97 protein-coding genes, 2 tRNA genes, 4 rRNA genes and 2 pseudogenes (2 of these 105 only partly in view) are annotated in these 115,066 nt (G+C 64.0%); 54 read left to right on the plus strand and 51 right to left on the minus strand.

Translation table 11 applies throughout. From position 1 onward, the window contains the following. Together VUG52_RS26390 and VUG52_RS26395 are read left to right on the plus strand one after the other, a co-directional pair. Positions 1–3,604, plus strand: the 3' portion of a protein-coding gene (locus tag VUG52_RS26390) for an immunoglobulin-like domain-containing protein (protein WP_331832270.1). Its footprint begins 13,292 nt before the window's first position; 3,604 of the gene's 16,896 nt are visible here — the last part of the coding sequence; the start codon falls outside the window, past its left edge; the stop codon is at positions 3,602–3,604. A gap of 162 nt (positions 3,605–3,766) precedes the next feature. Next, positions 3,767–4,108, plus strand: coding sequence for a hypothetical protein (locus VUG52_RS26395; RefSeq protein WP_050707494.1), 342 nt, complete (start codon positions 3,767–3,769; stop codon positions 4,106–4,108). A gap of 201 nt (positions 4,109–4,309) precedes the next feature. Here VUG52_RS26395 and lapD read toward each other — a convergent pair whose 3' ends face one another. Beyond that, positions 4,310–6,256 (minus strand): cyclic di-GMP receptor LapD, encoded by a 1,947-nt coding sequence (gene lapD / locus VUG52_RS26400; protein WP_050707495.1) that lies wholly within the window; start codon positions 6,254–6,256, stop codon positions 4,310–4,312. Between the two features lie 10 nt (positions 6,257–6,266). Continuing rightward, positions 6,267–6,968 (minus strand): cysteine protease LapG, encoded by a 702-nt coding sequence (lapG, locus tag VUG52_RS26405; protein ID WP_256206043.1) that lies wholly within the window; start codon positions 6,966–6,968, stop codon positions 6,267–6,269. Between the two features lie 271 nt (positions 6,969–7,239). On the opposite strand from lapG, the gene VUG52_RS26410 reads away from it, so the two are divergent. From VUG52_RS26410 to VUG52_RS26435, 6 genes and pseudogenes are all read left to right on the plus strand, one after another. Further along, positions 7,240–7,932, plus strand: a complete 693-nt coding sequence (locus VUG52_RS26410) for a GntR family transcriptional regulator (RefSeq protein ID WP_050707497.1) — start codon at positions 7,240–7,242, stop codon at positions 7,930–7,932. Positions 7,933–8,011: 79 nt separating this feature from the next. After that, a complete protein-coding gene (locus tag VUG52_RS26415) occupies positions 8,012–8,578 on the plus strand; it encodes a hypothetical protein (protein ID WP_156329681.1) in 567 nt (188 codons plus the stop codon). A gap of 601 nt (positions 8,579–9,179) precedes the next feature. Continuing rightward, positions 9,180–9,956, plus strand: a complete 777-nt coding sequence (locus tag VUG52_RS26420) for a DUF3050 domain-containing protein (protein ID WP_331832271.1) — start codon at positions 9,180–9,182, stop codon at positions 9,954–9,956. Then, positions 9,953–10,882 carry a diiron oxygenase gene (locus VUG52_RS26425; RefSeq protein ID WP_262950780.1) on the plus strand — a complete coding sequence of 310 codons (930 nt, stop codon included), beginning with the start codon at positions 9,953–9,955 and terminating at the stop codon, positions 10,880–10,882. Before VUG52_RS26420 ends, VUG52_RS26425 begins: the two co-directional genes overlap by 4 nt. A 10-nt stretch (positions 10,883–10,892) precedes the next feature. Then, positions 10,893–14,325, plus strand: a pseudogene (locus tag VUG52_RS26430) (amino acid adenylation domain-containing protein). Positions 14,326–14,356: 31 nt separating this feature from the next. Then, positions 14,357–14,824 (plus strand): SRPBCC family protein, encoded by a 468-nt coding sequence (locus VUG52_RS26435; RefSeq protein ID WP_050707502.1) that lies wholly within the window; start codon positions 14,357–14,359, stop codon positions 14,822–14,824. 354 nt (positions 14,825–15,178) lie between these two features. Here the strand turns inward: VUG52_RS26435 and rrf (VUG52_RS26440) are convergent. The 8 genes from rrf (VUG52_RS26440) to VUG52_RS26475 all read right to left on the minus strand — a co-directional run bounded on the left by rrf (VUG52_RS26440) (position 15,179) and on the right by VUG52_RS26475 (position 23,567). After that, positions 15,179–15,294, minus strand: a 5S ribosomal RNA gene (rrf, locus tag VUG52_RS26440). Positions 15,295–15,403: 109 nt separating this feature from the next. After that, positions 15,404–15,519, minus strand: a 5S ribosomal RNA gene (gene rrf, locus VUG52_RS26445). Between the two features lie 132 nt (positions 15,520–15,651). Next, positions 15,652–18,544, minus strand: a 23S ribosomal RNA gene (locus tag VUG52_RS26450). A 242-nt stretch (positions 18,545–18,786) separates the two neighbouring features. Continuing rightward, positions 18,787–18,862: transfer RNA gene (locus VUG52_RS26455), tRNA-Ala, on the minus strand. Between the two features lie 6 nt (positions 18,863–18,868). After that, positions 18,869–18,945 (minus strand) — tRNA-Ile (locus VUG52_RS26460). 77 nt (positions 18,946–19,022) lie between these two features. Further along, a 16S ribosomal RNA gene (locus tag VUG52_RS26465) occupies positions 19,023–20,559 on the minus strand. Together the 16S, 23S and 5S rRNA genes with 2 tRNA genes alongside form the textbook arrangement of a ribosomal RNA operon. A gap of 590 nt (positions 20,560–21,149) precedes the next feature. Further along, entirely contained in the window at positions 21,150–22,370 is a 1,221-nt protein-coding gene (locus tag VUG52_RS26470; protein ID WP_050707503.1) for a CaiB/BaiF CoA transferase family protein, read from the minus strand. Positions 22,371–22,385: 15 nt separating this feature from the next. Further along, positions 22,386–23,567 (minus strand): acyl-CoA dehydrogenase, encoded by a 1,182-nt coding sequence (locus VUG52_RS26475; protein WP_028689912.1) that lies wholly within the window; start codon positions 23,565–23,567, stop codon positions 22,386–22,388. Positions 23,568–23,730: 163 nt separating this feature from the next. On the opposite strand from VUG52_RS26475, the gene VUG52_RS26480 reads away from it, so the two are divergent. From VUG52_RS26480 to VUG52_RS26500, 5 genes are all read left to right on the plus strand, one after another. Continuing rightward, positions 23,731–24,630: a LysR family transcriptional regulator gene (locus VUG52_RS26480; protein WP_262952242.1), complete on the plus strand. Its 900-nt coding sequence runs from the start codon at positions 23,731–23,733 to the stop codon at positions 24,628–24,630. A 441-nt stretch (positions 24,631–25,071) separates the two neighbouring features. Next, positions 25,072–26,193 carry a Re/Si-specific NAD(P)(+) transhydrogenase subunit alpha gene (locus VUG52_RS26485; protein WP_331832273.1) on the plus strand — a complete coding sequence of 374 codons (1,122 nt, stop codon included), beginning with the start codon at positions 25,072–25,074 and terminating at the stop codon, positions 26,191–26,193. An 11-nt stretch (positions 26,194–26,204) separates the two neighbouring features. Beyond that, on the plus strand, positions 26,205–26,519 hold the full coding sequence (locus VUG52_RS26490; RefSeq protein WP_023631272.1) for an NAD(P) transhydrogenase subunit alpha: 315 nt from the start codon (positions 26,205–26,207) through the stop codon (positions 26,517–26,519). Between the two features lie 2 nt (positions 26,520–26,521). Beyond that, positions 26,522–27,958 (plus strand): NAD(P)(+) transhydrogenase (Re/Si-specific) subunit beta, encoded by a 1,437-nt coding sequence (locus tag VUG52_RS26495; RefSeq protein WP_050707506.1) that lies wholly within the window; start codon positions 26,522–26,524, stop codon positions 27,956–27,958. Positions 27,959–28,145: 187 nt separating this feature from the next. After that, positions 28,146–29,639, plus strand: a complete 1,494-nt coding sequence (locus VUG52_RS26500; protein ID WP_050707507.1) for an acetyl-CoA hydrolase/transferase family protein — start codon at positions 28,146–28,148, stop codon at positions 29,637–29,639. 125 nt (positions 29,640–29,764) lie between these two features. Here VUG52_RS26500 and VUG52_RS26505 read toward each other — a convergent pair whose 3' ends face one another. Beyond that, positions 29,765–31,432 carry a putative bifunctional diguanylate cyclase/phosphodiesterase gene (locus VUG52_RS26505; protein ID WP_050707508.1) on the minus strand — a complete coding sequence of 556 codons (1,668 nt, stop codon included), beginning with the start codon at positions 31,430–31,432 and terminating at the stop codon, positions 29,765–29,767. 256 nt (positions 31,433–31,688) lie between these two features. Here VUG52_RS26505 and rep point away from each other — a divergent pair, with 256 nt between their 5' ends. Both rep and VUG52_RS26515 read left to right on the plus strand, forming a co-directional pair. Next, positions 31,689–33,698: a DNA helicase Rep gene (gene rep / locus VUG52_RS26510; protein ID WP_186712312.1), complete on the plus strand. Its 2,010-nt coding sequence runs from the start codon at positions 31,689–31,691 to the stop codon at positions 33,696–33,698. 63 nt (positions 33,699–33,761) lie between these two features. Further along, positions 33,762–34,334 (plus strand): xanthine phosphoribosyltransferase, encoded by a 573-nt coding sequence (locus VUG52_RS26515; RefSeq protein ID WP_011536381.1) that lies wholly within the window; start codon positions 33,762–33,764, stop codon positions 34,332–34,334. 66 nt (positions 34,335–34,400) lie between these two features. Here the strand turns inward: VUG52_RS26515 and VUG52_RS26520 are convergent, their stop codons facing one another. The 6 genes from VUG52_RS26520 to dadA all read right to left on the minus strand — a co-directional run bounded on the left by VUG52_RS26520 (position 34,401) and on the right by dadA (position 41,203). Further along, positions 34,401–36,326 (minus strand): acetyl-CoA hydrolase/transferase C-terminal domain-containing protein, encoded by a 1,926-nt coding sequence (locus tag VUG52_RS26520; RefSeq protein ID WP_442964599.1) that lies wholly within the window; start codon positions 36,324–36,326, stop codon positions 34,401–34,403. A gap of 26 nt (positions 36,327–36,352) precedes the next feature. Continuing rightward, on the minus strand, positions 36,353–37,264 hold the full coding sequence (locus VUG52_RS26525; RefSeq protein WP_331832277.1) for an RHS repeat-associated core domain-containing protein: 912 nt from the start codon (positions 37,262–37,264) through the stop codon (positions 36,353–36,355). A 152-nt stretch (positions 37,265–37,416) separates the two neighbouring features. Beyond that, positions 37,417–37,821 (minus strand): c-type cytochrome, encoded by a 405-nt coding sequence (locus VUG52_RS26530; RefSeq protein ID WP_036985953.1) that lies wholly within the window; start codon positions 37,819–37,821, stop codon positions 37,417–37,419. Positions 37,822–37,975: 154 nt separating this feature from the next. Then, complete coding sequence (locus tag VUG52_RS26535) at positions 37,976–38,524, minus strand: cupin domain-containing protein (RefSeq protein ID WP_023629132.1); 549 nt, start codon at positions 38,522–38,524, stop codon at positions 37,976–37,978. Between the two features lie 108 nt (positions 38,525–38,632). Next, positions 38,633–39,706 carry an alanine racemase gene (alr, locus tag VUG52_RS26540; protein ID WP_331832278.1) on the minus strand — a complete coding sequence of 358 codons (1,074 nt, stop codon included), beginning with the start codon at positions 39,704–39,706 and terminating at the stop codon, positions 38,633–38,635. Positions 39,707–39,901: 195 nt separating this feature from the next. After that, positions 39,902–41,203: a D-amino acid dehydrogenase gene (gene dadA / locus VUG52_RS26545; protein ID WP_050707513.1), complete on the minus strand. Its 1,302-nt coding sequence runs from the start codon at positions 41,201–41,203 to the stop codon at positions 39,902–39,904. A gap of 156 nt (positions 41,204–41,359) precedes the next feature. Between dadA and dadR the strand changes: the two genes are divergently transcribed. Continuing rightward, entirely contained in the window at positions 41,360–41,848 is a 489-nt protein-coding gene (dadR, locus tag VUG52_RS26550; protein WP_003258963.1) for a transcriptional regulator DadR, read from the plus strand. Between the two features lie 4 nt (positions 41,849–41,852). Here dadR and VUG52_RS26555 read toward each other — a convergent pair whose 3' ends face one another. After that, positions 41,853–42,206, minus strand: a complete 354-nt coding sequence (locus VUG52_RS26555) for a YkgJ family cysteine cluster protein (RefSeq protein WP_050707514.1) — start codon at positions 42,204–42,206, stop codon at positions 41,853–41,855. A gap of 168 nt (positions 42,207–42,374) precedes the next feature. On the opposite strand from VUG52_RS26555, the gene VUG52_RS26560 reads away from it, so the two are divergent. Continuing rightward, positions 42,375–43,667 carry an NAD(P)/FAD-dependent oxidoreductase gene (locus VUG52_RS26560; protein WP_050707515.1) on the plus strand — a complete coding sequence of 431 codons (1,293 nt, stop codon included), beginning with the start codon at positions 42,375–42,377 and terminating at the stop codon, positions 43,665–43,667. A 159-nt stretch (positions 43,668–43,826) separates the two neighbouring features. On the opposite strand, the gene VUG52_RS26565 is transcribed toward VUG52_RS26560, so the two are convergent. Continuing rightward, positions 43,827–44,057 carry a DUF1127 domain-containing protein gene (locus tag VUG52_RS26565; RefSeq protein WP_050707516.1) on the minus strand — a complete coding sequence of 77 codons (231 nt, stop codon included), beginning with the start codon at positions 44,055–44,057 and terminating at the stop codon, positions 43,827–43,829. 177 nt (positions 44,058–44,234) lie between these two features. Between VUG52_RS26565 and VUG52_RS26570 the strand changes: the two genes are divergently transcribed. Next, on the plus strand, positions 44,235–45,665 hold the full coding sequence (locus VUG52_RS26570) for an aminotransferase-like domain-containing protein (protein WP_050707517.1): 1,431 nt from the start codon (positions 44,235–44,237) through the stop codon (positions 45,663–45,665). 60 nt (positions 45,666–45,725) lie between these two features. Beyond that, positions 45,726–47,276 carry a phospholipase D family protein gene (locus VUG52_RS26575; RefSeq protein WP_050707518.1) on the plus strand — a complete coding sequence of 517 codons (1,551 nt, stop codon included), beginning with the start codon at positions 45,726–45,728 and terminating at the stop codon, positions 47,274–47,276. A 70-nt stretch (positions 47,277–47,346) separates the two neighbouring features. Here the strand turns inward: VUG52_RS26575 and VUG52_RS26580 are convergent, their stop codons facing one another. Beyond that, positions 47,347–48,486, minus strand: coding sequence for an MFS transporter (locus tag VUG52_RS26580; RefSeq protein WP_186712304.1), 1,140 nt, complete (start codon positions 48,484–48,486; stop codon positions 47,347–47,349). Between the two features lie 102 nt (positions 48,487–48,588). Then, positions 48,589–50,082: an aldehyde dehydrogenase gene (locus VUG52_RS26585; RefSeq protein WP_050707520.1), complete on the minus strand. Its 1,494-nt coding sequence runs from the start codon at positions 50,080–50,082 to the stop codon at positions 48,589–48,591. A 196-nt stretch (positions 50,083–50,278) separates the two neighbouring features. Here VUG52_RS26585 and VUG52_RS26590 point away from each other — a divergent pair, with 196 nt between their 5' ends. After that, on the plus strand, positions 50,279–50,638 hold the full coding sequence (locus tag VUG52_RS26590) for a cupin domain-containing protein (RefSeq protein ID WP_050707521.1): 360 nt from the start codon (positions 50,279–50,281) through the stop codon (positions 50,636–50,638). Positions 50,639–50,733: 95 nt separating this feature from the next. Here the strand turns inward: VUG52_RS26590 and rpmG are convergent, their stop codons facing one another. After that, a complete protein-coding gene (rpmG, locus tag VUG52_RS26595) occupies positions 50,734–50,889 on the minus strand; it encodes a 50S ribosomal protein L33 (RefSeq protein ID WP_003253507.1) in 156 nt (51 codons plus the stop codon). A 10-nt stretch (positions 50,890–50,899) separates the two neighbouring features. Further along, positions 50,900–51,136, minus strand: coding sequence for a 50S ribosomal protein L28 (rpmB, locus tag VUG52_RS26600; RefSeq protein ID WP_003258972.1), 237 nt, complete (start codon positions 51,134–51,136; stop codon positions 50,900–50,902). Positions 51,137–51,507: 371 nt separating this feature from the next. On the opposite strand from rpmB, the gene VUG52_RS26605 reads away from it, so the two are divergent. After that, positions 51,508–53,097, plus strand: a complete 1,590-nt coding sequence (locus tag VUG52_RS26605; RefSeq protein ID WP_331832283.1) for an ABC transporter substrate-binding protein — start codon at positions 51,508–51,510, stop codon at positions 53,095–53,097. Between the two features lie 113 nt (positions 53,098–53,210). Here the strand turns inward: VUG52_RS26605 and radC are convergent, their stop codons facing one another. Next, positions 53,211–53,891 (minus strand): RadC family protein, encoded by a 681-nt coding sequence (gene radC, locus VUG52_RS26610; protein ID WP_050707523.1) that lies wholly within the window; start codon positions 53,889–53,891, stop codon positions 53,211–53,213. Positions 53,892–54,018: 127 nt separating this feature from the next. On the opposite strand from radC, the gene coaBC reads away from it, so the two are divergent. The 5 genes and pseudogenes from coaBC to VUG52_RS26635 all read left to right on the plus strand — a co-directional run bounded on the left by coaBC (position 54,019) and on the right by VUG52_RS26635 (position 58,479). Then, a complete protein-coding gene (gene coaBC, locus VUG52_RS26615) occupies positions 54,019–55,230 on the plus strand; it encodes a bifunctional phosphopantothenoylcysteine decarboxylase/phosphopantothenate--cysteine ligase CoaBC (protein ID WP_050707524.1) in 1,212 nt (403 codons plus the stop codon). Positions 55,231–55,235: 5 nt separating this feature from the next. Then, positions 55,236–55,691 (plus strand): dUTP diphosphatase, encoded by a 456-nt coding sequence (gene dut / locus VUG52_RS26620; RefSeq protein ID WP_050707525.1) that lies wholly within the window; start codon positions 55,236–55,238, stop codon positions 55,689–55,691. Between the two features lie 134 nt (positions 55,692–55,825). Beyond that, positions 55,826–57,199, plus strand: a pseudogene (locus tag VUG52_RS26625) (phosphomannomutase/phosphoglucomutase); the annotation flags it as partial. Positions 57,200–57,229: 30 nt separating this feature from the next. Continuing rightward, positions 57,230–58,135, plus strand: coding sequence for an acetylglutamate kinase (argB, locus tag VUG52_RS26630; RefSeq protein ID WP_050707527.1), 906 nt, complete (start codon positions 57,230–57,232; stop codon positions 58,133–58,135). A 134-nt stretch (positions 58,136–58,269) separates the two neighbouring features. Then, the gene (locus tag VUG52_RS26635) at positions 58,270–58,479 is read left to right on the plus strand and encodes a hypothetical protein (RefSeq protein ID WP_050707528.1); all 210 of its coding nucleotides are present in this window, start codon (positions 58,270–58,272) and stop codon (positions 58,477–58,479) included. Positions 58,480–58,534: 55 nt separating this feature from the next. Here the strand turns inward: VUG52_RS26635 and pyrE are convergent, their stop codons facing one another. Further along, a complete protein-coding gene (pyrE, locus tag VUG52_RS26640; RefSeq protein WP_011536401.1) occupies positions 58,535–59,176 on the minus strand; it encodes an orotate phosphoribosyltransferase in 642 nt (213 codons plus the stop codon). A gap of 80 nt (positions 59,177–59,256) precedes the next feature. Between pyrE and VUG52_RS26645 the strand changes: the two genes are divergently transcribed. After that, positions 59,257–60,036 carry an exodeoxyribonuclease III gene (locus tag VUG52_RS26645; protein ID WP_028689942.1) on the plus strand — a complete coding sequence of 260 codons (780 nt, stop codon included), beginning with the start codon at positions 59,257–59,259 and terminating at the stop codon, positions 60,034–60,036. A 61-nt stretch (positions 60,037–60,097) separates the two neighbouring features. Here VUG52_RS26645 and rph read toward each other — a convergent pair whose 3' ends face one another. Beyond that, positions 60,098–60,820: a ribonuclease PH gene (rph, locus tag VUG52_RS26650; protein ID WP_009681991.1), complete on the minus strand. Its 723-nt coding sequence runs from the start codon at positions 60,818–60,820 to the stop codon at positions 60,098–60,100. Positions 60,821–61,044: 224 nt separating this feature from the next. On the opposite strand from rph, the gene VUG52_RS26655 reads away from it, so the two are divergent. Then, on the plus strand, positions 61,045–61,908 hold the full coding sequence (locus tag VUG52_RS26655; RefSeq protein ID WP_331832284.1) for a YicC/YloC family endoribonuclease: 864 nt from the start codon (positions 61,045–61,047) through the stop codon (positions 61,906–61,908). 13 nt (positions 61,909–61,921) lie between these two features. After that, a complete protein-coding gene (gene gmk / locus VUG52_RS26660; RefSeq protein ID WP_198745165.1) occupies positions 61,922–62,542 on the plus strand; it encodes a guanylate kinase in 621 nt (206 codons plus the stop codon). Positions 62,543–62,677: 135 nt separating this feature from the next. On the opposite strand, the gene VUG52_RS26665 is transcribed toward gmk, so the two are convergent. From VUG52_RS26665 to VUG52_RS26675, 3 genes are all read right to left on the minus strand, one after another. Then, positions 62,678–64,219, minus strand: a complete 1,542-nt coding sequence (locus VUG52_RS26665; protein WP_198745164.1) for an APC family permease — start codon at positions 64,217–64,219, stop codon at positions 62,678–62,680. Positions 64,220–64,332: 113 nt separating this feature from the next. Further along, a complete protein-coding gene (locus VUG52_RS26670) occupies positions 64,333–65,106 on the minus strand; it encodes a gamma-glutamyl-gamma-aminobutyrate hydrolase family protein (RefSeq protein WP_331832285.1) in 774 nt (257 codons plus the stop codon). Positions 65,107–65,110: 4 nt separating this feature from the next. After that, the gene (locus VUG52_RS26675; RefSeq protein WP_050707534.1) at positions 65,111–66,493 is read right to left on the minus strand and encodes a glutamine synthetase family protein; all 1,383 of its coding nucleotides are present in this window, start codon (positions 66,491–66,493) and stop codon (positions 65,111–65,113) included. A 208-nt stretch (positions 66,494–66,701) separates the two neighbouring features. Between VUG52_RS26675 and VUG52_RS26680 the strand changes: the two genes are divergently transcribed. The 5 genes from VUG52_RS26680 (at position 66,702) to VUG52_RS26700 (ending at position 71,477) form a co-directional block, all read left to right on the plus strand. Beyond that, on the plus strand, positions 66,702–67,577 hold the full coding sequence (locus VUG52_RS26680; RefSeq protein WP_050707535.1) for a LysR family transcriptional regulator: 876 nt from the start codon (positions 66,702–66,704) through the stop codon (positions 67,575–67,577). A 279-nt stretch (positions 67,578–67,856) separates the two neighbouring features. Then, the gene (rpoZ, locus tag VUG52_RS26685; RefSeq protein WP_008091595.1) at positions 67,857–68,120 is read left to right on the plus strand and encodes a DNA-directed RNA polymerase subunit omega; all 264 of its coding nucleotides are present in this window, start codon (positions 67,857–67,859) and stop codon (positions 68,118–68,120) included. Positions 68,121–68,179: 59 nt separating this feature from the next. Continuing rightward, the gene (spoT, locus tag VUG52_RS26690) at positions 68,180–70,288 is read left to right on the plus strand and encodes a bifunctional GTP diphosphokinase/guanosine-3',5'-bis pyrophosphate 3'-pyrophosphohydrolase (protein ID WP_028689950.1); all 2,109 of its coding nucleotides are present in this window, start codon (positions 68,180–68,182) and stop codon (positions 70,286–70,288) included. Positions 70,289–70,311: 23 nt separating this feature from the next. Beyond that, entirely contained in the window at positions 70,312–70,692 is a 381-nt protein-coding gene (locus VUG52_RS26695; RefSeq protein WP_028689951.1) for a RidA family protein, read from the plus strand. A gap of 59 nt (positions 70,693–70,751) precedes the next feature. Further along, the gene (locus VUG52_RS26700; RefSeq protein ID WP_331832286.1) at positions 70,752–71,477 is read left to right on the plus strand and encodes a hypothetical protein; all 726 of its coding nucleotides are present in this window, start codon (positions 70,752–70,754) and stop codon (positions 71,475–71,477) included. A 144-nt stretch (positions 71,478–71,621) separates the two neighbouring features. On the opposite strand, the gene VUG52_RS26705 is transcribed toward VUG52_RS26700, so the two are convergent. Continuing rightward, on the minus strand, positions 71,622–72,479 hold the full coding sequence (locus VUG52_RS26705) for an SDR family oxidoreductase (protein ID WP_050707537.1): 858 nt from the start codon (positions 72,477–72,479) through the stop codon (positions 71,622–71,624). A 192-nt stretch (positions 72,480–72,671) separates the two neighbouring features. Here VUG52_RS26705 and exbB point away from each other — a divergent pair, with 192 nt between their 5' ends. From exbB to VUG52_RS26735, 6 genes are all read left to right on the plus strand, one after another. Then, positions 72,672–73,646, plus strand: a complete 975-nt coding sequence (gene exbB, locus VUG52_RS26710) for a tonB-system energizer ExbB (RefSeq protein WP_262952252.1) — start codon at positions 72,672–72,674, stop codon at positions 73,644–73,646. Between the two features lie 3 nt (positions 73,647–73,649). Continuing rightward, on the plus strand, positions 73,650–74,078 hold the full coding sequence (exbD, locus tag VUG52_RS26715; RefSeq protein ID WP_023632733.1) for a TonB system transport protein ExbD: 429 nt from the start codon (positions 73,650–73,652) through the stop codon (positions 74,076–74,078). Beyond that, complete coding sequence (locus VUG52_RS26720; protein WP_028689955.1) at positions 74,075–74,809, plus strand: energy transducer TonB; 735 nt, start codon at positions 74,075–74,077, stop codon at positions 74,807–74,809. The genes exbD and VUG52_RS26720 overlap by 4 nt, the downstream gene beginning before the upstream one ends. Positions 74,810–74,904: 95 nt before the next feature. Continuing rightward, positions 74,905–75,831: a hydrogen peroxide-inducible genes activator gene (locus tag VUG52_RS26725; protein ID WP_028689956.1), complete on the plus strand. Its 927-nt coding sequence runs from the start codon at positions 74,905–74,907 to the stop codon at positions 75,829–75,831. A gap of 4 nt (positions 75,832–75,835) precedes the next feature. Next, positions 75,836–77,914 carry an ATP-dependent DNA helicase RecG gene (gene recG / locus VUG52_RS26730; protein WP_331832287.1) on the plus strand — a complete coding sequence of 693 codons (2,079 nt, stop codon included), beginning with the start codon at positions 75,836–75,838 and terminating at the stop codon, positions 77,912–77,914. Between the two features lie 77 nt (positions 77,915–77,991). Then, positions 77,992–79,401, plus strand: coding sequence for an aminoacyl-tRNA deacylase and HDOD domain-containing protein (locus VUG52_RS26735; protein ID WP_331832288.1), 1,410 nt, complete (start codon positions 77,992–77,994; stop codon positions 79,399–79,401). 147 nt (positions 79,402–79,548) lie between these two features. Here the strand turns inward: VUG52_RS26735 and VUG52_RS26740 are convergent, their stop codons facing one another. The 4 genes from VUG52_RS26740 to VUG52_RS26755 form a co-directional block, all read right to left on the minus strand. After that, positions 79,549–79,923: a hypothetical protein gene (locus VUG52_RS26740; RefSeq protein ID WP_050707542.1), complete on the minus strand. Its 375-nt coding sequence runs from the start codon at positions 79,921–79,923 to the stop codon at positions 79,549–79,551. Positions 79,924–80,057: 134 nt separating this feature from the next. Next, on the minus strand, positions 80,058–80,354 hold the full coding sequence (locus tag VUG52_RS26745; RefSeq protein ID WP_050707543.1) for an HU family DNA-binding protein: 297 nt from the start codon (positions 80,352–80,354) through the stop codon (positions 80,058–80,060). Positions 80,355–80,542: 188 nt separating this feature from the next. Next, on the minus strand, positions 80,543–81,691 hold the full coding sequence (locus VUG52_RS26750) for an NAD(P)/FAD-dependent oxidoreductase (RefSeq protein WP_331832289.1): 1,149 nt from the start codon (positions 81,689–81,691) through the stop codon (positions 80,543–80,545). A gap of 33 nt (positions 81,692–81,724) precedes the next feature. Further along, complete coding sequence (locus tag VUG52_RS26755) at positions 81,725–81,892, minus strand: rubredoxin (protein ID WP_028689962.1); 168 nt, start codon at positions 81,890–81,892, stop codon at positions 81,725–81,727. A 248-nt stretch (positions 81,893–82,140) separates the two neighbouring features. Here VUG52_RS26755 and VUG52_RS26760 point away from each other — a divergent pair, with 248 nt between their 5' ends. Then, the gene (locus VUG52_RS26760) at positions 82,141–82,698 is read left to right on the plus strand and encodes a chorismate--pyruvate lyase family protein (RefSeq protein ID WP_050707624.1); all 558 of its coding nucleotides are present in this window, start codon (positions 82,141–82,143) and stop codon (positions 82,696–82,698) included. Next, positions 82,698–83,588, plus strand: a complete 891-nt coding sequence (gene ubiA / locus VUG52_RS26765) for a 4-hydroxybenzoate octaprenyltransferase (RefSeq protein ID WP_050707545.1) — start codon at positions 82,698–82,700, stop codon at positions 83,586–83,588. The genes VUG52_RS26760 and ubiA overlap by 1 nt, the downstream gene beginning before the upstream one ends. A gap of 103 nt (positions 83,589–83,691) precedes the next feature. Here the strand turns inward: ubiA and VUG52_RS26770 are convergent, their stop codons facing one another. Continuing rightward, positions 83,692–84,063 (minus strand): COG4315 family predicted lipoprotein, encoded by a 372-nt coding sequence (locus VUG52_RS26770; RefSeq protein ID WP_050707546.1) that lies wholly within the window; start codon positions 84,061–84,063, stop codon positions 83,692–83,694. Between the two features lie 174 nt (positions 84,064–84,237). On the opposite strand from VUG52_RS26770, the gene phoB reads away from it, so the two are divergent. From phoB to VUG52_RS26785, 3 genes are all read left to right on the plus strand, one after another. Next, positions 84,238–84,927: a phosphate regulon transcriptional regulator PhoB gene (phoB, locus tag VUG52_RS26775; protein ID WP_003253341.1), complete on the plus strand. Its 690-nt coding sequence runs from the start codon at positions 84,238–84,240 to the stop codon at positions 84,925–84,927. A 72-nt stretch (positions 84,928–84,999) separates the two neighbouring features. Further along, positions 85,000–86,271, plus strand: coding sequence for a phosphate regulon sensor histidine kinase PhoR (gene phoR / locus VUG52_RS26780; RefSeq protein WP_331833195.1), 1,272 nt, complete (start codon positions 85,000–85,002; stop codon positions 86,269–86,271). A 184-nt stretch (positions 86,272–86,455) separates the two neighbouring features. Then, on the plus strand, positions 86,456–87,796 hold the full coding sequence (locus VUG52_RS26785) for a hemolysin family protein (protein ID WP_050707548.1): 1,341 nt from the start codon (positions 86,456–86,458) through the stop codon (positions 87,794–87,796). Between the two features lie 96 nt (positions 87,797–87,892). On the opposite strand, the gene VUG52_RS26790 is transcribed toward VUG52_RS26785, so the two are convergent. From VUG52_RS26790 to VUG52_RS26825, 8 genes are all read right to left on the minus strand, one after another. After that, the gene (locus VUG52_RS26790) at positions 87,893–88,792 is read right to left on the minus strand and encodes a peptidoglycan DD-metalloendopeptidase family protein (protein ID WP_331832291.1); all 900 of its coding nucleotides are present in this window, start codon (positions 88,790–88,792) and stop codon (positions 87,893–87,895) included. 167 nt (positions 88,793–88,959) lie between these two features. Beyond that, positions 88,960–89,865: a response regulator gene (locus VUG52_RS26795; protein WP_050707550.1), complete on the minus strand. Its 906-nt coding sequence runs from the start codon at positions 89,863–89,865 to the stop codon at positions 88,960–88,962. A gap of 163 nt (positions 89,866–90,028) precedes the next feature. Beyond that, on the minus strand, positions 90,029–90,799 hold the full coding sequence (gene phoU / locus VUG52_RS26800) for a phosphate signaling complex protein PhoU (protein WP_023630537.1): 771 nt from the start codon (positions 90,797–90,799) through the stop codon (positions 90,029–90,031). A gap of 194 nt (positions 90,800–90,993) precedes the next feature. Beyond that, positions 90,994–91,827 carry a phosphate ABC transporter ATP-binding protein PstB gene (gene pstB / locus VUG52_RS26805; protein WP_262950919.1) on the minus strand — a complete coding sequence of 278 codons (834 nt, stop codon included), beginning with the start codon at positions 91,825–91,827 and terminating at the stop codon, positions 90,994–90,996. 72 nt (positions 91,828–91,899) lie between these two features. Continuing rightward, positions 91,900–93,570 carry a phosphate ABC transporter permease PstA gene (gene pstA, locus VUG52_RS26810; RefSeq protein WP_262950917.1) on the minus strand — a complete coding sequence of 557 codons (1,671 nt, stop codon included), beginning with the start codon at positions 93,568–93,570 and terminating at the stop codon, positions 91,900–91,902. A gap of 17 nt (positions 93,571–93,587) precedes the next feature. Then, positions 93,588–95,876 (minus strand): ABC transporter permease subunit, encoded by a 2,289-nt coding sequence (locus tag VUG52_RS26815; protein ID WP_262950915.1) that lies wholly within the window; start codon positions 95,874–95,876, stop codon positions 93,588–93,590. A 142-nt stretch (positions 95,877–96,018) separates the two neighbouring features. Further along, complete coding sequence (locus VUG52_RS26820) at positions 96,019–97,017, minus strand: phosphate ABC transporter substrate-binding protein PstS (RefSeq protein WP_062575623.1); 999 nt, start codon at positions 97,015–97,017, stop codon at positions 96,019–96,021. A gap of 304 nt (positions 97,018–97,321) precedes the next feature. Continuing rightward, complete coding sequence (locus VUG52_RS26825) at positions 97,322–98,611, minus strand: MFS transporter (protein WP_050707554.1); 1,290 nt, start codon at positions 98,609–98,611, stop codon at positions 97,322–97,324. Between the two features lie 362 nt (positions 98,612–98,973). Here VUG52_RS26825 and VUG52_RS26830 point away from each other — a divergent pair, with 362 nt between their 5' ends. Both VUG52_RS26830 and VUG52_RS26835 read left to right on the plus strand, forming a co-directional pair. Beyond that, positions 98,974–99,372, plus strand: a complete 399-nt coding sequence (locus VUG52_RS26830) for an acyl-CoA thioesterase (protein ID WP_003253317.1) — start codon at positions 98,974–98,976, stop codon at positions 99,370–99,372. A gap of 73 nt (positions 99,373–99,445) precedes the next feature. After that, on the plus strand, positions 99,446–100,342 hold the full coding sequence (locus VUG52_RS26835; RefSeq protein ID WP_331832293.1) for a D-hexose-6-phosphate mutarotase: 897 nt from the start codon (positions 99,446–99,448) through the stop codon (positions 100,340–100,342). A 130-nt stretch (positions 100,343–100,472) separates the two neighbouring features. On the opposite strand, the gene VUG52_RS26840 is transcribed toward VUG52_RS26835, so the two are convergent. The 5 genes from VUG52_RS26840 to VUG52_RS26860 form a co-directional block, all read right to left on the minus strand. Continuing rightward, the gene (locus VUG52_RS26840; protein WP_198742574.1) at positions 100,473–101,006 is read right to left on the minus strand and encodes a DUF3299 domain-containing protein; all 534 of its coding nucleotides are present in this window, start codon (positions 101,004–101,006) and stop codon (positions 100,473–100,475) included. Between the two features lie 50 nt (positions 101,007–101,056). Beyond that, on the minus strand, positions 101,057–101,302 hold the full coding sequence (locus VUG52_RS26845; protein WP_050707557.1) for a GlsB/YeaQ/YmgE family stress response membrane protein: 246 nt from the start codon (positions 101,300–101,302) through the stop codon (positions 101,057–101,059). Positions 101,303–101,398: 96 nt separating this feature from the next. Continuing rightward, on the minus strand, positions 101,399–102,481 hold the full coding sequence (locus VUG52_RS26850; protein ID WP_050707558.1) for a 5-(carboxyamino)imidazole ribonucleotide synthase: 1,083 nt from the start codon (positions 102,479–102,481) through the stop codon (positions 101,399–101,401). A 10-nt stretch (positions 102,482–102,491) separates the two neighbouring features. Beyond that, complete coding sequence (gene purE, locus VUG52_RS26855; protein ID WP_050707559.1) at positions 102,492–102,983, minus strand: 5-(carboxyamino)imidazole ribonucleotide mutase; 492 nt, start codon at positions 102,981–102,983, stop codon at positions 102,492–102,494. Between the two features lie 171 nt (positions 102,984–103,154). Continuing rightward, the gene (locus VUG52_RS26860; RefSeq protein WP_050707560.1) at positions 103,155–104,084 is read right to left on the minus strand and encodes a LysR substrate-binding domain-containing protein; all 930 of its coding nucleotides are present in this window, start codon (positions 104,082–104,084) and stop codon (positions 103,155–103,157) included. A gap of 181 nt (positions 104,085–104,265) precedes the next feature. Here VUG52_RS26860 and aspA point away from each other — a divergent pair, with 181 nt between their 5' ends. From aspA to VUG52_RS26880, 4 genes are all read left to right on the plus strand, one after another. Next, positions 104,266–105,690 (plus strand): aspartate ammonia-lyase, encoded by a 1,425-nt coding sequence (aspA, locus tag VUG52_RS26865; RefSeq protein ID WP_050707561.1) that lies wholly within the window; start codon positions 104,266–104,268, stop codon positions 105,688–105,690. A gap of 180 nt (positions 105,691–105,870) precedes the next feature. After that, the gene (locus VUG52_RS26870) at positions 105,871–106,863 is read left to right on the plus strand and encodes an AraC family transcriptional regulator (protein WP_050707562.1); all 993 of its coding nucleotides are present in this window, start codon (positions 105,871–105,873) and stop codon (positions 106,861–106,863) included. Positions 106,864–107,060: 197 nt separating this feature from the next. Then, positions 107,061–108,101, plus strand: a complete 1,041-nt coding sequence (locus VUG52_RS26875; protein ID WP_050707563.1) for a histone deacetylase family protein — start codon at positions 107,061–107,063, stop codon at positions 108,099–108,101. A 2-nt stretch (positions 108,102–108,103) separates the two neighbouring features. Continuing rightward, positions 108,104–109,207 (plus strand): extracellular solute-binding protein, encoded by a 1,104-nt coding sequence (locus VUG52_RS26880; protein WP_050707564.1) that lies wholly within the window; start codon positions 108,104–108,106, stop codon positions 109,205–109,207. Positions 109,208–109,287: 80 nt separating this feature from the next. On the opposite strand, the gene pdxR is transcribed toward VUG52_RS26880, so the two are convergent. Then, on the minus strand, positions 109,288–110,826 hold the full coding sequence (gene pdxR, locus VUG52_RS26885) for a MocR-like pyridoxine biosynthesis transcription factor PdxR (RefSeq protein WP_050707565.1): 1,539 nt from the start codon (positions 110,824–110,826) through the stop codon (positions 109,288–109,290). 90 nt (positions 110,827–110,916) lie between these two features. On the opposite strand from pdxR, the gene VUG52_RS26890 reads away from it, so the two are divergent. The 3 genes from VUG52_RS26890 to VUG52_RS26900 are packed head-to-tail and all read left to right on the plus strand — an operon-like array spanning position 110,917 to position 112,683. Then, on the plus strand, positions 110,917–111,546 hold the full coding sequence (locus VUG52_RS26890) for an FMN-binding negative transcriptional regulator (protein ID WP_050707566.1): 630 nt from the start codon (positions 110,917–110,919) through the stop codon (positions 111,544–111,546). Between the two features lie 11 nt (positions 111,547–111,557). Then, positions 111,558–112,004, plus strand: a complete 447-nt coding sequence (locus tag VUG52_RS26895) for a GNAT family N-acetyltransferase (protein ID WP_050707567.1) — start codon at positions 111,558–111,560, stop codon at positions 112,002–112,004. A gap of 7 nt (positions 112,005–112,011) precedes the next feature. Further along, positions 112,012–112,683, plus strand: a complete 672-nt coding sequence (locus VUG52_RS26900) for a GNAT family N-acetyltransferase (RefSeq protein WP_050707568.1) — start codon at positions 112,012–112,014, stop codon at positions 112,681–112,683. Positions 112,684–112,849: 166 nt separating this feature from the next. On the opposite strand, the gene oadA is transcribed toward VUG52_RS26900, so the two are convergent. Together oadA and VUG52_RS26910 are read right to left on the minus strand one after the other, a co-directional pair. Further along, positions 112,850–114,658: a sodium-extruding oxaloacetate decarboxylase subunit alpha gene (gene oadA / locus VUG52_RS26905; protein WP_050707569.1), complete on the minus strand. Its 1,809-nt coding sequence runs from the start codon at positions 114,656–114,658 to the stop codon at positions 112,850–112,852. Between the two features lie 11 nt (positions 114,659–114,669). Beyond that, a protein-coding gene (locus VUG52_RS26910; protein ID WP_050707570.1) for an acetyl-CoA carboxylase biotin carboxylase subunit crosses the window boundary here: on the minus strand, positions 114,670–115,066 show its 3' end. 1,019 nt of this gene lie beyond the right edge of the window; the window shows 397 of its 1,416 coding nt (coding positions 1,020–1,416); the start codon falls outside the window, past its right edge; it ends in the stop codon at positions 114,670–114,672.

A 115,066-nucleotide genomic window follows, 5' to 3' on the forward strand; every position in this document is an offset into this window, starting at 1 on the left:
CGTGACCCTGACCAACGCCCAGGGCCTGTCGGTCACTGGCCACAACGGCCTGACCTTCACCCTGACCGATGGCACCAAGGTCAGCATTCCGGCCGGCAGCGCCAGCGGCACCTTCACCATCACCGCCAAGGACGACCCGTACCTCGGTGGCCAGCCGAACATCGTCAACAAGATCGAATCGGTCGCCGGTGGCGACAACTTCGAGAAGCTGACCCTGGGCAGCAACACCGTCACCACCAGCGTCACCGACGAGCCGAGCGGCCAGGGCGACCTGACCACCGTCGGCATCAGCGGCGACACCTCGGTGACCGAAGGCGATACCGCCCACTACAACCTGACCCTGAGCAACCCGTCGAAGTCCGAGGTGACCATCACCCTGACCTACAGCGGCACCGCCACCGACGGCCAGGACTTCACCGGTGTGGTCACCGTGAAGATCCCGGCGGGCAGCAGCGGCACCACCTTCGACATCAAGACCATCGACGACAAGCTGGTCGAGGGTTCGGAGAACTTCACGGTCAAGATCACCGGCGCCACCGGCGGCGGCTTCGAGAACCTGCAGGTCGACGCCGGCAAGTCCAGCGTCACCACCACCATCATCGACAACGACCACGCGCCGGTGTCGACCGGTGGCGCCGTGACCGGCAGCGAAGACACCGACTACGTGTTCAAGTGGGGCGACTTCAACGTCAGCGACGCCGATGGCAACACCGGCCTGTCGGTGACCATCAGCAAGCTGCCGGACCTGGGCAACCTGAAGTTCTTCAACGGCACCTCGTGGGTCGATGTGTCGCTGAACCAGAACATCAGCCAGGCCGACATCGCCGCCGGCAAGCTCAAGTTCGTGCCACTCGCCAACCAGTCGGGCGTCGACGGCTATGGCGGCAGCGGCGTGGGCAACAAGCAGGCCGACTACGCGCAGATCAAGTACAAGCCCAACGACGGCACCAACGCCGGTAGCGAAGTGACCATGAAGGTCGATATCGCGCCTGTGGCCGACAAGCCTGACCTGAACATCGGCAACAACAACGTCAACTCCATCGGCCTGCTCAAGGAAACCTGGAACAGCCTCACGGGCCTGGGCAACGGCGGCAACGGCATCACCGGCGATGCGCTGAAGAACGTCTTCGCCAACTCCGGCAATGCCAGCAAGAGCGAGACCGTCACCGGCGTCGACACGGTCGCCACCGTGTCGCCTGGCACAGGCTCGAAGACCTCCGGCCTGATCTACCTGGAAGCCGGCAAGACCTATGCGTTCAGCGGCACCGCCGACGACAGCCTGCAGATCGTCGTCGGTGGCAAGAACGTCGCCAGCGGCACCTGGGGCTCGGGCAGCGGCGCCATCTCCGGCAGCTTCACCCCGACCACCAGCGGCTACTACACCCTGGAGATCTACAACGCCAACCAGGCTGGCCCCGGCAGCCTGGACGTCAACATCAAGGTGGGCAATGGCGCAGTCACCGACCTCAACAGCTCGAACATCCCGATGTACCCGAGCGTCAAGGACCTGACCAACGCCGGCGTGACCGTCGGCGACCTGCACGGCAGCAACAACCAGGGCTACTACGACGGCTACAAGCTCAACGAAGGCGGCGAGAACGGCGCCCCGGTCAAGCTGGTGGGCATCAGCACCAACCTGACCGACACTGATGGCTCCGAGTCCCTGAGCGTCAAGCTCAGCGGCATCCCGGCAGGCTCGGTGCTGGCCGACAACGCCGGCCACACCATCACCGTCGGCAAGGACGCGGTGGACGTCACCGGCTGGAACCTGGGCGGCCTGACCATCAAGCCACCGGCCTACTACGCCGGCCAGTTCGACGTGAAGGTCAGCTCGACCTCCACCGAGAGCGTCGGCGGCAGCACCGCGACCAGCGAAGGCACCATCAAGGTCACGGTCTACCCGCAGTCCTACACCACCAGCAACCTGTCCTCGGACAGCGACAACATCACCGGCACCGACGGCAACGATGTGGTGGTGGCTGACGTCACCGGCCTGCACGTGGTACCGGGCCAGGACTACAACCTCGCCTTCATCGTCGACACCTCGGGCAGCATGGGCTCGTCCGGCGTGGATGCGGCGAAGAAGTCCCTGGAGTCGGTGTTCAAGACCCTGGCCGCCAGCGTCAAGGGTGACCAGTCGGGTACCGTGAATATCCTGCTGGTGGACTTCGCCACCCAGGTCAAGAGCAGCGTTGCGGTGACCCTGAACGATGCAGGCCTGCAAACCTTGCTCAACGCCCTGAACAACCTGCGGGCAGACGGCGGCACCAACTACGAGGACGCCTTCAAGACCACCGCCAACTGGTTCCAGAACCTCAAGAATGGTGGCAATACCGGCAGCAACCAGACGTTCTTCATCACCGATGGCAAGCCGACCTACTACCAGAGCGGCGAGCAGGGCAACCCGACCCTGGGCAACACCAGCATCACCCTGGACAGCTACTTGACTTCGATCAACTGGAAGCCTGGCACTACGGTCGGCAAGTATCTGGACAATACCAACTATCTATCCATCGACAGCAACGGTTCGTTGAGCGTGCAGACCTACAACAGCTGGAGCGGTCGCTGGAACGTGACGACCTCCGGCGATGTCCGCGCCGAAGGTAACGGTGGCTACGAACTCTCTTCGCGTAATGGTTACGGCAGCTACACCGACAACGCGACCGTGAATAACTCGCAGGACAGCTTCAAGCTGCTCTCCGGCCTGTCCGAAGTCGAGGCCATCGGCCTCAACAACGGCGTCAACACCAACGACCTGAAGCCGTACGACACCGACGGCAAGCCACAGACCAACATCGACCCGAGCAAGCTGGCCGAGGCCATCCTCGGCCATACCGAAGTCACCCAGCCGGGCAACGACACGGTCAACGGCGGCGACGGCAACGACATCATCTTCGGCGACCTGATGGTCTTCGACGGTGTTGCCGGCACCGGTGTCGAGGCGATCCGCGGCTATGTCGCCGACAAGCTGGGCGTCGACGCGGGCAGCGTGGACGCACGGGCGATGCACAAGTACATCACCGAGAACTACGCCGAGTTCGATGTCTCGCGCAGCAACGACGGCGCCGATACCCTGCTGGGCGGCAACGGCAACGACATCATCTTCGGCCAGGGTGGCAACGACTACATCGACGGCGGCAAGGGCAACGACATCCTGCTCGGTGGCACCGGCAACGACACCTTGCTCGGCGGCGAAGGCAACGACATCCTGTTCGGCGGTGCCGGCAATGACATCCTCATCGGCGGCAAGGGTGACGACATCATGACCGGTGGCAGCGGCGCCGACACCTTCGTGTGGAAGGCCGGCGACCTGGGCAAGGACGTGATCAAGGACTTCAAGGCCAGCGAGGGTGACCGCCTCGACCTGAGCGACCTGCTCCAGGGCGAGAAGGCCAGCACCATCGACAACTTCCTGAAGATCACCACGGTCAATGGCGAGTCGACCCTGCAGGTCAGTACCGAAGGCAAGCTCAACGCCGCCGGTGGCCTGGCCAACGCCGACGTAACCATCAAGCTCGAGGGCGTGAACTGGTCCAACACCACGATCAACTCGTTGATCAGCGGTGCCGACCCGACCATCAAGATCGACAACTCCAACAGCTGATCTCTCACCCCCGACCTCGGCCCGCAAGGGCCGGCGTCGGGGGCGCGGGCTTTTCCAGCCATCCCTTCACGCGCATACTCGTGCACCGGGCTTACATGCCCGGTGAACTTTGCCTATGCTGCTGACTACCAAAAAGGATTCATCGTGACGAGGGACGCCGCCATGTTCTACGTGCAACGCGACGCTGACGGCCGTTTGCTGCGGGTGGAAGCCGCCGAATTCGGTGGTTTCAACGACATGGTCCCGGCAGACAATGCCGAGATCCAGGAATGGTTCGCCGACAACGTTGTCGAGAACAGCCTCAAGCAGCTCAAGCAGAGCGACCTGGACATGATCCGGGTGCTGGAGGACCTGATCGAGGTACTGACCGCCAAGGGGGTGTTCAGTATCACCGACCTGCCGCCCGGCGCCCAGGCCAAGCTGCTCAGTCGTGCCAGCGCACGTGAGGCGCTAGGCGGCCTGAACAACTTGATAGAGGACGATGAGAACGGCGGGTTGATCTGATCACCCAGCCCTTCGGGCTACGCTGTCTCGCAGGTAACAGAGTTCCAGCGTGGGAGCGGGCTTGTCGGAACGCCGCACCGCCCGGATCACCGGCGTAGCCGGTGCCAAACGTCGCATCGCGGGGCAAGCCCGCTCCCACGCTGCCTCAGTCAAGTGTTTTGTTCCATGAGAGCGGGTTTATCCGTTCCCACAGGCTTTAACCTAACGCCAGGGTGCCGGCCCACCTACCAGTTGCCCTTGAATTCCCTGCACGCCCATCTCCCGTAGTACCTTCAGCTCCCCTTCGGTCTCCACCCGCTCGGCGATCAGCGGCAGGTCGATGCTGTGCGCCGCCCGCTGGATGGCCTCGATGAACAGGCGCTTGTGCCGCTCCTGGTCGATGTTGCGGATATAACCACCGTCGATCTTCAGGTAGGCCAGGCCCAGGTGGGCGAGGTTGCCGATCATGCTGAAGCGCCCGCCGAAGCGCTGCAGCGCCAGGCTGAAGCCCAGGGCGCGCAGGCGTCGGGTCAGCTGCTCCAGCACCGATTGTTCGGGCAGTTGCTCCTCGCCGATCTCGAAGGTCAGCCGCCGTCCCAGCGCCCCATGCTGCCCCAGCAGCTCGTAGACCCGCTGCAGCGCCTTGGGATCGGCCAGGGTCGCGGCCGACAGGTTCAGCGCCAGCGCCTCGCCATGCCCCTGCAAGTGCTTGAGCACTTTTTCCAGCACCAGCAGGTCCAGCCGCGCCATCCAGCCGAAGCGCTCCAGCCACGGCAGGAAGCGGCCTGCGGCCAGGGCTTCGCCCTGCTCGTCGTGCAGGCGCGAGATGACCTTGTAGTGCAGCACCCGCTCTGGCGCCCTGGCGTCCACGACGGGCTGGAAGAACAGCTCGAACTGTCCCTTGTCCAACGCCTGGTCCAGGCGTGTGTGCCAGGCGTGGTGGCTGTCGGCGGCCTGGCCTGCGGCGCCCTGCTCCAGGCACACCCAGCCCGGCGCGGGCTGGCTCTCGGCACGAGCCAGGGCCTCGTCGGCGAGCTTGAGCAGCGCTTGCGGGGCATCCCCGGGGCTGTAGGGCGCCAGGCCGATGCAGGCTACCGGGTCGACATCGCTGGCGCCGGTCTCGTGCAGGCTCTGCAAGGTGGTCTCCAGGGCCTGGGCCAGCTGGATCGCTTCGTCATGCACCATCCCCGGCGCCAGCACCGCGAACTCGCCGCCACGGCTGCGGGTGATCAGGTCGTTGGTCTCGGGGAAGTTCGCGCAGGTGCGGCGCAACTGCTCGCCCACCGCCTGCAGCAGCTGGTCGGTGCGCTGGCCACCCAGGCGCGCGTTCAGGCCCGCCAGGTCCTGGACCCGCAGCAACAGCAGGTAGCCAGCACGGGCCTCCTCCAGATTGCTGACCCGGGCGTTGAGCTGCATTTCGAAGTAACGACGGTTGGCCAACCCGGTAAGGCTGTCCTGGTACGACTCGGCACGCAGCTTCTCGCTGCGCTCGGCCTGCTCGGTGAACAGCGCCTTGAGTTTCTCGACCATCTGGTTCATCGCCTGCACCACCCGACGCAGCTCGGGCGTGCGCGGCAATTCCGGCAGGCTGAGGAATTCACGGCGGGCAATGGCGTGGGACTGCGCCACCATGTAGTCGAGCGGGCGCAGTTGGCGACGCAACAGCAGCGCCCCGAGCACCGCGCTTGCCGCGCCGCACAGCAGCAGCCAGCCCAGGCTGCCCAGGGCGCTCTGCCAGAGCTTGGCCAGGGCGAACATCGGATGGCTGATCACCTCGACCCGCGCCGCCTGCTGCCAGCCGCGGCTGACGATGGCGTCGCCACCGGCCGGGTCCAGGCCGATCAGCTGGATGAACCAACCCGGCACGCCACCCGCGTCGGGTTCGGCATGGCGCTCGACCAGCACGGCATTGGAGTCCAGGTCGATGACCTTGATGCTCGAATAGTAGCCACTGTCGAAGATCGAACTGACCATCAGCTCGACCATCGCCGGGTCGTCGATGTTCGGTGTCAGCGACAGCGCCAGCGCGGTCGCCGCATCCTGGGCATGGGAGCGCAGCTGGTTGACGTACTGGCTGCGCGAGCTCTCCAGGCTGACCATGAAGCTGCCACTGAAGGCGACCACCAGGAACAGGCAAATGGCTAGCAGCAATTGTTTGAACAGTGACATCTGTGCTCCTTCAGTAAACCGGTTCGGCCGGGAACCCTTCGGCCTGCATTTTCTTCAGCAAGTCCTGCCACCGCGACAGGCGCTTGGTGTCGCCGACCTTCTTGTTGCCGCCAGCGCCGGTCAGCCACAGGCCTTCACCATTGAAGGCATACACCGGCAGCAGGTCGGTGCGCTGGCTGGCCGGCTTGATCGCGTCCATCAGGCTGTCGAGCACCAGAGGCTGGGCCTGTGGGCTTGAATAATAGGTCAGGACCATGTGCGCACGGTTCTGGCGCAAGGCCTTGACGTAGGTGATGCGCAGCTTTTCCGCCGGGATGCCCATGCGCCGCAGGCTGAAGTACTTGGCGATGGCATAGTCCTCGCAGTCGCCCGCACCCTTGATCAGCGACTGCACCGGCGTGGCCCAGTAGTCGACCTCGTGCCACAGGTCGATGTCCTCGACGTAGCGCAACTGCTTGTTGAAGAACAGGTTGACCACCTGCAACTGCTCCAGCTCGCTGCCCTGCTTCTGCGCCGCCAGCAGGTTCTGCCAGGCATCGATGCGCCCCTGCCCCGGCCCCAGCGGGCCATACAATGCCTGCGCACGGCGGCTGATCTGCGAGAAGTCCCAATCCGCCTGGGTAGCGCCCAGCCACAGGCAGCCGAGCAGCACGGCGAGGCCGAGCCGGCGTACGGTTGCATTGCGAGGCCAAGGTATCGCCACTACGGACACCCGTTCAGATCAGTCGAAAGCAGCGATGGTGCGGGCTGGCGCGGGAAAAGACAATGGCATCGGGTGCCCGTGCTGCCAACTGTCGGCAAACCCGCTTCGTACAAGGGCTGGCGACCTTGGCCATCTTCCCAATGCCGGCAACTTGCTTCACGATAGCCGCGTTTCGTGAGTGCGCCATGGCGCACCCGCTTGATCAATCCGTTTGACAAGCGCCCCCTTCCCTCACTAGGGTTATTGGATCCAATTTTCATGTTGCCGAGGCGAACCCCGCGTGGCTGAGAAACCCAAACTCCTGAGCACCGTGCTGGGCAGCGAGCAGGTACCGCCGCACCTGGCCCGCAGTGTCATAGAAGAGCGCCTGCGCAGTGCCATCCTCGACGGCCGCCTGCCACCGGGCACCGCCGTGCGCCAGCAAGAGCTGGCGACCCTGTTCGGCGTCAGCCGCATGCCCGTGCGCGAAGCGCTGCGTCAGCTCGAGGCGCAGTCCCTGCTGCAGGTGGTGATGCACAAAGGCGCCGTGGTGGCGCCACTGATCGGCGAGGACGCCGTCGACACCTACGCCCTGCGCGTACTGCTCGAGACCGAGGCGCTGCGCCAGTCGATCCCCCTGCTCGATGCCGACGACATCGCCCAGGCCAGGGCGTATATCCGCCAGCTGGAGAGCGAGACCCGCCACGCCGAGATCGGCCGGCTCAACCGTCTGTTCCACATGGCCCTCTACAGCAAGGCGCAAAACCAGAAACTGCTGCGCATGATCGAGATCGAGCTCAACGAGGAGGAACGCTTCCTGCGCTTCCACCTGTCCTCGATGGGGCTGGGCAAGCTCACCCAGGACGACCACATTGCCCTGGTCGACGCCGCCAGCGACAAACTGGTGGAAAGGGCCATCGAGCTTCTGGAAGAGCACCTGAATCACGCCGCGCGCACCATCAGGAGCTACCTCGACAGGCAATCGGGCAACTGATCCCTGCTCAACCGCGCAGCCGACCTCAGCGACCGCGTCGCTGCGCAGACACGATCCGCCACAAGGAACGGCAGTGCACGTGCAGACGCGACAGGAAACCACGCCCGACCAACCGTCCAGGATCCGCCTGATCTGCCTGGCCAGCACCCGGCAGCAACTTGCCCAGTACCGCACCTGGGCCAGGACCCTCAGCGACCCCATCGAACTGGTCGCGGTCGATGTCCCGAGCATTGCCGACCTGGAACAGTCCGCCGCGCTGCCCGTGGCCGGGCGCCTGACCCAGGCCCTGCGCGAACAGCTTCAACCCTATCTCGGACAGCCCCACGCCATGTTCGCCCAGGGGCTGGGTGCACACATCGCCCTGGCCCTGATCCAGCAGGTGCAGGAGGCTTGCCCGGGGCAGACCCGTCACTTGTTTGTTTCAAGCTGTGACAGCCCACAGTTCAGCACGACCAACCTGCCCTTGCATGTACCGATGACCGTGCTCTACCCGCCTGGCTCCCTGGCGGCGATGCTCGGCTGGCACAGCCTGGTGCGTCGGGAGCTTGAGCTGATCGAGTTGCCGCTGCCATCGGTCGATGCCTCGTTGCTCAACCAGCGCCTGGTGCGCATCTTCAACAGCCACCTCGGGCTGCTCAGCTACTGACCCTTCCCCCGCCCTCCTGGCGCAGACCAAGCGGATATTTCCTCTGCCCTGCCTGCTGACGGCCATGGCAGTGCCAGCATTTTGGGCACACTCTACTCCCCGCAGCGGCCGCTGATCATCAGACGTGGACCTGGCCGCCTGCCTCCTCATTCACCTGCAGAAGGAATCTGGCACCAGGGCAAGGACCGCACGCGATCAGCCGCCCTCCAATAGTCACTCTCCCATCTCCGTTCATCAGTGCTCCGAGTGAGGCATTCACTCTGTGTCTATTTTTCTGATCGTTATTTATCGGAAGGAGCACATATTGCCAAAATAAAACTTACTCAAAGTTTTATTCGGGCACTTATATTTCAAGAAAAGTCCGAGCATAAAATAATCAAAAAAACAATTGCGGCAAACTTTGAAGTTGTTCTAACTTTTATAGCGCCAGCCAAGGGCGGCCAGGCATCACCGTGGACGCCTTGCCAGACAAGCCCTGCCGGCCTCTACTCGTTGTTCGATGTCGAAATTTCATTCGAGGCATCACTTCGCCTGGAATTTATATAACGAACGATGTGCAGAGCAACTTAACCCCTGAATGCCATCCATAACGGACCTCATCATGAGCACATTGAAGCGCACACTTTCCGACAAAAAACATGAACTTTCCCTGCACCCGCTCTTTTCCGAAATCGACTCGCTGCAGACACTGCGCCGATTCATGGAAACCCATGTTTTTGCAGTCTGGGACTTCATGTCACTGACCAAGCGCCTGCAGCAGGAGCTGACCTGCGTCAGCCTGCCCTGGCTACCGCCGGCGGATCCGGCCGCTGCGCGTCTGATCAACGAGATCGTGCTGGGCGAAGAATCGGACGACCGTCTCGACCACGGCCACTACAGCCACTTCGAGCTGTACCTGGATGCCATGCGCGAAGTCGGCGCCAGCACCCAGGCCATCGACCGCTTCATCAGCCTGCAGCAGCAGGGCATCACGGCCATCGAAGCCCTGCAGAGCTGCGGTGCCAGTGAAGCCGCCCAGCGATTCGTCCGCGACACCCTCGAGGTGGCCCTCGACGCACCGGCCCATCGGGTCGCGGCCGCCTTCCTGCACGGCCGGGAAAGCGTGATCCCGGCGATGTTCCAGCAGATCCTCGACGAGTGGGGCATCGGCACCGAGCAGGCGCCGACCTTCCGTTACTACCTGCAACGCCACATCGAGGTGGACTCCGAGGACCATGGGCCTGCCGCCGAACAATTGCTGGCCCGCCTGGTCGATCACGACCCACTGCGCCAGGAGGACGTCTACGTGGCCGCCATCGCCGCGGTGGACAGCCGCATGGCGCTGTGGGACCGCCTGCGGGCCTCGCTGCAGACACCTGTCGCCGAGGTCACCCCATGAATGCCCTCGAGTACCGCTCCTTTGCCGAGGCCTGGGAGGCTCGGGCGACCATCCGCACCCGGCCCCGGCGCCTGGTGGAGGATGACCAGCGACTGATCTACCCCCTGAGCCGCCAACCCCTGGTGCTCGGCGCGACGTTCCAGCGCGAATGTCCGCAGCTGCGTGATTTCGTGCTGGTGCAAAGTCTCTACAAGTTCATCAACGATGTGGTGATCTTCGAGACCGAGATCGTCGATCGCACCGCCCGGCGCATCGCCAAGGATCGCTTTGCCGTGCGTTTCCCGTTCGCCTGCCGCTACGACGCGATGACCGTGGTGGTGGACGAGGACTATCACGCCCTGGTGGCGATGGACTTCCTGCAGCAGACCATCGCCCTGACCGGCATCGAGCCGATCGCCCTGCCCCAGGAGATCGAACTCAGCCGCGCCATTCCGGCCGTGCTGGACCAAGTGCCCGAGGCACTGCGCGATGCGCTGGAGCTCATCTGCGTGGGCATCGCCGAGAACACCCTGACCGACGATGTCGCGGCCTTTGCCAAGGACGACTCGGTCAAGCCCTCGGTGAAGGGACTGATGGCCGATCACCTGCTGGATGAAGGCCGCCATTCCAGCTTCTGGGCGCGGCTGACGCGCATCTACTGGCACACCGCGCCGCAAGCGGATCGCCAGGCGATCGCCAAGGTACTGCCGCTGTTCCTGCGCCAGTACCTGACCAGCGACATCCAGCAGGCTTTCGACTGCGCCCTGATCGCCGCCTTGCCGGTGAACGAAACGGTGCGCCAGGCCCTGTGCGAGGAAGCGCAAGGCCTGGCCTACCCGATCAATCACCAGCATCCGTTGCTGGGCAACATCCTGCGTTTCTTCCGCAGCAGCTCGATGCTCGAGTCGCCCTGCGTGCAAGACGCCCTGCGCGACTACCTGCCCTGAGGACCTGGACATGAGACGCCTCGACATACTCCTGGTGGGCATCAGCCCCACCCTGGAGGCATTCGCCCGCCTGCTCGACGAGCACGGCCATGGCTCGGCCACCGCCGACAGCGCGCAAGCCTTGCGCCAGCACCTGTCGGCCCGGCCGGACCTGGTGGTGGAAGATGGCAGCCTGGCCCTGGGCAGCAGCGACTGGCAGACCCTGGGTGACACGCCGCTTCTCAGGCTGCGCCTGGGCGCCAGCTTCGCCGAGCCCCTGCCGCAACTCGAAGCCCTGTGCTGGTGCGGCAGTGCCAGCGCCCAGCGGCTGATCCAGCGAGCGGCGATCCACGCGCCAAGCTCCGGCAACGGCCAGCAGTTGCGTGAAGACGCCCTGCAGGCCTTGTGTGATCAACTGGCCCTGCAGGTCACCCGCTTTGCCCGCAATCCTGCACATTTGCAGGAAGCGCCCGCGGTAAGCCCCGGCGACCAGGAGCGCGAGCATGGCCTGGACTGGCTGGAAGCACTGGCCTACCGCCACCCGTTCAACCGCACGCTGCGCGCCGACCTGCTGGAGAAGGCCGAGACGAGCCTGGTCGAAACACTGGAGCACAGCCTGCGCCTGCATGCCGAGTGCTCCGCCCTGAACCACGCCGGCCAGCGCACAAGCTATCGCCAGCTGCATGCCCGCACCGTCGCCATCCAGCAGACCCTGGCGCCGTTGCTGCCCGAACCCTGTGAACAGCCACCGGTGGTCGCCGTGTGCATGGACAAGACGCCCGACCTTTATGCCAGCCTGCTGGCGGTACTGGGCTGTGGGGCCATCTACCTGCCGCTGGACCCGGCCACACCGGCCGAACGACGCCAGTCGATCCTCGAGGATGCCGGTGCCTGCGTCGTGCTGCATGACGGGCATGTGCCTGTGGATATCCCCCATGTGGATGTTCGCAGCCTCGCAACGACGTCAGACATGCCGTTGCCTGGCCTGGCGCTGCGCCAGGCCCACGCCGGGCAGGCCTGCGTGGCGATCTACACCTCCGGCACCACCGGCCAGCCCAAGGGCGTGCTGCTCAGCCAGCGCAACCTGGCGCACTTCATGGCCTGGTACCGCGAGCATGTGGCCCTGGACGGGCACAGCCGAGTACTGCAGTTCTCCACCATCGGCTTCGATGCCTCGCTGCTGGACATCCTGCCGACCTTCGCCTGCGGTGCCGAACTGGTGCTGCCCAGCGAAGACCAGCGCCGTGATCCGCAGCAACTGGTACAACTTATCCACAGCCAGGAAGTCAGCCACGCGTTCCTCCCACCGGCCCTGCTGAGCATCCTGCCACGCGATCTCCATCTCGGCCTGCGCCACCTGATCACCGGCGGCGACGTCTGTGAGCCGGAGGTCATCGCCCGCCTGGCCGGTCAGTGCCGGATGCACAACATCTACGGGCCGACGGAAACCACCGTGCTGGCCACCACCCGGGTGTTCGCCAGCGGCGACAGCAACCGCAACCTGGGCCTGCCGATCGCCAACACCCAGGTGCTGATACTCGATCAGGCACTGCAACCGGTAGCGGAGCAGACCCCGGGCGAGCTTTACATCGCCGGGCCCGGTGTCGGCCTGGGCTATCTGAACAAGCCGGCACTCACCGCCGAACGCTTCGTCGAGTTGAGCCTGCCCGCCGGCCGCACGCTGCGTGCCTATCGCACCGGAGACATCGGCAAGTGGACCGCCCAGGGCATCGAGCTGTGCGGACGGCGTGACAACCAGGTGAAGATCCGAGGTTTCCGGGTCGAGCCCGAGGAGATCGAGCACTGCCTGCGCGACAGCCAGCTGTTCGCCCAGGTGGCGGTGGTGATCGACGCACAGCGCCGGATCCTGGCCTTCCTCGCCTATCCGCAGCGGGCCGATGCACAAGCCTTGCTGCGCGATCATGCCGAACGGCACCTGCCGGACTACATGCGTCCGATGTTCTACCAGGTGCTGGAGCACATGCCCTATACGGCCAACGGCAAGGTAGACCGCCGGGCGTTGTCGGCGCGGCCACTGACCCTGCCGACGCACGCGCGCATCGCGCCGGCGACCGAGACCGAGCAGCGCCTGCTGCAGCTGTGGAGCGAATTGCTGGAACTGCCGCCAGCCGACATCTCCATGGACGACAGCTTCTTCAACCTGGGCGGGCACTCGATCCTGCTATCGCGCCTGTTGCTGGAGATCCGGGAACACTTCGGCCAGGGTGTGGCGATCAACCGTTTCATCGAGCAGCCGACCCTGCAGCGCCTGGGCGCGCTGCTCGACGGCAACGATGACGCGCTGCGGACCTCCCTGGCGCGCCTGGAGCAGGACGCCAACCGCGATCTCGGCCTGCAGGTGCTGCCGATGGAGCGTCTGGGCGATGTGCACAAGGTCATCGTCACCGGGGCCAACAGCTTCCTTGGCGTGCACCTGGTCGAAGCCCTGCTGGAGTGGGGCGCCACCGAAGTCGCCTGCCTGGTACGCCGCGCCGGTGGGCAGTCCGCCGAGGAGCGCTTCGCCCAGGCCTTGCGGGACAACCATATTGCCCTGGACCTGAGCCGCGTACGGGTGTTCGAGGCGGACCTGCGCAAGCCGCTGCTGGGCTTGTCCCAGGCCGCTTACGACGACCTGGACAACCATTATGGCGCCCTGCTGCACAACGCCGCGCAGGTCAACCATGTGCTCGACTACGAGGTGCTGGCCGCCGACAACATCGAGCCGTTGTTCGAGTGCCTGCGGTTGTGCGAAGGCCGACGCAAGAAGATCTTCAACTTCGTCTCGACCCTGTCCGCGTGCAGCGCGGTGGACAACGACGGCCGCGTGCTGGAAAGCGACCCCGCCAGTACCCCGCCGATCTACATCCGCAATGGCTACAACCTGAGCAAATGGGTCGGTGAGCGCATCCTCAGCCGCGCCCGCGAGCAGGGCGTGTGGGTCAACCTGTTCCGCCCCGGCAACATCACTTTCGACAGCCGTACGGGCGCCTGCCAGCCCCAGCGCAACCGGCTGATGCTGATGCTAAAGGGTTCGCTGCAACTGGGCCAGGTGCCGGGGCTGGAGATCGACTTCGACCTCATGCCGGTGGACTTCCTGTCCCGTTTCATCGCCTTCCACAGCAGCCGCCACCAGGCTGGCCAATGCGTGTTCAACCTGCACAACCCCGAACCGCTGCGCTGGCGTGACTACCTGGCGTCGTTCCATGCACAGGGCCACGCCTTCGAGCTGGTCAGCGTCGAGCAGTGGCAACGCCAGTTGGCCCGCGTCGACCGCGATAACGCGCTGTACGACGTCCTGGGCTTCTACCTGGACGGCTTCGAGGAAGACATCGGCGACATCTCCGGTATCGCCCACGACAACGCCCGTGCCGGCGTTCAGCGCATGGGCGCCCGTTACCCGAGCAAGGACCCGGCGCTGCTCAGCCGCGGGCTGCCGCTACCTGGCCGACATCGGCTTCATCTGACCCCTTTTATCCACAACAGGAGCAACATCCCATGCAAGCACTCAAACCCGACACCCTGATCCGCAACCCGCAAGGCTGCCTGGTGGTTTCCAGCGTCGAAATCGCCGCCCCGGCCGCCAGCGTGTGGAACATCGTCGGCAATTTCGCTGGCTTCCCGGTGTTCATCCCGGCGCTGGCGCATATCGAGATGACCGGCACTGGCGTGCGCTCAGTGCGCAAGAAGCTGTTCAAGGATGGCAACGTGGTGATCGAGCAGTTGAACAGCCGTGACGAGCAGGCCATGCACATGACCTGGAGCCTGATCTACACCAGCCTGAATATCGGCAACCTGTGGGCTGCCATGCAAGTGCAGGTGATCGATGCCAGCCGCAGCCGTGCGACCTGGACCATCCAGGCCGAGCCCTGGGAGGGTGGTCCAGAGGCCCTGCCGGGCTTCCAGGCGTTCCTGCAGGGCTTTGCCGACGAGGCGATGGGCAATGTGCGTAATCTGCTGAGCTGATCCCACTGGCAGGGGCGTATGCCCCGAGAGCAAAAAGGCCGCTCCCAACCGGGAGCGGCCTTTTTTTGTCTTGGATATCAAGGGTCGGGGGATAGACGTTCGGGCTACGCTGACGTGCAAGGAACAGAGTTCACTGGTAATCCGCGCCCCTGTGGGAGCGGGTTTACCCGCGAACACCGGCGTAGCCGGTGCCAGGCTCCGCGTTGGATTCTTCGCGGGTAAACCCGCTCCCACAGGGGCCGTGCTGTGCCTGGGAATGCTGTTCCCTTCGCGACAGCCCAGGGAGCTCGATCATCGAAGCCCTGAAAAGACAAAGCCCCCGACCGCATCGCGATCAGGGGCTTTGGAATTGAATCTTGACGATGACCTACTCTCACATGGGGAAACCCCACACTACCATCGGCGATGCATCGTTTCACTGCTGAGTTCGGGATGGGATCAGGTGGTTCCAATGCTCTATGGTCGTCAAGAAATTCTGTGTGCCGGTCCGTCCGAAGGACGTGCCAGCGAATCTCTGTACTCTCTACTTAAAGACAAAACCCCTACCTGCTTACGCAGATAGGGGTTTTGCGAAATGAATCTTGACGATGACCTACTCTCACATGGGGAAACCCCACACTACCATCGGCGATGCATCGTTTCACTGCTGAGTTCGGGATGGGATCAGGTGGTTCCAATGCTCTATGGTCGTCAAGAAATTCTGTTGCCAGAACATCCAGATGGATACTCCAGCGAATTCGGATATGCGATTTGTGATGTTGCGAACTTTCGGTTCTTTCGTCTTCACCACCACAATTTGGCCTCGGCGCAAATTGCTTGGGTGTTATATGGTCAAGCCTCACGGGCAATTAGTATTGGTTAGCTCAACGCCTCACAGCGCTTACACACCCAACCTATCAACGTCGTAGTCTTCGACGGCCCTTCAGGGAGCTCAAGGCTCCAGTGAGATCTCATCTTGAGGCAAGTTTCCCGCTTAGATGCTTTCAGCGGTTATCTCTTCCGAACATAGCTACCCGGCAATGCCACTGGCGTGACAACCGGAACACCAGAGGTTCGTCCACTCCGGTCCTCTCGTACTAGGAGCAGCCCCTCTCAAATCTCAAACGTCCACGGCAGATAGGGACCGAACTGTCTCACGACGTTCTAAACCCAGCTCGCGTACCACTTTAAATGGCGAACAGCCATACCCTTGGGACCGGCTTCAGCCCCAGGATGTGATGAGCCGACATCGAGGTGCCAAACACCGCCGTCGATATGAACTCTTGGGCGGTATCAGCCTGTTATCCCCGGAGTACCTTTTATCCGTTGAGCGATGGCCCTTCCATACAGAACCACCGGATCACTAAGACCTACTTTCGTACCTGCTCGACGTGTGTGTCTCGCAGTCAAGCGCGCTTTTGCCTTTATACTCTACGACCGATTTCCGACCGGTCTGAGCGCACCTTCGTACTCCTCCGTTACTCTTTGGGAGGAGACCGCCCCAGTCAAACTACCCACCATACACTGTCCTCGATCCGGATAACGGACCTGAGTTAGAACCTCAAGGTTGCCAGGGTGGTATTTCAAGGATGGCTCCATGAGAACTGGCGTCCCCACTTCAAAGCCTCCCACCTATCCTACACAAGCAAGCTCAAAGTCCAGTGCAAAGCTATAGTAAAGGTTCACGGGGTCTTTCCGTCTAGCCGCGGATACACTGCATCTTCACAGCGATTTCAATTTCACTGAGTCTCGGGTGGAGACAGCGCCGCCATCGTTACGCCATTCGTGCAGGTCGGAACTTACCCGACAAGGAATTTCGCTACCTTAGGACCGTTATAGTTACGGCCGCCGTTTACCGGGGCTTCGATCAAGAGCTTCGCTTGCGCTAACCCCATCAATTAACCTTCCGGCACCGGGCAGGCGTCACACCCTATACGTCCACTTTCGTGTTTGCAGAGTGCTGTGTTTTTAATAAACAGTCGCAGCGGCCTGGTATCTTCGACCGGCGTGGGCTTACGCAGCAAGTGCTTCACCCTCACCGGCGCACCTTCTCCCGAAGTTACGGTGCCATTTTGCCTAGTTCCTTCACCCGAGTTCTCTCAAGCGCCTTGGTATTCTCTACCTAACCACCTGTGTCGGTTTGGGGTACGGTTCCCAGTTATCTGAAGCTTAGGAGCTTTTCTTGGAAGCATGGCATCAACCACTTCGCGCTCTAAAGAGCACTCGTCATCAGCTCTCGGCCTTGAGATCCCGGATTTGCCTAAGATCTCAGCCTACCACCTTAAACTTGGACAACCAACGCCAAGCTGGCCTAGCCTTCTCCGTCCCTCCATCGCAATAACTGGAAGTACAGGAATATTAACCTGTTTTCCATCGACTACGCTTTTCAGCCTCGCCTTAGGGACCGACTAACCCTGCGTCGATTAACGTTGCGCAGGAAACCTTGGTCTTTCGGCGTGCGAGTTTTTCACTCGCATTGTCGTTACTCATGTCAGCATTCGCACTTCTGATACCTCCAGCAAGCTTCTCAACTCACCTTCACAGGCTTACAGAACGCTCCTCTACCGCATCACCAAAGGTGATACCCGTAGCTTCGGTGCATGGTTTGAGCCCCGTTACATCTTCCGCGCAGGCCGACTCGACTAGTGAGCTATTACGCTTTCTTTAAAGGGTGGCTGCTTCTAAGCCAACCTCCTAGCTGTCTAAGCCTTCCCACATCGTTTCCCACTTAACCATGACTTTGGGACCTTAGCTGACGGTCTGGGTTGTTTCCCTTTTCACGACGGACGTTAGCACCCGCCGTGTGTCTCCCATGCTCGGCACTTGTAGGTATTCGGAGTTTGCATCGGTTTGGTAAGTCGGGATGACCCCCTAGCCGAAACAGTGCTCTACCCCCTACAGTGATACATGAGGCGCTACCTAAATAGCTTTCGAGGAGAACCAGCTATCTCCGAGCTTGATTAGCCTTTCACTCCGATCCACAGGTCATCCGCTAACTTTTCAACGGTAGTCGGTTCGGTCCTCCAGTCAGTGTTACCTAACCTTCAACCTGCCCATGGATAGATCGCCCGGTTTCGGGTCTATACCCAGCGACTAAAGCGCCCTATTAAGACTCGCTTTCGCTACGCCTCCCCTATTCGGTTAAGCTCGCCACTGAATATAAGTCGCTGACCCATTATACAAAAGGTACGCAGTCACCTAACGAAGTAGGCTCCCACTGCTTGTACGCATACGGTTTCAGGTTCTATTTCACTCCCCTCTCCGGGGTTCTTTTCGCCTTTCCCTCACGGTACTGGTTCACTATCGGTCAGTCAGTAGTATTTAGCCTTGGAGGATGGTCCCCCCATGTTCAGACAAAGTTTCTCGTGCTCCGTCCTACTCGATTTCACTGGCAAGAGATTTTCGTGTACGGGGCTATCACCCACTATGGCCGCACTTTCCAGAGCGTTCCACTAATCTCAAACCAGCTTAAGGGCTGGTCCCCGTTCGCTCGCCACTACTAAGGGAATCTCGGTTGATTTCTTTTCCTCAGGGTACTTAGATGTTTCAGTTCCCCTGGTTCGCCTCTTGCACCTATGTATTCAGTACAAGATAACCAGCTTATGCTGGCTGGGTTCCCCCATTCAGAGATCTCTGGATCACAGTCTGTTTGCCGACTCCCCAAAGCTTATCGCAGGCTACCACGTCTTTCATCGCCTCTGACTGCCAAGGCATCCACCGTATGCGCTTCTTCACTTGACCATATAACCCCAAGCAATCTGGTTATACTGTGAAGACGACATTCGCCGAAAATTCGCATTTCGCTCATTGCTGAGCAGAACTCACAAATTTTACCTTAGCCTGAATAACCAGCAGTGAAACTGGCATTCAGTCTATCTATCACATATCCGAATTTTTAAAGAACGATCTGACAAAAGTCAGAAATCAACATTCATCGCCGAATGTTCATTTCTAAGTTCTGATCAAGTAGACACAACAGAAAGTGGTGGAGCCAAGCGGGATCGAACCGCTGACCTCCTGCGTGCAAGGCAGGCGCTCTCCCAGCTGAGCTATGGCCCCGCATATTGGTAGGTCTGGGCAGATTTGAACTGCCGACCTCACCCTTATCAGGGGTGCGCTCTAACCAACTGAGCTACAGACCTATATAGGGTCTTGATCGTCTTCACATATGAATCAAGCAATTCGTGTGGGAGCTCATCAGCAGGCTGATGTCTTCGATTAAGGAGGTGATCCAGCCGCAGGTTCCCCTACGGCTACCTTGTTACGACTTCACCCCAGTCATGAATCACACCGTGGTAACCGTCCTCCCGAAGGTTAGACTAGCTACTTCTGGTGCAACCCACTCCCATGGTGTGACGGGCGGTGTGTACAAGGCCCGGGAACGTATTCACCGCAACATTCTGATTTGCGATTACTAGCGATTCCGACTTCACGCAGTCGAGTTGCAGACTGCGATCCGGACTACGATCGGTTTTGTGAGATTAGCTCCACCTCGCGGCTTGGCAACCCTCTGTACCGACCATTGTAGCACGTGTGTAGCCCAGGCCGTAAGGGCCATGATGACTTGACGTCATCCCCACCTTCCTCCGGTTTGTCACCGGCAGTCTCCTTAGAGTGCCCACCATAACGTGCTGGTAACTAAGGACAAGGGTTGCGCTCGTTACGGGACTTAACCCAACATCTCACGACACGAGCTGACGACAGCCATGCAGCACCTGTGTCAGAGTTCCCGAAGGCACCAATCCATCTCTGGAAAGTTCTCTGCATGTCAAGGCCTGGTAAGGTTCTTCGCGTTGCTTCGAATTAAACCACATGCTCCACCGCTTGTGCGGGCCCCCGTCAATTCATTTGAGTTTTAACCTTGCGGCCGTACTCCCCAGGCGGTCAACTTAATGCGTTAGCTGCGCCACTAAAATCTCAAGGATTCCAACGGCTAGTTGACATCGTTTACGGCGTGGACTACCAGGGTATCTAATCCTGTTTGCTCCCCACGCTTTCGCACCTCAGTGTCAGTATCAGTCCAGGTGGTCGCCTTCGCCACTGGTGTTCCTTCCTATATCTACGCATTTCACCGCTACACAGGAAATTCCACCACCCTCTACCATACTCTAGCTCGCCAGTTTTGGATGCAGTTCCCAGGTTGAGCCCGGGGCTTTCACATCCAACTTAACGAACCACCTACGCGCGCTTTACGCCCAGTAATTCCGATTAACGCTTGCACCCTCTGTATTACCGCGGCTGCTGGCACAGAGTTAGCCGGTGCTTATTCTGTCGGTAACGTCAAAACAGCAAGGTATTAGCTTACTGCCCTTCCTCCCAACTTAAAGTGCTTTACAATCCGAAGACCTTCTTCACACACGCGGCATGGCTGGATCAGGCTTTCGCCCATTGTCCAATATTCCCCACTGCTGCCTCCCGTAGGAGTCTGGACCGTGTCTCAGTTCCAGTGTGACTGATCATCCTCTCAGACCAGTTACGGATCGTCGCCTAGGTGAGCCATTACCTCACCTACTAGCTAATCCGACCTAGGCTCATCTGATAGCGCAAGGCCCGAAGGTCCCCTGCTTTCTCCCGTAGGACGTATGCGGTATTAGCGTTCCTTTCGAAACGTTGTCCCCCACTACCAGGCAGATTCCTAGGCATTACTCACCCGTCCGCCGCTGAATCAAGGAGCAAGCTCCCGTCATCCGCTCGACTTGCATGTGTTAGGCCTGCCGCCAGCGTTCAATCTGAGCCATGATCAAACTCTTCAGTTCAATACTGCTTGGGTTTTTAAGAAACCCTAAACTTGGCTCAGCAATCTCAAATGACTATGTGATTTCTCGCATGGCCACTTGTGATGCTGATAATCTTGGCGACTATCAGTCCATACTCACAAGCACCCACACGAATTGCTTGATTCAATTTGTTAAAGAGCGTTTGGCTAAGAGCTTTTCGTCTCAACCGAGGCGCGCATTCTACGCTTTCCTCATTTCGTGTCAAGCGTTTATTTTGAAGTTTTTCGTTTCACTTCAAACACTTGACTCGCTGCGATCTCTCGTAGCGGGAGGCGAATCATACAGCGTTACAACCTGCTGTCAACTGCCTTTTTCACCGCTGCCGATCAGATGATCGAAGCACCTCCGCAACCCTCTTCAACAATCAACTCATTGATATTCAAGGAGTTTTTCGTCCCGATGTCGCTGGAAGTGGGGCGCATTATAAGGGGATCTGAGAGGGCGTCAACCGTTAATTTCATAAAAATCAAAAAGATCGCGTCAGGAGCCCTGGTACCTATATAAGCAGCCCCAAAACAAAAGCAGGGAGGCCTATCGGCCTCCCCACCCCTTCCTATATAGGTAGCGCGTCACAACACCCCGGCAGCCCGGAGTCGCTGCACCGCTGCCTCATCCAACCCCAGCACATCGCCAAGCACCGCCTCGGTATGCTCCCCCAGCAACGGCGGCGCCTGCCGATATTCCACCGGCGTCTCCGACAACCGGATCGGGCTGGCCACCTGCGGCACGCTCCCTGCCAACGGATGAGGAACATTCACTGCCAGCCCACGGGCCACCACCTGCGGATCCTGGAACATCTGTGCCAGGTCGTTGATCGGTCCGCACGGCACGCCTGCCTTCTCCAGCTCGCTCACCCACTCGGCCGTAGTCTTGAACACCGTGGCCTGGCGAATCAGCGGAATCAGCTCGGCGCGATTGGCCACCCGCTGTTTATTGGTGGCAAAGCGTGGATCATCCGCCCAGTGCGCCTGCCCGGCCACTTCCGCGAACTTGCGGAACTGCCCGTCATTGCCCACGGTAAGAATGAAGTTGCCATCGGCCGTCGGGAAATCCTGGTACGGCACGATGTTCGGGTGCGCATTGCCCAGCCGACGAGGCGCGGTACCGGTGGTGAGGTAGTTCATTGCCTGGTTGGCCAGGCAGGCCACCTGGACATCCAGCAACGCCATGTCGATGTGCTGGCCAATACCGGCCTGGTCACGGTGCGCCAGGGCCGCCAGGATCGCCACGGTGGAATACAGCCCGGTGAGGATGTCGGTCAGGGCCACCCCGACCTTCATCGGCCCGGCGCCCTCCTCCCCCTCCGGGCGACCGGTCAGGCTCATCAGCCCACCCAGCCCCTGGATCATGAAGTCGTAGCCGGCACGCTTGGCATATGGCCCGGTCTGGCCGAAGCCGGTGATCGAGCAGTAGATGAGCTTCGGGTTGACCGCCTTCAGGCTTTGATAGTCCAGCCCATAGGCCGCCAGCCCGCCTACCTTGAAGTTCTCGATGACGATATCCGACTTCGCCGCCAGCTCACGCACCAGGCGCTGGCCTTCCGGCTGGGTGAAGTCGATGGTCACCGAGCGCTTGTTGCGGTTGGCCGACAGGTAGTAGGCCGCCTCGCTGGTATTCTCGCCCTGAACATCGCGCAGGAAAGGCGGCCCCCAGGAGCGGGTGTCGTCACCCGCCCCCGGACGTTCGACCTTGATCACATCGGCGCCAAGGTCAGCCAGGATCTGGCCGGACCAGGGCCCGGCCAGTACCCGGGAGAGATCCAACACCCGCAGATGGGAAAGCGCGCCCATGGCCTGGCTCCTCTATCAGTAGAACGCCTGGATGCCGGTCTGCGCACGCCCGAGGATCAGCGCGTGCACGTCATGGGTTCCTTCATAGGTGTTGACCACCTCGAGGTTGACCAGGTGGCGGGCCACGCCGAACTCGTCGGAGATGCCATTGCCGCCCAGCATGTCGCGGGCCAAACGGGCGATGTCCAGGGCCTTCCCGCAGGAGTTGCGCTTCATGATCGAGGTGATCTCGACCGCCGCGGTGCCTTCGTCCTTCATCCGCCCCAGGCGCAGGCAGCCCTGCAGGGCCAGGGTGATCTCGGTCTGCATGTCGGCCAGTTTCTTCTGGATCAGCTGGTTGGCAGCCAGCGGGCGGCCGAACTGCTGGCGGTCCAGGGTGTACTGGCGCGCGGTGTGCCAGCAGGCCTCGGCGGCGCCCAGGGCGCCCCAGGAGATGCCATAGCGGGCCGAGTTCAGGCAGGTGAACGGGCCTTTGAGGCCTCGCACGTCCGGGAAGATGTTCTCTTCCGGCACGAATACGTTGTCCATGACGATCTCGCCGGTGATCGAGGCGCGCAGGCCGACCTTGCCATGGATAGCCGGGGCGCTGAGGCCGTCCCAGCCTTTCTCCAGCACGAAGCCGCGGATATCACCGGCATCGTCCTTGGCCCAGACCACGAAGACATCGGCGATCGGGCTGTTGGTGATCCACATCTTGCTGCCGGTCAGGCGATAGCCACCGTCGACCTTGCGGGCGCGGGTAATCATCGAGCCCGGGTCGGATCCATGGTTGGGCTCGGTCAGGCCGAAGCAGCCGATCCACTCGCCACTGGCCAGCTTCGGCAGGTACTTCTGCTTCTGCGCCTCGGTACCGAACTCGTTGATCGGCACCATGACCAGCGACGATTGCACGCTCATCATCGAACGGTAGCCGGAGTCGATGCGCTCCACCTCGCGGGCGATCAGGCCGTAGCACACGTAGTTCAGGCCGCTGCCGCCGTACTGCTCGGGAATGGTCGCGCCGAGCAGGCCGACTTCACCCATCTCGCGGAAAATCGCCGGGTCTGTCTGCTCGTGGCGGAACGCCTCCAGCACACGGGGTGCCAGCTTGTCCTGGGCGAACTGATAGGCGCTGTCGCGAACCATGCGCTCTTCTTCAGTGAGCTGCTGATCCAGCAGCAGCGGGTCGATCCAGTTGAAGCTTGCCTTGCCAGCCATGTGCGGATTCCTCGAAAGATGGGAACGAATTGTTGTGCTGGATTGATCCTAGGCCTGATCGGCCTGCGGGACAAACGAGGATTGCGCACGGTTTAGTGATATTTTCTCACTTCGTAATCATCGAAATGCCCTGTTCAACGCCCTACAAGTGAGGTTGACGTACATGCGCCGCAAGATCCCCAGCACCACCGCCCTGGTCTGCTTCGAGGCGGCCGCGCGCCACGAGAGCTTCACCAAGGCCGCCCAGGAACTGGCCCTGACCCAGGGCGCCGTCTGTCGCCAGATCGGTGGCCTGGAGGCCTTCCTCAATGTCGAACTGTTCCGCCGCTCGCGCCGGGGCGTGAAACTGACCGAAGCCGGGCTCTCCTACAGCCGCCAGGTGGCCACGCAGCTGGATGCGGTGGAGCGCGACACGCTTTCGGTGATGCGCCAGCAAGGCGCCAACGTGATCGAACTGGCGGTGGTGCCGACCTTCGGCACGCAATGGCTGCTGCCGCGCCTGAAGGACTTCCAGCAGCGCCACCCCGAGGTCACGGTCAACCTGACCAACCGCACCCGCCCCTTCCTGTTCGCCGACACCCCCTTCGACGCCGCCATCTACTTCGGCGACGCCGACTGGTCCGGCACCCAATCCCACCGCCTGATGGGCGAGAACCCCATGCCGGTGTGCAGCCCCGCGCTGCTGGACGGGCAAGCCAGCCTCGACGCCCGGCGCATCGCCGAGTTGCCCCTGCTGCAGCAGACCACGCGCCCCTATGCCTGGCGGCAGTGGTTCGACGGCCTGGGTCTGAGCGTCGAACGGGACATGACCGGCCCGCGCTACGAACTGTTCTCCATGCTGGCCCAGGCCGCCATGCATGACATGGGTATCGCGCTGATTCCGCCGTTCCTGATCCAGCGCGAGTTGCAGGAAGGTCGATTGCTGGTCGCTAACAGGCATGCCCTGTCCAGCGACAAGGCCTACCATCTGATGATCCCCGAGCGAAAGGTGGAATCCGCTTCGCTGCGGGCGTTTCGCGACTGGCTGGTGGCACAGGCGAAGCAGTACACCGCCGCCGGATGAGGCCAATATTCTAAAAATTGACCCCGTAGTCAATTATTTTGAACACCTACAGATATATGGATTTGTCGCAAATTCGCAATCTGTTCCGTATAGCGGAAAAACCGTAGCAACCCTAGTGACTGCGCGGGTTTGCGGCTTATTTTGCGACATTCACAACGCCATGAACGAAAACGGCCGAAATTTTTTCATTTTTTCCCCTAAGCTGCGAATAGCGCGTACTTGACGGGCTGGACCAGAATCGTTGCGACATACGGTCACAGGGTGACTTGTAGTTTTAAGTTCGTTTCGCTTCAGAACCTGTTGAAGGCCCCTGGGTTCGTCTGCAAAATGCCTCTCCCGCCTCGAACCAGGCGGAGTCGTGCTCTACGGCCGCCCAGCCGCACCACCCGAAGTGCGCTGGTTTCCATAAAGACAATAAAGGTCACCGCAGGAGACATAGTCGTGCACATTGGTGTTCCTCTCGAGACGCAGACGGGTGAGACAAGGGTCGCCGCGACCCCGGAAACCATCAAGAAACTGGTAGGCCAGGGCCATCAGGTCACCGTGCAACGGGGGGCAGGGCTCAACGCCAGCATTCCGGACAGTGCCTATGAAGCCGTGGGCGCCACCCTGGGCGAAGCCACTGACGCCTTTGGCGCGCAGCTGGTGCTCAAGGTGGTCGCGCCCAATGACCAGGAACTGGCGCTGATCAACAGCACCAGCCTGCTGGCGGGCATGCTCAACCCCTTCAACAACGAACTGATCGGCAAGATGGCCGAGCGCGGCATCACCGCCTTCGCCCTGGAAGCCGCGCCGCGCACCTCGCGGGCACAGAGCCTCGACGTGCTGTCGTCCCAGGCCAACATCGCCGGCTACAAGGCCGTGCTGCTGGCGGCCCACCACTACCCGCGCTTCATGCCCATGCTGATGACTGCCGCAGGCACGGTGAAAGCCGCCCGCGTGCTGATCCTCGGGGCCGGCGTCGCCGGCCTGCAGGCCATCGCCACGGCCAAGCGCCTGGGTGCGGTGATCGAAGCGTCGGACGTGCGCCCGGCGGTGAAGGAGCAGATCGAGTCGCTGGGGGCCAAGTTCATCGACGTGCCCTACGAGACCGATGAAGAACGCGAATGCGCCGAAGGCGTCGGCGGCTATGCCCGGCCAATGCCGGCCAGCTGGATGCAGCGCCAGGCCCAGGCCGTGCACGAGCGCGCCAAGCAGGCCGATATCGTCATCACCACCGCGCTGATTCCCGGGCGCAAGGCGCCGACCCTGCTCAGCGCCGAAACCGTGGCGCAGATGAAACCCGGCTCGGTGGTCATCGACCTCGCCGCGGCCCAGGGCGGCAACTGCCCGCTGACCGTGGCCGATCAGGTCGTCCTGCACAACGGCGTAACCATTGTCGGCCCGACCAACCTGCCGGCCCAGGTCGGCGCCGATGCTTCGGCACTGTACGCGCGCAACCTGCTGGACTTCATGAAGCTGCTGTTCGACAAGGACGGCAACCTGGTCATCAACCTCGAAGACGACATCGTCGCCGCGTGCCTGATGTGCCGCGACGGCCAGGTCGTGCGCAAGAACGGCTGAGGAGCACGACAATGGAAGACATGCTGATTTCCCACGGCATCTACAACCTGATCATCTTCGTGCTGGCCATCTACGTGGGTTACCACGTGGTGTGGAACGTCACCCCGGCCCTGCACACCCCGCTGATGGCGGTCACCAACGCCATTTCCGCGATCGTCATCGTCGGCGCCATGCTGGCCGCGGCGCTGACCGTCACCCCGGCCGGCAAGGTCATGGGCACCCTGGCCGTGGCGCTGGCCGCGGTGAACGTGTTCGGTGGCTTCCTGGTCACTCGCCGCATGCTGGAAATGTTCAAGAAGAAAACCAAGAACGAGGGGCAGAAGTAAGCATGAGCATGAATCTGGTAACGCTTCTGTACCTGGTCGCCTCGGTCTGCTTCATCCAGGCGCTCAAGGGCCTCTCGCACCCGACCACCTCACGCCGTGGCAACCTGTTCGGCATGATCGGCATGGGTATCGCCATCCTCACCACCGTCGGCCTGATCTACAAGCTTGGCGCGGAGCTGGCGACTGCCGGTATCGGCTACGTCATCGTCGGCCTGCTGGTCGGCGGCAGCGCCGGCTCGATCATGGCCAAGCGCGTCGAGATGACCAAAATGCCCGAGCTGGTCGCCTTCATGCATAGCATGATCGGCCTGGCCGCGGTGTTCATCGCCATCGCCGCCGTGCTCGAGCCGCAATCGCTGGGCATCGTCGCCAGCATCAGCGACCCGATCCCCACCGGCAACCGCCTGGAGCTTTTCCTCGGCGCGGCCATCGGTGCGATCACCTTCTCGGGCTCGGTGATCGCCTTCGGCAAGCTGTCGGGCAAGTACAAGTTCCGCCTGTTCCAGGGCGCACCGGTACAGTTCGCCGGCCAGCACAAGCTGAACCTGATCCTGGGCCTGGCGACCATCGCCCTGGGCCTGCTGTTCACCTTCACCGGCCACTACAGCGCCTTCACCCTGATGCTGGCCCTGGCCTTCGTCATGGGCGTGCTGATCATCATCCCGATCGGCGGCGCCGACATGCCGGTGGTGGTGTCGATGCTCAACAGCTACTCGGGCTGGGCCGCGGCGGGTATCGGCTTCTCGCTGAACAACTCGATGCTGATCATCGCCGGCTCCCTGGTGGGCTCCAGCGGCGCGATCCTCTCGTACATCATGTGCAAGGCGATGAACCGTTCGTTCTTCAACGTCATCCTCGGCGGCTTCGGTGGCGATACCGATGTCGGCGCTGCGCAAGGTACGAAGGAGCAGCGCCCGGTGAAGTCCGGCTCGGCCGATGACGCCACCTTCCTGCTGAGCAACGCCGACAGCGTGATCATCGTCCCAGGCTACGGCCTGGCGGTGGCCCGCGCCCAGCACGCGCTCAAGGAACTGACCGAGAAGCTGAGCCACAACGGCGTGACCGTGAAGTACGCGATCCACCCGGTGGCGGGGCGCATGCCCGGGCACATGAACGTGCTGCTGGCCGAAGCCGAGGTGCCGTACGACCAGGTGTTCGAGATGGAGGACATCAACGCCGAGTTCGGCCAGGCCGACGTGGTGCTGGTGCTGGGCGCCAACGACGTGGTCAACCCGGCGGCGAAGAACGATCCGAAGTCACCGATCGCCGGCATGCCGATCCTCGAGGCCTTCAAGGCCAAGACCATCATCGTCAACAAGCGCTCCATGGCCAGCGGCTACGCGGGTCTGGACAACGAACTGTTCTACCTGGACAAGACCATGATGGTGTTCGGTGACGCCAAGAAAGTCATCGAGGACATGGTCAAGGCCGTGGACTGACCTGGTCCTACCCATATAGAAGCGCATAAGGCCCCTGGGGAGATATTCCCAGGGGCCTTTTCATTGGCTTGATCCAGATCAACGGCTCTACTTCCGGCCTTCGCCTACGACCATGGTCGCGGGACGGTTCCGGGCTAAATCTCTAGACTGCGCTTCCAGTAGCTTCAGTAGCCTGAGATAACAATCCATGTACCGTGATCGTATCCGCTTGTCCTCCCTGCACAGCAAGGTTATGAGTGCGGCTGACGCCGCTGGCCTGATCCAGGACGGCATGACCGTCGGCATGAGCGGTTTCACCCGCGCCGGCGAAGCCAAGGCCGTGCCCCACGCACTGGCCGAGCGTGCAAAACAGTCGCCGCTGAAGATCAGCCTGATGACCGGCGCCAGCCTGGGCAACGACCTGGACAAGCAACTGACCGAGGCCGGCGTGCTGGCCCGGCGCATGCCGTTCCAGGTCGACAGCACCCTGCGCAAGGCCATCAACGACGGCAAGGTGATGTTCATCGACCAGCACCTGTCGGAAACCGTCGAGCAGCTGCGCAACAAACAGCTCACCCTGCCGGACATCGCGGTCATTGAGGCGGTGGCGATCACCGAGCAAGGCCATATCGTGCCGACCACCTCCGTCGGCAACTCGGCCAGCTTCGCGATCTTCGCCAAGCAGGTCATCGTCGAGATCAACCTGTCGCACCATGCCAACCTCGAAGGCCTGCACGACATCTACATCCCGACCTACCGCCCGACCCGCACGCCGATCCCGCTGGTGAAGGTCGACGACCGCATCGGCAGCACCGCGATCCCGATCGATCCGGCCAAGATCGTCGGCATCGTCATCAGCGACCAGCCGGACTCGCCGTCCACCGTGCTGCCGCCTGACCACGAGACCCAGGGCATCGCCGATCACCTGATCGCCTTCCTCAAGGGCGAGGTGGACGCCGGGCGCATGAGCAACAACCTCGGCCCGCTGCAGGCCGGCATCGGCAGCATTGCCAACGCGGTGATGTGCGGCCTGATCGAGTCGCCGTTCGAAAACCTGACCATGTACTCCGAAGTGCTGCAGGACTCGACCTTCGACCTGATTGACGCCGGCAAGCTGAGCTTTGCCTCGGGCAGCTCGATCACCCTGTCGAGCCGCCGTAACGCCGACGTGTTCGGTAACCTGGAGCGTTACAAGGACAAGCTGGTGCTGCGCCCGCAGGAAATCTCCAACCACCCGGAAGTGGTCCGTCGCCTGGGCATCATCGGCATCAACACGGCGCTGGAGTTCGACATCTACGGCAACGTCAACTCCACCCACGTCTGCGGCACGAAGATGATGAACGGCATCGGTGGCTCGGGCGACTTCGCCCGCAACGCGCACCTGGCGATCTTCGTCACCAAGTCGATTGCCAAGGGCGGCGCGATTTCCAGCGTGGTGCCGATGGTCAGCCATGTCGACCATACCGAGCACGACGTGGACATCCTGGTGACCGAGGTGGGCCTGGCCGACCTGCGCGGCCTGGCACCGCGCGAGCGTGCCCGGGTGATCATCGACAACTGCGTGCATCCGGACTACCGCGCCGCGCTGAACGATTACTTCGAGCGCGCCTGCCAGCGTGGCGGGCATACCCCGCATATCCTGCGCGAAGCCTTGAGCTGGCATGAAAACCTGGAAGAGACCGGGCGGATGTTGGTCGGTTGATCATCTTCACGGTTTGAAATTGCTGGGGGCGCTTTGCGCCCCTTTTCGCGGCACAAGGCCGCTCCTACAGAAGACCGCGATCACCTGTAGGAGCGGCCTTGTGCCGCGAAAAGGCTGCATGGGATCTACAAGGTCTGCACCAGACCCGGACTCGGCACCTGCAACAGGTACTCGATCAACGCCTCCACCGGCAACGGCCGGCTCACCAGGAACCCCTGCACCTGGTCGCAACCGAACGCCCGCAGCAGCGCCAGTTGCTCCTCGCTCTCCACCCCTTCGGCCACCACCTCCAGGTTGAGGTTGTGCGCCAGGTTGATCATCGCGTGCACCAGCTTGGCGTTCTCCTCGCGCTGCTCCATGCCGCCGACGAAGCTGCGGTCGACCTTGAGCAGGGTGATCGGCAGGCTGTTCAGGTGCACGAACGACGAGAAACCGGTCCCGAAATCGTCCAGCGAAAAACGCACCCCCAGGCGCCCCAAGGCGTCCATGGTCTGGCGCACCAGCTCGTTGCGCCGCATCACGGCGGTCTCGGTCAGCTCGAACTCCAGCCAGCGGGCATCGACGCCGTGCTCGACGATCAGCCGGCTCAGGGTGGCGAGCAACTGGCTGTCCTGGAACTGGCGGAAGCTCAGGTTCACCGCCATGTGCAGCGGCGCCAGGCCGCGCTCGCGCAGGGCCTGCATGTCGCTAAGGGCCCGGGAGATCACCCAGTAGCCCAACGGCACGATCAACCCGCTCTGTTCGGCCAGCGGCACGAATTCGCTCGGCGCCAGCAGACCGCGCTCTGGATGGTTCCAGCGCACCAGCGCTTCCAGACCGACGATACGGCCGTCGGCGAGATTGAGCCGCGGTTGATAGTGCAACTCCAGCTCGTCGCGGCGCAGGGCGCGACGCAGCTCGCTTTCCAGGTCGGCCAGGCTGCGGGCGTTGCGGTTGATGCGCTCGTTGAACACATGGAAGGTGCAGCCCTGGCTGCTCTTGGCCTGGCGCATGGCGATGTGCGCGTGCCACATCAGCGGGTCGGCGCCGGCCTGGGCGCGGGCATGGGCGATTCCCAGGCTGCAGCCGAGCAGCAAGCTCTCGCCGTCGATCCAGTAGGGCTCGGTCAGCGCCTCGGTGATGCGTTCGGCCATCCACTCGGCGCGATTGGGGTCGCGCCGGGTGTCGATCAGCAGGGCGAACTCATCGCTGCCCAGGCGCGCCAGCTGGTCGCTCGCCTCCAGCTGGTGCTTGAGCCGGGCGACCACCTGCAAGATCAGGCGGTCGCCGCCCTGGTGGCCGAGGGCGTCGTTGACGTGGCGGAAGTTGTCCAGGTCGAGATGGCCGAGGGCCAGGCCGCGGCCTTCGTTCTCGGCCAGACGCGCGGTCAGCAGTGCCTGGAAGCCCTGGCGGTTGGCAATGCCGGTCAGCGGGTCCTGTTCGGCCAGGCGTTGCAGGGTGGCCACCAGCACGCCGCGCTCGCGCACATGGCGCAGGGAGCGACGCAGGGTGTCGGTGGTCAGCTGCGCCAGCACCAGCCAGTCGCTGACGCCCAGCGGCGCGCTGGCCGGCTCCTGCTCCAGCAGCAGGATCGTCGGCAGCTCGCAACGCCCCGGCGCCGGCTGCAGCTCGGGCGTGGCCAGCACCACAGCCTGGCGGTCGTTGGCGAACAGGCTGTCCACCGCCGCCCAGTTCGGCGCGGTCAGCAGCACGACGCTGCCGCCCATCGGCTGCAGGCATTCGCGCAGATGCACGGCCCACTCCGGCTCATCAGCCAACAGCAGCAAACGCAGGGGTTCGACAGGCGTGGACAAGCGGGCTCCTTAGACATGGGCGGTGGAACGGCGAGCGCGGGCAATCCTACCCGATTAATTGGAAATGATTTTCACTTTTAGTCGTTGCCCTTCCCTGGCCGCCATCCCGACGCAATCTGACGTGCATCCTGCGCGAAAGTAGCAGATGCGGCAAATCCGATTCGCGCCCTGCATCACAACGTCAGACGGTCGCGCATTAACGGCCCCATGCCTGCTAGAATGCGCGGCTATTTTCTGGTTACCCCCGGTTTCTAGCATGTCCCGACTCAATCCCCGGCAACAGGAAGCCCGAGACTACGTCGGCGGCCCTCTTTTGGTGCTCGCCGGTGCAGGCTCCGGCAAGACCAGCGTGATCACGCGCAAGATTGCCCACCTGATCCAGAACTGCGGCATCCGTGCCCAGTACATCGTGGCGATGACCTTCACCAACAAGGCCGCGCGCGAGATGAAGGAGCGGGTCGGCACCCTGCTGCGTCCGGGAGAAGGCCGGGGCCTGACGGTGTGCACCTTCCACAACCTGGGCCTGAACATCATCCGCAGGGAGCACGAGCGCCTGGGCTACAAACCGGGTTTCTCGATCTTCGACGAGTCCGACATCAAGGCGTTGCTGTCGGACATCATGCAGAAGGAATACTCCGGCGACGACGGCATCGACGAGATCAAGAACATGATCGGTGCCTGGAAGAACGACCTGATCCTGCCGCCCGAGGCCCTGGAAAAGGCACGCAACCCGCGCGAGCAGACCGCGGCCATCGTCTACACCCACTATCAGCGCACGCTCAAGGCGTTCAACGCGGTGGACTTCGACGACCTGATCCTGCAGCCGGTCAAGCTGTTCCAGGAGCACCCCGACGTACTCGAACGCTGGCAGAACCGCGTGCGCTACCTGCTGGTGGACGAATACCAGGACACCAACGCCAGCCAGTACCTGCTGGTGAAGATGCTGATCGGCATGCGCAACCAGTTCACCGTGGTCGGCGACGATGACCAGTCGATCTACGCCTGGCGCGGCGCCCGCCCCGAGAACCTGATGCTGCTCAAGGAGGACTACCCCTCCCTGAAGATCGTCATGCTCGAGCAGAACTACCGCTCCACCAGCCGCATCCTGCGCTGCGCCAACGTGCTGATCGCCAACAACCCCCACGCCTTCGAGAAGGAACTGTGGAGCGAGATGGGCGTCGGCGACGAGATCCGCGTGATTCGCTGCAAGAACGAGGAAGCCGAGGCCGAGCGCGTGGCCATGGAAATCCTCACCCTGCACCTGCGCACCAACCGCCCGTACAGCGACTTCGCCATCCTCTACCGGGGCAACTACCAGGCCAAGCTGATCGAACTGAAGCTGCAGCACCACCAGGTGCCGTACCGCCTGTCCGGCGGCAACAGCTTCTTCGGCCGCCAGGAGGTCAAGGACCTGATGGCCTACCTGCGCCTGCTGGTCAACCCGGACGACGACAACGCCTACCTGCGGGTGATCAACGTGCCGCGCCGCGAGATCGGCTCGACCACCCTGGAAAAGCTCGGCAACTATTCCACCGAGCGCGGCATCTCGATGTACGCCGCCAGCGAGGAGCTGGGCCTGGGCGAGCACCTGGACGCCCGCTACACCGAGCGCCTGCAGCGCTTCAAGCACTGGCTCGACGGGGTGCGCCACAAGGTCGCCCTGGAAGACCCGATCGCCGCGCTGCACGAGATGATCCGCGACATCGACTACGAGAACTGGATCCGCCAGCAGACCGCCAGCGACAAGGCTGCGGAGTTCCGCATCAGCAACGTCTGGTTCCTCGTCGAAGCGCTGAAGAACACCCTCGAGAAGGATGAAGAGGGTGACATGACCATCGAGGACGCCATCGGCAAGCTGGTGCTGCGCGACATGCTCGAGCGCCAGCAGGAAGAGGAAGAAAACGCCGAGGGCGTGCAGATGATGACCCTGCACGCCTCCAAGGGCCTGGAGTTCCCCTACGTGTTCATCATGGGCATGGAGGAGGAAATCCTCCCCCACCGCTCGAGCATCGAGGCCGACACCATCGAAGAGGAACGCCGCCTGGCCTACGTGGGCATCACCCGCGCACGCCAGACCCTGGCCTTCACCTTCGCCGCCAAGCGCAAGCAGTACGGCGAGATCATCGACTGTACCCCGAGCCGGTTCCTCGACGAACTGCCGCCGGACGACCTGGCCTGGGAAGGCCTGGACGATGCGCCCGTGGAAGTGAAAGCCGCGCGCGGCAACAACGCCCTGGCCGATATCCGGGCGATGCTCAAACGCTGATCAACCATTACTCTTTAACTTTGCCGCTTCGTGCGGCCACCTTTGTTACATCGGAGACACACAGTGGAAGCACTGCAGCAGAAGATTCGCGAAGAAGGCATCGTGCTTTCCGACCAGGTACTCAAAGTCGATGCGTTTCTCAACCACCAGATCGACCCTGCGCTGATGCAGCTGATCGGTGACGAGTTCGCCCGCCTGTTCGCCGATTCGGGCGTGACCAAGATCGTCACCATCGAAGCCTCCGGCATCGCCCCGGCGGTGATGACCGGCCTGAAGCTCGGCGTACCGGTGATCTTCGCCCGCAAGCACCAGTCGCTGACCCTGACCGAGAACCTGCTGACTGCCTCGGTGTACTCCTTCACCAAGCAGACCGAGAACACCGTGGCCATCTCGCCGCGCCATCTCAACAGCAGCGACCGCGTGCTGGTGATCGACGACTTCCTGGCCAACGGCAAGGCGTCCCAGGCACTGATCTCGATCATCAAGCAGGCCGGCGCCACCGTGGCGGGCCTGGGCATCGTCATCGAGAAGTCGTTCCAGGGCGGCCGTGCCGAGCTGGACAGCCAGGGCTACCGCGTCGAATCGCTGGCCCGGGTCAAGTCGCTGGAAGGCGGCGTGGTCACCTTCATCGAGTAAAGCCTTGCCCTTACCCTGTAGGAGCGGCCTTGTGCCGCGAAAGGGGCGCGTAGCGGCCCCAGGATTTCAGCGTTCATGCATAGATCGCCGGGCCGCTTTGCGGCCCTTTCGCGGCACAAGGCCGCTCCTACAGGGGCCAGTCGCCTGTAACCCCGCCAGCAGCAACCGCTGATACAACTCCTCCTTCAAACCCTGCGGGTCATCCAGCTTCATCCGCGCCAACTGTGCCGCATACCCCTCGGGCCCTGGCGCATCCAACGCCGCCTTGCCCAGCTCCAAGACCTCGCTCAGCTTGAACTTGCTCTTCAACCAGTTCAGCGCCCGCAACAGATCCCGCTCCTCTGCCGTGAAATCAGTCCCCAGCGGATACTCAGGGAACAGCCGTGCATGCCGTGCCCGGATTGTCTCGAGCCGCTCAGGCGTATTGTCCATGAACCGCGCATCCAGCTGGAAGTCCTTGGCCAGCTTGCCCGCCGCCTTGGCCTGCTCCATAAGCTCGGGCTGAAAACGTGAGTCACTGATCGCCAGCAACCGTGCGATCACCTCGCTGTCGGTCTGCCCACGCAGGTCGGCGATGCCGTACTCGGTGATCACGATGTCCCGCAGGTGCCGGGGGATGGTGCAATGGCCGTAGGTCCAGTAAAGGTTCGAGGTGACCTCGCCCCCGGCCTCGCGCCAGCTGCGCAGCAACAGGATCGAGCGACCGCCCTCCAGCGCATGCCCCTGGGCGACGAAGTTGTATTGCCCGCCCACGCCGCTGAGTACCCGGCCATCCTCGAGCTGGTCGGCAACCCCCGCGCCCAGCAGGGTCATGCCGAACACCGTGTTGACGAAGCGTGCATCCCGACGCTGGCGACGCTTGCGCGCCTCCTGGCCATAGAGTTCGTTGATGAAGCTGATGGCGCTCATGGCGAACCGGGCGCGCTGTTCCAACGGCATCTCGCGCAGGCGCTGGTAGAACGCCCGTGGCCCGAGGAAGAACCCGCCATGGATCAGCACCCCCTGCTCGTCGGCAGGGCGGCGCACGACCCCGGCGTCGGCCAGCGCCAGCAGGCCATTGACGAACATCTCGCTGCAGCCGTACAGCCCCTGGCCGAAGGTATCCAGCCCCCCTTCCCGCTCGATCAGCGCCTGCCATGGGCCGATGTCCAGCTCATCGAGCAGCGCACGATAGCCCTCGTTGTCGCCCTGGCGCGCCAGCAGTGCCGCCGTTATCGCATCGCCCATGGCACCGATGCCGATCTGCAGGGTGCCGCCGTCGCGCACCAGGGCGCTGGCATGCAGGCCGATGCAATGGTCTTGGGTGTTCACCGGCATGTTCGGCGTGGAGAACAGCCGACGTTGTTCGGGCTGGTCGATCAGTAGGTCGAACTGCTCCAGACCCAGCTCCGCGTCTCCGGGCATGTAGGGCAGTTCGTCGTGGATCTGGCCGAGCACCAGGATGGTCTCACCGGCGGCGCGGCGCCGGGCGATCATCGGCAGCAGGTCGAGGGTGATGTCGGGATTGCAGGCCAGGCTCAGGTGGTCGGGCCGTTCAGGCGTGGCCGCCACCAGTTGCGCAACCAGGTTCAGGCCTTTGGCGTTGATGTCGCGGGCGGCGTGGCTGTAGTTGCTGCTGACGTAGTCCTGCTGCGCCGCGTCGCTGTGCAGCAGGCTGCCGGGCTGCATGAAAAACTGCTCGACGCGGATGTTTGGCGGGAGTCGGTCGGCACGCAGGTCGGCCAGGTAGGTGAGCTCTTCGTAGTCGGCGAACACACGCTCGATGAAGGGTTCGATAAAGCGCCGTTGCAAGCCATCGCCCAGAGATGGACGGCCTAACGACAGGGCGGTGTAGATGGTCAACCGACGCTCAGGCAGCTCGCTCACCCGGGCATACAGGGCATTGACGAAAGCATTGGGCTTGCCCAGGCCCAAAGGAAGGCCCATATGGATATGGGCAGGAAGGCGTGACAGGGTCTGCTCGACAGCCTGGTCAATGGAGCAGAGGTACATCTCGGCCTCCTGAGTCGTCCGTAGGTTCAGGGGTTGGACAGTGGTCCATGCGGGCTGGTTGCGTGGTTCGACCTCATCCCGGTCGAATGCTCAATTATATACCACGCCTCCCAGGGGCCGTTGTAGGTACTCAATGGATGGCTCAGATTTTTTGAAAACTTGAGACCTGAATATTTTCCAAACTCTACATACTTAGCGTTGAAATGCATGGGCCCTACAATTTCTTTCTGCACGACAAGAAGGTCCAATGCAGGCTCGAGGAATACCAATACACCTGAAGGGTACTGCGTATAATGCACTCCAGGTACAAGGATTTCAGGTTGCTCCGTAAACACCCCGTAGACATAGCCTCCATCACTGGAGTTTCTAGCGTAGTGCAAGGCCTTTTCAAAGTCTGGTGTAGTATAGAATCCAGGGCCATTAGCTTGCCGTTCTGAAAACTCCAACGACACCCCATTTCTCAATGAGTGCTCATTTGCTTTATCGCTGCCATGTAACGAAATCAACTTAAGTGACAATGAACTCTGGCTTGCAAGCGAAGCACCCAGCACATCTGGTGCTTTCTGGAAAAATCGTCTGAAGGCACCAGAAAAGTAACGTTCTTTGGAGTGACCACTTGGGTCGCTATAGTTTACTGGATCCCCCAGGCAGTATGCATATGCATTCAAACCACCCCGTGCAAATGGGCTTAGGGAGTCTGGGCTACAGAAGCGCATCAGCAGTGGATTAAATGCACGATAGCCATTACCCAAAAGATAATTTCCGGTTATCGGCTCTAATCGCTCCCCATTAAAACCGAGGGTAATCTTCAGCTCGAAATGGTAGCCATAAGGTGAATAGGCAAAGCGCTGCAGCGAACCGTCGAGGTTGACTTTAGTCAGAGTCGATCGCTGTTGAGCCACCACCAACAAAGCACTCGTTCTCTTGTCGCTCAGCATGGCGCACCCTCTGCCACGGTTGGGTGCATCATTATCATGACCATGCCTGAAACAGAGTACTGGTAAAAATATCAGGTACCGGCCTATAAAACCGGAGTTGCAAAAAACAAAGCCCACCAAAATAGGCGGGCCTCGTGTATTGCATCTATGGCTTACAGCCCGGACATCTTCTTGATCGCACCCTTCAGGTCTTCATCCGAGCAATCGGCGCAGGTGCCCTTCGGCGGCATGGCGTTGATGCCGGTGATGGCCTTGGCCAGGATGCCATCGAGGCCGCCCTGGTGATCGGCGCGTTCTTTCCACGCCGCGGTGTCGCCGATTTTCGGCGCGTTCAGCAAGCCGGTGCCATGGCAGGCGTTGCAGTGCTTGGCGATGATCTCGTCCGGTGTCTTGGCACCGCCGCCGCCGGCAGTGGCGGCCACTTCCATGCCCTTGCATTCCTGGCCCTGGACGCACACCTGGCCGACCGGCTCGAGGCGCTTGGCGATGTCGTCGTTGGTTGCAGCGGTTGCGCTCATTGCCCAAAGGGCGAATACGGCTGCTGGTACGGCCAGCATCTTCTTGATTTGGTTCACGCGAACACCCTCATGGTGGCTAATCACGCCCGCGGCCACGGAATTGCGAGCGTTGAAAAGTATAGCGGGAACCCGGAAGGCGTGAAACGACCACACTCAGGGAAAGGGTATTGGCGAATCAATGCACTGCGCTGGATCAAAAGTTCGACGGGGTCGCCGCACTGATCAAGCGCGCCGGTTCCTCGAACGGGTTGCGAAAGCGGTGTGGACGGGTGCTTTCGAAGTAGTAGCTGTCACCGGCTTCGAGAATGAAGATCTCGGTGCCGACCACCAGCTCCAGGCGCCCTTCGAGCAGGATGCCGGTCTCTTCACCGTCGTGGGTGAGCATTTCCGCGCCAGTGTCGGCGCCCGGCGGATAGACCTCGGTGAGGAAGGCGATGGCCCGGTTGGGGTGCGACTTGCCGACCAGCTTCATGGTCACCGCGCCGTCGGAGATGTCGATCAGCTCGTGGGCCTTGTAGACGATCTGGGTCGGGCTCTCAGGCGCCAACTCCACCGAGAAGAACTCGACCATGGACATGGGGATGCCGCTGAGCACCTTGCGCAGGGAGCTGATCGACGGGCTCACGCTGTTCTTCTCGATCATCGAGATGGTGCTGTTGGTCACCCCCGCGCGCTTGGCGAGTTCACGCTGGGACAGGCCCTTGAGCTTGCGGATGGCTTGCAGTCGTTCGCCGACGTCCAAAGCTGGAGCCTCCTGAATCGGTCGAGATGGGGGTAGTGTGAACGATATGATGGCAATGCCGTTCAGTATTTACAACACACAGCCCCGCAGCCTGTCCGCTTCAGCGCCTTATTCGCCGATATAGTCCAGTGGCACGCGCTTGAGATTGCAGAAGATCTGGTACGGAATGGTCCCGGCCTGCATCGCCACGTCGCTGGCCAGGACTTGCTTGCCCCACAGCTCCACCGGGCTGCCGACAGTGGCCTCGGGCACTTCGGTGAGGTCGACGCAGAGCATGTCCATCGACACTCGGCCGATCAGCTGGGTGCGCTTGCCGGCCACCACCACCGGGGTGCCGGTGGGCGCCTGGCGTGGGTAGCCGTCGGCATAGCCCATGGCAACCACGCCCACGCGGGTCGGGCGCGGGCTGACGAACTTGGCGCCGTAGCCCACCGGCTCGCCGGCCGGCAGCTCGCGCACGCTGATGATCCGCGATTGCAGGGTCATCACCGGCTGCAGGCGGGCCGCTTCGGCCTGCGCCACCTCGAACGGCGTGGCGCCATAGAGCATGATGCCCGGGCGCACCCAGTCGCTCTTGATGCTCGGCCAGCCCAGCACCGCCGGGGAGTTGCGCAGGCTGCACTCGGCGGCCAGGCCCTGGCGCGCGGCCTCGAACACGGCGACCTGCTGCTCGGTGGCGGCGGCATCGAGTTCGTCGGCGCGGGCGAAGTGGCTCATCAGCACGATGCGCGACACCTTGCCACTGGCCAGCAGGCGTTGGTAGGCGTCGTGGTAATCCTTGGGGTGCACGCCGACGCGGTGCATGCCGGTGTCCATCTTCAGCCAGATGGTCAGCGGCTTGCGCACCGAGGTCTGCTCGAGCGCTTCCAGCTGCCACAGCGAATGCACCACGCACCACAGGTCGTGCTCGGCGATCAGCGCCAGCTCGCTGGCCTCGAAGAAGCCTTCGAGCAGCAGCACCGGTGCCTTGATGCCCGCCGCGCGCAGCTCCAGGGCTTCCTCGATGCAGGCCACGGCAAAACCGTCGGCCTCGGTCTCGAGCGCCAGGGCGCAACGCACCGCGCCATGACCATAGGCGTCGGCCTTGACCACGGCCAGGGCCTTGGCGCCGGTCAGCTCACGGGCCAGGCGGTAGTTGTGACGGAGGGCTTGGAGGTCGATCAGGGCACGGGCGGGACGCATGGCGGCAGCCTTCTGGCAGTTCTGGTTATCGATAAAGCCCCGGCGCGGCAGATGGGGGTAGGTACCCACCGCGCCGGGGTGAGGGAACAGGTGAATCGGTGTGGGCTTTTTCGCGGGTAAACCCGCTCCCACAGGGGACTGCACAAAACCTGTGGGAGCGGGTTTACCCGCGAAAGGGCCGGCGCAGACGCCCGCTTACTGGTGCGCAGGCGCCGGCTGGCCATGCTTGGCGATCTCGCGGCTGTTGCCATAACGCGAGATGTCCAGGCCTTCGGCACTGATCTGCGGCTTCTTGCGCGCGATCAGGTCCGCCAGCAGGCGACCGGAACCGCAGGCCATGGTCCAGCCCAGGGTGCCGTGACCGGTGTTGAGGAACAGGTTACGGAACTTGGTCGCACCGACGATCGGGGTGCCATCCGGGGTGGCCGGGCGCAGGCCGGTCCAGAAGCTCGCCTGGCTCAGGTCGCCGCCGCGAGGATAAAGGTCGTTGACGATCATCTCCAGCGTTTCGCGTCGACGCGGGTTCAGCGACAGGTCAAAACCGGCGATCTCGGCCATGCCGCCGACACGGATGCGGTCGTCGAAACGGGTGATGGCGACCTTGTAGGTCTCGTCGAGGATGGTCGAGGTCGGCGCCATGTCGCCATTGGTGATCGGCACGGTCAGCGAGTAGCCCTTGAGCGGGTAGACCGGGGCCTTGATGCCCAAAGGCTTGAGCAGTTGCGGCGAGTAGCTGCCCAGGGCCAGCACGTAGCGGTCGGCGGTTTCCAGCTTGCCGTCGATCCACACGCCGTTGATGCGGTCGCCGGCGACGTCCAGGCGCTGGATGTCCTGGCCGAAGCGGAACTCGACGCCCAGCTTGATGGCCATGTCGGCGAGCTTGGTGGTGAACAGCTGGCAGTCGCCGGTCTGGTCGTTGGGCAGGCGCAGGGCACCGGCGAGGATATCCTTCACCCCGGCCAGGGCCGGCTCGACGCGGGCGATGCCGTCGCGGTCGAGCAGCTCGTAGGGCACGCCGGACTGTTCCAGCACGGCGATGTCCTTGGCCGCGGCGTCGACCTGGGCCTGGGTGCGGAACAGCTGGGTGGTGCCCAGGCTGCGGTTTTCGTAGGCAATGCCGGTTTCGGCGCGCAGCTCGTCGAGGCAGTCGCGGCTGTACTCGGACAGGCGCACCATGCGCTCCTTGTTCACCGCGTAGCGGCTGGCGGTGCAGTTGCGCAGCATCTGCGCCATCCACAGGTACTGGTCGACGTCGCCGGTCAGCTTGATGGCCAGGGGCGCGTGGCGCTCCAGCAGCCACTTGATGGCCTTGAGCGGCACGCCCGGGGCGGCCCAGGGCGAGGCATAGCCGGGCGAGATCTGGCCTGCGTTGGCGAAGCTGGTTTCCATGGCCACCGCCGGCTGGCGATCGACCACCGTGACCTCGAAACCTTGCCGGGCCAGATAGTAGGCACTGGCGGTACCGATCACACCGCTACCAAGTACCAGAACTCGCATTGTTGTATCCCTCGCACGCGGCTCGCCGCAGTCTTTTGTTGAAATGGCATGGATGCGCGCAGTATATGAATCTCCGACCAGTGCTATTCACTATATAAGCAGCTATATTTGGCGAGAATTCTCGGCAAAATCGCCTTTCACGGAGGGGCATCCCCTATGAGAACCCAGCACCAGAGCAAACGTGAACTGGACAAGATCGACCGCAACATCCTGCGGATCCTGCAGAATGACGGGCGTATTTCCTTCACCGAACTGGGCGAGAAGGTCGGGCTGTCCACCACCCCTTGCACCGAGCGCGTGCGGCGCCTGGAGCGCGAGGGGATCATCATGGGCTACAACGCCCGGCTCAATCCGCAGCACCTGAAGGGCAGCCTGCTGGTGTTCGTCGAGATCAGCCTGGACTACAAGTCCGGCGACACCTTCGAGGAGTTCCGCCGCGCCGTGCTCAAGCTGCCCCATGTGCTGGAATGCCACCTGGTGTCGGGCGACTTCGACTACCTGGTGAAGGCGCGGATCTCGGAGATGGCCTCGTACCGCAAGCTGCTCGGCGACATCCTGCTCAAGCTGCCCCACGTACGCGAGTCGAAGAGCTATATCGTGATGGAAGAGGTAAAAGAGAGCCTGTGCCTGCCGATCCCGGACTGAGGCTTCAGACCAGCACCTGACGGGTCGTGGCGATGAACTGGTGGACCAGTTGCTCGGCCGCGGGCTCGATGGGTTGCGCCGGCCCTCGACCACGGGGGCAGGCCAGGCGCGGGGTGGTGCCGAACAGGCGGCAGATCATCGGGCGCTCTGCATAGACCGTGCAGCCGTTCGGCCCAAGGTGCACGCAGTCCAGGCGCTCCAGGGCGGCGTCCTGCTCGGCCTGGGTCTTGCGCGGCAGGCGGGCCATCTCCTCGGCGGACGTGGTGACCGGGCCGCAGCAATCGTGACAGCCGGGCTCGCACTCGAACGAGGGAATGAGTTCGCGCAGGAAGTGGATCTTGTGGCGGTTGCAGGACATGACCAAGGACAGTGCGATGAATGAGGTTGAATTATAAGCCCAATCGCGGGGCAAGCCCGCTCCCACGCTTACGTACTGGCGTGGGAGCGGCGGTGCGCCGATGCGACTTGCCCCGCGATTGGGCAGTTGCCTATCCTCCCCCTTTCGTCTCAACCCAGGAATCGCCCCATGGTCCACAGCGCGCAGCACGCCGCCTCCTACTACGCCGCCAGCAGCGCGCCACACCCAGACCATCCGTTCCTGCAAGGCGAGCACAGCGCTGACGTATGCATTGTCGGCGGCGGCTACTCGGGCCTGAACACCGCCATCGAACTGGCCGAGCGCGGTTTCTCGGTGATCCTCCTGGAAGCCCGCAAGCTTGGCTGGGGCGCCAGCGGCCGCAACGGTGGCCAGCTTATCCGTGGCGTCGGCCACGGCCTCGAGCAGTTTCTCCCGGTGATCGGTGAAGAAGGCGTGCGCAGCCTGAAGCTGATGGGCCTGGAAGCCGTGGAAATCGTCCGCGACCGCGTCGAGCGCCATGGCATCGACTGCGACCTGACCTGGGGCTACTGCGACCTGGCCAACAAACCCGCCGAACTGGAAGGCTTCGCCGAGGACGCCGAGGAACTGCGCAGCCTGGGTTATCGTCACGAACTGCGCCTGGTGCAGCCCGGCGACATGCACTCGGTGGTGGGTTCCGAGCGCTATGTCGGTGGCCTGGTCGACATGGGTTCGGGCCACCTGCACCCGCTCAACCTGGCACTCGGCGAAGCCGCCGTGGCCAGCCGCCTGGGCGTCGGCCTGTACGAGCAGTCTGAAGTGACCCGCATCGAGTATGGCCCCGAGGTGAAGGTACACACCGCCCAGGGCCGGGTGCGCGCCAAGACCCTGGTGCTGTGCTGCAACGCCTACCACAACGACCTCAACCGCGAGCTGGGCGGAAAGGTGCTGCCCGCTGGCAGCTACATCATCGCCACCGAGCCCCTGGGCGAAGAACGCGCCCGCCAGCTGCTGCCGCAGAACATGGCGGTGTGCGACCAGCGCGTGGCGCTGGACTACTACCGCCTGTCTGCTGACCAGCGTCTGCTGTTCGGCGGCGCCTGCCACTACTCCGGGCGCGACCCGCAGGACATCGCCGCCTACATGCGGCCGAAGATGCTCAAGGTGTTCCCGCAACTGGCCGATGTGCGCATCGACTACCAGTGGGGCGGCATGATCGGCATCGGCGCCAACCGCCTGCCGCAGATCGGCCGTCTGGCCTGCCAGCCCAACGTCTACTATGCCCAGGCCTATTCCGGTCATGGACTCAACGCCACCCACCTGGCCGGGCGCCTGCTCGGCGAGGCCATCAGCGGCCAGCAGGCTGGTCGTTTCGATCTGTTCGCCAAGGTGCCACACACCACCTTCCCCGGCGGCAAGCTGCTGCGCTCGCCGCTGCTGGCACTGGGGATGCTCTGGTATCGGCTCAAGGAACTGGTTTGAGTCGAATTCAGCACACCCCTGTAGGAGCGGCCTTGTGCCGCGAAAGGGCCGCAGCGCGGCCCCAGGGTCTCGAATCAGACTGAAGATTGCCGGGGCTGCTGTGCAGCCCTTTCCGGCCGGTCCGACGCCTCGGCAAGGCCGCACCTACAGGAGATCGGCTCAATCCTTCCAGAAGGGTTTGCGCCCTTCCTGTCGCGCCTGTTCCCAGGTCAGTCCGATATCGCGCAACTGCCGATCATCCAGTTGCAACAGCGCCTTTCGGGTCCGCCAGCGATGCAGCATCAGGCCCCAACGACTCAGGCCGGCCGGCGCATTGAAGACCTTGGGCCGCTGCCCAGCCTCGAGCTCATCAGGCAACAGTTGCAAGCGCACATCGCTCAAGCCACCCATCACTGCGTTCTCCCATCAGTTGATACCGTGGAGAAAGCATGCACCCTCGTGCCCTCGACAATACAGGCTCAACGGAGGCTTATTATTCCCATACAGAATTGGCAAAAAGTCAGTTGAATGAAGTATTTTCCAACAATCTGTATCGGTCATCGACCCGCAAACGCGTAGGAGTATGCCGTGACGCTCTACCTCAACCTCGCCGAACTGCTCGGCTCGCGTATCGAGCAAGGCCTCTACCGCCCCGGCCAGCGCCTGCCCTCGGTGCGCGCCCTGAGCGTCGAGCACGGCGTGAGCCTGAGCACCGTCCAGCAGGCCTACCGCCTGCTGGAGGACAACGGCCTGGTATCGCCTCGGCCCAAGTCCGGCTATTTCGTCGCCGAGGATCGCCAGCTCCCGGCCCTGCCCGACATCAGTCGCCCCGCCCAGCGGCCTGTGGATATCTCCCAGTGGGAACAGGTGCTGGAACTGGTCCGCGCCACCCCGCGCCCGGATGTGATCCAGCTCGGTCGCGGCATGCCCGACGTCGACAGCCCCACGCTCAAGCCACTGTTGCGCAGCCTGGCGCAGATCAGCCGACGCATGGACATGCCTGGCCTGTATTACGACAACATCCACGGCAACGCCCAGCTGCGCGAGCAGATCGCCAGGCTGATGCTCGACTCCGGCTGCCGCCTGGGCCCGGCCGACCTGGTGGTGACCACTGGCTGCCACGAAGCGCTGTCGTGCAGCATTCGCGCGGTGTGCCAGCCCGGCGACATCGTCGCGGTCGATTCGCCCAGCTTCCACGGCGCCATGCAGACACTGAAGGGCCTGGGCATGAAAGCCCTGGAGATCCCCACCGACCCGATCACCGGCATCAGCCTGGAGGCCCTGGAGCTGGCCCTTGAACAGTGGCCGATCAAGCTCATCCAGATCACCCCAAGCTGCAACAACCCGATGGGCTACATCATGCCCGAGGCACGCAAGAAGGCCCTGCTGACCCTCGCCCAGCGCTACGACGTGGCGATCCTCGAGGACGATGTGTATGGCGATCTGGCGTACACCTACCCACGCCCGCGCACCATCAAGTCGTTCGACGACGATGGCCGCGTGCTGCTCTGCAGTTCGTTCTCCAAGACCCTGGCCCCGGGCCTGCGGGTCGGCTGGGTAGCCCCTGGGCGCTACCTGGAGCGGGTGCTGCACATGAAGTACATCAGCACCGGCAGCACCGCCTGCCAACCGCAGCTGGCGATTGCCGACTTCATCGCCGAAGGCCACTACCAGCCGCACCTGCGGCGCATGCGCAGCCAGTACCAGCGCGGCCGCGACCAGATGTGCGACTGGGTGACCCGCCACTTCCCGCCGGGCACCCGCGCCAGCCGCCCGCAGGGTGGCTTTATGCTGTGGGTTGAATTGCCGGAAAGTTTCGATACGCTGCGCCTGAACCGCGCTTTACTGGAGCAGGGCGTGCAGATTGCCGTGGGCAGCATCTTCTCGGCCTCGGGCAAGTACCGCAACTGCCTGCGCATGAACTTCGCCGCCCGGCCCACGGCGCAGATCGAAGCCGCCGTGCGCAAGGTCGGTGAAACCGCCCTTCGTCTACTGGAGGCCGAGCACGGCGACGGGTAACGTTGCGCCGCCTGCCGTTGTCCAACCCCATAAGCCCTTGCTGCACAGGACGATCCACCCTTGAGACTCCAGCGAGCCTTGCCTCTGCTGTTGATACTGCTGCTCGGCCTGACGGGTTGTGCCAGCGTCGGCACGCCCCGTGAAGTCAGCCAGGCCCTGCCGGCCGGCGACTCGGCGTTCGGCCGCTCAGTGCAGCGCCAGGCCGCGCCCTATGAAGGACGCTCAGGCTTCCGCCTGCTGCCCAACAGCAACGAGGCGTTCCGCGCCCGCGCCGAGCTGATCCGCAACGCCCGGACAAGCATCGACCTGCAGTACTACATCGTCCATGACGGCCTCAGTACCCGCGCCCTGGTCCACGAACTGCTGCGCGCTGCCGACCGCGGCGTACGCGTGCGCATCCTGCTCGACGACACCACCAGCGATGGCCTGGACAGCCTGATGGGCACCCTCGCCGCCCACCCGAACATCCACATCCGTGTGTTCAACCCGCTGCACCTGGGGCGCAGCACCGGCGTCACCCGCGCCGTGGGGCGGCTGTTCAACCTGTCGCGCCAGCACCGGCGCATGCACAACAAGCTGTTCCTGGTGGACAACAGCATGGCTATCGTCGGCGGTCGCAACCTGGGCGACGAGTACTTCGACGCCGAGCCCAATCTCAACTTCACCGACATCGACCTGCTCGGCGTGGGCCCGGTGGCCGAGCAGCTCGGCCACAGTTTCGACCAGTACTGGAACAGCGCCCTGAGCCGCCCCATCAGCGACTTCCTCTGGCGCCAGCCCGATGCCGACGACCTGTTCGCCAGCCGCCAGCGCCTGGAGGTGTCGCTGGCCGAGGCGCGGGTCGAGCGCAAGGCGCTGTACGACCGCCTGATGGCCTACCAGTCGCAGCCGCGCCTGGACGTATGGCGCAACGAGCTGATCTGGGCCCACAGCCAAGCCTTGTGGGATGCCCCAAGCAAGGTGCTGGCGGACGACGAGCCGGATCCACGATTGCTGATGAGCCGACAGTTGGCTCCGGAACTGAACGGTGTGCACAAGGAACTGATCCTGGTCTCGGCCTACTTTGTCCCGGGCGAACCGGGGCTGCTGTACCTGACCAGCCGCGCCGACGCCGGCACCTCGGTGAAACTGCTGACCAACGCCCTTGAAGCCACCGACGTACCTGCCGTGCACGGTGGCTACGCGCCCTACCGCCGCGCCCTGCTCGAGCATGGCGTGCAACTCTACGAGCTGCGCCGCCAGCCCGGCGCCCCTCGGCCACGCCTGGGCTTGCATGGCAGCTCCGATTCGAGCCTGCACAGCAAGGCCATGGTGTTCGACCGGCGCAAGACCTTCATCGGTTCGTTCAACTTCGACCCGCGCTCGGTACTGTGGAACACCGAGGTCGGGGTGCTGGTGGACAGCCCGGAGCTGGCCGAATACACCCGCGACCTGGCCGTGCAGGGCATGGCTCCGGCGCTGAGCTACGAGGTGAAGCTGGTGGACGGGAAACTGGTCTGGGCGACCGAGGACAACGGCCAGCGGCATGTGCTGGTGACCGAGCCCGGAGGGATATGGCGACGCTTCAATGCCTGGATCAGCAAGGCGGTCGGGCTGGAGAAGATGTTGTAGAACGCATCGCGGGGCAAGCCCGCTCCCACGCCGGTCGTGGGAGCGGGCTTGCCCCCGCGACTACCATCGATCAGGCCGACGCCGGCTCGAAGGCATCCCGCCGCCGGGTCAGCAGCACCAACCCCGCCGCCCCCACCGCCATCAGCAACGGCAGCGCATGCCCGCTGATCCACTGGCTCCCCGCCCCGGCCAGCAACGGCCCAAGCAGGCAACCGATGCCCCACAGCTGCGCCACATGGGCATTGGCCCGCACCAGCTCATCATCCCGGTAGCGTTCGCCAATCAGCACCAGCGACAGGGTGAACAAGCCACCCGCACTGGCACCGAACAGCACCCACAGCGGCCAGATCACCGGTGTGTGCAACAGCAAGGGGATCGCCAGGCTGGAAACCAGCAAGGTCAGCGCGCAGCCACTGAACAACGTGCGCCGCGACATGCGGTCGGCCAGGGCGCCAATCGGCAATTGCAGAACCGCGTCACCCACCACCACGGTGCTGACCATGAACAACGCCACCTCCGTGGTGAACCCTTGCTGCAGGCAGTACACCGGCAGCAACGTCAGGATCATCGCCTCGAACGCCGCGAACAGCGCGATGGCCCAGGCGATCACCGGCAATCGTCGGCAGAAGCCGAACAGGTCACTGAAGGTCACGCTGCACGCCTCGGTGGTCGGCGCCCCTCCCCGACCCAGCAAAATCAAAGGCGCAACCAGCAGCAGGCCGGTCGCGGCCCAGAAACCGAAGTCGTCGTCCGAGCCGAGGAAACCCAGCACCAGCGGCCCGGCCAGCTGGCTCAGGGCATAGCTGCTGCCATACAGCGCCACCAGCCGCCCGCGCCACTGCTCGACCACCAGTTGGTTGATCCAGCTTTCGCCGAGGATGAACACCACGGTCAGCGACATGCCGATCATCAGGCGCAGCAGCAGCCACAAGGGGTAGCTGGGCAGCAGCGCCACCAGGGCAATGGATACCGCGCCGCCCCACAAGCACAGGCGCATGGCCGCAGGCACGCCGACCCAACCGGCCAGACGACTGGCTACCGCGGCCCCCACCAGCACGCCCAGCGCCGGCATCGCCGCCATCACGCCGATGGCGAACCCGCCGTAGCCCCAGCCCTCCAGGCGCAAGGACACCAGCGGCATGCTCACGCCGAGGGCAAGCCCGACACTGAGCACCGACGCCAGCACGGCAAAGTAGGTTCCCCAACGCATAGTGGCCTCCGGGTAATAAATCTGGCAAAAAGCATCGCGGGGCAAGCCCGCTCCCACGACTGACGTGGGAGCGGGCTTGCCCCGCGAAAAGGCGCTACCTGATTACAGCTTGATCCAGGTCGCCTTCAGCTCGGTGTACTTCTCCAGGGCGTGCAGCGACTTGTCACGGCCGTTGCCCGACTGCTTGAAGCCACCAAACGGCGCGGTCATGTCGCCGCCGTCGTACTGGTTGACCCAGACGCTGCCGGCGCGCACGGCACGGGCAGTCTTGTGGGCCTTGGAGATGTCCGCGGTCCAGATGCCGGCGGCCAGGCCATACGGCGTGTCGTTGGCGATGGCGATGGCTTCCTCGGCGGTGTCGAAGGTGATCACCGACAGCACCGGGCCGAAGATCTCTTCCTTGGCGATCTTCATGGCGTTGGTCACGCCGTCGAAGATGGTCGGCTCGACATAGGTGCCACCGGTCTCTTCGAGGATGCGCTTGCCACCGGCCAGCAGCTTGGCGCCGTCCTGGTGACCGGCGTCGATGTACGACAGCACGGTGTTCATCTGCTGGGTGTCGACCAGCGCGCCGACGGTGGTCGCCGGATCCAGCGGGTTGCCTGGCTTCCAGGCCTTGAGGGCCTCGACCACCATGGGCAGGAACTTGTCCTTGATCGAGCGCTCGACCAGCAGGCGCGAACCCGCGGTGCAGACCTCGCCCTGGTTGAAGGCGATGGCGCTGGCGGCGGCCTCGGCGGCGGCCTGCAGGTCAGGGGCGTCGGCGAAGACGATGTTCGGGCTCTTGCCGCCGGCTTCCAGCCAGACGCGCTTCATGTTCGACTCGCCCGCGTAGACCATCAACTGCTTGGCGATCTTGGTGGAGCCGGTGAACACCAGGGTATCGACATCCATGTGCAGGGCCAGGGCCTTGCCCACGGTGTGGCCGTAGCCTGGCAGCACGTTCAGCACGCCCGCCGGGATACCGGCCTCGATGGCCAGCTGGGCGATGCGGATGGCGGTCAGCGGCGACTTTTCCGACGGTTTCAGGACGATGGAGTTACCAGTGGCCAGGGCCGGGCCCAGCTTCCAGCAGGCCATCAGCAGCGGGAAGTTCCACGGTACGATGGCACCGACCACGCCTACTGGCTCGCGGGTCACCAGGCCCAACTGATCGTGCGGGGTCGGGGCGACTTCGTCGTAGACTTTGTCGATGGCTTCGGCAGTCCAGTGGATGGCCTGGGCTGCACCCGGAATGTCGATGGAGGAGGAGTCACCGATCGGCTTGCCCATGTCGAGGGTTTCGAGCAGGGCCAGTTCCTCGACGTGCTTGCGCAGCAGGTCGGCGAAGCGGATCAGCTTGGCCTTGCGCTTGGCCGGGGCCAGGCGCGACCAGACGCCGGATTCGAACACGGCGCGGGCGTTGTCGACGGCGCGGTTGGCGTCGGCCAGGTCGCAGCTGGCGACCTTGGCCAGGAAGCGTCCGTCCACCGGGCTCAGGCAGTCGAAGGTTTCACCGGATGCGGCATCGGTGTATTCGCCGTTGATGAAGGCGCGGCCTTCGATCTTCAGTTGCTGGGCACGCTGTTCCCAGTCCGCACGAGTCAGGGTGGTCATAGGAAACTCCTCTCTTGTTAAGGTGCAACGCCGCACTGAGGACTCACGGGCGCTGTCAGAAATTCTGGCCGGGCGACGAACGCACACCGGCATCCGACACCCTAAACCAGGGCGGACAAACTATCAATATATTTGACACGAATGGCCTAAACGCCTACTGATGTGCATTTTATTAAACAACAACAGGGTAATCACCATGAGCATCGCCAGTATCGTCGACTTTGCCCAGGTTCTCACCGAGGCCGAACGCTACCGCCCGGCGGCGGAGAAAATCCTCAAGGGCGAGCCTGACCAGGCTGTCTACAACCACTATTCCAGCCCTTGCGGCCAGTTCGCCGCCGGCGTCTGGGAGGGCGAGGTGGGCCAGTGGACGGTGAGCTATACCGAACACGAGTACTGCGAGATCGTCCAGGGCGTGTCGGTGCTGCGCGACCAGGAAGGCAACGCCAAGACCCTGCGTGCCGGTGATCGGTTCGTCATTCCGGCCGGCTTCAAGGGCACCTGGGAAGTGCTGGAGCCCTGCCGCAAGATCTATGTGCTGTTCGAGCAAAAGTAACCTTGTGGGAGCGGGCTAGCCCCGCGACTGCTGATTCGCAGGCATAAAAAAACCCGCCACCTTGCGGTAGCGGGTTTTTTCAGGTCGCCGATCAATTACTTGATCTTGGCTTCCTTGTACACCACGTGCTTGCGGACGACCGGATCGTATTTCTTGATCTCGATCTTGTCCGGAGTGGTGCGCTTGTTCTTGTCGGTGGTGTAGAAGTGGCCGGTGCCGGCACTCGAAACCAGACGGATCAATTCACGCATGACGTTCTCCTTAGAACTTTTCGCCGCGAGCGCGCAGCTCGGCCAGCACTACGTCGATACCACGCTTGTCAATGACGCGCATGCCTTTGGCGGATACGCGCAGACGCACGAAACGCTTCTCGGACTCAACCCAGAAACGGTGGTGCTGCAGGTTCGGCAGGAAACGACGACGGGTTTTGTTGTTTGCGTGGGAAATGTTGTTCCCGGTTACTGGACCCTTACCAGTAACTTGACAGACTCTCGACATGACTCAGCCCTCTAAAACCACATGCCCAACCCGGCATGGGTTGGCCGCTTAATCTCTCAGTCTTTGGCGCCAGGCGCCGTGATTCTGGAGGTCTTATCGACCGTATCCGCTGACGCGACAGGCCGAGCCCCTAGAAAAGAGCGCTGCTTTATACCAGAAAGACTCTGCCACAACAACAGAAGATGAGTATTCCGGTCGGGCCGAGCGCGCCCGGGCAGCATAACGACTGGGGCGGGAAGCTGTCGACCGCCCGTCGCCGAATTAATGCGAAAGGGTGTGGTCATTTGCCCATGTCCGCACTAGGGTAGGACATTTCCTGAATTTTCCAGACTGCACCGGCAGATGGGCCACCGACCAGCCAAGGAGTCACCATGCGTGCCGCCGCCCTATCCCTCCTGTTCACCACCCTGTGCGCCGCCGGCCTGGCCCAGGCCGCACCGCTGTCGGTGTGCACCGAAGCCAGCCCGGAGGGCTTCGACGTGGTGCAGTACAACTCGCTGACCACCACCAATGCGTCGGCCGATGTGCTGATGAACCGCCTGGTCGAGTTCGACGCCGGCCTCGGCAAGGTGGTGCCGAGCCTGGCCGAAAGCTGGACGGTGTCGGCCGATGGCCTGATCTACGACTTCAAGCTGCGCCAGGGCGTGCAGTTCCACACCACGGCGTACTTCAAGCCGAGCCGCGAGCTGGACGCCGACGACGTGCTGTTCAGCTTCCAGCGCATGCTCTACCCGGCCCACGCCTGGCACAAGACCGCCCCGGGCGGCTACCCGCACGCCCAGTCGCTGCAGCTGGGCAGCCTGATCAAGGCGATCGACGCACCCGACCCGCACACCGTGCGCTTCACCCTGACCCACGCCGACGCCACCTTCCTGGCCACCCTGAGCATGGGCTTCGCCTCGATCTACTCCGCCGAGTACGCCGACAAGCTGCTCAAGGCCGGCACCCCGGACAAGCTCAACAGCCAGCCGGTGGGGACCGGGCCGTTCGTCTTCCAGCGCTTCCAGAAAGACGCCGTGGTGCGCTTGCGCGCCAACCCCGAGTACTTCGCCGGCAAGCCGTCCGTCGACCCGCTGATCTACGCCATCACCCCGGACGCCAACGTGCGCCTGCAGAAGCTCAAGCGCGGCGAGTGCCAGGTGGCCCTGTCGCCCAAGCCACTGGACATCGCCGAGGCCGGCAAGGACGGCAACCTGAAAGTGGTGACCACACCGGCGTTCATGACCGCCTTCGTCGCCATCAACAGCCAGCACCCGCCACTGGACAAACCCGAGGTACGCCAGGCGATCAACCTGGCCTTCGACAAGGCCGCCTACCTGAAGGCGGTGTTCGAAGACACCGCCACCGCCGCCAACGGCCCCTATCCGCCGAACACCTGGAGCTACGCCAAGGACCTGCCCGGCTATGCCCTGGACCAGAAGAAGGCAAAGGCGCTGCTGGCCAAGGCCGGCCTGGCCAAGGGCTTCGAAACCACGATCTGGACCCGACCGGCGGGCAGCCTGCTCAACCCCAACCCCAGCCTCGGCGCGCAGATGCTCCAGGCGGACCTGGCCAAGGTCGGCATCAAGGCCGAGATCCGCACCATCGAATGGGGCGAGCTGATCCGCCGCGCCAAGGCCGGCGAGCACGACCTGCTGTTCATGGGCTGGGCCGGCGACAACGGCGATCCGGACAACTTCCTCAGCCCGCAATTTGCCTGCGCGGCGGTCAAGTCCGGGACCAACTTCGCGCGCTTCTGCGACAGCCGCCTGGACCAGTTGATCAATGCCGGGCGCACCACCAACGACCAGAGCGTGCGCAGCCGCCTGTACCAGCAGGCGCAGACGCTGATCCAGCAGCAGGCGCTGTGGCTGCCACTGGCGCATCCGACGGCGGCGGCGCTGCTGCACAAAGGGGTCGAGGGTTATCAGGTGAGTCCGTTCGGGCGGCAGGATTTCAGCAAGATCGCCGTCAGCCGTTGACGTATGCGCAACCTGAACCGACCCCTTCGCGGGTAAACCCGCTCCCACAGGTAACGCGCAAATCCTGTGGGAGCGGGTTTACCCGCGAAAGGGCCGGTGCAGCTTGCCCACGACTAACCTGCCAACCACCCATGCTCGAGCATCGACAACGGCTCGCCATCGCCGACGATGACATGGTCCATCACCCGCACATCGATTAGCGCCAGCGAGCGCTTGAGCATCAACGTCAGATGCACGTCATCCTGGCTCGGCTCGCAATTGCCCGACGGATGGTTATGACAGAGGATCAGCGCCGCCGCGTTGTGCAGCAAGGACCGGCGCACGACCTCGCGGGGATAGATGCTCGCGCGGTCGATGGTGCCGCGGAACAGAATCTCGAACGCCAACGGTCGGTGCTTGGTGTCCAGAAATAGGCAGCCAAACACCTCGCTGGACTCGTGCCGCAGCATTGACTTGAGATAGCGCCGCACCGAGGCCGGACTCTCCAGGACCGACGCACGCTCGATGTGTTCGTCCAGATAGCGCCTGCCGATCTCCAACAACGCCTGCAACTGCGCATACCGCACCGGCCCCAGGCCTGGCTCGCGCAGCACCTTGGCGCGGTCCGCCTCGAGGAACTGCCGAAGCCCGCCGAACTTCGCCAACAGGCCACGGGCGAGATCGAGCACATTGCGCCCGGCAACCCCCGAGCCCAGCAGCACGGCCAGCAACTCCGCGTCCGAAAGGACCGACGCGCCCCGTTGCAACAGCTTTTCTCTCGGCCGCTCCTCAGCCGGCCACTCCCTGATGTTCATTTCCCCTCCTCGCCTGCCACTACGGCCCTTTTGGGCGCTGTGTTAATCTAGTTCGCTTCGAAAATGCGACGATCTGCCGCAGGCAGCTATCGTCGCCGCCCGCTTTCACTGGAATAAGGCAAGGCCTATGCAGCGGTTGTATCGCAAGCGCATCGTTCTCGGCGTGGGTGGCGGCATCGCCGCCTACAAGAGCGCCGAGCTGATTCGCCGACTCCTGGAACACGGCGCGCAGGTGCGCGTGGTCATGACCCGTGGTGGCGCCGAGTTCATCACCCCGCTCACGCTGCAGGCGCTGTCCGGCCACCCGGTGCACATGGACCTGCTCGACCCCGCCGCCGAAGCAGCCATGGGCCATATCGAGCTGGCCAAATGGGCCGACCTGGTGCTGATCGCCCCGGCCACCGCCGACCTGATGGCGCGCATGGCCCAGGGCATGGCCGACGACCTGCTGACCACCCTGGTGCTGGCCACCGACGCCACCGTGGCCGTCGCCCCGGCGATGAACCAGGCCATGTGGCGCGACCCGGCCACCCAGGCCAACCTCGAGCTGCTCAAAAGTCGCGGCATCCAGGTGTTCGGCCCGGCCTCCGGCAGCCAGGCCTGTGGCGACGTCGGCCTGGGCCGCATGCTCGAGGCCACGGACCTGGCCTGGTGCGCCGCCGAGAGCTTCAAGCGCCAGGCCCTGACCGGCAAGCACGTACTGATTACCGCCGGGCCGACCCAAGAAAACATCGACCCGGTGCGCTACATCACCAACCATAGTTCAGGGAAGATGGGCTTCGCCCTGGCCGAGGCCGCCGCCGAAGCCGGGGCCCGGGTGACCCTCGTCACCGGCCCCGTGCACCTGCAGACGCCCGACCGGGTCAGCCGCATCGACGTGGTCAGCGCGCGGGACATGCTCGCGGCCTGCGAGGCGGCCATGCCCTGCGACCTGTTCATCGCCTCGGCCGCGGTCGCGGACTACCGCCCGGAAGTCGTCGCCCCACAGAAGCTCAAGAAGGATCCCACCACAGGCGACGGCATGCTGCTGCAGATGGTGCGCAATCCCGATATCCTTGCGACCATTGCCGGCCGGCCTGATCGCCCGTTCAGCGTGGGCTTCGCCGCCGAGACCGAGCACCTGCTCGACTACGCCACGCGCAAGCTCAAGGACAAGAACCTCGACCTGATCGTCGCCAATGATGTGGCCAACCCCAGCATCGGCTTCAACAGCGAGGAGAACGCCCTGACCGTGATCGACCGCCAGCAGCACCAGACCCTCTTCGCGCAGACCAGCAAGGGCAAGATCGCCCGCCAGCTGGTTGCCTTCATCGCCGAACGGCTCAACCAGGTTCAATAAGTTACATGCACGCTCTTCAAGCCAAGATCCTCGACCCACGCCTGGGCACCGAATTCCCCCTGCCACAGTACGCCACCCCCGGCTCCGCCGGCCTGGACCTGCGCGCCCTGCTCAAGGAGGACACCGTCCTCGAGCCGGGCCAGACCCTGCTGATCCCCACCGGCCTGTCGGTATACATCGGCGACCCGGGCCTGGCGGCCATGATCCTGCCGCGCTCGGGCCTGGGCCATAAGCACGGCATCGTGCTGGGCAACCTGGTCGGCCTGATCGATTCGGACTACCAGGGCGAGCTGATGGTCTCCTGCTGGAACCGCGGCAACACGCCATTCACCATCACCGTCGGCGAGCGCATCGCCCAGCTGATCCTGGTGCCGGTGGTGCAGGCGCACTTCGACATCGTCGAGCAGTTCGACGAAACCCAGCGCGGTGCCGGCGGCTTCGGTCACTCCGGCACCCGCTGAGCCGACAGCAGACCGCTCGGGCCATGGATGGCGAACTCTCTGGCGAAACCGCCGTCCAAGCGTTCAGTTTGCGCTTGCCCAGAAGCCTTTGACTTATGGAGTCCCCAGAGATGAACGACATGGCCCAGCTGGTCCCCGCACTGCCCGACAGCATCTTCCGCGCCTATGACATCCGCGGCGTGGTCGGCAAGACCCTGCATGCCGAGACCGCCTACTGGATCGGTCGCGCCATCGGCGCCCAGACCCTCGCCCAGGGCGAGCCACAGATTTCGGTCGGCCGTGATGGCCGCCTGTCCGGCCCGATGCTGGTCGAGCAACTGATCAAGGGCCTGGCTGACGCCGGTTGCCAAGTCAGCGATGTCGGCCTGGTGCCGACCCCGGCGCTGTACTACGCGGCCAACGTGCTGGCCGGCAAGTCGGGGGTGATGCTCACCGGCAGCCACAACCCGTCTGACTACAACGGCTTCAAGATCGTCATCGCTGGCGACACCTTGGCCAACGAGCAGATCCAGGCGCTGCTGACCCGCCTGAAAACCAACGACCTGACCCGTGCCGAAGGCAGCGTGCAGAAGGTCGAGATCCTCGAGCGCTACTTCCAGCAGATCGTCGCCGACGTGAAGCTGGCCAAGCCGCTCAAGGTGGTGGTGGACTGCGGCAACGGCGCGGCCGGCGTCATCGCCCCGCAACTGATCGAAGCCCTGGGCTGCGAAGTGATTCCGCTGTTCTGCGAGGTGGATGGCAACTTCCCCAACCACCACCCGGACCCGGGCAAGCCGGAAAACCTCGAAGACCTGATTGCCAAGGTCAAGGAAACCGGTGCCGACATCGGCCTGGCCTTCGATGGCGACGGTGACCGTGTGGGCGTGGTGACCAACACGGGCAGCATCGTCTACCCGGACCGCCTGCTGATGCTGTTCGCCCAGGACGTGCTGTCGCGCAACCCAGGCGCCGAGATCATCTTCGACGTCAAGTGCACCCGCCGCCTGACCCCGCTGATCGAACAGCACGGTGGCCGCGCACTGATGTGGAAGACCGGCCATTCGCTGATCAAGAAGAAGATGAAGCAGACCGGCTCGCTGCTGGCCGGCGAGATGAGTGGTCACATCTTCATCAAGGAGCGCTGGTACGGTTTCGACGACGGCATCTACAGCGCTGCGCGCCTGCTGGAGATCCTCAGCAAGGCGGGCCAGGACGCCGAAAGCCTGTTCGCGGCGTTCCCGGACGATATTTCCACGCCGGAAATCAATATTGATGTGACCGACGAGGGTAAATTCAGCATCATTGATGCACTGCAACGCGACGCCGACTGGGGCGAAGCCAACCTGACCACCATCGACGGTGTGCGGGTCGACTACCCCCACGGCTGGGGCCTGGTCCGCGCCTCCAACACCACGCCGGTGCTGGTGCTGCGCTTCGAGGCCGACAGCGCGGCAGAGCTCGACCGAATCAAGGCTGTATTCCGCACGCAGTTGCTGCGGGTCCAACCCGGCCTGCAACTGCCGTTCTGACGACTTTACGTTCCTTACCTGGAGCCCTGCATGACCCTCGATCGCGATGCCGCTTCCCATGTAGCCGAGGTTTTGTCCGAAGCACTGCCTTACATCCGCCGCTTCGTCGGCAAGACCCTGGTGATCAAGTACGGCGGCAACGCGATGGAGAGCGAGGAGCTCAAGACCGGCTTCGCCCGTGACATCGTGCTGATGAAGGCCGTGGGCATCAACCCGGTGGTGGTGCACGGTGGCGGGCCGCAGATCGGCGACCTGCTCAAACGCCTGTCGATCGACAGCCACTTCATCGACGGCATGCGCGTCACTGACGCTGCGACCATGGATGTGGTGGAGATGGTCCTGGGCGGCCAGGTGAACAAGGACATCGTCAACCTGATCAACCGCCACGGTGGCAGCGCCATCGGCCTGACCGGCAAGGACGCGGAGCTGATCCGCGCCAAGAAGCTGACCGTCACCCGCCAGACCCCGGAGATGACCACCCCGGAAATCATCGACATCGGCCATGTCGGCGAGGTCGTGAGCGTCAACACCGACCTGCTGAACATGCTGGTCAAGGGCGACTTCATTCCGGTGATCGCACCGATCGGCGTGGGCGCCAACGGCGAGTCCTACAACATCAACGCCGACCTGGTGGCCGGCAAGGTGGCCGAGGCGCTGAAGGCCGAGAAGCTGATGCTGCTGACCAACATCGCCGGCCTGATGGACAAGCAGGGCGAGGTCCTCACCGGACTGACCACCGAGCAGGTCAACGAACTGATCGCCGACGGTACCATCTACGGCGGCATGCTGCCGAAGATCAAATGCGCGCTGGACGCAGTCCAGGGCGGCGTCAACAGCTCGCACATCATCGACGGTCGCGTGCCGAATGCCGTGCTGCTGGAGATCTTCACCGACAGCGGCGTGGGTACCCTGATCACCAACCGCAAGCAGCGCTGATGCACAAGCGCGCCTCGATCAGAGGCGCGCTTGCTTTCTGCCGGGAAATTTCCCACACCAAAGCGGGACCGGTACTACAACCGCCGCCCAAGAATCGCTACTAGCATGGAATCTCCCTACAAGGAGATTCATCCATGACGCAAAAAAACCTGGTCAAATATGGCAGCGACGTTTCCGCTGGCACCTATGCCTGCGCGGATTGCGGCCACAAGTATTCCAACCAGAGCAAGACCTCACTGCCACCCTGCCCCCACTTCAAGCCCATGACCCATCCGCTGCGCGGCTGGAAGATTCTCAGCGGCCAGGGCGACGCGGTGCGCGACCCTTACCCTAACGGCCGCTGACACGCGGACATGAAAAAGGCGACCATCAGGTCGCCTTTTTCGTGCTGCCAACGTCTCAGATGCCGTACTGCGCGCGGTACGCCTCGACCGCCGGCAGATGCTGCTTGAGCTGCGGATCGTCAGCCAGGAATTCCAGCACCTGGGTCAGCGAGACGATGCTGACCACCGGGATACCGAAGTCGCGTTCGACTTCCTGGATCGCCGACAGCTCGCCATTGCCGCGCTCTTCGCGGTTCAGCGCGATCAGCACGCCTGCGGCCTTGGCCTGCTGGGCGTTGATGATCTGCATGACCTCGCGGATGGCGGTGCCGGCGGTGATCACGTCGTCGATGATCAGCACGTCACCGGCCAGCGGGGCGCCGACCAGGCTGCCGCCCTCGCCGTGATCCTTGGCCTCTTTGCGGTTGAAGCACCACGGCACGTCGAGCTGGTGCTGTTCGGCCAGGGCCACGGCGGTGGCCGCCGCCAGGGGAATGCCCTTGTAGGCCGGGCCGAACAGCACGTCGAAGGGAATCTTGCTGTCGACGATGGCCGCCGCGTAGCAACGCCCCAGCTGGGCCAGCGCGGAACCTGTATTGAACAGGCCGGCATTGAAGAAGTACGGGCTGGTACGCCCCGATTTCAGGGTGAACTCACCGAAGCGCAGAACGCCGCGATCGATGGCAAAACGGATGAAGTCGCGCTGATACGGCTGCATGAAAGGTCCCGGACACCACGGATTTAGCTAAATGTGTTGAGCTCGGGTATCATACACGCACGAGATTTTTGGGGCCATTTATGCGGATCATCAGTGTGAACGTAAATGGCATTCAGGCTGCGGCCGAGCGTGGATTGCTCAGCTGGCTGCAAGCCCAGAATGCCGACGTCATCTGCCTTCAGGATACCCGCGCCTCGGCCTTTGAACTCGACGACCCAGCTTTCCAGCTCGATGGCTATTTCCTTTACGCCTGCGACGCGGAGGTGCCCACCCAAGGTGGCGTGGCACTGTACTCGCGCATGCAGCCCAAGGCAGTCATCACCGGCCTGGGCTTCGAGACAGCCGACCGCTACGGGCGTTATCTGCAAGCAGATTTCGACAAAGTCAGTATTGCCAGCCTGCTGCTGCCTTCGGGCATGCACGGCGACGAAGACTTGAACCAGAAGTTCAAGTTGATGGACGACTTCGCCAAGTACCTGGACAAGCAGCGTCGCAAGCGTCGCGAATACATCTACTGCGGCTCGTTCTACGTGGCGCAGCAGAAGCTCGACATCAAGAACTGGCGCGACAGCCAGCAGTCGGTCGGCTTCCTGCCGCCGGAACGCGCCTGGATGGACGCCATCGTCGGCGACATGGGTTATGTCGACGCCCTGCGCGAAGTCAGCCGCGAAGGCGATCAGTACAGCTGGTGGCCGGACAACGAGCAGGCCGAGATGCTCAACCTGGGTTACCGGTTCGACTACCAGATCCTCACCCCAGGCCTGCGCCGCTTCGTGCGCAACGCCCGTCTGCCACGCCAGCCGCGCTTCTCCCAGCATGCGCCGCTGATCGTGGACTACGACTGGACGCTGACCATCTGAGTGCTGCCCAGACACGAAAAAGCCGACATTGATGTCGGCTTTTTCGTGTCTACAGGAACTGTCAGTCAGCCAATGCGGCCTGCTGCAGTTCGAAGATCTCGGTCATGCCCTTCTGCGCCAGCGCCAGCATGGCGTTGAAGTCCTCTGGCTGGAACGGCGCGCCCTCGGCGGTGCCCTGCACTTCGATGAAGCCACCGGCGCTGGTCATGACCACGTTCAGGTCGGTCTCGGCGGCGGAGTCCTCGAGGTAGTCGAGGTCGAGCACGGCCTCGCCCTGGTACATGCCCACCGACACCGCGGCGATCATGTGCTTGAGCGGGTTGCCGCCCTTGAGGCCGCCACGCTTCTTGATCACCGCCAGGGCGTCGCACAGGGCGACCATGGCGCCGGTGATCGAGGCGGTGCGGGTGCCGCCGTCGGCCTGGATCACATCGCAGTCGACGTACAGGGTGATGTCGCCGAGCTTGCTCATGTCCAGCGCGGCGCGCAGGGAGCGGCCGATCAGGCGCTGGATTTCGAGGGTGCGGCCACCTTGCTTGCCGCGGCTGGCCTCACGCTGGTTACGCTCGCCGGTCGAACGCGGCAGCATGCCGTATTCGGCGGTGAGCCAGCCTTGGCCCTGACCTTTGAGGAAGCGGGGAACACCATTCTCGACGCTGACCGTGCAGATGACCTTGGTGTCACCGAACTCGACCAGTACCGATCCCTCGGCGTGCTTGGTGTAGTTGCGGGTAATGCGGATCGAGCGGAGCTGATCGGCGGCGCGACCACTTGGACGTTTCATCTGGGATACCTGTACCGGGACTTTGAATCTGCCGAGCATTATAGAGCCCGCCGCCCGCCGAAGGCACGCCTGTCGTCGTACCCGCGCAGCCTGTCGCCTTTTCCGACAGGCCAGAAGAGGGCCGGTAGCATGGGTGGATTGGGCGCCCGGGCCGCACTGCGCTACAATCCTGCGCCTTGCAGCCGACAGGCTCCCCGTTCACCTGAATACGCGAGGTACTCCCCATGGTGCATAGCATGACCGCTTTTGCTCGTGTCGAGCGCGCTGGCAGCCAAGGCACCCTGGTCTGGGAGCTGCGTTCGGTCAACCACCGCTATCTGGAACCCCACCTGCGCCTGCCCGAGGCGCTGCGCGACCTCGAAGGCGCGGTACGCGAGGGCCTGCGCCAGGGCCTGTCCCGCGGCAAGGTCGAGTGCACCCTGCGCCTGAGCGAGGACAACGCCGGCAAGCCGTTGCAGGTCGACCGCGAGCGCGCCGCGCAGCTTGTCGCCGCCGCCGAGACCGTCGCCGGCCTGATCAAGCAGCCGGCGCCGCTCAACCCGCTGGAAGTGCTGGCCTGGCCAGGCGTGCTGGTGGCCGACGCCAACGATCCGCAGGCGCTCAATGCCGAAGCCATCGCCCTGTTCGACGAGGCGCTGGCCGAACTCAAGGCGGGCCGTGAGCGCGAAGGCGCCGAACTGGCCCGGCTGATCAACGAGCGCCTGGACAGCATGGCCGGCGAAGTCGCCACCCTGCGCACCCTGGTGCCGCAGATGCTGGCCGCGCAACGGCAGAAGGTCCTTGATCGCTTCGGCGATATGAAGGCCGAGCTCGATCCGCAGCGCCTGGAGCAGGAAATGGTCCTGCTGGCGCAGAAGAGCGACGTTGCCGAGGAGCTGGACCGCCTCAGCACCCACGTCACCGAGGTGCGCCGGGTGCTCAAGTCCGGCGGCGCCGCCGGCCGGCGCCTGGACTTCCTGATGCAGGAGCTCAACCGCGAAGCCAACACCCTCGGCTCCAAGGCCTTCGACCCGCGCAGCACGCAGGCGGCGGTCAACCTGAAGGTGCTGATCGAACAGATGCGTGAACAAGTACAGAATATCGAGTAAGGCCACCTCTACCATGAATCACAGCAGCGGCACCCTCTACATCGTTTCGGCCCCGTCCGGCGCCGGCAAGACCAGCCTGGTCACGGCCCTGATCAAGGACGACGCCAACGTGCGCGTCTCGGTCTCCCACACCACCCGCGCCATGCGTCCGGGCGAGGAGCACGGGGTGAACTACCACTTCGTCGTTCACGAGGAATTCAAGGCATTGATCGCCCAAGGCGACTTCCTTGAGCACGCCGAAGTGTTCGGCAACTTCTACGGCACGTCGCGCAGCGCCCTGCAGGAAACCCTCGACCAGGGCTATGACCTGATCCTGGAGATCGACTGGCAAGGCGCCCAGCAGGTGCGCAAGCTGATGCCCGAGGCGCGTTCGATCTTCATCCTGCCGCCAAGCCAGGAGGCCCTGCGTCAACGGTTGGATGGCCGCGGGCAGGACAGCGAGGAGATCATCGCCGGGCGCATGAAGGAAGCGGTCAGCGAAATGGTGCACTACGACGAGTATGAGTACGTCATCATCAATGACGACTTCGACGTGGCGCTGGAAGAGTTGAAAACCGTGTTCAAGGCAAATCGCCTGCTGCTGAAGAAACAGCAACAGCGCCATGGGGCGCTGCTGGAACAACTGATCGGCTGAAGATTGCCGGGGCCTCTACGAGGCCCTTTCGCGGCACAAGGCCGCTCCTACAGGTGATCGCATCAGTCCATATTGACGCAATCCCTTGTAGGAGCGGCCTTGTGCCGCGAAAGGGGCGCAGAGCGCCCCCAAGCTTCATTCCTGCAACTGAATGGTCGCCTGCTGACGCAGGGTCGCCCCCAGGAAATACGCCGGCGCACGCAACCGCGACAGCATCATCAGCACGATCCCCAGTGCCGAGATGATCGCCGCGATCACGAATACCAGCCCCAACCCGCCCACATGCGAGCCGCTGCCGAAATCCGGCGAAGCGCTGTCGATCGCCGTGCGCACGAAGATCACCGACAGGATCACCCCACCCACCAGCGGGCAGACGCCGCGCATGAAGAAGTGGCGCGCGCTGTCGAACAGGCTGCGGCGGAAATACCACACGCAAGCGAACGCGGTCAGCGAGTAATAGAAGCAGATCATCATGCCCAGGGCGGTGATGGTGTCCGCCAGCACGTTCTCGCTCAAGGTACGCATGGTCACGTAGAACAGGCCCGCGGCGATACCGGCACAGATGGTTGCGTAGCGCGGCGTCTGCGAACGCGGGCAGACCGTGGCGAAGCGCTGCGGCACGGCGCCGTAGTAACCCATGGCGAGCAGGGTGCGCGCCGGCGAGACGAAGGTCGACTGCAGCGAGGCCGCGGTGCTGGCCAGCACCGCGATCGACATCAGGATTGCCAACGGCCCCATGACCGGGCCGGCCAGGTGGGCGAACACGTTCTCCTGGATGCGCGGGTTGCCCAGGCCCAGGCCATCCTCGCTGATCCCGGCAAACTGCAGGGTGGCGATGGCGGTGAGCAGGTACAGGCCAAGGATCAGCAACACCGTCCAGGTCGCGGCCTTGCCCGGTACTTCCTCACTGCCGATCGACTCCTCGCTGACGGTCAGGCACACGTCCCAACCCCAGAAGATGAAGATCGACAACGACAGGCCCGCGGCGAACGCCGAGAACGACTCGACGCCGAACGGGTTGAACCAGGCAAGATCGAATGCCAGCGGTGGCGGCGCCGTGGTCTCGCCGAAGGCGGCGAAGGCGAAGCCGATCAGCACCAGCAGCTGCAAGGCGACCAGGCCGTACTGCACGGTCATGGTGGTGGCCATGCCGCGACAGCAGATCCACACCGCCAGGGCGATGAACACGCAACAGGTGGTGACGTTGACCAACAAGTTGTCCGCCAGCGCCGCCAGTTCCTGGTTGCCGGTAATCTGGGCCAGGAACAGGTAGAAGAAGTCCACCGCCACGCCCGCCAGGTTGGACAGCACGATGGTGGTGGCGACCACCAGCCCCCAGCCGCCGATCCAGCCGATCATCGGACCGAAGGCCCGGGCCGACCAGGTGAAGGAGGTGCCGCTGTCGGGCTCGGCCGAGTTCAGCTCGCGGTAACCCAGGGCCACCAGCAGCATCGGCAGGAAGCCGACGATGAACACCGCCGGCAGGTGGGCGCCGACTTCGCGCACGGTCGGGCCGAGCGCGCCGGTCAGGGTGTAGACCGGGGCGATGGTGGAAATGCCCAGCACGACGCTGGCCAGCAGGCCGAGGCGGCCCTTGGCCAGGCCCTTGCTGCGCTGGGTGTTGCCCGAGTCGGACGCCGCGTCGGGTGGGCGTCCGGCTTCTGTGTATTCATTCATGAGTCTGTGCCGTAACTATTGGAATTGTTCTCACAGGCCCGCCGTAGAGGGCCCGCTTTCACTCATTGAAAGCTCGTGGTGGGGGCACGGTCATCCTGGACCTTCGGCTAACGTCAGCGTGTTTCCTGACGCACACCCTCCCGAGCAGCATGGGCAATGCAAGCCTCGCGGAACGCCTCGAACAAGCGCAGCGAGACCGGGTTTTCGGCGAAACGCCATTCAGGGTGCCACTGCACGCCGACTACAAAGCCCGGCGCATCAGGCATCGACACCGCTTCGATCAGGCCATCCGGGGCCCGTGCCTCGACACGCAGGCCCGGGGCCAGGCGGTCGATGCCCTGGCTGTGCAGCGAGTTGACCTCGAACTGCGCAGCCAGGCCCAGGCGCTCGAACAACCCGCCCGCGGTGACCGCGACGGGATGACGAGGGCCGTATTGCACCTCCAGGGGTGCGTCCTCAGGTTCGCGGTGGTCCAGGTAGCCGGGCAGTTCCTGCACGCGCTGGTGCAGGCTGCCGCCAAGGGCCACGTTCAGTTCCTGGAAGCCACGGCAGATGCACAACACCGGCACACCGGCGGCAATGGCCGCCTGCAGCAGCGGAAAGGTCAGGCGATCACGTGCAAGATCGTGTCGGGTACCTTCCGCGCTGGGGGCGCCATTGTAATGATGCGGCTCGACATTTGAAGGCGAACCGGTAAAAAGAATGCCATCGAGCCGGGCCAGCAGCGCCCGGGTGTCGCTGCCGCCATCACGCGCCGGCAGGATCAGCGGCAGCCCGGCAAAGCCCGCGGCCTCGACATACTTGTCGCCCACCGTGTGCGACGAGTTCTTCCCCACCTGCTGGCGGCAGGCGCTGACACCGATCAAGGGGACCGCAATTGCGCTCATGGGCTTACACCGTGTGCAGGTACCAGTTGTACTCGAGGTCGGAGATCGACACTTCGAACTCGGCCAGCTCGCTCTCCTTGCAGGCCACGAAGATGTCGATGTAGTCCGGGCTGATGTATTGGTTGAGGACTTCGCTGTCGTCCAGCGCGCGCAGGGCGTCGCGCAGGTTGTTCGGCAGGCTCTGCTCCAGCTGCTCGTACGAGTTGCCTTCGATCGGCGCGTCCGGCTCGACCTTGTTGGTCAGGCCGTGGTGGATACCGGCAAGGATCGCCGCGAGCATCAGGTACGGGTTGGCGTCGGCACCGGCCACGCGGTGCTCGATGCGCACGTTCTCGCTGCTGTCGGTCGGCACGCGGACCGCCACGGTGCGGTTGTCCAGGCCCCAGCTCGGCGCGTTGGGCACGTAGAACTGGGCGCCGAAACGGCGGTAGGAGTTGATGTTCGGGCACAGGAACGCCATCGACGCCGGCATGGTCTCCAGCACGCCGCCGATGGCGTGGCGCAGGGTCTCGCTCTGCAGCGGGTCGTCGTGGGCGAAGATGTTCTTGCCGGTCTTCTTGTCCAGCAGCGAGATGTGCACGTGCAGGCCGTTACCCGCCTGGCCCGGATAGGGCTTGGCCATGAAAGTGGAGTCCATCTCGTGGTCGTAGGCGACGTTCTTGATCAGGCGCTTGAGCAGGATCGCGTAGTCGCAGGCCTTCAAAGGATCGGCGACGTGGTGCAGGTTGACCTCGAACTGCGCCGGGGCGCTTTCCTTGACGATGGCGTCGGCGGGCAGGCCCTGCTCCTTGGCGGCTTCGAGCATGTCCTGCAGGCAGTCGGCGTACTCGTCGAGGTCGTCGATCAGGTACACCTGGGTCGACTGCGGGCGCTTGCCCGAAATCGGCGAGCGCGGCGGCTGCGGACGGCCGTTGAGGTTGTCCTGGTCGATCAGGTAGAACTCCAGCTCGAACGCGGCGCAGATATCCAGGCCCAGGTCGTCGAAACGGCTCACCACCTGGCGCAGCACCTCGCGCGGATCGGCGAAGAACGGCGCGCCGTCCAGCTCGTGCATGGTCATCAGCAACTGCGCGGTCGGACGCTTCTGCCACGGCTCGTCGCAGAGCGTGCCGGGAATCGGGAAACAGATGCGGTCGGCGTCGCCGATGTCCAGGCCAAGGCCCGTGCTTTCGACGGTCGAGCCGTTGATGTCCAGGGCGAACAGCGAGGCCGGCAGGTTGATGCCCTTCTCGTACACCTTGTGCAGGCTGGCGCGCTCGATGCGCTTGCCGCGCACCACCCCGTTCATGTCGGAGATCAGCAGGTCGACGTACTGGGTATCCGGATGGGCATCCAGGAACTCATTCATCTCGCGGGAAGAACTGGCGCACGGGGAGACCGACGTCATGGCTGTACATCCTTTGATTCGGAGCGGCGATGTGGGGAACTGCGGATGACGCCTCGAAAGGCGACGATGGTGCTGCTGTTGTTCTTTTCACTGGCCCATCGTGGGGGGCTGATTGCCGACCGGCTGCATTGATTCCCGGGGGCCGTTTCACTATAAAATGGCCCCAACGCAACAGACATTGGCATTTCGGCAAGCAGAGCGTGCATCGATGCAATATCAGATCAACCATGCGGACCTCGCCCTGGTCCTGGCACTGGAGCGTGGCCGCTCCCTGGCCAAGGCCGCCGAACTGCTCAAGGTCGACGTTTCCACGGTCTTCCGTTCGATCCGCCGACTGGAGTCGGCGCTGGGCACCGCGCTGTTCGTCAAGAGCCGCAAGGGCTACCTGCCCACCGACACCGCCCAGGCCCTGGCCGAGCAGGCCGAGCGCGCCGAACAGGCGCTGGACGCGGCGCGCATCGCCCTGACCAGCGGCGAGCAGGTGGTCAGCGGCACCGTGCGCCTGACCTGCACCGAGGCGGTGCTGCACAGCCTGCTGCTGCCGGCGCTGGCCGAGTTCATGCCCAACTACCCGGCGCTGTCGCTGGAAATGGGCACCTCCAACACCTTTGCCAACCTCAGCCGCCGCGATGCCGACATCGCCCTGCGCCTGACCAACACGCCGCCGGAACACCTCGTCGGCCGCTGCCTGGGCTCGACCTCCTACGTGGTCTGCGGCCTGCCGACGCTGCGCGAGCGCCTGCAGGAATCCGCCGCCAGCGTGCCATGGATCGCCCCCGACGACTCCATGCAGGACCACGCCACGGTGGTCTGGCGCAACCAGCATCACCCGGGGCTGATTCCGCGCTACCAGTGCAGCGGCATGTCGACCATCGCGCAACTGGTGACCACTGGCCTGGGCGTGGCGGCACTGCCCGACTACATGGTCCACGACCTGCCCGGCGTCGAGGCGCTGAGCGGCCCGCTGCCCGGCTGCGACACCCAGCTGTGGTTGCTGACCCGACCCGATTGCCGCGCCCTGCGCTCGGTGCAGACGCTGTTCGAGGAGCTGACCCCGCGCCTGCGCGACGCAATGTTGCGTTAACGCGTCAGGGGCGGTTGTGTCGGCGATGGACGGCAGGCTATTGTCGGGCATCGGCGGTGGGCTCCAGTTGTCTGGATCGGCCCTATCGCGGGGCAAGCCCGCTCCCACGAATGTGTCCCCGAAACGGGGCAACGTGGGAGCGGGCTTGCCCCGCGATAGAAGCGCCACAGGCACACCCGACAAAACAGCCCTTCCCTATTGGCTGGTGATTTTTTAAACTATCGAGTCCGCCTGCCCATTCTGGGCGCACGCCTACCGCATTTGCTACTGAGGAAGACCATGGCCCGCGTAACTGTTGAAGACTGCCTGGAACACGTGGATAACCGCTTTGAGCTGGTCATGCTCTCGACCAAGCGCGCCCGCCAGCTGGCTACCGGCGGCAAAGAGCCACGCGTTGCGTGGGAAAACGACAAGCCGACCGTCGTCGCCCTGCGTGAAATCGCCGAAGGCATCGTCACTCCAGAGTTCATCGCCGCCGAAGAGATCGTCACCGAGGATCCGGTATTCGCCGCGTTCGAGGACGAGAACAACGAGGCCGTCTGATTGATGCCCAGTCGACACCGTGCGGCGCAAGGCCCTCTTCTTCAGCGAGAGGTGAAACCATGCCGGGTATAGAAGCCCTCGCCGAACGGCTGTCGACTTACCTGGGCCCCGAACAGGTCAACCTGGTTCGCCGGGCCTACTTCTACGCCGAGCAGGCCCACGATGGCCAGCGCCGCCGCAGCGGCGAGCCCTACGTGACCCATCCGCTGGCGGTCGCCAGCATCCTCGCCGACATGCACATGGACCATCAGAGCCTGATGGCGGCCATGCTGCACGACGTGATCGAAGACACCGGCATCGCCAAGGAAGCCTTGAGCCAGCAATTCGGCGAGACCGTCGCCGAACTGGTCGACGGGGTCAGCAAGCTGACCCAGATGAACTTCGAGACCAAGGCCGAGGCGCAGGCCGAGAACTTCCAGAAGATGGCCATGGCCATGGCCCGCGATATCCGCGTGATCCTGGTCAAGCTGGCCGACCGCCTGCACAACATGCGCACCCTGGAAGTGCTGTCCGGCGAAAAACGCCGACGCATCGCCAAGGAAACCCTCGAGATCTACGCCCCCATCGCCAACCGCCTGGGGATGCACACCGTGCGCGTCGAGTTCGAGGACCTCGGTTTCAAGGCCATGCACCCGATGCGTTCGTCGCTGATCCACCGGGCGGTCAAGAGCGCGCGGGGCAACCGCAAGGAAATCGTCGCCAAGATCGAGACCTCGCTGGCCAACTGCCTGGCCGCCGACGGCATCCAGGGCGAGGTCAGCGGCCGGCAGAAACACCTCTATGGCATCTACAAGAAGATGCGCGGCAAACGCCGCGCCTTCACCGAGATCATGGACGTGTACGCCTTCCGCATCATCGTCGACAAGGTCGACACCTGCTACCGCGTGCTCGGCGCCGTGCACAACCTGTACAAGCCGCTGCCGGGCCGGTTCAAGGACTACATCGCGATCCCCAAGGCCAACGGCTACCAGTCGTTGCACACCACGCTGTTCGGCATGCACGGCGTGCCCATCGAGATCCAGATCCGCACCCGCGAAATGGAAGAGATGGCCAACAACGGCATTGCCGCGCACTGGCTGTACAAGTCCAACGAGGAAGAACAACCCAAGGGCAGCCACGCCCGCGCCCGCCAGTGGGTCAAGGGCATCCTCGAGCTGCAGCAGCGCGCCGGCAACTCGCTGGAATTCATCGAGAGCGTGAAGATCGACCTGTTCCCGGACGAGGTCTACGTCTTCACCCCCAAAGGCCGGATCATGGAGCTGCCCAAGGGCTCCACCGCCGTCGACTTCGCCTACGCGGTGCACACCGACGTCGGCAACAGCTGCATCGCCTGCCGCATCAACCGCCGCCTGGCGCCACTGTCCGAGCCACTGCAGAGCGGCTCCACCGTCGAGATCGTCAGCGCCCCGGGCGCCCGGCCGAACCCGGCCTGGCTCAATTTCGTGGTCACCGGCAAGGCACGCACGCACATCCGCCACGCCCTCAAGCAACAGCGCCGCTCCGAGTCCATCAGCCTCGGCGAGCGCCTGCTGAACAAGGTGCTGACCGGCTTCGACAGCAGCCTGGAAAAGATCCCCCAGGAACGCATCCAGTCGATCCTCGCCGAGTACCGCCTGGAACTGCTCGAGGACCTGCTCGAGGACATCGGCCTGGGCAACCGCATGGCCTACGTGGTCGCCCGCCGCCTGCTGTCCGCCGAAGGCGAGCAACTGCCGGCGCCGGAAGGCCCGCTGGCGATCCGCGGCACCGAGGGCCTGGTGCTCAGCTACGCCAAGTGCTGTACCCCGATCCCGGGCGATCCGATCGTCGGCCATCTGTCGGCCGGCAAGGGCATGGTCGTGCACCTGGAAGACTGCCGCAACATCAGTGAAGTCCGCCACAACCCTGAGAAGTGCCTGCAGCTCTCCTGGGCCAAGGACATCACCGGCGAGTTCAACGTCGAACTGCGCGTCGAACTGGAACACCAGCGCGGCCTGATCGCGCTGCTGGCCAGCAGCGTCAACGCCGCCGACGGCAACATCGAGAAAATCAGCATGGACGAACGCGACGGCCGTATCAGCGTGGTCCAACTGGTGGTCAGCGTGCACGACCGCGTGCACCTGGCCCGCGTGATCAAGAAGCTGCGCACCTTGACCGGCGTGGTCCGCATCACCCGGATGCGTGCGTAGTCCGCCAACCGCAAGGAGTCATCATGAGCAAGACCGTCATCACCAGCGACAAGGCCCCTGCCGCCATCGGCACCTACTCGCAAGCGATCAAGGCTGGCAATACCGTGTACATGTCGGGCCAGATCCCGCTCGATCCGAAGACCATGGAGCTGGTCGAAGGCTTCGAAGCCCAGACCGTCCAGGTGTTCGAGAACCTGAAGTCGGTGGCCGAAGCCGCTGGCGGTTCGTTCAAGGACATCGTCAAGCTGAACATCTTCCTCACCGACCTGAGCCACTTCGCCAAGGTCAACGAAATCATGGGCCGTTACTTCGAACAGCCTTACCCGGCCCGCGCCGCCATCGGCGTAGCTGCTCTGCCGAAGGGTGCCCAGGTCGAGATGGACGCGATCCTGGTCCTCGAGTAATACCCCCGGTGACGGGCGCCACGCCCGTCACCATCCTCTCCTGCCCCAAGGTTTCCCCCATGCGCCACGCATTGCCTCTCGCGCTGGCAGCCCTGCTCCTGGGCGGCTGCGCCAGCCACAAACCCGAAGACTTCAACGGCACCTGGATCAACCAGGCCGCCATCGACGCCGCCCGCAAAGGCACCAGCCTGCGTCAGGCCCTCGACGCCCAGGGCCCGGTGTTCGAATGGAAGATCGACGTCAAGAACCAGCAGGCCAGCTTCAGCAATGGCTTCGAGGCTGCCGACGGGCGCCTGAGCGCCAACGAGAAGGACTGGCAGGTCAGCTTCGAAGGTGGCCTGGTCGAACAGCTCAAGCTCGACGGCGACGAGTTGCTGGCGATCGACCCGTCCGGTCACCAGCAAACCTTCGTGCGCAGCGAAGGCCCTCAGAACGCGCCGCTGGGCGGCAGCTTCGAGAAGGCGCTGTACCAGCAATACCTGGGCGGCGACTGGAAGATCGTCGAAGGCCAGGGCAAGGGCGCCGTGGTGCGCTTCAGCGACACCGGCAACGTCACCGGCCTGCCCGGCCCCGACCGCTTCGCCCTGTGCCTGGCGGGCGACTGCGCGACCATGGGCGATGGCAACGACAGCCTGTGGCTGGAGCGCAACCAGCGTGGCGCGCCGTGGATCTTCAAGCGCGACGGCGACACCCTGGAAATCTTCCAGGCGGTGAACCGCGCCCAGCCGGATGAAATGCCGCAACTGGCCGCCGGTGCGCGGCAGTGGGTGCTGGAGAAAGACTGAAGCACGCACGCCCTCTGTAGGAGCGGCCTTGCGCCGCGAAAGGGCTGCGAAGCAGCCCCAGGATCTCAGAGTTGCCGGGGCCGCTGCGCGGCCCTTTCGCGGCGCAAGGCCGCTCCTACAGGGGGGCGCATCAAGCCTTGAAGGTTAGTTTCTTCCCTCGAGAATGGCCGCATACCCCTCTTTATAGCTCGGGTACTGCGGCACCCATCCCAACGCCCGCGCCCGCGCATTGCTGCAACGCTTGCTGCCGGTGCGCCGCACCCGCTGCTCATCCGACCACTGGGTAACGCCCAGGTATTCACGCAGCCAGGCCACCACCTCGGCCAGCGGCGCCGGATCGTCATCCACGCCGATATAGCAGTCATCCAGCGCAACACCCCGGGCATCGGCCCGCAGCAGGTGCGCCATCAGGCCGGCGGCATCCTCGGCATGAATGCGATTGCCGTACAACGGTGGCTCCTCGGCCACGCGATAACCCTGGCGCACCTGACTCAGCAACCACTCGCGCCCCGGACCATAGATGCCGGTCAGGCGCACGATCGTCGCGGGAATGCCGCTGTCCAGCGCCAGCCGCTCGGCCTCGAGCATTACCTTGCCGGAATAGCCCTCGGGCTGCGTGGCTGCCGCTTCGGCAATCCATTCACCGTCCTGCTGCGCATACACGCTGCTACTGGACACGAACACCAGGCGTCGCGGCCGCTGCCCTTTCGCCGCCAGCCATCCCAGCACATGGCGCAAACCTTCGACATAGGCCGCCTGGTAGCCGGCTTCATCGTGCTGGCTGGCCGCCACGCAATACACCAGGTAATCAGGCCCCTGCTCAGGCCAGGCGCTCGGTATCTGCGGCTCGGCCAGATCGGCGGCGATCGGCCGAACCCCTTCGGGCAACTGATCGACCGAACGGCGCAAGCCGCTGACCTGCCAGCCTTGAGCAAGCAGTTGACGGGCCAGGCGGCTGCCCACATCACCGCAACCCACGATCAAAGCTGAAACGTCTGACATACCAAACCTCCTAATGCGAAAGGCACAGGCTATCGGGTTAGCGCGATAAACGGCTATACCAAGGTCAAAAAAAGCAACAGTATTACTTTTGTTAACAAGAATTACTTGCAATAATGGCGACCCTGTCTGTTCTCGGCCTGCTTCGAGGCCTTGAAGAACTCAACCCATTTCTCTTCATCAGGTCCGGCCAGCATGACACGTACTCAACCTTCCGCTTCGCCAACCCCGTCGCGCGCCTGGCGCGCCATTGCCGCGCTGATGTTCAGCCTGGTACTGGCCCCGGCAGCCATGGCCGATGAGCCTGTCGCCGCCACCCCGGCACCCGCCGCTGCCGCCGCTCCGGCCACGCCTGCCGCCGAAGGCCAGGCCCCGGTCGCCGCGCCTGCTGACGCAAATGCGCCGGTGGAAGGTCAGGCTCCAGCCGACGAGAACGTGCAGGCGATGGTCGAAGACACCTCGCTGGGCATGGCCCACGACCTGTCCCCATGGGGCATGTACAAGAACGCAGACGTGGTGGTGAAGGCCGTGATGATCGGCCTGGCCATCGCCTCGATCATCACCTGGACCATCTGGATCGCCAAGGGCTTCGAGCTGATGGGCGCCAAGCGCCGCCTGCGTGGCGAGATCGCCGCCCTGAAGCGCTCGGTAAGCTTGAAAGAGGCCAGCGAGGTGTCGAACAAGGAAGGCACCCTGGCCCACACCCTGGTGCATGACGCCCTCGAAGAGATGCGCCTGTCGGCCAACGCCCGCGAGAAGGAAGGCATCAAGGAACGCGTCAGCTTCCGCCTGGAGCGCCTGGTAGCCGCCAGTGGCCGCACCATGAGCAGTGGCACCGGCGTACTGGCCACCATCGGTTCCACCGCGCCGTTCGTCGGCCTGTTCGGCACCGTGTGGGGCATCATGAACAGCTTCATCGGCATCGCCAAGACCCAGACCACCAACCTCGCCGTGGTCGCCCCGGGCATCGCCGAGGCCCTGCTGGCCACCGCCCTGGGCCTGGTCGCCGCGATCCCGGCCGTGGTCATCTACAACGTCTTCGCCCGCTCCATCGCCGGCTACAAGGCACAGGTGTCCGACGCCTCCGCCCAGGTGCTGCTGCTGGTCAGCCGCGATCTGGACCACCAGGGCAGCGAGCGCGCCGCCCCGCACATGGTGAAAGTGGGGTAAGCCATGGGCCTGCATCTCAACGAAGGTGGCGATGACCTCGCCGAGAACCACGAAATCAACGTCACGCCGTTCATCGACGTGATGCTGGTGCTGCTGATCATCTTCATGGTCGCGGCGCCCCTGGCCACGGTCGACATCAAGGTCGACCTGCCCGCCTCGACCGCGAAGCCCGCGCCGAGGCCCGAGAAGCCGGTGTTCGTCAGCGTCAAGGCCGACAAGAAGCTCTACCTCGGCGATGACGAGGTGGCCCAGCGCGACCAGCTTGGCGCCATGCTCGACGCCAAGACCAAGGGCGACAAGGAAACCACCATCTTCTTCCAGGCTGACAAGGGCGTCGATTACGGCGACCTGATGGAAGTGATGAACACCATGCGCGCCGCCGGCTACCTCAAGGTCGGCCTGGTCGGACTCGAGACGGCAGCCAAGAAATGACGAAAACGCGCTCAAACATGGCGCGCTACGGTGGCAGCCTGGCGATCGTGCTGGGTGTGCACGCGGTCGCCGTGCTGCTGACGCTCAACTGGTCGGTGCCCCAGGCCCTCGAGTTGCCGCCGGCAGCGATGATGGTCGAGCTGGCACCGCTGCCCGAGCCCGCGCCGCCGCCGCCGCCCAAGGCCGCCCCGAAACCGCCGACGCCGGTCGAGGAACCGCCGCTGCCGAAGCTGGCAGAGGCGCCGAAGCCGAAGATCGCCATCCCCAAGCCACCCAAGCCCAAGGCCAAGCCACAGCCGCCCAAGCCCGAGAAGAAGCTTGAGCCGCCAAAGGACGAGCCACCGGCCAAGGACGATGTCGCGGACACCCCGCCGAGCAACACGCCACCGCAGAAGTCGGCGGCGCCGCAGCCGAGCATCGCGTCCAACAGCAACGCCCTGCCGAGCTGGCAGAGCGACCTGCTGCGCCACCTGGCTAAGTACAAGAAGTACCCCGAGGACGCTCGCCGTCGTGGACTGCAGGGCATCAACCGCCTGCGCTTCGTGGTCGACGCCGAAGGCAAGGTGGTCTCGTACGCGCTGGCCGGCGGTTCAGGCAGCGCGGCGCTGGACCGGGCCACGCTGGAGATGATCCGCCGTGCCGGCACGGTGCCCAAGCCTCCGGCGGAGTTGCTGAACAATGGCACGATCGAAGTCGTCGCGCCGTTCGTCTACTCGCTGGACCGACGTTGACGTTTTTTGTTTCTGTCACAAAACGGCAAGTCTGATAACGTGCGTCTATCAATTGCAGCCGCTATGCTGGGGCCGCAACTTCATGGACGCACGTTATGACCCTCACCGAACTTCGCTATATCGTCACCCTCGCGCAAGAGCAGCACTTCGGCCACGCGGCCGAGCGTTGCCACGTCAGCCAGCCGACCCTGTCGGTGGGCGTGAAGAAGCTCGAGGACGAACTCGGCGTGCTGATCTTCGAGCGCAGCAAGAGCGCGGTGCGCCTCACGCCGGTCGGCGAGAGCATCGTCGCCCAGGCGCAGAAGGTACTGGAGCAGGCCCAGGGCATCCGCGAGCTGGCCCAGGCCGGCAAGAACCAGCTGACCGCGCCACTCAAGGTCGGCGCCATCTACACCGTCGGCCCCTATCTGTTCCCGCACCTGATCCCGCAGCTGCACCGCGTGGCGCCGCAGATGCCGTTGTACATCGAGGAGAACTTCACCCACGTGCTGCGCGAAAAGCTGCGCAACGGCGAACTGGACGCGGTGATCATCGCCCTGCCGTTCAACGAGGCCGACGTGCTGACCCTGCCGCTGTACGACGAGCCGTTCTGCGCCTTGATGCCGGCCGACCACCCGTGGACCGCCAAGGACACCATCGACACCGCCATGCTCAACGACAAGAGCCTGCTGCTGCTCGGCGAGGGTCACTGCTTCCGCGACCAGGTACTCGAGGCCTGCCCGACCCTGAACAAGGGTGGTGAAGGCTCCAAGCACACCACGGTCGAGTCTAGCTCGCTGGAAACCATCCGCCACATGGTCGCCTCGGGCCTGGGCGTGTCGATCCTGCCGCTGTCGGCGGTGCACAGCCATCATTACGCGCCGGGCGTCATCGAAGTCCGTCCGCTGACCGCGCCCGCACCGTTCCGCACCGTGGCCATCGCCTGGCGTGCCAGCTTCCCGCGGCCGAAGGCCATCGAGATCCTCGCCGACTCGATCCGCCTCTGCTCGGTGGCCAAGCCGCCGGTGGAACAACCGGCCTGAACCCATGACCGAGCTGTCGAACGTCCCGGTCACCACACTCAAGGGCGTAGGCGACGCCATGGCGGAAAAACTCGCCAAGGTCGGCCTGGAGAACCTGCAGGACCTGCTGTTCCACCTGCCGCTGCGCTACCAGGACCGCACCCGCGTGGTGCCCATCGGCCAGTTGCGTCCAGGCCAGGACGCGGTGATCGAGGGCGTGGTCAGCGGGGCCGACGTGACCATGGGCAAGCGCCGCAGCCTGGTGGTGCGCCTGGGCGACGGCAGCGGTACGCTGAGCCTGCGCTTCTACCATTTCAGCAATGCGCAGAAGGAGGGCCTCAAGCGTGGCACCCACCTGCGCTGCTATGGTGAAGCCCGCCCCGGCGCCTCGGGGCTGGAGATCTACCACCCGGAATACCGGGCACTGAACGGCGACGAAGCACCGCCGCCGGTCGAACAGACGCTGACACCGATCTACCCGACCACCGAAGGCCTGACCCAACAGCGCCTGCGCCTGCTGTGCCAGCAGAGCCTCGGCCTGCTCGGCCCGCGCAGCCTGCCCGACTGGCTGCCCGACGAACTGGCCCGCGACTACCAGCTGGCGCCGCTCAGCGACGCCATCCGCTACCTGCACAACCCGCCGGCAGACGCCGACCTCGACGAACTCGCCGAAGGCCATCACTGGGCCCAGCACCGCCTGGCCTTCGAAGAGCTGCTGACCCACCAGTTGTCGCAGCAACGCCTGCGCGAGAGTCTGCGCAGCCTGCGGGCGCCTGTACTGCCCAAGGCCAGCCGGCTGCCGGCGCAGTACCTGGCCAACCTCGGCTTCAGCCCGACCGGCGCCCAGCAGCGCGTCGGCAACGAGATCGCCTACGACCTCAGCCAGGCGGAGCCGATGATGCGCCTGGTGCAGGGCGACGTCGGCGCCGGCAAGACCGTGGTCGCCGCCCTGGCGGCGCTGCAGGCCCTGGAGGCCGGCTACCAGGTGGCGTTGATGGCGCCCACCGAGATCCTCGCCGAGCAGCATTTCATCACCTTCAAGCGCTGGCTCGAGCCATTGGGCATCGAAGTCGCCTGGCTGGCCGGCAAGCTCAAGGGCAAGGCCCGCGCCAGTGCCCTGGAGCAGATCGCCAATGGCGCGCCCATGGTGGTCGGCACCCACGCGCTGTTCCAGGACGAAGTGCAGTTCAAGCACCTGGCCCTGGCGATCATCGACGAACAGCACCGCTTCGGCGTGCAGCAGCGCCTGGCCCTGCGCAAGAAGGGCGTCATGGGCCAGCTGTGCCCGCACCAGCTGATCATGACCGCCACGCCGATCCCGCGCACCCTGGCCATGAGCGCCTATGCCGACCTGGACACTTCGATCCTCGACGAGCTGCCGCCCGGGCGCACCCCGGTGAACACCGTGCTGGTCGCCGACAGCCGCCGCTTCGAGGTGGTCGAGCGGGTCCGCGCTGCCTGCGCCGAAGGCCGCCAGGCCTATTGGGTGTGCACCCTGATCGAAGAATCCGAGGAACTGACCTGCCAGGCTGCCGAGAGCACCTTCGAGGAGCTGGGCAGCGCCCTGGGCGAGCTGCGCGTGGGCCTGATCCACGGGCGCATGAAGCCTGCGGAAAAGGCCGCGGTGATGGCCGAGTTCAAGGCCGGCGACCTGCAACTGCTGGTGGCCACCACGGTGATCGAGGTCGGCGTCGACGTGCCCAATGCCAGCCTGATGATCATCGAGAACCCCGAGCGCCTGGGCCTGGCCCAATTGCACCAGCTGCGTGGCCGGGTCGGCCGTGGCAGCGCGGTGAGTCACTGCGTGCTGCTCTACCACCCGCCGCTGTCGCAGATCGGCCGTGAGCGCCTGGGCATCATGCGGGAAACCAACGACGGATTCGTCATAGCAGAGAAGGACCTGGAATTGCGTGGCCCCGGCGAGATGCTCGGGACCCGCCAGACCGGCCTGCTACAGTTCAAGGTCGCCGACCTGATGCGCGACGCCGACCTGCTGCCGGCCGTGCGCGACGCCGCCCAGGCCCTGCTGGCACGCTGGCCCGACCACGTCAGCCCGCTGCTCGACCGCTGGCTGCGCCACGGTCAACAATATGGCCAGGTGTGACGCCCGTCCCATAATGGATCCAGCTTGGCGGCCAGGCTGGTTATACTTCGCGTTTACAGAATGATTGGATACAGGCCATGACTGAAGTTGCCCTGGATACCGCAACCCTACACGCACCGTCTGTCATCCGGCTGTTGCTCGACAAGCTCGGCGTCAGCTTCCGCGAGGTGCCCGAGCACCCGGGGCTGCCGGCCGCCTCGCGGGTACAGGCCGTGCTGCTCGATGACGAGATCGGTGCCTTGATGGTGCTGTTCCCGCAAAGCCAGTTGCTGGACCTCAAGCGCCTCGAAGAGCTGACCGGCCGCAAGCTCAAGGCCGTGCCGCTGGAGCGCCTGAAGCAGATGCTCGACAAGCATCACCTCAAGGCCCTGCCGGCGATTCCCGCCCTGACCAGCTCGCCGTGCCAGTACGAAAAGAGCTTGCTCGACAACGAGACGGTACTGATCCAGTCCGGCGAAGCCGGCCTGCTCCTGGAAATCGGCAGGACGGCCTTCAAGAAGATGCTGTTCAAGGCCAGCGCCAGCACCTTCGGCCAGCAGATCAGCGATATTCGCCTGAGTTTCGACCCGTTGGACGGCCCTCCCAAGGAAGTCATCCGCGCCGTCCAGGCCTTCACCGCCCGTCGCATCCAGCAACGCCTGGAGCAGACCATCGAGATTCCGCCGCTGGCCGACACCGCGCAGAAGATCATCAAGCTGCGCGTCGACCCCAATGCCAGCATCGACGACATCACCGGCGTGGTGGAGACCGACCCGGCCCTGGCCGCGCAGGTGGTCAGCTGGGCTGCCTCCCCGTACTACGCCTCGCCCGGCAAGATTCGCTCGGTGGAGGACGCCATCGTCCGTGTGCTGGGCTTCGACCTGGTGATCAACCTGGCCCTCGGCCTGGCGCTGGGCAAGACCCTGAGCCTGCCCAAGGACCATCCGCAACAGGCCACGCCGTACTGGCAGCAGTCGATCTACACCGCCGCGGTGATCGAGGGCCTGACCCGCGCCATGCCGCGCGCCGAGCGCCCGGAAGCGGGCCTGACCTACCTGGCCGGCCTGCTGCACAACTTCGGCTACCTGTTGCTGGCCCATGTCTTCCCGCCGCATTTCTCGCTGATCTGCCGCCACCTGGAGGTCAACCCGCACCTATGCCACAGCTATGTGGAACAGCACCTGCTGGGGATCAGCCGTGAACAGATCGGGGCCTGGCTGATGAAGCTGTGGGACATGCCCGATGAGCTGTCCACGGCCCTGCGTTTCCAGCACGATCCGGCGTACGACGGCGATTATGCGGCGTTCCCCAACCTGGTGTGCCTGGCGACGCGCCTGCTGCGCGCCCGGGGGATCGGCTCGGGGCCGAAGGATGAGATCCCGGATGCCCTGCTCGAGCGCCTGGGGCTGACTCGAGAGAAGGCCGAAGAGGTGGTGAACAAGGTGCTGGAGGCCGAGGCCCTGCTGCGCGAACTGGCGTCGCAGTTCCACGCGCCGCACTCGCATTAAGATCACCCTGTAGGAGCGGCCTTGTGCCGCGAAAGGGCTGCGCAGCAGCCCCAGCTGGTCTGCGCCATTATTGAAATTGCTGGGGCCGCTTCGCAGCCCGTTCGCGGCACAAGGCCGCTCCTACAGAGAAGCTCTGCGCCTGAAATGTCAGGCCTTCTTCTTCGGCTTCAGGTACTTCATCAAGCCCTGGAACCAGATCACCAGCGCCGGATTGCCCTTGATCTGAATGTTCTTCTCCTGAATCCCCTGCATGAACGCCAGCTGCTTGTTACCGGCCTGCAGCGTGGCGAAGCCGTAGGCGGCGTCCTTGAAGGCGATGGCGAAGGCCGGCTGCGGGTGCAGGCCGCCCTTGCTGCTGATGCGCAGGTCCTTGACGATGAAGTGCCGGGCGACCTTGCCGTCGAGCGTCTGCATCTGGAAGACCAGGTCCTTGTCCTGCAGCTGCTGCTGGAACGCCGGGTTGTTGCGGCTGGCCTTGGCCATCAGCAGCCCCATGGCCCAGAGAAGAAAGCGAAACTTCATCAACACGCCTCGAATGAAAAGTGACTGAGTCGCGCAGTTTATCCGTTTCTCGCCCTGTTTATGCAAGTTCGCCGCATTTGCTTACCAGAAACGCAACGGGCGCCTCCAGGCGCCCGTCTGGTGAACCTGTTCGGTCACTTTTTCTTGGCAGGCTTGGCCGGTGCGTTGACGCTGTCGCGCAGGTTCTTGCCCGGCTTGAAGGCGACGGTGTTGCTGGCCTTGATCTTGACCGGCTGGCCGGTCTGCGGGTTCTTGCCGGTGCGGGCGCCACGGTGGCGTTTTTCGAAGGTGCCGAAACCGACCAGGGTGACGGTGTCCTTGTCGAGCGCGCCGGTGATGCTGTCGAGAATCGCGTTGAGGACCTGGTTGGCCTTTTCCTTGGTCAGATCGGCCTTTTCGGCGATGACGGCGGCGAGTTCTGGTTTACGCATAGTGAAGCCTCTTTGACGGGATTTCTTGTTGTTATGCCGTGCTGCCGAAGGGAGCAGCGTTCAAGGCACCGCAGGCTCTAGGCTGCGGCAGACGCCAGTGAGGATGGCACGCCGACCGGGGCCGCGCCAGTATCTGGGCGGCCATTGTCGCGGCAAGAACAGGATAATTCCGACAGAACGCCAGCTATTTACGCCATCAAGGGTGGCAACTGGCGATTCAGCGCCAGTTTCTCCATGACCGCGCCGCCGGTCAGGGCGTAGCCCAGCAGCTGGCCATCGGCACCGTGGCAGAGCACTTTCAGGTCGGCGCCGCTGCCTTCGACCACCCAGGTGCCCTCATGGCCGGGCGGCACCGGGGATACCACCAGCGGACAGGCCGGGGTCTTCACGGTGACCGGCATCGGGCCGTAGGCCACCGCGGTCGGGTTACCGGCCAGGGTCTGGGCCAGGGCACGGGCGCAGGTCATCAGCGGCATGACGTACAGCAGGTTGATGCCATCGACCTCGGCACAGTCGCCCAGGGCGAAGATGTTGGCATGGGAGGTACGCAGCTGGCGGTCCACCGCGACGCCACGGTTGACCCGCAACCCCGCCGCTGCCGCCAGGTCGGTGCGCGGACGCAGGCCGATGGCCGACACCACCAGGTCACAGGGAATCACGCTGCCATCTGACAAGTGCGCTTCGAGCGCCTCCCCTGCACGCTGCAGGCGGGTCAGCACCGGGCCGAGGTGAAAGCGCACGCCCAGCCCTTCCAGGCCCGCCTGTACGGCCGCGGCGGCAGCTGGGTGCAGCAGGGTCGGCATCACCTGCTCACAGGGGGCGACGACCTCGCACTGCAAGCCGCCCAGACTGAGGTCGTTGGCGAACTCGCAACCGATCAGGCCGGCACCGAGGATCAGCACACGCTGCTTGCCCGCGGCCGCGGCGCGAAAGCGTGCGTAGTCCTCCAGGTCGTTGATCGGGAAGATCAGCTCACCCGCATCGCCTTCGACCGGCACCTGCACGGTCTGCGCGCCCCAGGCCAGCACCAGGTCGCGGTACTCCACCGCTTCCTCGCCGATCCACAGGCGCTTGTGGCCCGGGTCGATGCCGCTGATTCGGGTATGGGTGCGAATCTCGGCCTTGAGCTGCTCGGCCATGGCGCCCGGCTCGGCCATGCACAGGCCGTCGGCGTCCTTCTGCTTGGCGAAGCCGGTGGACAGCATGGGCTTGGAGTAGGAGCGACCGTCGTCGGCGGTGATCAGCAACAACGGCGTGTCGCCGTCGAGCTTGCGAAACTCTCGCGCCAGGTTGTAGCCGGCAAGGCCGGTACCGATGATCACCACGGGGGACGTCATGTCGTGCGTTCCTTCTTCAAGCCAGGGTTGCGATCAGCCAATGGCGATCATTTCGAAATCACTCTTGCCCACGCCGCAGTCGGGGCACAGCCAGTCTTCCGGTACGTCCTCCCAACGGGTGCCGGGGGCGATGCCGTCGTCCGGCCAGCCTTGGGCCTCGTCGTAGATCAGGCCGCAGACAATACATTGCCACTTCTTCATTTACTGCTGTTCCTCGGTCAGGCTTAAGGGTGCGTTGCAGCTGACGGCCTCATCGCGGGGCAAGCCCGCTCCTACAAGGGGCGCGCAGTTCCCGAGGGCTGCGCTGTACCTGGGGGAGCGGGCTTGCCCGCGAAGGGGCCACCGCGCAATTCGTGGGGGCTTTGTACTGGCCCTGCCAGCAGTATGCAAGCAGTCCGGGCAAACATGCTAAGCTCGCCGCCTCTCTGGCCTGTATCAAGCATACCGACGTGCCGTACGAAACCCCGCAAGCAGCCGCTGTCGCGTGGCTGGCGTATCCGCAGCTGGCGACCAGCCTCGACCAGCCGACCCTGGGCTGGCTGTTCGACGAAGGCTCCCTGACCCGTCGCCTGACCCGCCTCTCCCACGACCACTTCAGCGTCACCCCCCTGTTCGAGGGCTGGCAGCCTCTGCGCGATGACGAATGCGCCGCCTTGAGCCTTGCCCCCGGCGCCCAGGGCTGGGTGCGCGAGGTCTACCTGCGCGGCCATGGCCATCCGTGGGTGTTCGCCCGCAGCGTGGCCAGCCGCACGGCGCTGGAACGCGGCGGGCTGGACCTGGAGACCCTGGGCAGCCGCTCGCTGGGCGAGCTGCTGTTCTGTGACCAGGCGTTCGTCCGCCACCCGATCGAAGTGTGCAGTTATCCACAGCCCTGGCTGCCCGCTGAGGTCGCCAGCGCGGGGCTTTGGGGGCGACGCTCGCGCTTCGAGCGTGACGGCCTCGACCTGCTGGTGGCCGAGGTGTTCCTGCCCGCTATGTGGCACGCGGCCAAGGAGGAGAACCGCTGATGTACCTGCAACTGCTCAAGTCGCTCAACCGCCTGCACCCACGGGCCTGGGACTTCATCCAGCTGAGCCGCATGGACCGCCCGATCGGCATCTACCTGCTGCTGTGGCCGACGCTGTCGGCGGTGTGGATCGCCGGCAACGGCTCGCCGACCCTGGCCAACGTGCTGATCTTCGGCCTCGGCGTGGTGCTGATGCGCGCCGCCGGCTGCTGCATCAACGACTTCGCCGACCGCAAGGTGGACGGCCACGTCAAGCGCACCGCCGACCGGCCACTGGCCAGCGGCCGGGTCAAACCCCGCGAAGCGCTGGTGTTGTTCGCCCTGCTGGTGGGGGTAAGCTTCCTGCTGGTGCTGTGCACCAACGCCACCACGGTGTGGCTGTCGTTCGGCGCGGTCGCCCTGGCGTTCTGCTACCCGTTCATGAAGCGCTACACCTACTACCCGCAGGTGGTGCTGGGCGCCGCCTACTCCTGGGGTATCCCGATGGCCTTCACTGCCGCGGGCGGCGAGCTGCCGGCCAGTGCCTGGCTGCTGTACATCGCCAACCTGCTGTGGACGGTGGGCTACGACACCTACTACGCCATGGTGGATCGCGACGACGACCTGAAGATCGGCGTGAAATCCACCGCCATCCTGTTCGGCGAGGCCGACCGGGTGATCATCCTGACCTTGCAGCTGCTGTCGCTGGGCTGCCTGCTGCTGGCGGGCAACCGCTTCGAGCTGGGCGGCTGGTTCCACCTGGGGCTTCTGGCGGCGGTGGTGTGCTTCGCCTGGGAGTTCTGGTCGACACGCAAGCTGGATCGGGAGTCGTGCTTCAAGGCGTTTCTGCACAACCATTGGGCGGGGATGCTGATCTTTGGCGGGGTGGTGCTGGATTACGCGTTGCGCTGAACTTCATCGCACCCTGTGGGAGCGGGTTTACCCGCGAATGCGATGGTGCAGCGAAAATCGCATTCGCGGGTAAACCCGCTCCCACAGGGTCAGGTAACAACCTTCAGGGCTTGGCGACGTGCCAGACGTCCTTCATGCCATCGCCGGTGGTCTCCCCGGCCTTCTTGTCCTTGACGAAGGTGTACAGCGGCTTGCCGTCATAGGCCCACTGCATCGAGCCATCGTCACGAGTGACGTGGCTCCACTTGTCCTTCGGCGCCTCGTCGTCCTTCTTCACCATCAACGGCGGCCAGTTCTTGGCGCACTCGCCGTTGCACATGGACTTGCCACCGGCATCCTTGTCGAAGGTGTACAGCGTCATGCCGTCATGATCGACCCACATGCCGTCCTTTTCCATGGCGTGATGAGCCGACGCCACCCCCGGCACTGCCAGCGCAGCGCAAAGGGCCATCCAGCTCAGCGTATGTCGTGTCATTGGAATCACCATTGTTTCGGGGGGTTGGAGGGTTTGCACGCCGCTCAGGCGGCCCCCTGAAGCCTAGTCCAGTCACGCAATGTCGCCAGAATGGCCAACACCCTGTCACACAGCTGCAATAATTCCGTTATCTAATGCGGGCCAAGACACCGTTCCTGGGAGAGGTAATTGAGCATGGTTGGCAGAAACATTCTGATCGTCGACGACGAAGCGCCTATCCGCGAGATGATCGCCGTTGCATTGGAAATGGCCGGCTATGACTGCCTCGAGGCCGAGAACTCGCAACAGGCCCACGCCATCATCGTCGACCGCAAGCCGGACCTGATCCTGCTCGACTGGATGCTCCCGGGCACTTCGGGCATCGAGCTGGCCCGCCGCCTCAAGCGCGACGAACTGACCGGCGACATCCCGATCATCATGCTCACCGCCAAGGGTGAAGAAGACAACAAGATCCAGGGCCTGGAAGTCGGTGCCGACGACTACATCACCAAGCCGTTCTCGCCCCGCGAGCTGGTGGCGCGCCTGAAGGCCGTGCTGCGCCGCACCGGCCCGAGCGACAGCGAGGCGCCGATCGAAGTCGGCGGCCTGCTGCTCGACCCAATCAGTCACCGCGTGACCATCGACGGCAAGCCGGCCGAGATGGGTCCTACCGAATACCGCCTGCTGCAGTTCTTCATGACCCACCAGGAGCGCGCCTACACCCGTGGCCAGTTGCTCGACCAGGTCTGGGGCGGCAACGTCTACGTCGAGGAACGCACCGTCGACGTGCACATCCGTCGCCTGCGCAAGGCGCTGGGTGAAGCCTATGAAAATCTGGTACAAACCGTCCGCGGCACCGGCTATCGCTTCTCGACCAAGAGCTGATCGAAGCCCCGGCGCCCGCTGTACAAGGACTGTCAATTGAACCAGAACTGGCACGCGACCCTGATTCGCCACATGCTCCTGCTGATCACCGCCTGCCTGATCGGCGGGCTGGTCAGCGGCTACTACGGCTGGAGCCTGGCCATCGGCCTGGCCCTGTATTTGGGCTGGACGCTGAAGCAACTGCTGCGCCTGCACGACTGGCTGCGCAACCACCAGCCCGACGAGGCGCCACCCGACGGCTACGGCCTGTGGGGCGAGGTGTTCGACAGCATCTACCACCTGCAGCGTCGCGACCAGCGCGTGCGAGGTCGCCTGCAGGCAGTGATCGACCGGGTCCAGGAGTCCACCGCGGCCCTGCGCGACGCGGTGATCATGCTCGACAGCGAAGGCAACCTGGAATGGTGGAACCGCGCCGCCGAGACCCTGCTGGGCTTCAAGACGCCGCAGGACGGCGGCCAGCCGGTGACCAACCTGGTGCGCCACCCGCGCTTCAAGGAGTACTTCGAGTCGGACAACTACGCCGAGCCGCTGGAGATCCCGTCGCCGATCAACGACCGCCTGCGCGTACAGCTGCACCTGACCCGCTACGGCAACAACGAACACCTGATGCTGGTGCGCGACGTGACCCGCATCCACCAGCTCGAGCAGATGCGCAAGGACTTCGTCGCCAACGTCTCCCACGAGCTGCGCACGCCGCTGACGGTGATCACCGGTTACCTGGAGACGCTGCTGGACAACGTCGAGGACGTGAATCCACGCTGGAGCCGCGCCCTGCAGCAGATGAGCGCGCAAGGCTCGCGCATGCAGACCCTGCTCAACGACCTGCTGCTGCTGGCCAAGCTCGAGGCCACCGACTACCCCTCCGACAACCAGCCGGTGCTGGTCGACACCCTGCTCAGTGCCATCAAGAACGACGCCCAGGCCCTGTCCGGCCCGCGCAACCAGCGCATCAGCCTGGAGGCGGCGCCTGGCATTCGTCTCAAGGGCAGTGAGTCGGAACTGCGCAGCGCGTTCTCCAACCTGGTGTTCAACGCGGTCAAGTACACCCAGGACGAAGGCAATATCCGCATCCGCTGGTGGGCCGACGAACAGGGCGCGCACCTGAGCGTGCAGGACTCGGGGGTGGGGATCGAGGCCAAGCACCTGCCACGCCTGACCGAACGCTTCTACCGGGTCGACTCCAGCCGCGCGTCGAATACCGGAGGCACCGGGCTGGGGCTGGCGATCGTCAAGCATGTGCTGATGCGCCATCGCGGGCGGCTGGAAATCAGCAGCGTGCCGGGGCATGGCAGCACCTTTACCTGCCACTTCGCGCCAGCGCAATTGGTGTCAAGCAAAGCCTGAATCATCGCGGGGCAAGCCCGCTCCCACGCACTGCCTAAGCGATCGTGGGAGCAGGCTTGCCCCTTGATGGGACGCATCCCCTTTGCTTTTGCGGCTCCAGCCGCTACATTGGATCCCCCGTGCCAGCCATCGCTGGCACTTTTTTTCTCTTCAATTCAAAGACGGACCCCGTAAAAACTCCATCATGGACCCTTCCCCTGGTATCAGCCTCACCTCGTTGTTCGCCGATTTCGGCATGATTCTCTTCGCCTTGTTCCTGGTGCTGCTCAACGGCTTCTTCGTTGCCGCCGAGTTCGCCATGGTCAAGCTGCGTTCCACCCGGGTCGAATCCATCGCCGAGCTGCATGGCTGGCGTGGCAGCATCCTGCGCAAGGTGCACAACCAGCTCGACGCCTACCTGTCGGCCTGCCAGCTGGGCATCACCCTCGCCTCCCTGGGCCTGGGCTGGGTAGGCGAGCCGGCGTTCGCCCATCTGCTCGAGCCGCTGCTGGCCGCCGTGGGCGTGGACAGCCCCGAGCTGATCAAGGCGATCTCGTTCTTCGTCGCCTTCTTCGTGATCTCCTACCTGCACATCGTGGTCGGCGAGCTGGCACCGAAGTCCTGGGCAATCCGCAAGCCGGAGTTGCTGTCGCTGTGGACCGCCGTGCCGCTGTACCTGTTCTACTGGGCGATGTACCCGGCGATTTACCTGCTCAACGCCAGCGCCAATACCATCCTGCGCATCGCCGGCCAAGGCGAGCCCGGGCCGCACCACGAGCACCACTACAGCCGCGAGGAGCTCAAGCTGATCCTGCACTCCAGCCGCGGCCAGGACCCGAGCGACCAGGGCATGCGCGTGCTGGCCTCGGCCGTGGAGATGGGCGAGCTGGAGGTGGTCGACTGGGCCAACTCCCGCGAGGACATGGTCAGCATCGACGCCCATGCGCCACTGAAGGAAATCCTCGCCCTGCTGCGCCGCCACAAGTTCAGCCGCTACCCGCTGTATGACGCCGAGCGCGAGGAGTTCACCGGCCTGCTGCACATCAAGGACCTGCTGCTGGAACTGGCCGAGCTGGATCACCTGCCCGAGACCATCGACCTCGAAGACCTCGCCCGCCCGCTGGAGCGCGTGTCGCGGCACATGCCGTTGGCCCAGCTGCTGGAGCAGTTCCGCAAGGGCGGCGCGCACTTCGTGCTGGTGGAGGAAGCCGATGGCAAGGTGATCGGCTACCTGACCATGGAAGACGTGCTGGAAGTGCTGGTCGGCGATATCCAGGACGAACACCGCAAGACCGAGCGCGGCATCCTAGCCTATCAGCCAGGCAAGCTGCTGGTACGCGGTGATACGCCGCTGTTCAAGGTCGAGCGCCTGCTGGGCGTCGACCTCGACCACATCGAAGCGGAAACCCTGGCCGGCCTGGTCTACGAGACCCTCAAGCGCGTGCCCGAGGAAGAGGAAGTGCTGGAGGTCGAAGGCCTGCGCATCATCATCAAGAAGATGAAAGGGCCGAAGATCGTGCTGGCCAAGGTGCTGAAGCTGGATTGATGTCCCTGGGGCTGCTTTGCAGCCCTATCGCGGCACAAGGCCGCTCCTACAGTAGATCGCATTCCCCTGTAGGAGCGGCCTTGTGCCGCGAAAGCCTCAAGGGTTGCCGGCAGTAAAATCCGGCAACCCGCCAATCGGCCGGTCGAACTGATACGGTATCGACTCCAGCGCCAACCCCACATTGCGCTGTACCACGAAATGCAGGTGCGGCCCGCTGCTGTTGCCGGTATTGCCCGACTTGGCCAGCGCCTGCCCCTGGACCACCCGCTGCCCCTCGCCCACCACCACCGAGCCGCGCATCAGGTGCAGGTACACGCCCATGGTGCCGTCCGGGTGCAGGATCCTGACGAAGTTGCCCGCCGGGTTGTTGCCCCGCCCGCTCTGGTTGTTCTCGATCTTCACCACCACCCCACCCCGCGCCGCGATGATCGGCGTGCCCTCGGGCATGGCGATGTCCATGGCATAGCGCCCCTTGGGCCCGAAGTGGCTGAAGCGGCCATTGGGACCCTGGCTCAGACGAAACGGCCCGCCCTTCCAGGGGAAGGGATAGCGATAGCCCTGCGGGCGCTGGCCCGGGTCGCCCATGGCATAGCGAAACTTGGTGTCGTACCTGAGGCTGCTCCCCTGGCGGGCCTGGACCACGCTCAGCACCTGGGTCGAGCGCGGCGGCACCAGCCGTCGGACGATGCGCGGGGCGTTGCCGCCCTGGGCATTGGCCAGGCGCTCCACGCGCAGCTCTACCTCCATGGGCACGAACAGTTCGTTGCGGGCGACAAAGCGCACGCCACCGGCAAAGGGCTCGGTCTTCAGGCGAACCTGGCCATCCAGGCGCTCGACCATGGGCTCACGGAACACAAAGGCTTTCGACCCAGGGCTCGGTCGGTCGGAGTAGGAGACCACGCCGAAGGTGTCGGTAGTCTTGTAGACGGTCATGCCCAGGCACGACGCCGAGGCCGTGAGCAAGGCACAGAACAGCAGCAGGCGGGCGGGCGGCATGATGGTGGCTTTTTGACAGTTGTGTTCTGTCGAAGCCTAGCAGCCGGATTTGAGAGGGATATGACAGTTGGTCGGATGGTGACTGCAGGAGCGGCTTGCGCGGCGTATGGCACCCGCTTCGCGGGTGATCGCGGGACAAGCCCGCTCCTACAGGGCCCAGGGTGGCGTCAGGCGCCGGGCGTGAAGTGCTTCTGCGCCGTGCCGCGAGCGATCAGCCGCGACAGGTAGTCGAGCTTCTGCGCATCCTGGTCGACGAACTTGAAGGTCAGTTGCAGCCAGTCGCTCTCAGGCTTGGGTTCCAGCGCCGCAATGGCGTGCAGGTAGCCGTTCAGCCGCGCCGTTTCGGCATTCTCGCCTTGCTCCAGGTCCAGCACCGCGCCTTCGAGCACCTGCGGCAGGTTGGTGCCGCGGCGCACCACCAGCAGGGCTTCCTTGAGGCTCAGGGCCTTGATCATGCACGGCTGGGTGCCACTGGACAGGCGCAGTTGGCCTTGGCCACGGCCAGTCTGGGCCGCGGCGGCGGCAGTCTTCGGCGTCGGTGCGTTGATCAGTGGCTTGGCAGCAGCGGCAACAGGCGCCGGAGCCGCGACCTTGGCCGCTTCCGGGCGACCGCCGGTCAGGGCGCTGAGCGAGTCGTTGGCGAAGGCCGAGTTGACCCGCGCCGGCGCGCTGGACATCAGGGCATCGAGCTTGCCGATCTTGGTCAGCGACTTCTTCACCTTGGTCAGCAGCTGCTCGTTGGTGAACGGCTTGCCGACGAAATCGGAAACACCGGCCTGGATGGCCTGGATCACGTTTTCCTTGTCACCACGGCTGGTCACCATGATGAACTGCATGGTCTTCATCTCTTCCTGCTGGCGGCACCAGGTCAGCAGCTCGAGGCCGGACATCTCGGGCATCTCCCAGTCGCACAGGACCAGGTCGAAACGTTCCTTGCTCAGCATGGCCATGGCCTTGCGACCGTTGACCGCGTCCTCGATCACCACGCCGGGAAAGGCGTTGCGCAGGCACTTTTTTACCAGGTCGCGGATGAACGGGGCATCGTCCACGACCAGCACATTCACTTTACTCATCGATACTCCTCTTGAATCCCGGCTAGCATACCGCCGACTGATGGCCATTTGCCAAACCACTGGTCACGCCGGGACTTCTCACACGGTTCGCGGGTGCCTGCTGGTGCTCGACCGCAAACGAAAACGCCCGGCGGTTGCCGGGCGTTCATGCTCGGGAGCAATCCTATTTATCGTCCGGTTCAGCCGGAACATTAGCGATTTCGCCCTCATCGAACGCTTCGCCCTGCACCTCGGCTTTCATGCGCTTGAGGCCCATGTGGCGCACGTCGGTGCCACGCACCAGGTAGATCACCAGCTCCGAAATGTTGCGCGCGTGGTCGCCGATGCGCTCCAGCGAACGCAGGGCCCAGATCACGCTGAGTACACGGGAGATCGAGCGTGGGTCTTCCATCATGTAGGTGACCAGTTCGCGCAGTGCGGTCTTGTATTCGCGGTCGATGGTCTTGTCGTACTGGGCCACCGACAGCGCCAGGTCGGCGTCGAAGCGGGCGAAGGCGTCCAGCGCGTCGCGGACCATGTTGCGCACCTGGTCGCCGATGTGGCGCACCTCGACGTAGCCGCGCGGCGACTCGCCTTCCTCGCACAGCTGGATGGCGCGACGGGCGATCTTGGTCGATTCGTCACCGATGCGCTCCAGGTCGATCACCGACTTGGAGATGCTGATGATCAGGCGCAGGTCGGAGGCCGCCGGCTGGCGACGGGCGAGGATGCGCACGCACTCCTCGTCGATGTTGCGTTCCATCTGGTTGATCTGTTCATCGACCTCGCGCACCTGCTGGGCCAGGCCCGAATCGGCCTCGATCAGCGCGGTGACGGCGTCGTTCACCTGTTTCTCGACCAGGCCGCCCATGGCCAGCAGGTGGCTGCGCACCTCCTCGAGCTCGGCATTGAACTGCTGGGAGATGTGGTGGGTAAGGCTTTCTTTGTTGATCATCGTTTCGCTCCGCGAAGCAGCTGCAAGCTTCAAGTGATTCGTGTCGTTCCCTGGCCTGTAGGAGCGGCCTTGTGCCGCGAAAGGGCCGCGAAGCGGCCCCAGGATTTCAGCCGTGATGCAAAAATCGCCGGGGCTGCTTTGCAGCCCTTTCGCGGCACAAGGCCGCTCCTACACAAGCACCCTGTGGCCAATAGTTAGCCGTAGCGACCGGTGATGTAGTCTTCGGTCTGCTTCTTCGCCGGGTTGGTGAACAGGGTGTCGGTGTCACCGAATTCGACCAGTTTGCCCATGTACATGAACGCGGTGTAGTCCGATACGCGGGCCGCCTGCTGCATGTTGTGGGTGACGATGACGATGGTGTACTTGGATTTCAGTTCGTAGATCAGCTCTTCGACCTTCAGGGTCGAGATCGGGTCCAGCGCCGAGCACGGTTCGTCGAGCAGCAGCACTTCCGGCTCCACGGCGATGGTGCGGGCGATCACCAGACGCTGCTGCTGGCCACCGGACAGGCCCAGGGCCGAGTCGTGCAGGCGGTCCTTGACCTCATCCCACAGCGCCGCGCCCTTCAGCGCCCACTCGACGGCCTCGTCGAGCACACGCTTCTTGTTGATGCCTTGGATACGCAGGCCGTAGACCACGTTCTCGTAGATGGTCTTGGGGAACGGGTTGGGTTTCTGGAACACCATGCCCACGCGGCGGCGCAGCTCGGCCACGTCCTCGCCCTTGCGGTAGATGTTGCTGCCGTACAGGTTGATGGCGCCTTCCACGCGGCAGCCATCGACCAGGTCGTTCATGCGGTTGAAGGTCCGCAGCAGCGTGGACTTGCCGCAGCCGGACGGGCCGATGAAGGCGGTCACGCGCTGCTTGGGGATGTTCAGGCTGACGTCGAACAGCGCTTGCTTGTCGCCGTAGAACAGGGACAGCCCAGGTACTTCGATGGCCACGGTCTCTTCGGCCAGGCGCAGGCTCTGCTTGTCGCGGCCCAGGGCCGACATGTCGATGCCGTGGGCGTGGGATTCATGCTGCATGGTCAACTCCATACGCTATCAATTCGTTTCAAAGGGCCGCCCGGTGTTCGGGCGGCACGCTTGCAATCAGGATCAGTGGTCGAGGGCCTTGTACTTCTCGCGCAGGTGGTTACGGATCCACACCGCCGAGAGGTTGAGGGTGGCGATCACCAGCACCAGCAACAGCGCGGTGGCGTACACCAGCGGCCGCGCGGCCTCGACGTTGGGGCTCTGGAAGCCGACGTCGTAGATGTGGAAGCCCAGGTGCATGATCTTCTGGTCCAGGTGCAGGTACGGGTAGTTGCCGTCCACCGGCAGCGACGGCGCCAGCTTCACCACACCCACCAGCATCAGCGGGGCCACTTCGCCGGCGGCGCGGGCCACCGCGAGGATCATGCCGGTCATCATGGCCGGGCTGGCCATCGGCAGGACGATCTTCCACAGGGTCTCGGCCTTGGTCGCGCCCAGGGCCAGCGAGCCCTCGCGTACCGTGCGCGGAATCCGCGCCAGGCCTTCCTCGGTAGCCACGATCACTACCGGTACCGCCAGCAGCGCCAGGGTCAGCGAGGCCCACAGCAGGCCGGGGGTGCCGAGGGTCGGCGCCGGCAGCGACTCGGGGAAGAACAGCCTGTCGATCGAGCCACCCAGCACATAGACGAAGAAGCCCAGGCCGAACACGCCGTAGACGATCGCCGGAACACCGGCCAGGTTGTTCACCGCGATGCGGATCAAGCGGGTCACCGGACCCTGCTTGGCGTATTCGCGCAGGTAGACCGCGGCCAGCACGCCGAACGGGGTGACGATCACGGCCATGATCAGGGTCATCATCACGGTGCCGAAAATGGCCGGGAAAATACCGCCTTCGGTGTTGGCCTCACGCGGGTCGTCGCTGAGGAACTCCCAGACCTTGGCAAAGTAGGCGCCCATCTTGGTCAGGCCGGACATGGCGTTCGGCTGGATGGCGTGGACCACCTTGCTCAGGTTGATCTCCACCTCGCGGCCGTTGCCGTCGCGGGCTACCAGGCTGTCGCGGGCGAAGGCCTGGTGCAGGCCGGTCAGGCGCTCCTCGATGGCCTTGTAGCGATTGTTCAGCTCGGCGCGCTCGGCGTCCATGTCGGCCTGGGCGGCGGCATCCAGCTTGCCATCCAGTTCCAGCTTGCGGCCGTGCAGGCGCAGGCGCTCGAGGCCATGGTTGATGGCGCCGATGTCCTTCTTCTCCAGCTTCACCAGCTGGTCGTTGAGTTCGCTGGCGCGCTTGAGGCGCGTCTGCAGCTCAGTCCAGGCCTCGGGGCCCTGGGCGACCACGCGGCCTTCTTCCTTGACGCTGACCAGGTAGCCATAGAAGTTGCCCCACTCGCGGCGCTCCAGGGCAATCAGGTCGACAGGCTTTTGCTGGTCGACCAGCCACTCGCCCACGACCCAGGTGAAGTCAGTACCGTTGAGGTCACGGTTACCGACCTTGATCAGCTCGCGGGTCATGAACTCCGGGCCCTGCTCGGGCACCGGCAGGCCGGCACCCTTGAGGCGTTCGCGGGGTACTTCTTCCTTCTGCACCACTTCACCGATGACCACGTGGTCGGCCTGGCCCGGCACATTGTAGGTGGCCTGGACCAGGTCGGCCGGCCAGAAGTGGCCCAGGCCGCGCACGGCGATCACGGCCAGCAGGCCGACGGTCATGATGACCGCCATGGCGACCGCGCCACCACTGATCCAGACGCCGGGGGCGCCGCTCTTGAACCAGCCTTTGAGGGAATCCTTTTTCACGGATCTCTACCTTTCTATCAAAGCGACGAGTATTTCTTGCGCAGGCGCTGGCGAATCAGCTCGGCCAGGGTGTTCATCACGAAGGTGAACAGCAGCAGCACGAGGGCGGCGAGGAACAGCACACGATAGTGGCTGCCGCCGACTTCCGATTCGGGCATTTCCACGGCCACGTTGGCGGCCAGGGTGCGCATGCCCTCGAACAGGTTCATCTCCATCACCGGGGTGTTGCCGGTGGCCATCAGCACGATCATGGTCTCGCCCACCGCACGGCCCATGCCGATCATCAGCGCCGAGAAGATGCCCGGGCTGGCAGTGAGGATGACCACGCGGGTCAGGGTCTGCCACGGCGTGGCGCCCAGCGCCAGCGAACCCAGGGTCAGGCTGCGCGGCACGCTGAACACGGCGTCTTCGGCGATGGAATAGATGTTCGGGATGACCGCGAAGCCCATGGCGATACCGACCACCAGGGCGTTGCGCTGGTCGTAGGTGATGCCGAGGTCGTTGCTGATCCACAGGCGCATGTCGCCCTTGAAGAACCAGCTCTCGAGGAACGGACTCATGTACAGGGCAAACCAACCGATCACCAGGATCACCGGGATCAGGATCGCCGCTTCCCAGCCATCCGGGATGCGCAGGCGGATCGACTCCGGCAGGCGGCTCCAGCTGAAGCCGGCGAGCAGGATACCGATCGGCATGATCACGAACAGGCTGAACACGCCCGGCAGGTGGCCTTCGAGGTACGGCGCGAGGAACAGGCCGGCGAAGAAGCCGAGGATCACCGTCGGCATCGCTTCCATCAGCTCGATCACCGGCTTGACCTTGCGGCGCATGCCCGGGGCCATGAAGTAGGCGGTGTAGATGGCGGCGGCGATGGCCAGCGGGGCGGCCAGGATCATCGCGTAGAACGCGGCCTTGAGCGTACCGAAGGTCAGCGGCGACAGGCTCAGCTTGGGCTCGAAGTCGGTGTTCGAGGCGGTCGACTGCCAGACGTATTTAGGCTCGTCGTAGTTCTCGTACCAGACCTTGCCCCACAGCGCGCTGAAGGAGATCTCCGGGTGCGGGTTGCGCAGGCTCAGCGGCAGCAGCTTGCCGCCTTCCTCGATGATGATGCGGTTGGCGCGCGGCGACAGGGCCAGCACGCCCGCGCCTTCGGCGACCGGCTCGACCAGCAGGGTGCGGTGCGCGGTGCTGTGGAACACACCGAGCTTGCCTTCGCTGTCCAGGGCGATGAAGCCCTTGCGGCGCTCTTCGGCGTCGATCTGCACCACCGGGGCCTTGCCCAGCTGGAAGCTTCGGATCAGCTTGAAGCGCGACTCGCCGTCCGGATCCCGGGCCATGAACCACTGGCTCAGGCCGCCCTTGGAGTCACCGAAGATCAGCGAGATGCCACCGACCAGCTGGGCGGTCGCGGTGATTTCGGCGTTGCCGTCTTCCAGCAGCTTGTAGCGACCATTGAGGCTCTTGTCGCGCAGGCTGAACACGTCGGCGGTGGCGCGACCGTTGACCACGTACAACCACTGCTGGCGCGGGTCGATGAAGATGTTCTTCACCGCCTCGGTCATCTGCGGCAACTCGATGCGGTTCTGCTCGATGGTGACCTCGTCGGTCATCATGTTCTCGGTGCGCGACAACTCGATCACCTGCAGGTGCGCGCCGGTGGAGCCGGCCAGCAACAGGGTGTCGCCATTGACGTTGACGCTTACGTGTTCCAGCGCGCGGCCCTGGTCATCCAGGGTGAACAAGTCCTGACCATAGGGGTAGTCGATACCCGGCTCGATGGTCTTCTTGTTGTCCGGATAGGTGATCTTGTAGGTGTGGTGGAACACCAGCGCCTGGCCATTGGACAGACCCAGCACCACCAGAGGGCTGCCGGGCTGGTCGGTGCTGATCGAACTGACCTGGGTGCCGGCAGGCAGCGGCAGGTCGACGCGCTTCAGTTCGCCACCGGTCTTGGTGTCGAAGAACAGCGCCTGGCCCTTGTCGGAGACACGCATGCCCACGAGGTTCTGCTCCTCGAGGGCGATCATCAGGGGTTTGCCGGCGTCCTGTTGCAGCCAGGTCGGCTCCAGGGCCTTCTTGCTGGTCAGCTCGGCACCCTGGAACAGCGGCAGCACCACATAGGCCAGGTAGAAGAAGATCAGCGTGATCGCTGCCAGCACGGCGAGGCCGCCCACCAGGACGTACCAGCGGGTCAGACGGTCCTTGAGGGCGCGCATGCGGCGCTTGCGTTGCAACTCGGGCGTATTGAAATCAATGCGCACGGGAGGAGAATTTTGGGTCATTGTGGAGTTGGCCAGATCATTCATGCGCACACCCTAGCGGTCCCGTATGACAAAAACATGACAGTGCAGTGACGCAAAAAAGCCCGCCGCTCAGGAGCCCTGGCTTCGGACTAAGGAATTCGTGGAGGAGGCCGGCATTGTGATCACCGGCCTCGTCCTCAGTTACTTACTTCTTTGCAACGTTACCCGCGTGGGACAGGCCCAGGTCGGCCAGGGTCTTGTCGACCACCTTGGCTGGCAGCGGGATGTAGCCGTCCTTCACGACAACCTGCTGGCCGGCTTGCGACAGCACCAGCTTGACGAACTCGGCTTCCAGCGGGGCCAGAGGCTTGTTCGGCGCCTTGTTGACGTAGACGTAGAGGAAGCGCGACAGCGGGTAGGTGCCGTTCAGGGCGTTGGCTTCGTTGTCTTCGACGAAGGTGCCGCCGTCTTTCTTGGCCAGAGGCACGGTCTTGACGCTGGCGGTCTTGTAGCCGATGCCCGAGTAGCCGATGCCGTTCAGCGAGGAGCTGATCGACTGCACGACCGAGGCCGAGCCGGGCTGTTCGTTGACGTTAGGCTTGAAGTCGCCTTTGCACAGGGCTTCTTCCTTGAAGTAGCCGTAGGTGCCCGATACCGAGTTGCGGCCGAACAGCTGGATTGGCTTGTTGGCCAGGTCGCCGGTCACGCCGACGTCACCCCAGGTCTTGATCTCGCTCTTGCCACCGCACAGGCGGGTGGAGGAGAAGATGGCGTCGACCTGAGCCATGGTCAGGCCCTTGATCGGGTTGTCCTTGTGCACGAACACGGCCAGGGCGTCGACGGCGACCGGGATGGCGGTCGGCTTGTAGCCGTACTTCTGCTCGAAGGCCTGCAGCTCGACGTCCTTCATCTTGCGGCTCATCGGGCCCAGGTTGGCGGTGCCTTCGGTCAGCGCGGGCGGCGCGGTGGAAGAGCCGGCGGCCTGGATCTGGATGTTTACGTTGGGATATTCCTTCTTGTAGGCCTCGGCCCACAGGGTCATCAGGTTCGCGAGGGTGTCGGAACCGACGCTGGAGAGGTTGCCCGATACACCGGTGGTCTTGGTGTAGGTCGGGATTGCAGGATCGACAGCGGCGACCGCATTGGCGGCAGCGACGCCAGCGGCGGCAAAGGTCAGGGCCGCCATCAAACGCTTCAGTTTCATGCCTTGCTCCTAGCAGGAATATCGTGGGTTGTGAGATGGAACGGGCCCAAGTATCTGCAGGCCGCATGAACACTCTATGACTCGAATATGACAATTGGATGAAAGGCCATCACCGGGTATCCGGGATGGCCTTTCAAGATGTTTCAGGAGAGGTGTACAGCATGTCTCTGTAGGAGCGGCCTTGCGCCGCGAACGGGCTGCAAAGCAGCCCCGGAGGTCTTTCAGGAGGCTGAGATCCTGGGGCCGCTGCGCGTCCCTTTCGCGGCACAAGGCCGCTCCTACAGGTCCGTGTGATTCGCTCGGCTCAGCGCTTGTTGGCGAGCAGATAGGTACCAACCAGCAGACCAACGGCACACAGGCACGCCACGTAATAGGCTGGTGCCATCGGGCTGAACTTGAGCAGCGCGGTTACCACCATAGGCGTCAGCCCGCCAAAGATCGCGTAGGCCAGGTTGTAGGAGAACGACAAGCCGCTGAAACGCACCACCGGCGGGAACGCCTTGACCATCACGTACGGCACGGCACCGACGATACCCACGCACAGGCCGGTCAGGGCGTACAGCGGGAACAGCAGGTCCGGGCGGGTCGGCAGGCTGTGGTAGAAGGCCCAGGACGACGCCAGCAGCGCCAGGCTGCCGACGATGAACACGCGCCCGGCGCCGAAGCGGTCAGCCAGGCTGCCAGCCCCGATGCAGCCCAGACTGAGCAGCACGATGGCCAGGCTGTTGGCCTTGAGCGAGTCGGTGGGGCTGACGTGATAGAGGCTCTGCAGCAAGGCCGGGGTCATCAGGATGATCACCACGATGCCGGCCGACAGCAGCCAGGTGAGCAGCATCGACAGGATGATCGCACCGCGATGGTCGCGCAGCACCGCGCGCAGCGGCAGTTCTTCGGCCAGGGCCTTGCGCGCCTGCATCTCGGCGAACACCGGGGTCTCATGCAGCCAGCGGCGCAGGTAGACCGCAAAGAAGCCGAACACCCCACCGAGCAGGAACGGGATACGCCAGGCGTAATCCGCCACTTCCTCGGGGGTGTAGAGCGTGTTGATCAGGGTCGCCACCAGCGAGCCAAGCAGGATGCCCGAGGTCAGGCCCGCGGTCAGCGTGCCGCAGGCATAGCCGGTGTTGCGCGCCGGCACGTGCTCGGAGACGAACACCCAGGCCCCCGGCACCTCGCCGCCGATGGCCGCGCCCTGGATCACCCGCATCAACAGCAGCAGGATCGGCGCCCACAGGCCGATCTGCGCATAGGTGGGCAGCAGGCCCATCACCAGGGTCGGCACCGCCATCAGGAAGATGCTCAGGGTGAACATCTTCTTGCGCCCGAGCAGGTCGCCGAAGTGGGCCATGACGATGCCGCCCAGGGGCCGTGCCAGGTAGCCGGCGGCGAAGATGCCGAAGGTCTGCATCAGGCGCAGCCACTCGGGCATGTCGGCGGGGAAGAACAGCTTGCCGACCACCGTGGCGAAGAACACGAAGATGATGAAGTCGTAGAACTCCAGGGCTCCGCCGAGGGCGGACAGCGAGAGGGTCTTGTAGTCACTGCGGGACAACGGCCGGGACGGCTGCTCGATACTGCTCTGCACGGAGGTCATCGCTGTTCTTTCTCTTGTAGGTCTGCGGACCGCTTGGCATGCGGCTTCTGGATTGGCTAGGCAGCGAAGATAGCAAATTGCCGAGCCGCGCTCATAGCGGTACAAAATCCATACAGATATTCATGAATGTGCGGTCGTCGCTGGCTGTGCAGGTATATATACTGCCCGCTCGTAGGAAAAGGTTGCTTCCATTGTGGGAAGTTGTGCGAAAACGTCGGTCATTGTTGTCAGACTGTTTCGCAGAGTTTCCCTTTGGCCGCCTCGCGAAGCGAAATCAGCGTAGTATGCGTGTTGCTGAATCGTTTTTACGGCGTCCTTCATTGCGCCACCAACGAAGCTTCACGGGTCAGAGGCCCCACGGCATGATTGAGCTCGAACAAGAAGATCCTATCCCGCAGGGCGACCTGGCCTTGCAGATCACCGCGCTGCCACGCGAGACCAATGGTTTCGGCGATATCTTCGGCGGTTGGCTGGTCGCCCAGATGGACCTGGCCGGCACCGCCATGGCCAGCCGCGTCGCCGGTGGCCGGGTGGCCACGGTGGCCATCGACCGCATGGCCTTCCTGGTGCCGGTGGCGGTGGGCGCGCAACTGTCCTTCTATACCCAGACCCTGGAGATCGGCCGCAGCTCGATCCAGATGATGGTCGAAGTGTGGAGCGACGACCCGCTGTCCAGCGAATGGCGCAAGGTCACCGAAGCCGTGTTCGTGTTCGTCGCCATCGACGGCAGCGGTCGCACCCGCTCGGTGCCTCGTCGCTGAGCCGAGCGAGCGGTAAACTCATTGCACGTCACCGGGTCCAACGGCCTGACAGACAATCAATGAGACGAGCGCAATGGCTAACTTCACGGTCGAGACCGAGCTTCACGGCGAACTCAATTGCTGGCGCATCACCAGCGAGCATGCCGAACTATTGATCGCCCAGCAGGGCGCGCAGGTCCTCAGCTACCAGCGGATCGGCGAGCCGCCGCTGCTGTGGCTGAGCGACCAGGCCATCTTCCGCCAGGGCAAGTCGGTGCGCGCCGGCGCGCCGGTGTGCTGGCCATGGTTCGGCATCTTCGAACGCAACCCGGATTCGGTCAAAGCCATGTTCAAGGGCGAGCAGCCACCGGCCCACGGCCTGGTGCGCGGGCGCGACTGGCAGTTGTTGGGGGCCGAGGAGCACGGCGAAAGCCTGCATATCGAATTCCAGCTGCCCGAAGCCCAGGGCGACCTGCCGGGCTGGGCCCACGAAGTCCAGCTCAAGCTGCTGGTGGAACTGGGCGACCAGCTGAAGCTGACCCTCACCAGCTACAACCTCGGTAATACCGACGTCACCCTGAGCCAGGCCCTGCACAGCTACTTCGCGGTAAGCGACGTGCGCCAGGTCCAGGTGGAAGGCGTGGACGGGTTGGCCTATATCGAAACCCTGGCCAACTGGGAGCAGCGCCAGCAGCAGGGCAACCTGGGCTTTACGGGCGAGACCGACCGCATCTACCTGAACGCCCCCGAACGCCTGGCCATCGTCGACCCGCACTGGAACCGACGCATCACCTTGCAGGCCGGCGGCTCACGCACCGCGGTGATCTGGAACCCCTGGACCGAGCGCGCTCGCGACCTGCCGGACATGGCCGACGATGGCTGGCAGCGCATGCTGTGCATCGAGACGGCGAATGTGATGGATGACGTGGTGGTGCTCAAGCCGGGGGCGAGTCATGCGATGAGCGTGGGGATCGGTAGCGAAGCGCTCTGATTCATAATTTTCAGAGTCAGTGCCGGCCCTTTCGCGGGTAAACCCGCTCCCACAGGCACTCCACTGTTCTCAAGGTCAGTGAAGTGCCTGTGGGAGCGGGTTTACCCGCGAAGAGGCCGGCACAGGTAAATCAGAGGTCGGCATCCTCCACCACCCTCACCTGCCCCGCCTCCAGCGCATACGCCGCATCCGCCAGGTCATTGCTGACCGTCTCCACCTTCAGCGTGCCGGTCACCCACAACGGCGTGTAGATGTCGTCGATCTTCAACCCTTTCGGATAACGCACCAGCACCAGCTGGTTCGGCGGCGGCGGCGGTACGTGGATGCAGGCGCCCGGGTACGGCACCAGGAAGAACAACGTGCTGTTGCCTTTCGCATCGCTCTCCAACGGCACCGGATACCCGCCCAGGCGGATCTGCTTGCCGTTCATCGCTGCCACGGTCTTGGTCGAGTACATCACCGCAGGCAAGCCCTTGCTCTGCTTCAGGCCACCCTTGGCAGTGAAGGTCCCCTGGGCTTCCGGGGAGTTGTGGTCGATCTCGGGCATCTGCTCGAGGGCTTTCTGGTCCGACTTGGGCATCAGCTCCAGCCAGTCGGTCTCGGGCAGTTCGGCATGGGCCAGGGTGCTGGCCAGCAGCAGGGGGACGAGGAATAACGCACGCATGGGAATGCTCGGCAACTCGGAATTGAATTGCCGGGCATTCTAGCCTGTGTTCAGTTCTTCTTGATGAAGCCGTAGATCACCAGAAGGATGATCGCGCCGACCAGGGCCCCGAAGAAGCCCGCGGCCTGCCCGGCCTGGTAGATGCCAAGGGCTTGCCCGCCATAGGTGGCAGCCAGGGAGCCGGCGATGCCGAGGAGGATAGTCATGATCCAGCCCATGCTGTCGTCACCCGGTTTCAGGAAACGCGCCAGCAGGCCGACGATCAGGCCAATGAAGATGGTTCCAATGATGCCCATGGCAATCCCTCTGTGATGAACATGAAACATGCCAAAGCCTAGTCAGCGCTTTGGCATGTTGCCATCTCAGAGCGGCATTGCCGGCCAGAAGTTCGATCAGCCGGCGATCAAGGCCTCTACTTCGGCAATCTTGGCCTTGAGGGTGGCCATGTCGGCGCAGCGCAGGGTGGCATGGCCGACTTTGCGTCCAACCTTGAACGCCTTGCCGTAGTGGTGCAGGTGGCAATCGTCGATGGCCAAGACCTTGTCCACTGGCGGTACTTCGCCGATGAAGTTGAGCATGGCGCTCTCACCCACCTTGGCGGTCGAACCCAACGGCAGGCCGGCGACGGCACGCAGGTGGTTCTCGAACTGGCTGCACTCGCTGCCTTCGATGGTCCAGTGCCCGGAGTTGTGCACGCGCGGCGCGATCTCGTTGGCCTTCAGGCCGCCGTCGACTTCGAAGAACTCGAAGGCCATGACGCCGACATAGTCCAGCTTCTGCAGCACGCGACCGACGTAGTCTTCGGCCAGGGCCTGCAGCGGGTGCGCGTCGCTGGCCACCGACAGCTTCAGGATGCCGCTGTCGTGGGTGTTGTGCACCAGCGGGTAGAAGCGGGTTTCGCCATCGCGGGCACGCACGGCCACCAGCGACACTTCGCCGGTGAACGGTACGAAACCTTCCAGCAGGCACGGCACGCTACCCAGCTCGGCGAAGGTATCGACCACGTCCTCAGGCTTGCGCAGGACCTTCTGGCCCTTGCCGTCATACCCCAGGGTGCGGGTCTTGAGCACGGCCGGCAGGCCGATGCTGGCGACGGCGGCATCCAGGTCCGCTTGCGAGAGGATGTCGGCGAAAGCCGGGGTCGGAATCCCCAGGTCGCGGAACATGCTCTTCTCGAACAGACGGTCGCGGGCGATGCGCAGAGCTTCGGCGCTCGGGTAGACCGGCACGAACTGCGAAAGGAAGGCGACGGTTTCCGCCGGCACGCTCTCGAATTCGAAGGTCACCAGGTCGACTTCGTCGGCCAGCTGGCGCAGGTGGTCCTGGTCGCCATAGTCGGCGCGCAGGTGCTCGCCCAGCGGGGCGGCGCAGGCGTCCGGGGCCGGGTCGAGGAAGGCGAAGTTCATGCCCAGCGGGGTGCCCGCCAGGGCCAGCATGCGGCCCAGCTGGCCGCCACCGATTACACCGATCTTCATAGCGTCAACCTCAAGCCTGGCGCGGATCTGGATTGTCCAGAACGGTGTCGGTCTGCTCGGTGCGGAACTGCTTGAGCGCCGCGTGGAACTGCGGGTACTTGGCGCCCAGGATGCTTGCCGACAGCAGCGCGGCGTTGATCGCGCCAGCCTTGCCGATGGCCAGGGTGGCTACCGGCACGCCGGCCGGCATCTGCACGATCGACAGCAGCGAATCGACACCCGACAGCATCGACGACTGGACCGGCACGCCCAGCACCGGCAGGTGGGTCTTGGCGGCGCACATGCCCGGCAGGTGGGCGGCGCCACCGGCACCGGCGATGATCACCTCGATGCCGCGGCCTTCGGCCTCCTCGGCGTACTGGAACAGCAGGTCCGGGGTACGGTGGGCGGAAACCACCTTCACCTCGTAGGGAATGCCGAGTTTTTCCAGCATATCGGCGGTGTGGCTAAGGGTGGACCAATCGGACTTGGAGCCCATGATCACGCCAACCAGTGCACTCATCGTCGAGCCTCTTCGCTTGTGCGCCCGCAGGCGCGTCAAAAAACAACAAGCCACGCGGGACGACCGGCGTGGCTTGTTTGCTGATCATGACCGGAGCTATCCGGTCGAGGGGCCGCGCAGTATAGCGTAACGCGAGGCGATCACGGCACCCCCGGCGACCAACTGTCGCCCTTATTTTTCGGGGGTTTGGCTGACTTTCGGGTCAACTGAGCCGCCCTCCAGCTTGCGCCACAGCAACCGCACGTTGGCCTTGCGCACCAGCGCGCAGCGGTACAGGCGGATTTCCAGCGGCACATGCCACTGGCTGCCGCCACAGATCACCAATTCGCCACGTTCCAGCTCGCCACGCATCGACAGCCTCGGCACCCAGGCGATACCCATGCCTTCGAGCGCCATGCTCTTGAGACTGTCGGCCATCGCGGTTTCATAGACAGTGGTATAGCGCAGGTTGCGCTGGCGCAGCAGCAAGTTGACCGAACGGCCGAGGAAGGCGCCGGCACTGTAGGCCAGCAGCGGTACGCTGCCCTCACCCTCCAGGTCGAACAGCGGCTTGCCGTCCGGGCCCACGGCGCACACCGGAAGCATTTCGGTGGTACCCATGTGCAGCGAGGGGAAGATCTCGGCGTCCATCTGCAGGGCGGCGTCCGGGTCATAGAAGGCCAGCATCAGGTCGCAGCCGCCCTCGCGCAATGCATGAACGGCATCGCCAACGTTGGTGGCCACCAGGCGCGTGGCGATGTTCAAGCCATCGTTGCGCAGCTGCGCCACCCAGCGCGGGAAAAAGCCCGATGCCAGGGAGTGTGCGGCCGACACCTGGATCACCTCGCCCTGCCCGCCTTCGAGATGATGCAAATGGCGGAGAACTTCGCTCAACTGGTCGACAACGGTACGCGCGGTGACGAGAAACAGCTGGCCGGCCTCGGTCAGTTCGATGGGCGTGCGGGAACGATTCACCAAGGTCAGCCCCAACGCCGCCTCCAGGCTGCGTATGCGTCGGCTGAAGGCCGGCTGGGTGACGAAACGGCGCTCGGCCGCCTGGGAAAAACTGCGGGTTGAGGCCAGGGCACTGAAGTCCTCCAGCCATTTGCTTTCGAGGTTCATCGACTACTCCGCAACGCGTGCACCAAAATGGAACACGCTCGATTGTCAATCGGCGTCACATCAAACCGTATGCCGTTTGTGCATAGGTTAGCGTGCAACAGCATTGGCCGCAAAATCCGGGCAGCCCTAGCATTGGCGCCATTCCGGCAGGTGCCGGGTCAAAATCGAGATGATATCCATCATGTCCTCCGCTGCATCGTTCCGCGTCGAAAAAGATCTGCTTGGTACCCTTGAAGTCCCTGCCGATGCCTACTACGGCATCCAGACTCTGCGCGCTGCCAACAACTTCCACCTCTCCGGCGTTCCGCTGTCGCACTACCCGAAACTGGTAGTCGGCCTGGCAATGGTCAAGCAGGCCGCTGCTGACGCCAACCGTGAGCTGGGGCACCTGAGCGATGCCAAGCACGCTGCCATCACTGCAGCCTGCGCCCGACTGATCAAGGGTGACTTCCACGATCAGTTCGTCGTGGACATGATCCAGGGCGGTGCCGGCACCTCCACCAACATGAACGCCAACGAAGTCATCGCCAACGTCGCGCTGGAGCACATGGGCCACCAGAAAGGTGAGTACCAGTACCTGCACCCGAACAACGACGTGAACATGGCGCAGTCGACCAACGACGCCTACCCGACCGCGATCCGTCTGGGTCTGCTGCTGGGTCACGACGCTCTGCTGGCCAGCCTCGACAGCCTGATCCAGGCCTTCGCCGCCAAGGGTAAAGAGTTCGATCACGTACTGAAGATGGGCCGTACCCAGCTGCAGGACGCCGTGCCGATGACCTTGGGCCAGGAATTCCGCGCCTTCGCCACCACCATGACCGAAGACCTGCAGCGCCTGCGCTCGCTGGCCCCGGAACTGCTGACCGAAATCAACCTGGGCGGTACCGCCATCGGTACCGGCATCAACGCCGACCCGGGCTACCAGGCCCTGGCCGTGCAGCGCCTGGCGACCATCAGCGGCCAGCCGCTGGTCCCGGCCGCCGACCTGATCGAAGCCACCTCCGACATGGGCGCCTTCGTGCTGTTCTCCGGCATGCTCAAGCGTACCGCGGTCAAGCTGTCGAAGATCTGCAACGACCTGCGTCTGCTGTCCAGCGGCCCGCGCACCGGCATCAACGAAATCAACCTGCCAGCGCGTCAGCCAGGCAGCTCGATCATGCCAGGCAAGGTCAACCCGGTGATCCCGGAAGCCGTCAACCAAGTCGCCTTCGCCATCATGGGCAACGACCTGGCCCTGACCGTCGCCGCCGAAGGTGGCCAGCTGCAGCTGAACGTGATGGAGCCGCTGATCGCCTACAAGATCTTCGACTCGATCCGCCTGCTGCAACGCGCCATGGACATGCTGCGCGAGCACTGCATCGTCGGCATCACCGCCAACGAACAGCGCTGCCGCGAACTGGTCGAGCACTCGATCGGCCTGGTCACCGCCCTGAACCCGTACATCGGCTACGAAAACGCCACCCGTATCGCCCGCGTCGCCCTGGAAACCGGCCGCGGCGTGCTGGAACTGGTGCGCGAGGAGAAGCTGCTGGACGAAGAGATGCTCAACGACATCCTGCGTCCGGAAAACATGATCGCTCCCCGTCTGGTTCCGCTGAAGGCGTAACCCAGGCCGCTGCAAACAGTCTCACCAGGTCGAGGGACTAGACACCTCTCAACCTTTCAAGGGCCCGAGCGCACGCTCCGGGCCCTTTTTTTATGCCTGCGCTTCAAACCCTGCGCGGCCCCTGTAGGAGCGGCATATAACTTGCTCGCTAAAGCTTCTCAGCCCAATGGGACGCCGAGCATGCTGCACAGCCACCTCACCACCCTCAACGCGGTTTCGCTGATCCTCCAGGTGTTCCAGGAGGCCGGCGTCGACCCGCGGCAGCTGCTCGCCGGCAGCGGCATAGGCCCGGCGGACCTGGGCCACGCTGATGCGCGTATCACCACCCAGCAGGAGCTGCAGGTGTGCGCCAACGCCGTGGCCCGGCGCGAGGACATCGGCCTGGAACTGGGCCGGCGGATGCATGTGTCGTGCTACGGGATGCTGGGTTACGCCCTGCTCTCCAGTGCCACTTTGGGTGACGCCCTGCGCCTGGCGCTGCGTTATCCGGCACTGCTGGGAACAGTCTTCCAGCTGCGCCTGGTGGACGACGGCCAGCGGGTCTGGCTCTGTGCCAGCGATCATTACGACGCCCCAGGCCTTGCGGCCTTCAACGCCGAGTTCTGCCTGGTGTCGCTTAAAGTGATCTGCGATGACCTGCTCGGCCGCCCGCTGCCACTGCTGGCGGCGCGCTTCGAACACTCGCGTCCCGGTTACCACGCGCTCTACGACGGTGCGTTCCAGTGCCCGCTCGGCTTCGAGGCCGGCGACAACGCCTTCGCCTTCGAGCGCCGCTGGCTGGACATGCCGCTACCGCTGGCCGACCCGATCACCCACAAGGCCATGGGCGAACGCTGCCGACGGCTGAACCTGGAGTTCACCGGACGCCAAGCCTGGCTCGGGCGCATTCGCCAGTTGCTGGTCCAACAGCTGGATGCCGCCCCCGGGCTGGAGGGCCTGGCACGGCAGATGAACTGCTCGTCGCGCACCTTGCGCCGGCACCTGCAAGCGCTGGGCAGCAGTTATCAACAGCTGCTCGACGAGTTGCGCTTCGAGCGGGCCAAGCAACTGCTGGCCGAAGACCAGATGCCGATCTATCGCATTGCCGAATCGCTGGGGTTCAGCGAGACCGCCAGCTTTCGCCATGCCTTCCAGCGCTGGAGTGGTGTTGCACCGAGCCATTTCAGAGGTTGACCTGTACCGGCCCTATCGCGGGGCAAGCCCGCTCCCACGAATGGCCTCAGCGATCGTGGGAGCGGGCTTGCCCCGCGATAGGGCCGGTACAGGATGTACTTGGCCACATCGATCCCCTTTTGGCCGTTTGCATCGTTCTCCCGCTCTCGGCCGCCCACCAGAATGGTCCCACGCCAGTCATAACCGGAGAACAATAAGTGCTGACGATCTATTCCGATGACCACCGCCTGCACCATGGCCGCTGCGAGCTGATCGACGGCCAGCTAATGCCCTGCTTCGAAATGCCCTCCCGCGCCGATCACGTCCTCGATCAGGTGAAGCAGCGCAACCTCGGCCCTGTGCAAGGCCCCACCGATTTCGGTCGCGCCCCGCTGCAGCGCATCCACAGCACCGACTATCTGAACTTCTTCGAAGGCGCCTGGGCCCGCTGGGCCGCACTGGGCCACGACGGCGACCTGCTGCCCTTCACCTGGCCGGCGCGCACCCTTCGCCAGGTCAAGCCCACCGGCCTGCACGGCGAACTCGGCTACTACAGCTTCGATGCCGGCGCGCCGATCACCGCCGGTACCTGGCAGGCCGCCTACAGCGCAGCGCAAGTGGCCCTGACCGCCCAGGCCGCGATCCAGCAAGGCGCCCACGCGGCCTTCGCCCTGTGCCGCCCGCCGGGACACCACGCCGCCGCCGAGGTGATGGGTGGCTACTGCTACCTGAACAACGCCGCCATCGCCGCCCAGGCCTTCCTTGACCAGGGCCGGCGCAAGGTGGCCATCCTCGATGTCGACTACCACCACGGCAACGGCACCCAGGACATCTTCTACACCCGCAACGATGTGTTCTTCGCCTCGATCCACGGCGACCCGCAGGACGAGTTCCCGTTCTTCCTGGGCTATGCCGACGAGGTCGGTGAAGGCGCGGGCGAAGGCTGCAACATCAACTACCCACTGCCCGCCGGCAGTGACTGGGCGGCCTGGAGCGCGGCCCTGGAAGACGCCTGCCAGCGCATCGCCGCCTACGACGCCGAGGTGCTGGTGATCTCCCTCGGCGTGGACACCTTCAAGGACGACCCGATCTCCCAGTTCAAGCTCGACAGCCCGGACTACCTGGAGATGGGCAAGCGCATCGCCCAGCTGGGCAAGCCGACCTTGTTCGTGATGGAGGGCGGCTACGCCGTGGAGGAAATCGGCATCAACGCGGTCAATGTGCTGGAAGGCTTCCAGCGCGCCCAGCCAGGAGCCTGAACATGGTCCGACTCAAGCGTCTGCTCGCCCCGCTCATCACCGCCGGCCTGCTCGCCGGCGCGCTCCAGGCCCACGCCGACCAGCGCACCCTGCGGGTCTACAACTGGTTCGACTACATCACCCCGCAGACCCTCACGGACTTCCAGAAGGACACCGGGGTGAAGCTGGTCTACGACATCTTCGACACCAACGAGGCGCTGGAGGCCAAGCTGCTGACCGGCAACTCCGGCTACGACGTGGTGGTGCCGTCCAACGTGTTCCTCGCCAAGCAGATCGAAGCGGGCGTGTTCCAGCCGCTCGATCGCGCCAAGCTGCCCAACTGGCAACACCTGGACCCGGCGCTGATGAAGCTGATCGAGGCCAACGATCCCGGCAACAAGTTCGCCGTGCCCTACATGTACGGCACCGTGCTGATCGGCTTCAACCCGGACAAGGTCAAGGCCGTGCTCGGCGACAACGCCCCGGTGGACAGCTGGGACCTGATCTTCAAACCGGAGAACATCGCCAAGCTCAAGCAATGCGGCGTGGCGCTGCTCGATTCGCCATCGGAGATCCTGCCGCTGGCCCTGTCGTACCTGGGCCTGGACCCCAACAGCGGCAAGCCGGCAGACTACCAGAAGGCCCAGGACTTGCTGCTGAAGATCCGCCCGCACGTCACCTACTTCCACTCCTCCAAGTACATGGCCGACATCGCCAACGGCGACATCTGCGTGGCGGTGGGTTACTCGGGCAGCTTCTCCCAAGCCGCCAACCGCGCCCGCGAGGCGAAGAATGGTGTGACGGTGGACATGCGCCTGCCCAAGGAAGGCGCACCGATCTGGTTCGACATGCTGGCGATCCCGAAGAACGCGGCCAACCCGGAGGATGCCCATGCCTTCATCAACTACCTGCTGCGGCCTGAGGTGATCGCGCCGATCAGCGATTTCGTCGGCTACCCGAACCCGAACAAGGATGCGACCGACAAGGTCAGCCCGGCGATCCGCAACAACCCGAACCTGTACCCGACGCCGGAGGCGATGGCCAAGCTGTATACCTTGAAGCCGTTGCCACGGGATGCCGAGCGGGCGCGAACCCGGGCCTGGACCAAGATCAAGTCGGGAACTTGAGTCGTCTGCTTCGCGGGTAAACCCGCTCCCACAGGTGTCGCACCATGCCCAGGTACGGCGTAAACCCTGTGGGAGCGGGTTCACCCGCGAATAGGCCGCCAGGCCTTGCGCAGGCGCATCAGCGCATCCGCTATCTGCGCCTCCGGCACCGCCGCAAACCCCAGCACCAGCCCTGCCCTTTTATCCACAGGCTCTTCGCTGTCCTCCAGCCAGTAGCTGCTCAGCGGATTGACCTCCACCCCTACCGCTTCCGCCAGAGCCACCAGTTCCTGTTCCCGCGCGAAGTTATCCACATCCACCTTCACATGCAGCCCCGCCGCCACCGCCGGCATGGCCCCCAGCCCCGACACATCCTGGGGCCAGCCGGCCTTGAGCACATTGCGCCGCGCCAGCGCAGCCCGGCGCATGCGGCGGATATGCCGCTGGAAATGCCCCTGGGCCATGAACTGCGCCATCACGCACTGGGTGCCGACCTCCGAATGGCGCACCGCCAGCGCCCGACATTGACTGAACGCCTGCACCAGGCGCCCGGGAAGCACCAGGTATCCCAGGCGCAGGGCCGGCACGGCGATCTTGCCGAAGGTCCCCACGTACAGCACGCGCCCTTGGCGGTCCAGCGCGGCCAGTGGCGCCAGCGGCGCACCGCTGTAACGGTACTCGCCGTCGTAGTCGTCCTCGAGGATCCAGCCATCCTGGCGTTCGGCCCAGGCCAGCAGCGACAGGCGACGGGCCAGGCTCATGGTGACGCCCGTGGGGTACTGGTGGGCAGGCGTCACATAGGCCAGCCGGCACTCGGGCATCTCGGCCAGCCTCGCGCAGTCCATGCCCTCGGCATCCACCGGCACGCCCCTGAGCGTCGCCCCGGCCATCGCGAAGGCATGCCCGGCAGCCCGGTACCCTGGGTTTTCCACAGCCACGCCATCGCCGGGCTGCAACAGCAGCTGTGCACAAAGGCTGATGGCCTCCTGCGCGCCACTGGTGATCACAATTTGTTCAGCCGTGCAGGAAAGCCCACGCGAGCGTCGCAGGTAGGTGGCAATCAGTTCGCGCAGTTGCCACTCACCCGCCGGGTCACCATAACCCAGCATCGCCGGGTCGGGATTTCGCCAGAAACCCGCTTGCAGCTTGGCCCACACCTCGAATGGGAATAGATCGAATGCCGGCACGCCCACGCGAAAAGCCTTGGGCGCTCCGCCCCTGGGGAGCGGCAGATGATGATTTTTCAGACGTTGCAGGGGCTCGCTGGTGACCGCCTGGCTGGATAAATCCTCAGTATCCGCAGCACGAAATGTGGATAAGTCTGTTGATAAACCCAGGGATAACCCTGTTGATAATTGTGTGGATAGTTTCGGTAGCTGGCTCACATAGGTGCCATCGCCAACCCGGCTCTCGATGAAGCCTTCGGCATACAGCTGGTCGTAGGCCCTCACCACGCTGTTGCGCGACAGCGTCAGCATCGCCGCCAGGTCGCGGGTGGCCGGCAACCGCGTACCGCTGCCCAGGCGCCCATCCAGCACCCTGGCGCGCAAGGCATGGTAGAGCTGCTGGCTCAGCCCGCGACGGCGGTCCAGGACGATACCCGTAGGGTCGAAAGGCAGAGGATGGCAACGTTCGATCATGGCATTGGACCTATGAAAACAGCCGTTAATGGCTCTTACCCAGAGCCAATAGCCTGCCTAGCATGGAGCCATTCAACAAGGACATCCAGCATGTACAACAACAAGCCCCACCAGGAACACGACCTCGAGCGCCTGCACCGGCACATGCTGCAAACCCGCCTGGCGCTGCTGGTCAGCCAGGGTGAACAGGGCTTGCTGGCCACCCACCTGCCGGTACTGGTCGAGACCGGCGAAGGCGAGTTCGGCACGGTCTACGCCCACCTCGCCCGGGCCAACCGCCAGTGGCAGGACCTGGAGCAAGGGGGCGAGGCGCTGCTGGTGTTTCCCGGTGCCGATGCCTACGTCAGCCCGAGCTACTACCCGAGCAAGGCGGACAACCCCAAGGTCGTGCCGACCTGGAACTACCTGGCAGTACACGCCTACGGCCCGGTTGAAGTTATCCACAACGCCCAGTCGTTGCTGGACATCGTCACCCGCCTCACCGACCGCCATGAACAGGGCCGCAGCGAGCCCTGGACAGTGTCCGACGCCCCAGGCGACTACCTCGACGGCATGCTCCGCGCCATCGTCGGCATCCGCCTGCCCATCAGCCGCCTGCAAGGTGCGCGCAAGCTGAGCCAGAACCGTTCGGCGCAGGACATTGCCGGCGTGCGCGAAGGCCTTGGCGCCAGCAATGACCACCTGGACAACCAACTCGCCGCGCACATGCGCGATCTCTGAAGGAAAAGCCCATGACCCCCGTTACCCTGTGCCCGGTCGGCGCTCACGATCACGCTGCCTGGCGCTCCCTGTGGCAGGCCTACCTGCGCTTCTACCAGACCGAACTGGCCGACGAGATCTACCTCAGCACCTGGCAGCGCCTGCTCGACCCCAGCGAGCCCACCCATTCGACCCTGGCCTGGGTAGACGGCAAGGCAGTGGGCCTGGTCAATTTCATCTACCATCGCACCAACTGGAGCATCCAGAATTCCTGCTACCTGCAGGACCTCTACGTGGACAGCGAGCAACGCGGCCTGGGTATCGGCCGTCAGTTGATCGAGCATGTCTACGCGACGGCCAAGGCCGCCGACTGCACGAGGGTGCACTGGCTGACCCACGAGACCAATGCCACCGCCATCAGCCTGTACGAACAGATCGCCGATCGGCCGGGCTTCATCCAATTCCGCAAAGCACTGTAGGCCGAACATGAACGACGCATTGAACTGGAAGCCCGCCGGCACCCCCAAGGCCGAGCCCCTCGAAGGCCGTTTCATCCGCCTGGAAAAACTCGACCCGGCCCGCCATGGCGATGACCTCTGGGAAGTACTGCAAGGCCCGGGCTCGGACCCGGTGCTGTGGGACTACCTGCCCTATGGCCCGTTTGCCGAGCGCGCCGGCTTCGACTGCTGGCTGCAAGACAACGCCGCCAGCCGCGACCCGCTGTTCTACAGCGTGATCGACCGCGCCAGCGGCCAGGTCCAGGGCATCCTCAGCTACATGTCGATCGTCCCGGAACAGGGTCGCTTCGAGATCGGCCACATCGCCTTCGGCGCCGCGATGCAGCGCACGCCGAAAGGCACCGAGGCAGTGTACCTGCTGGGCAAGCTGGGCTTCGAGCTGGGCAATCGCCGGCTGGAATGGAAGTGCAACGACGCCAATGCCCGCTCCAAGCGCGCGGCGGAGCGCTTCGGCTTCGTCTTCGAAGGGGTGTTCCGTCAGCACATGGTGGTCAAGGACCGCAACCGGGATACGGCGTGGTATTCGATTACCGACGGCGAATGGCCGGCGGTGGCGGCGGGGTTCGAGCGTTGGTTGAGTGTGGATAACCAGCAACCTGACGGCCAGGTGCGAACCTTGGAGACATGCCGTCAGGGCTGAGTCTTGCTCAAACCTCACCGGCCTCTTCGCGGGTAAACCCGCTCCCACAGGTTGGGCGCCGACTCTGTGGGAGCGGGTTTACCCGCGAAGGGGCCGGGAAACCCAGCACAAAAAAAGGGGAGCATTCGCTCCCCAGAGGTTAACCGCTTGCAGATGAAGGCTTCTGTCAGCCTTCGATCTCGATCAGGATCTCGCCCGGGGTCACCCGGTCGCCCTTGGCCACGTGGATGGCCACGACCTTGCCGGCGATGGCCGCCTGGACTTCGGTCTCCATCTTCATCGCCTCGGTGATCAGCACCGCCTGGCCGGCCTTGACCACATCGCCTTCCTTGACCAGCACATCGACGATGTTGCCCGGCATGCTGGTGCTGACATGGCCCGGCTCGCTGGCCTGCTTGCGCTTGCTGCCGCCACCGCCGACGAACTCGTTGAGCGGCTCGAACACCACTTCTTCCGGCATGCCGTCGATGGACAGGTAGAAGTGGCGCTTGCCTTCGGCCTTGACGCCCACGCCGGTGATGTCGACGCGGTAGGTCTCGCCGTGCACGTCGATGACGAACTCGGTCGGCACGCCCTCACCGCCCACCGAGCCCACCGCACCGGCTTCCGGAATCGGCAGCAGGGCTTCGGGCTTGAGGGTGCCGGCTTCGCGTTCCTCGAGGAACTTGCGGCCGATGTCGGGGAACATGGCGAAGGTCAGTACGTCTTCCTCGGAGTGCGCGAGGCTGCCGATATCGGCACGCAGCTTGGCCATCTCCGGCTTGAGCAGGTCGGCCGGGCGCACGTCGATCACTTCCTCGCTACCGATCGCCTGGCGGCGCAGCTGCTCGTTGACCACGCCCGGGGCCTTGCCGTAACCGCCCTGCAGGTACAGCTTCACCTCGTTGGTAATAGTCTTGTAGCGCTCGCCGGCCAGCACGTTGAAGAACGCCTGGGTACCGACGATCTGCGAGGTCGGGGTCACCAGCGGCGGGAAGCCGAGGTCTTCGCGCACCCGCGGGATCTCCGCCAGCACTTCGTTCATGCGGTTGAGCGCGCCCTGCTCCTTGAGCTGGTTGGCCAGGTTGGAAATCATCCCGCCCGGTACCTGGTTGACCTGCACGCGAGTATCCACCGCGGTGAACTCGCTCTCGAACTGGTGGTACTTCTTGCGCACGGCATAGAAGTACAGGCCGATCTCCTGCAGCAGTTCCAGGTCCAGGCCGGTGTCGAACTCGCTGCCCTTGAGCGCGGCGACCATCGACTCGGTACCCGGGTGGCTGGTGCCCCAGGCGAAGCTGGAGATCGCGGTGTCGATATGGTCGGCGCCGTTTTCCACCGCCTTGAGCTGGCACATCGCAGCCAGGCCGGCGGTATCGTGGGAGTGGATGAACACCGGCAGCGACTGCTCGGCCTTCAGCGCCTTGACCAGCTCGCCGGTGGCGAACGGGGTCAGCAGGCCGGCCATGTCCTTGATCGCCACCGAGTCGCAGCCCATGGCTTCCATCTGCTTGGCCTGCTGCACGAAGGCGTCGATGGTGTGCACGGGGCTGGTGGTGTAGGCGATGGTGCCCTGGGCGTGCTTGCCGGCGGCCTTCACTGCCTCGATGGCCACCCGCAGGTTACGCACGTCGTTCATGGCGTCGAAGATGCGGAATACATCAATGCCGTTGACCGCCGCCTTGGCGACGAAGGCCTTGACCACGTCGTCGCTGTAGTGGCGGTAGCCCAGCAGGTTCTGGCCGCGCAGGAGCATCTGCAGGCGGGTGTTGGGCAATGCGGCGCGCAGCTTGCGCAGGCGCTCCCACGGGTCTTCCTTGAGGAAGCGCACGCAGGCGTCGAAGGTGGCGCCGCCCCAGACTTCCAGCGACCAGTAGCCGACCTTGTCGAGCTTGTCGCAGATCGGCAGCATGTCTTCGGTGCGCATGCGGGTGGCCAGCAGGGACTGGTGGGCGTCGCGCAGGATCGTGTCGGTGACAAAGATTTTCTTGGACATTGTTCGGTTCCTCACAGGCCTGCGTGCGCGGCGATGGCGGCGGCGATGGCCAGGGCCAGCTCTTCGGGTTTGCGCTTGATCGAGTAGTTGGTCAGTTCAGGGTGGCTTTCGACGAAGCTGGTGTTGAACTGGCCGCTGCGGAATTCCGGATTGCGCAGGATTTCCTGGTAGTACGCGGCGGTGGTCTTCACCCCCTGCACGCGCATGTCGTCCAGGGCCCGCAGGCCGCGGTCCATGGCTTCTTCCCAGGTCAGCGCCCAGACCACCAGTTTCAGGCACATGGAGTCGTAGAACGGCGGGATGGTGTAGCCGGTATAGATCGCCGTGTCGGTGCGCACGCCGGGGCCGCCGGGGGCGTAGTAGCGGGTGATCTTGCCGAAGCTGGGCAGGAAGTTGTTCTTCGGGTCT

Source organism: Pseudomonas sp. LH21 (assembly GCF_036549575.1).
GTDB classification, from domain to species: domain Bacteria; phylum Pseudomonadota; class Gammaproteobacteria; order Pseudomonadales; family Pseudomonadaceae; genus Aquipseudomonas; species Aquipseudomonas peradeniyensis.

What these genes read in the sequence shown, in the direction of transcription:
- VUG52_RS26395 (WP_050707494.1), top strand. Translation starts at nt 3,767, where the DNA reads ATGTTCTACGTGCAACGCGACGCTGACGGCCGTTTGCTGCGGGTGGAA.
- lapD (WP_050707495.1), bottom strand. Translation starts at nt 6,256, where the DNA reads ATGTCACTGTTCAAACAATTGCTGCTAGCCATTTGCCTGTTCCTGGTG.
- VUG52_RS26420 (WP_331832271.1), top strand. Translation starts at nt 9,180, where the DNA reads ATGAGCACATTGAAGCGCACACTTTCCGACAAAAAACATGAACTTTCC.
- VUG52_RS26425 (WP_262950780.1), top strand. Translation starts at nt 9,953, where the DNA reads ATGAATGCCCTCGAGTACCGCTCCTTTGCCGAGGCCTGGGAGGCTCGG.
- VUG52_RS26435 (WP_050707502.1), top strand. Translation starts at nt 14,357, where the DNA reads ATGCAAGCACTCAAACCCGACACCCTGATCCGCAACCCGCAAGGCTGC.
- VUG52_RS26470 (WP_050707503.1), bottom strand. Translation starts at nt 22,370, where the DNA reads ATGGGCGCGCTTTCCCATCTGCGGGTGTTGGATCTCTCCCGGGTACTG.
- VUG52_RS26475 (WP_028689912.1), bottom strand. Translation starts at nt 23,567, where the DNA reads ATGGCTGGCAAGGCAAGCTTCAACTGGATCGACCCGCTGCTGCTGGAT.
- VUG52_RS26480 (WP_262952242.1), top strand. Translation starts at nt 23,731, where the DNA reads ATGCGCCGCAAGATCCCCAGCACCACCGCCCTGGTCTGCTTCGAGGCG.
- VUG52_RS26490 (WP_023631272.1), top strand. Translation starts at nt 26,205, where the DNA reads ATGGAAGACATGCTGATTTCCCACGGCATCTACAACCTGATCATCTTC.
- VUG52_RS26495 (WP_050707506.1), top strand. Translation starts at nt 26,522, where the DNA reads ATGAGCATGAATCTGGTAACGCTTCTGTACCTGGTCGCCTCGGTCTGC.
- VUG52_RS26500 (WP_050707507.1), top strand. Translation starts at nt 28,146, where the DNA reads ATGTACCGTGATCGTATCCGCTTGTCCTCCCTGCACAGCAAGGTTATG.
- rep (WP_186712312.1), top strand. Translation starts at nt 31,689, where the DNA reads ATGTCCCGACTCAATCCCCGGCAACAGGAAGCCCGAGACTACGTCGGC.
- VUG52_RS26520 (WP_442964599.1), bottom strand. Translation starts at nt 36,326, where the DNA reads ATGTACCTCTGCTCCATTGACCAGGCTGTCGAGCAGACCCTGTCACGC.
- VUG52_RS26525 (WP_331832277.1), bottom strand. Translation starts at nt 37,264, where the DNA reads ATGCTGAGCGACAAGAGAACGAGTGCTTTGTTGGTGGTGGCTCAACAG.
- VUG52_RS26530 (WP_036985953.1), bottom strand. Translation starts at nt 37,821, where the DNA reads ATGCTGGCCGTACCAGCAGCCGTATTCGCCCTTTGGGCAATGAGCGCA.
- alr (WP_331832278.1), bottom strand. Translation starts at nt 39,706, where the DNA reads ATGCGTCCCGCCCGTGCCCTGATCGACCTCCAAGCCCTCCGTCACAAC.
- dadA (WP_050707513.1), bottom strand. Translation starts at nt 41,203, where the DNA reads ATGCGAGTTCTGGTACTTGGTAGCGGTGTGATCGGTACCGCCAGTGCC.
- dadR (WP_003258963.1), top strand. Translation starts at nt 41,360, where the DNA reads ATGAGAACCCAGCACCAGAGCAAACGTGAACTGGACAAGATCGACCGC.
- VUG52_RS26555 (WP_050707514.1), bottom strand. Translation starts at nt 42,206, where the DNA reads ATGTCCTGCAACCGCCACAAGATCCACTTCCTGCGCGAACTCATTCCC.
- VUG52_RS26560 (WP_050707515.1), top strand. Translation starts at nt 42,375, where the DNA reads ATGGTCCACAGCGCGCAGCACGCCGCCTCCTACTACGCCGCCAGCAGC.
- VUG52_RS26565 (WP_050707516.1), bottom strand. Translation starts at nt 44,057, where the DNA reads ATGGGTGGCTTGAGCGATGTGCGCTTGCAACTGTTGCCTGATGAGCTC.
- VUG52_RS26580 (WP_186712304.1), bottom strand. Translation starts at nt 48,486, where the DNA reads ATGCGTTGGGGAACCTACTTTGCCGTGCTGGCGTCGGTGCTCAGTGTC.
- VUG52_RS26585 (WP_050707520.1), bottom strand. Translation starts at nt 50,082, where the DNA reads ATGACCACCCTGACTCGTGCGGACTGGGAACAGCGTGCCCAGCAACTG.
- VUG52_RS26590 (WP_050707521.1), top strand. Translation starts at nt 50,279, where the DNA reads ATGAGCATCGCCAGTATCGTCGACTTTGCCCAGGTTCTCACCGAGGCC.
- rpmG (WP_003253507.1), bottom strand. Translation starts at nt 50,889, where the DNA reads ATGCGTGAATTGATCCGTCTGGTTTCGAGTGCCGGCACCGGCCACTTC.
- rpmB (WP_003258972.1), bottom strand. Translation starts at nt 51,136, where the DNA reads ATGTCGAGAGTCTGTCAAGTTACTGGTAAGGGTCCAGTAACCGGGAAC.
- VUG52_RS26605 (WP_331832283.1), top strand. Translation starts at nt 51,508, where the DNA reads ATGCGTGCCGCCGCCCTATCCCTCCTGTTCACCACCCTGTGCGCCGCC.
- radC (WP_050707523.1), bottom strand. Translation starts at nt 53,891, where the DNA reads ATGAACATCAGGGAGTGGCCGGCTGAGGAGCGGCCGAGAGAAAAGCTG.
- coaBC (WP_050707524.1), top strand. Translation starts at nt 54,019, where the DNA reads ATGCAGCGGTTGTATCGCAAGCGCATCGTTCTCGGCGTGGGTGGCGGC.
- dut (WP_050707525.1), top strand. Translation starts at nt 55,236, where the DNA reads ATGCACGCTCTTCAAGCCAAGATCCTCGACCCACGCCTGGGCACCGAA.
- argB (WP_050707527.1), top strand. Translation starts at nt 57,230, where the DNA reads ATGACCCTCGATCGCGATGCCGCTTCCCATGTAGCCGAGGTTTTGTCC.
- VUG52_RS26635 (WP_050707528.1), top strand. Translation starts at nt 58,270, where the DNA reads ATGACGCAAAAAAACCTGGTCAAATATGGCAGCGACGTTTCCGCTGGC.
- pyrE (WP_011536401.1), bottom strand. Translation starts at nt 59,176, where the DNA reads ATGCAGCCGTATCAGCGCGACTTCATCCGTTTTGCCATCGATCGCGGC.
- VUG52_RS26645 (WP_028689942.1), top strand. Translation starts at nt 59,257, where the DNA reads ATGCGGATCATCAGTGTGAACGTAAATGGCATTCAGGCTGCGGCCGAG.
- rph (WP_009681991.1), bottom strand. Translation starts at nt 60,820, where the DNA reads ATGAAACGTCCAAGTGGTCGCGCCGCCGATCAGCTCCGCTCGATCCGC.
- VUG52_RS26655 (WP_331832284.1), top strand. Translation starts at nt 61,045, where the DNA reads ATGGTGCATAGCATGACCGCTTTTGCTCGTGTCGAGCGCGCTGGCAGC.
- gmk (WP_198745165.1), top strand. Translation starts at nt 61,922, where the DNA reads ATGAATCACAGCAGCGGCACCCTCTACATCGTTTCGGCCCCGTCCGGC.
- VUG52_RS26665 (WP_198745164.1), bottom strand. Translation starts at nt 64,219, where the DNA reads ATGAATGAATACACAGAAGCCGGACGCCCACCCGACGCGGCGTCCGAC.
- VUG52_RS26670 (WP_331832285.1), bottom strand. Translation starts at nt 65,106, where the DNA reads ATGAGCGCAATTGCGGTCCCCTTGATCGGTGTCAGCGCCTGCCGCCAG.
- VUG52_RS26675 (WP_050707534.1), bottom strand. Translation starts at nt 66,493, where the DNA reads ATGACGTCGGTCTCCCCGTGCGCCAGTTCTTCCCGCGAGATGAATGAG.
- VUG52_RS26680 (WP_050707535.1), top strand. Translation starts at nt 66,702, where the DNA reads ATGCAATATCAGATCAACCATGCGGACCTCGCCCTGGTCCTGGCACTG.
- rpoZ (WP_008091595.1), top strand. Translation starts at nt 67,857, where the DNA reads ATGGCCCGCGTAACTGTTGAAGACTGCCTGGAACACGTGGATAACCGC.
- spoT (WP_028689950.1), top strand. Translation starts at nt 68,180, where the DNA reads ATGCCGGGTATAGAAGCCCTCGCCGAACGGCTGTCGACTTACCTGGGC.
- VUG52_RS26695 (WP_028689951.1), top strand. Translation starts at nt 70,312, where the DNA reads ATGAGCAAGACCGTCATCACCAGCGACAAGGCCCCTGCCGCCATCGGC.
- VUG52_RS26700 (WP_331832286.1), top strand. Translation starts at nt 70,752, where the DNA reads ATGCGCCACGCATTGCCTCTCGCGCTGGCAGCCCTGCTCCTGGGCGGC.
- VUG52_RS26705 (WP_050707537.1), bottom strand. Translation starts at nt 72,479, where the DNA reads ATGTCAGACGTTTCAGCTTTGATCGTGGGTTGCGGTGATGTGGGCAGC.
- exbB (WP_262952252.1), top strand. Translation starts at nt 72,672, where the DNA reads ATGACACGTACTCAACCTTCCGCTTCGCCAACCCCGTCGCGCGCCTGG.
- exbD (WP_023632733.1), top strand. Translation starts at nt 73,650, where the DNA reads ATGGGCCTGCATCTCAACGAAGGTGGCGATGACCTCGCCGAGAACCAC.
- VUG52_RS26720 (WP_028689955.1), top strand. Translation starts at nt 74,075, where the DNA reads ATGACGAAAACGCGCTCAAACATGGCGCGCTACGGTGGCAGCCTGGCG.
- VUG52_RS26725 (WP_028689956.1), top strand. Translation starts at nt 74,905, where the DNA reads ATGACCCTCACCGAACTTCGCTATATCGTCACCCTCGCGCAAGAGCAG.
- recG (WP_331832287.1), top strand. Translation starts at nt 75,836, where the DNA reads ATGACCGAGCTGTCGAACGTCCCGGTCACCACACTCAAGGGCGTAGGC.
- VUG52_RS26735 (WP_331832288.1), top strand. Translation starts at nt 77,992, where the DNA reads ATGACTGAAGTTGCCCTGGATACCGCAACCCTACACGCACCGTCTGTC.
- VUG52_RS26740 (WP_050707542.1), bottom strand. Translation starts at nt 79,923, where the DNA reads ATGAAGTTTCGCTTTCTTCTCTGGGCCATGGGGCTGCTGATGGCCAAG.
- VUG52_RS26745 (WP_050707543.1), bottom strand. Translation starts at nt 80,354, where the DNA reads ATGCGTAAACCAGAACTCGCCGCCGTCATCGCCGAAAAGGCCGATCTG.
- VUG52_RS26750 (WP_331832289.1), bottom strand. Translation starts at nt 81,691, where the DNA reads ATGACGTCCCCCGTGGTGATCATCGGTACCGGCCTTGCCGGCTACAAC.
- VUG52_RS26755 (WP_028689962.1), bottom strand. Translation starts at nt 81,892, where the DNA reads ATGAAGAAGTGGCAATGTATTGTCTGCGGCCTGATCTACGACGAGGCC.
- ubiA (WP_050707545.1), top strand. Translation starts at nt 82,698, where the DNA reads ATGTACCTGCAACTGCTCAAGTCGCTCAACCGCCTGCACCCACGGGCC.
- VUG52_RS26770 (WP_050707546.1), bottom strand. Translation starts at nt 84,063, where the DNA reads ATGACACGACATACGCTGAGCTGGATGGCCCTTTGCGCTGCGCTGGCA.
- phoB (WP_003253341.1), top strand. Translation starts at nt 84,238, where the DNA reads ATGGTTGGCAGAAACATTCTGATCGTCGACGACGAAGCGCCTATCCGC.
- phoR (WP_331833195.1), top strand. Translation starts at nt 85,000, where the DNA reads ATGCTCCTGCTGATCACCGCCTGCCTGATCGGCGGGCTGGTCAGCGGC.
- VUG52_RS26785 (WP_050707548.1), top strand. Translation starts at nt 86,456, where the DNA reads ATGGACCCTTCCCCTGGTATCAGCCTCACCTCGTTGTTCGCCGATTTC.
- VUG52_RS26790 (WP_331832291.1), bottom strand. Translation starts at nt 88,792, where the DNA reads ATGCCGCCCGCCCGCCTGCTGCTGTTCTGTGCCTTGCTCACGGCCTCG.
- VUG52_RS26795 (WP_050707550.1), bottom strand. Translation starts at nt 89,865, where the DNA reads ATGAGTAAAGTGAATGTGCTGGTCGTGGACGATGCCCCGTTCATCCGC.
- phoU (WP_023630537.1), bottom strand. Translation starts at nt 90,799, where the DNA reads ATGATCAACAAAGAAAGCCTTACCCACCACATCTCCCAGCAGTTCAAT.
- pstB (WP_262950919.1), bottom strand. Translation starts at nt 91,827, where the DNA reads ATGCAGCATGAATCCCACGCCCACGGCATCGACATGTCGGCCCTGGGC.
- VUG52_RS26815 (WP_262950915.1), bottom strand. Translation starts at nt 95,876, where the DNA reads ATGAATGATCTGGCCAACTCCACAATGACCCAAAATTCTCCTCCCGTG.
- VUG52_RS26820 (WP_062575623.1), bottom strand. Translation starts at nt 97,017, where the DNA reads ATGAAACTGAAGCGTTTGATGGCGGCCCTGACCTTTGCCGCCGCTGGC.
- VUG52_RS26825 (WP_050707554.1), bottom strand. Translation starts at nt 98,611, where the DNA reads ATGACCTCCGTGCAGAGCAGTATCGAGCAGCCGTCCCGGCCGTTGTCC.
- VUG52_RS26830 (WP_003253317.1), top strand. Translation starts at nt 98,974, where the DNA reads ATGATTGAGCTCGAACAAGAAGATCCTATCCCGCAGGGCGACCTGGCC.
- VUG52_RS26835 (WP_331832293.1), top strand. Translation starts at nt 99,446, where the DNA reads ATGGCTAACTTCACGGTCGAGACCGAGCTTCACGGCGAACTCAATTGC.
- VUG52_RS26840 (WP_198742574.1), bottom strand. Translation starts at nt 101,006, where the DNA reads ATGCGTGCGTTATTCCTCGTCCCCCTGCTGCTGGCCAGCACCCTGGCC.
- VUG52_RS26845 (WP_050707557.1), bottom strand. Translation starts at nt 101,302, where the DNA reads ATGGGCATCATTGGAACCATCTTCATTGGCCTGATCGTCGGCCTGCTG.
- VUG52_RS26850 (WP_050707558.1), bottom strand. Translation starts at nt 102,481, where the DNA reads ATGAAGATCGGTGTAATCGGTGGCGGCCAGCTGGGCCGCATGCTGGCC.
- purE (WP_050707559.1), bottom strand. Translation starts at nt 102,983, where the DNA reads ATGAGTGCACTGGTTGGCGTGATCATGGGCTCCAAGTCCGATTGGTCC.
- VUG52_RS26860 (WP_050707560.1), bottom strand. Translation starts at nt 104,084, where the DNA reads ATGAACCTCGAAAGCAAATGGCTGGAGGACTTCAGTGCCCTGGCCTCA.
- aspA (WP_050707561.1), top strand. Translation starts at nt 104,266, where the DNA reads ATGTCCTCCGCTGCATCGTTCCGCGTCGAAAAAGATCTGCTTGGTACC.
- VUG52_RS26870 (WP_050707562.1), top strand. Translation starts at nt 105,871, where the DNA reads ATGCTGCACAGCCACCTCACCACCCTCAACGCGGTTTCGCTGATCCTC.
- VUG52_RS26880 (WP_050707564.1), top strand. Translation starts at nt 108,104, where the DNA reads ATGGTCCGACTCAAGCGTCTGCTCGCCCCGCTCATCACCGCCGGCCTG.
- pdxR (WP_050707565.1), bottom strand. Translation starts at nt 110,826, where the DNA reads ATGATCGAACGTTGCCATCCTCTGCCTTTCGACCCTACGGGTATCGTC.
- VUG52_RS26890 (WP_050707566.1), top strand. Translation starts at nt 110,917, where the DNA reads ATGTACAACAACAAGCCCCACCAGGAACACGACCTCGAGCGCCTGCAC.
- VUG52_RS26895 (WP_050707567.1), top strand. Translation starts at nt 111,558, where the DNA reads ATGACCCCCGTTACCCTGTGCCCGGTCGGCGCTCACGATCACGCTGCC.
- VUG52_RS26900 (WP_050707568.1), top strand. Translation starts at nt 112,012, where the DNA reads ATGAACGACGCATTGAACTGGAAGCCCGCCGGCACCCCCAAGGCCGAG.
- oadA (WP_050707569.1), bottom strand. Translation starts at nt 114,658, where the DNA reads ATGTCCAAGAAAATCTTTGTCACCGACACGATCCTGCGCGACGCCCAC.